Origin of the sequence: Parasutterella secunda (genome assembly GCF_024733725.1) — a bacterium.
Classification (GTDB): Bacteria; Pseudomonadota; Gammaproteobacteria; order Burkholderiales; family Burkholderiaceae_F; genus Aphodousia; species Aphodousia faecalis.
Genome location: NZ_JANRHP010000006.1, coordinates 1 through 115,343, shown reverse-complemented (window position 1 = coordinate 115,343; position 115,343 = coordinate 1). Strand labels below are relative to the sequence as shown.

The following is a 115,343-nucleotide window of genomic DNA, read 5'->3' as shown; positions in this document are numbered from 1 at the left end:
AAACCAATACTACTGTTGGCGGCGGTCGCGGTCAGTCTCTGGAGACGGATCCTCATGGATGAACTCGTCATGATAGGCGATGCGCCACGAGCGGTAATAGCACCACATGCGGAAAAAACAGATAAAAAGCGATCCAACCCAAATACTCAGCGTATTGTCAAAGCCCAACTCAATCATCGCAATGTAGAGCCAGCAACCGGCAAATGCAACGGAACCATAGGGCTGATGGTCATAAATAAGAGAAGGCTTGATATTTAAGAAGGTATCACGGCAAAGACCGCCGAAAACACCGGTGGCCACACCGCAGAGAACCGCGGGCAAATAAGGCACGCCAAGATTGACACCGTGACTGGTACCAACAGCGGAGAAAAAGCCCAAACCGATGGCATCACTCCAAACAAACACATCATAGGAAAGATGCTTTTTGTAGAAGCGGAAAATCATCGGTGTAAAGATAGTAATGAGCAAAACCAACCAAACCAATTCTTGATTAGCGATCCAGTACATTGGGCGACGGTCAATCAGCAAGTCGCGGACAATCCCACCGCCAAAAGCTGTCGAGAAGGCCAAAACAAAAATGCCAACCGGGTCACACTTCATGCGAATACCGATAAGAACGCCCGCAAAAGCAAAGGCCACAATACCGATCACGTCGGTCAGATACAAAAGGTCTACTTTGTTGTAGAACGCCTCAAGAGTCGCAGCGATATCCATAGCTAGTAATCTAATTCGTTGAGCTCATTGGAAAATTTTCGACATTGTAAGGAAATTTACTTAATGGTTCAATTGGGAAAAAACAGCATCGGTCGAAAACCGTTCAAAAGCAAATAGGTAAATTTGCTTAGTGCCGCATTAATACTGACTTAGGGTTTTCACTTGCACATTGAAAAATTGTCAACTTGTTTTAGTTTACTTTGCAATATTGAAAGGACCCTAGGGATTCTCGTTTCTTTTCGATTTTTCAGTAATTATTTTCATAGCCCTTTGTTGAACACTCATTGAATTGACATTTTTGCAACCTATATTTGACTTTATTGCCTTTTAAACATTTTCTTATTTCTCAATAATGCCAATCTCGAAGGACTAAAAGCAGTCCACTCTCTAACTGTTCTTCGAGGAGTTCACAAAATGACTATACAAATTTGGTGCGCTGTCGCCGTGATCGTCTTGACGATCTACGCGCTTGTCAAGCGCATTGAAACACGCATGGTCTTATTTCTTGCCGGTTTGGTTATGTGCCTGATCGCCGGATCCCCGGTCGCTCCCTTTAAAGCTTTTATTAAAGGAATGACCAATCCGACATTGGTACCGGCCATCTGTTCGGCCATGGGTTTTGCCGCCGTGGTGACGGCTTCCAAGTGTGACCTTCACTTGGTGAAGGCTTTGGCTACCCCCCTGCGCAGCCTCGGTGCATTGCTCATCCCCGTGTGCACCATCATCACGTTTCTGATTAATATCGCCATCATGTCGGCTGCCGGTACGGCTGCCACGGTGGGCGCCACCTTCATCCCCCTTCTGATTCGCGCCGGTATCCGTCCGGCCGGTGCCGCAGCGGCTGTGGCCGGTGGCACGATGTGCGGTCTGCTGCTTAACCCCGGTTGCGCACACGACATCTACATCGCTCAGATGGCCAAGATGGAATTGATGGATTTCATCGGCTGGGGCGCCCCGTACATTGTCGGCTTATTCTTGGTTTCTGCTGTCGGTCTTGCACTGGTCTGCATCTTTAAGTATCACGACCATCAAATGACGCCTGAAGAAATGGCCACTTTTGAAGCCGCCGAAGCAACAGAATTCAAAGTCAACCCCTTAAAAGCCATTGCACCGATTATCCCGATGGGTATTTTGATCGTGAGCGCCATTTGGTTCCCGAAAGCTGGCGTTGACGTGGTGATGTCCATGATCATCGGTGTGATCTTCATCTGCTTGATCACCTTGAAGACCCCGGGTGAATTCTCCAAGGCTTTCTTTAAAGGTTTGGGCTCCGGCTACGCTCAAGTGATCGGTTTGATCATTGCTGCCGGCGTTTTCGTTGCCGGTCTTCAAGCCACCGGTGCCGTTCCCGCCTTCATCGAATTTCTCAAACACAGTAACGATATCGCCCGCTGGGGTGCCTCTATCGGTCCGTTCTTGATGGCCGCAGGTACTGGTTCCGGCGAAGCCGCCATTTGGGCCTTTAACCAAGCCGTTACGCCGTCTGCCGCTTCCTTCGGTATGACTAGCGAAGGCTTGGGTCTGTTGGCCGCCTTGGCCGGTCAGTTCGGTCGTACGGCAAGCCCCTTGGCCGGTGCTGTCATTATCGTGGCTGGCGTTGCTCGTGTCTCGCCCATTGAAGTGGCTAAACGCACTTGGGCCGGGATGTTTGCTGCCGTCATCGTTTCTGCTCTGATTTTGGTTTAACTCTCTCTAACGTTAAAAAGGTAACGATCATGAAAAAAAGTTTACTTTGCGCCGCCGTCGCTTTGGCTTGCTCCCCTGCATTTGCCGCTGACGTTCAATTGTTCGGCTTCTTTGACCAAGGTGTTGCGTTCTTAAGCGAAAATTTAGCTAGCACTATGGGCGGTCCGGTTGGTGGTAAAAATACTGTTGAACTTGCCAACGCTAACGAAAAAGTTGCGATGCAAGGCCGCAAAAACCAAGTGTCCTTGGGTACTGGCAACGTGAGCACCTGGGGTATCAAGTTGACGGAACAGTTAAACGATGATGTATCCGTTGGCATCCACTTGGAAAACGGCTACTTGCCCGACAGTGGCGAATTCTATATGGACAATGTCCTCTTTGAACGTGAATCCTCGATCGCCATTAATTCCAAGACCTACGGTCAAATCAAATTCGGCCGTATGCCCGCTATGCTCACGGGTTCCGGTACCACTGGTATCTTCAATAGCCGTGTCAATCCGTTCGGTGCCGGCTGGGGCAACATGACGGGTGGTTGGAAGTTCGTCGGTACCTTGGCAACGGCTCGTCATAACAACATGATCAACTACAAATCACCGACCTTCAACGGTGTGACCTTCCACGCTCAAACTTCTTTCGGCGATGACTACACCCATAAAACAACCGGCGAAACCGGCGAAGAAGGCAGCTCCAAAGTCAATCACTACAGTGCATTAGGCGTCACAGTCCAAGGCGATAAGTACTTCTTGGCTGCCGGCGTTGACTACTTGAAGATGGGTAGCGTTCAAGGCGCAGTCACTGATGACACCATCAAGGCCATCATTGGCGGTCACTACGATTTCGGTTCGTTCAAGGGTTATGCCACTGTTCAATACATGGACAATATCGAATACATCGGTGGTTACTCAACGAAGGAATATGCTCCGAGAATTAAAGATCAAGGCAATACCAAAGGCTTTGACGCCTGGGCTGTGTCTCTCGGTGCTGACACCAAGGTTTGGGGCGGCACGGCCAAGTTCTCCGTGGGTTACGCTCAAGCTGAAAACCAAAACTTGGATGACAACAAAGACTTAGTTCGTATGAACGTTGGTGTTGGTTACATCTATCCGCTTTCCAAACGTACATCCATCTACGGTATCGGCGGCTACTTCTGGGAAGATGCTGACTATAACGAAGATAAGATCTACGCAAGCGAAGTCATCGTTGGTTTGATGCACCGCTTCTAATATTTAGTAAGGTAGTAGAAAGCCGGGGGCGGTTGAGCCCGCCCCCAATTTTATTGTTAAGGTAAAAGAAAAAATGTTGGGTGTCACTTTAACGGCTGCAGAAAATACGCAATCCTTGCAGGCTTTGGAAAATTTAAAAAAGCACGATACGACTTATTGGCTCTTTCGAATCAATGAAGCCAGCATCATTGGCAATATCGGTAAGGGACTTTTGGACAAAAAGTTGGGAATAACGATCCGCGACACGTTATGTGCGATGGAATACGATGCTGACAACGGTCGTTGGATTCGTCCTGAGCTCTATATCACTTTTGAACCCGAACTGCTCAAACGTTGCGGCGTTCAGGCTAGTGTTCTTCATGTCGGCCGCTCCAGCCAGGATATTTTGGCCACAACAAATTTCGCCCAAATGCGCGAAGCGCTTTTAGCCATTGCTGATTCCACAGTTGATTTGGTCAAGACCTTCTGCAATAAAGCTGATCAGTATTGGGACACAATTGTTCCTTTCTACACAAACGGCGTGCAAGCGCAGCCAGGGCGCTACAGTCATTACCTTTTTGCACAAGCCATCTCCTGGGGCAGAGAATTAGATCGCCTCTTTGAGTGCCTCAACCGCTATAACCGCTCTCCCATGGGTAGCGGCGTATTAAACGGATCCCCCTGGTCACTCGATCAAGACTATACGGCTAAAGTTCTGGGCTTTAACTGCGTTGCTGAAAACGCTTTCGAAGCCAATCAATTAGCCAGTAACGACTTTCCGCTTGAAGCCAGTCAGGTTATCCAAGCGATGATGATCAAGATCACCAACTTCCTTCAGGACTTCATGGTTCAATACGCTCAACCGCGTCCTTGGATTCAATTGGTGAAAGCCGGAAGCACTTATATTTCAAGTGCTATGCCGCAGAAACGCAATCCGGGTCTGATTAATAACTGCAGACGCAACGCGGCTGTTGTTATTTCCGAATCGCAGAACGTCTTACTTCGCATCCATAACCTCAATGAAGGGATGCCTGATGCCAGAGACAACGAAATCAATCTTGAATGGCTCTGCGATGCACTTAACGTGATCGAAACCTTTAAAGGTATTGTGGACGGTATGCAGGTAAGCCGTGAACGTGCATTGGAAGAACTTGATCAAGACTGGACTTGCACACAAAACATTGCCGATATGATGATGCTCAAAGCTGGAGTCCCCTTCCGCTTAGGCCATCATTTCGCGAGCCACTTGGTTACTTGGGCTCGTGCAAACAATAAGACACCCTCAAACGTTACCTATGCTGAAATTTGTAAGCAATGGGAAATTTTCAAAACCAAAGGTGAAGGCGTTGAAGGCAATTTCCCGCTTCCAGAAGTTGAACTGAGGGCTGCCATGGATCCGGCCGGAATTGTTGAAGCTCGAGTAAGTTTCGGCGGTCCCCAAGAAAGTGACATGCAACGCCAAAAGGCAAACTTGGAAACCTGGATTCAAGAACACGAAAATCAAACGGAAAAAATTCGCGCTCAAATCGCCGAAGGTCTTCAAAAACTTTCAGATGATTTAAAAGCACTGGTTTAATTCGCTAAAAGTCTTTTGCTTCTAACTTGGCCGAACCTTATCATCGGGTTCGGCCTCTTTTTTAACATCTCTGCCAAAATCGCATATTATCTATTCAAAATATTCGCTTTTCAGATGGATTGCAATTTATTAACATTCAGATGGGTGAAAAATTTCGCCCAGTTTCCTTTATTTTTTCGACCGCTTTCGTTGCCCGAATAGCGGTCTTTTTTTAGACCGGCGGATTAGAAAATAAAATCTTCGGCATATAGGTGATGAACGCTTTAATGGCCGGCGATGTCGGAATATCTTTCGTCACTAAATAAATTCTTCGCCAGGCTGCAGGCTCCAGTGATCGGTTTTCCAAGCCAAACGGATTGATTGTTCGGCTCAATTGGGGCAAAAGACTAATCCCCAAACCTGATGCTATCAGGGATTCAATAGCATAACTGCTCACCGTTTTAAACTTCACAACGACGTTATTTCTCGAGTCAGAAAAAAAGTCTTTCACTTCGCGGCACCAGCCTTGCTCATTTAAAACCAAAGGATAATGACCTAGCATTTCCACCGGTACTTTGTCATAGTGAGAAAGTTCATGGCCTTTGGGAAAAACCACTTTAATTTCATCCATGAGCAAAAGCTGTGCATTGAACGATGGATCAAAAGGGGCCACCATCACACCAACATCCACTCTGTCTTCATTGAGCCAATTTTCGATTGCCTCTGTGTTGCCAATGGATAACTCAAAACGAATGGCGGGAAAAAGCTTGTGAAAAGCTGGCAAAACCTTCGGCATCCAGACTTGGGCACTCGCGTGAATAAGACCGATCCGAATAGTCCCTATTTTTAAACCTGTCATCTCATCGAGCACACCTTCTAGCCGCACCTCTTCTGCGCATACTGAACGGATATAGGGCACAAGGGCCCATCCCGATGAAGTCAGGGTCACACCTGATTTTCTACGGTTTAGAAGCGTCACGCCCCATTGTTCTTCCAAGTCATTGACCATTCGACTGACAGCCGACTGTGTACAAAAAAGCTTTTTTGCGGCCGCCGTAAAGCTTCCTGTTTCAACCGCAGTCAAAAATGCTCTGTATTTACTTAAAGTCATGATCGCTTTTAGAGAAGTCCTGCTGACGTAATTTCTTTTCTTAATTTGGTAAAAGTCTCTCTTTGCCTTTCAACCAACCACTCAACAAAAGTGATAATACGGCGGCACTGTAAAGAGTCTTCCTGTGCATAGGTGAAACACTCTTTTGTTGGAACGTGCCAACCGCTTAAAACGGGCTCCAGCGTCCCTTCAATGATTTCCTTGTAGGTGTGGTACAAACTCATGTCCACCGCGACGCCGGCTCCTAAAAATAGTGCATTTTTCAGAGCCAACACCGAATGAAACGCAATGGTATTTTTCCATTTAAGCGGCAGTCTTTGACCGTCCTTGACGAGGAAATTAGCCGGAGACCTTAGTGCCGAACTGTACGTTAGACCAATATGCCTTTCACAGTCATCCGGATAGCGAGGCATTCCGTGACGCCTTAAATAGTTCGGCGACGCACAGGGAATAAAAGGCATGTCACCGACGTACCAACCGCGCACACCGGGCACTTCATTTTCCTGATAACTTAAGATCACATCAACGCTTTTACCCTCGCTATCGATGAATCCCTTCGGAGGCGGAGCCATCAATTCCACCAAATCAAATTCAATATCCGGATAAATCTGCTGAAATTTCACCATCAACGGCGCCACTTCCAAAGCGCCGATCCCCCCATAGGTGGCCACTCGAATCATGCCGCTCATTTCATCAATATCAGTGCGAAGCTTACTCATCATCCGGGTATGCTCTTCAATGAGATGCTGGGCCTGTTCAAAAGCCACCTGCCCCATGGTGGTCAACGTAACCGGTCGGGTATTTCGGTAAAAAAGCTCAAACCCCAAATCTCTTTCCAACGCTTTAATCACACGACTTGCTGTACTGGGTTCGATATTTAAATGATCACAAGCCGCGTTCACACTCCCCGCCTTAACCGTCTCAACCATTAAACGCCAAGCATTTAGGTCCATTTCGCGTCCCATTTTTTATCTCCGTATTTTCACTAATAACTTGTCAAATTTTCAGCATGCTATTGCATTAGTTGATTATGAACCAACCGTATCTATTGAATTGAAGCGATGATATAAATATTTCAAAGTACTTGATATTGATAAATTATCAAGATCGTCTTTACTTTTTTGCCTTTTCTTCAATCAAAAACCAACCGATAATCATCCCCTATCAATAAAAGAAATTTTGGAGAAAAACAATGTGGGATTATTTAATTAAAGGCGTGCGCACCATTGATCCAAAAAATCATATTGACGATGATTGGGATATTGCCATTGAAAATGGGAAAGTCGCTGAAGTCGCCCCTGACCTTCCGGTAGGCAATGCCCGACAGACGAGTGAATTCAACGCGATGATTGCTCAGCCCGGCATCATTGACTCACACCTGCATCTGGGAATCAATCCTTATGGCTTTAAGATGGAAGCCCTAGCGGGCGTAACCACTTGTCTGGACATGGCAGGTGAAACCGACTTTATTCTCGAAAACAGCCGCAAGGACGGCTGTGGAATTAACTTTGCCATTCTGCAGGCTCTGTTACCGGGGAAAAATATCGCCTCCAACGATCCCAGTGCCGATGAAATCAATGCCTTTATCGATAAAGTACTCGCAAGCGGCGCCTATGGTGTGAAAATTTTAGGCGGACATTTTCCGCTTACACCTGAAGCTAGCGCCAGAGTCGTTGAGATCTGCAACCAACGCAATGTTTACGTTGCTTGGCATGCCGGCACAACAACCGATGGCTCCAATATCAATGGCATGCGTCAAGCCGTTGAATTAGCCGCCGATAATTTCCTTCATTTGGCTCACATCAACGCCTACTGTCGCGGTGCCATTAAGCCTGTCGAAGAAGAAACGCTCGAAGCGATTAATCTTTTAAAGAATCACCCCAATATTGTCTCTGAAAGCTATCTGTCTGCTCGAAATGGAACCAAATTAAACGTTGATCAAAACGGCATTCCCTTATCCGGTGTTACCCGAAATTGCTTGAAACGTTTCGGCTTTTCCGTTGACACAAAAGGCATTGAAGAAGCAATTAAACAAGGTTATTTAAGCGTCATCTTGGAAGAAAACGGTTTATCGACCCTTGCCGATCGAAAAGACTCGTTGGAACTATTCCGTCAAAGCCATGGCGATGTAAGCGCTTCATTTGACAGAGTGAACCCCTTCTTACCCCGGGCGTGGATTGCCAGCGCCAAACGAGACAACGGCCAATTTGTTGTGGATGCCATTTCCTCCGATGGCGGCTGCATTCCGCGCAATGTTATTTTGGAATCTGGCATCAGTCTCATTAAATTAGGGGCTCTGAGTGCATCGGAATTTGCCGCCAAGACTTCACAGATTCCCGCTCAGATGTTGTCTCTTGTCAATAAGGGCCATCTAAGCACCGGGGCCGATGCTGACATTACCGTTTACGATCCTGTCACTCAAAAAGCAGTCGCGACATTTGTCGGCGGCACGCCCGTTATGCTCAATGGGAAAGTCATTTGTAAAGAGGGATGCGTGATTGCGCATCCGAACTCAGAAGCGTTTTTAACGCAAGGAAATTTTGCGCATCAATGCGTGGAGGCTAATCTATCATTACTCAAGCAACTGCATGCTTGATCTCAATAGAACGATTCCAGCTCATTGCTGAGCTGGAATCACTAAAAAGCTAATCAACTACCAATTCATCCGTACCGAAGCGGTGTTCCCTTAACCGCTCAATACCCATGGCGTCGTATCGCTCAAACGGTTGATGAATCCAAGGATTGTTATCTAAGAATTCGCACCAATAGTCAGGCGTATAAACCGAGTGGGATTTCCACCAGAGCACCGCCACACGGATTTCAGTAATGGCCGGATACTGTTGTTTTAAATGATGGACCACTTGTTCAAGCGTCTTGCCGGAATCCACCATGTCATCAACCAAAAGCATGCGCCCGGCGATTTCTCCACCCGTCTTCGTGATAAATTGCGCGATATCCAAGTCACCTTGTTGTTTGCCGGCGGCCTGACGATAAGAACTCGTCGCTAAAATCGCCAAAGGCATATCGTGAACGCGTGAGAAAATATCGCCCACACGCATGCCACCACGAGCCAAACACAAAATTGTGTCAAACTTGTAGCCGTCATCGGCCACTTTGAGAACCAACTGCTCAACGAGATCGTCGTACTCTTCTTGGGTAACAAACAGGTCAGTCATAGACATTGAAGGGCGGCCGCAAGCCGCCCTTTTTTAGTGAGTTATTTGTTAAACGGATTATCGAGCATGATCGTCTGCGAACGATCGGGACCGGTTGAGACAACCGCGATCGGGCAGCCGGCCACTTCAGACAAGCGTTGCAGATAGCGTTTAGCCGTTTCAGGCAAGTCTTCCCAACGCGTCACGCCGAACGTGCTTTCCTTCCAACCCGGGAAGTCTTCATAGATCACTTCACATTGTGCGCAGGCTTCAGCACCATAGGGCATAACATCAATTTCTTCGCCCTGATACTTGTAACCCACACCCAAGCGAACCGTATCCAAACCATCCAGCACATCAAGCTTCATCACAGCCAAACCACGCAAGCCGTTAATTTGTACGGCACGGCGCATAGCCGCTCCGTCAAACCAGCCGCAACGACGCGGACGACCCGTGACAGCACCGTATTCATAGCCTTTGTCGCGCAAATGCTGACCAATTTCATTGTGCAGTTCGGTCGGGAACGGACCTTCGCCAACACGTGTGCAATACGCTTTGGTGATGCCCAAAACATAGTCAATGCGGTGAGCGCCGACACCGGCACCTGAGCAAACCGCACCGGCCACCGTGTTGGAACTCGTCACATACGGATAGGTACCGTGGTCGATGTCAAGCATGGAGCCTTGAGCGCCTTCAAAGAGGAAGGACTTTCCTTCGTCCATCAATTTGTTGATGGTGTAGGAAACATCGGTGAGCATGGGCTTAATACGGGGAGCATAGGCCAACGTTTCATCGATAACCTTGTTAATGTCGAGCGCTTCGGAACCCAGCAACTTCGTCAACTCAAAGTTGTGGTATTCCATCACATCACGAACGCGCTCGATAAAGAACTTTTCGTTAAAGAGGTCTGCCACGCGCACACCGCGGCGGGCAACTTTATCTTCGTAGGTCGGGCCGATACCGCGACCGGTCGTGCCGATCTTCTTAGCACCGGCGGCCGCCTCACGAGCGTGGTCCAAGGCAATGTGATAGGGCATCACCAACGGCGCATTGCCGGAAACACGAATGCGGTGTTCAGCCTCGCAACCGTGTTCTCTTAATTGTTCAATTTCACCGAAGAAAGCTTCCGGGCAAAATACGATGCCATTGCCGAGATAGCAAGTCATCGTCGGGTGCATGATGCCAGACGGAATCAAACGCAACACCGTCTTATGACCATTGATCACCAGCGTATGACCGGCGTTGTGACCGCCATTAAAGCGCACCACCCCATCGACCTGTTCAGTCAACCAGTCGACAATCTTGCCCTTGCCTTCATCACCCCACTGGGCGCCGACCACGACAACATTCTTAGCCATTGTTTTATCCCCGAAAAAAGCAATAAAAACTGTAACCGGACGGCATTTTATAAAGCCAATCCACAACCCTTGTATTATGGCTTAGTTTTTCTTTTTTTTGTAGTCTCAAAAGCATTTTCCTGAGCCAATTCGACAAAAAATGCCATGAAAAAAGCCCGCCGAAGCGGGCCGTAGAGTTCGTCAGAAAACTAGGCGGTAATAAGCCAGATCACACCGACGCCAACCAGAAGCAATCCCAATCCGATTTTTCGGATAACATCGGGGGAAGCGACTTGACCAATCTCTCTGACAGCATCAAGCCATTTTTCCGGTGCCGTAAAAGGAATCAATCCTTCAATAATGCAAACCAGTGCGAAAGCCAGTACCCAAGTTTCCCACGACATCGTTATTTAGCCTCAGGTTCTTTCATGTACTTGAAGAAATCAGCCGAGGGATCAACCACCATGACATCTTTCTTATTCGCAAAGCTCGCACGGTAGGCTTCCAAATTACGATAAAAACGTGCAAACTCGGCATTTTTAGAGAAAGCCTGAGCATAGGTGGCATTGGCGATGGCATCCCCTTCACCCTTGATTTGTTGGGCTTGGTTATAGGCCTGAGCCAAAATCACCGCGCGCTGACGATCAGCATCGGCACGAATTTTTTCTGCCTCAGCCGCACCGGTTGAACGTTCTTCAGCAGCAACGCGCTTACGTTCAGCTTCCATGCGGCGATAAACAGATTCGGAAATTTCCGGGGTGAAATCCACTCTCTTTAAGCGGACATCGACCACTTCCACACCGACATCCTTTACGCGTTCCTGCAGACCCGTGCGAATTTCAAGCATGGCTACATCACGTTCGCGACTGGTGATGCCATTGACCGTACGTTTATTAACCGTTTGGTTCAAGGCGTCACGAAGCAGCGCTGAGATTCGATCTTCTGCCGCGCGTTCATTGCCTTGGAAAGAAACCCAATATAAACGCGGATTGGCAATACGCCACTTCACAAACGAGTCAATCATCAAGTTTTTCTTTTCACTCGTTTGCACAAGATCGGCCGTCGGAGCATCCAACGTCAAAATGCGCTTATCCAAATAAACGACATTTTGAAATGGCGGCGGAAGCTTCGCATGAAGTCCGGGCTCAGAAACCACTTCTTTTAATTCACCCAAAGCGAACACCAAAGCGTGCTCACGTTCATTGACCGTGTACAGGCACAGTTTGGCAGCGGCTAACGCGACCAAAACAACCAAGGCTGCAGTTGATAATTTTTTCATGTTTTTCTCCTATCCCCTTGGTTAACGCACACGATCACGGATTGCATCACGCGCATTGAAGTCTCTGCTGTACGTGCGTGACGTTGAAGCGGCAGGCTGCGTAGCTGGCTGCTGAGTCTGTGTCTGAACTGCAGACTGAGAAGCAGTGGCAGGCGCCACGGCCTTGGCAGAAGCCGCGTTTTGCTCCATTAACTTATCAAACGGCAGATAAAGCAAGTTGTTGCCGTCTTTGGTATCCACATAAACCTTCGTTGTGGATTGCATGACCTGTTGCATCATATCCACATACATACGGTCTCGAGTGACACGCGGAGCCTTTTCATACTGAGTCAAAATTTGTGCGAAGCGATCTGCGTCACCCTTGGCCGTTTCGACCACACGCGCCTTATAGCCTTCGGCTTCCTGAGCCAAACGCGCGGCCATACCGCGAGCCTTCGGAATAACATCGTTGGCGTAGGCTTGACCTTCGTTGATTTGACGTTCACGGTCTTGACCGGCCTTCACGGCATCGTCAAAGGCGGCCTGAACCGGTTGAGGGGGCTGTGCGTTTTGAATAGCCACGCTCATCACTTCAATGCCCGTGCGATAGCGATCGAGCATTTCCTGCATGATCTTTTTCACGTCTTCGGCGATCTCCTGCTTGCTTTCAAAAAGCACGCTGTCCATCTTCTTACGACCAACGACCTCACGCATGGCGCTTTCTGCGGATTGACGCACGGACTCATCAGGATCACGCGAGCGGAAAATGTAATTCATCGCCCCGTCACCCGACTTAATACGATATTGAACATTGAAGCGTAAATCGACAATGTTTTCATCATCGGTAAGCATCAAGGCTTCGGCCTCGCGGTTGGCTCGACCCATGGCGCCGATTGCCACCGTTCTCACGCTGCTGACATCAACAATATTGACCTCTTCAATCGGCCAGGGCAAATGCCAGCGAAAACCCGGCATGGTTGTTTGCGTGTATTTGCCAAACGTGGTCACGATACCTGACTGGCCTTCCGGAACAATGTAAAAACCGGTGGCAGCCCACAAACCCACTACAACCACTGCCGCAAACGCTAAACCGCGACCGCCGGGTTGCTTCTTAATAAATTTAGGCGGCTGCATATTCTTAAAAGATTCAAATTGCTTTTTTAATTGCTCTTGAGGATTTTGTCCGCCAAAGGAACGAGTGTTGTTGTCTTCGTCACGCTTTTGTTCAAAAGCGTCTTCACGACGAGATCCGTCCTCTCTGCGCCCTTGACCTAACATTCCGCCCAGAGCACGGTTAAATTCATCCCAGAGACGATCTAAATCATCCCCTTCATTTTTTCGCTTACCGGCCTCTTTATTCTCAAAACCATTCTGACCGCGTTCATCTTTACGATCAGTATCCGAGCGGTTTTCCTTTTCAGGCGCGCTCTTTTTTTCCTCGTTATCGTCCGAGCCGCCCCGGCCCCAATGCGGGTCATTCAAAGACATGCGTCAACTCCCTGACCGCACAACCATCCAAATAGTGACTGTCGGTCCTTTTACTTACATCAATGTGAACGGTTTATTTTAAAGGAATTTGTTCCGACAACCCTTAAATCAATCTTAGATATTAAGAAAAAGGAGCTATTTGAATCCCTTTTTCTTAATTCCTTATCAGGTATTTCCCTTAGAACACAGCTTTAGACACTCAAAATAAGTAATTTCACCTAGACGGAAAAATGTTAAATACTTTACTATCCGTTACATGGATGTTTCAGACATCCATTTCTTTTAATTATTGACTAACAAAAGGATCATCCTATGTCTGAACAAGAAAAAAAGACTACGGAAGAAAAAGTTGGTATTGGCGGTTACATCGCCTTGGTTTTCGCCATCGTGTTTTTCTCCGGTGTGTGCGCCGGTAACCACTGGTGGGGTATTTTCGACTTCTCCACGTTAAATGGCGCTTTCGGTAAGGTCATCACGAACGTCACCCTCAACGGCGACGTGTTGAAGACCTCCACCGGTATGTTCCGCGGTGTTGGCGGTTCCGGTGCTATCGACGGCTTCTGCTTCGCCTTGACGTTGGTTCCGACCGTTATGTTCGCCTTGGCCATGATCACGGTCTGCGACCACTACGGTGCTTTGGCTGCCGCTCGTCAACTCTTGACCCCGATTCTCCGTCCTTTGATGGGTATCCCGGGTTCCTGCTCTTTGGCTTTGATCGCTTCCTTGCAATCCACCGACGGCGGTGCTGCTTTGACGCGCCAATTGTTGGATAAGGGCGAAATCACCGAAGACGAAGCTGACGTGTTCGCTATGTTCCAATTGTCCGCTGACGCCACCATCACCAACTTCCTTGGTGCCGGTGTTGTGCTTTTGAGCTTGACGGACTCTGCAGGCAACACGGTTCCTGCTTCCATCGCTTTGTGCTTGGGCATCATGCTCGTCATGAAGGTTTTCGGCGCTAACGTTATTCGTTTCTTGAAGATCTTCTCCGCTAAGAAGAAGAAAGCCGCTTAATTCAGGATTGGAGGATATTGAATATGTCTAGTGAAAACAGCAAGCCGATGGTAACTGACGTTTTCGTCAAGGGTGCCATTCAAGGTTGGAATATTGCAACCCACTCCACGATCCCGAACGTTTTGATGGCTTTCGTGATTATTGCCGCTTTGAACGTGGCCGGCCTTTTGCCGATCTTGGGCGACATTTTCCGCCCGTTGATGGGTTTGTTCGGTCTGCCCGGTGAAGCCGCTGCCGTTTTGATCGCCGGTTGGATGTCCATGGGCGGTGGTGTCGGTGTGGCTGCCGCTTTGTTCGATCAAGGCGCCATCTCCGTTGGTGACTGCGCCATCTTGGCTCCGGCCATTTATTTGATGGGTTCCCAATTGCAATACATGGGTCGCTGCTTGGGCGTTATCGGTACGCGCGGCAAGATGATCCCGTTGTTGATGTTGGTTTCCATCATTAACGCTTTCATCTCTATGATCATCATGAACATCCTCGTCTAATGACCGGATTTCGTATGACATAGACTCAAGGGGGATTAACGCTAATTAATCCCCCTTTTTCATACACTAAACAGTACAATTTCATCAGGTCGATTGATCTTATTCAATCGGTTTGCAACACATTTAGAAAGGATAATTCCGATGGTTCAAGAATTTCTCAAGGACTTGGAAAAGGTCGTTAACGTAGACGCCGGCACGGCTTGCACCGAAGGTGTGAAGCAAGTTGCTGAAACGTTCAAGCAACACTACGAAGGCATTGGCTTTACTGCCCGTCTCGTTGACTTGGGCGACAAGGTCGGTCCCGCTCTTTTCGCTACCAACAAGCCCGAAGCCACACACTATGACGTGATGCTCAACGCCCACTTGGATACGGTTTTCCCGGCCGGCACCGTGGCTGTCCGCCCGATGTCTATCAAGGGTGATCGTGCCTATGGTCCTGGTGTCTTGGACTGCAAAGCCGGCTGCATGACCATTTTCTACGCTTTGAAGAATCTGCCCAAAGAAACGTTGGACAAGCTCTCCATTTTGGTAGCCTGCAACCCCGACGAAGAAACGGGTTCTGTCTCCTCTCACGATTGGTTGAAGGAATGCGCCTCTAAATCTGACCGCGCTTTGATCTTTGAACCGGCTCGTGAAGGCGGTGAATTGGTTTGCGCCCGTAAGGGTTCGAGCACCTACAAGATCACGTTCCACGGTGTGTCCGCTCACGCCGGCAACAACCCTGAACGCGGCCGTGACGCCATCTACGCCATGGTGAAGTTCATCGCTGCCGTTAAGGAATTGGCCGACTGGGATCGTGGCATCACGCTCAACTTCGGTATGGTTCGTGGCGGCACGGTTGCCAACGTTGTGGCTGATTTTGCTGAAACGGAACTTGACCTTCGCGTCTGGAACGATGACGACTACAACGAAGTTAACGCCAAGATCATGCAATTGGCCCAACAAGAATGGGTCGCCGGTGTTACGCAAGAAATCGTTGAAAAGAACCACCATGGTGCCATGCCCTTGAGCGAAGCCACCAAGGCGATGGCCGGCTTGATTGAAGAAGCCGCCAAGCTCGAAGGTTTCGATATCGCTTGGGTGAAGGCCGGTGGCGCCTCTGACGGCAACACCACCGCTTCCATGGGTGTCCCCACCTTGGACGGTTTGGGACCTGTCGGCGGTGAAATGCACTGCGACCGTGAATACTTGGAAATCAACTCGATTGAAAAGCACATCAAGGTTGCTGAACGCTTCTTGACGTTGATCGCCGAACGCAAGTAATCTGTGTTTGACTTTCAATAAGTCCTGGGGGATGGTCTGAAAACCATCCCCTTTGTTTTTTCTGTTTTCTCTCAAACTTCCTGTCTCAATTAACGTCCTTGATTCGTCATTTAGGCGCTATCATTCCTAGCGGATTGTTTCTTTTTCGATAAGACATTAAAGAGGAAGTTACCATGGCTCTTTTAATTAAAAATGCCCATGTATTTGCCCCGAAGGATTTGGGTGTACAAGATGTCTTGATGGCCGCTGAAAAAGTGATTGCCATCGGCAAGGACTTGCCCTCCACCCTACCCGATACAGAAGTCATTGACGCCAAGGGTCAAATCATGACCCCAGGCTTTTTTGATCAACACATTCACGTCACTGGTGGCGGCGGAGAAGGTGGCCCGGTTACGCGTACGCCGGAAATCATGCTCTCTGAACTTGTCGCCTGCGGCACAACCAGCGTTGTCGGTGTCTCAGGAACGGACTTTGTGACCCGCTCCATCGAAAATCTTTTAGCGAAGGTGCGAGCACTCAAATCCGAAGGCGTTTCAGCCTGGATGTATACGTCCAACTACAAGTATCCGCCCACAACAATGTCCGGTTCTGTTTCTCAAGACATGTTCCTTGTGCCGGAGTGCTTGGGGGTGAAAATTGCCTTGGGCGACCACCGCTCCTCTTTCCCGACCGTTCAGGAAGTTTTAGCTCTTTTAGCTGAAATTCGTGTGGGCGGCATGATCGCCGGTAAGACAGGCTTTCTTCATATCCATACGGGCAACATCCCCGGCAGTTTTGATATGTATAAGGAAATTGTTTCTCGCGGTTTCCCCATTAAGCATATTCGTCCGACGCACTGCGGCCGCATCCGCCACGTATTTGATGCAGCGGTTGAGTTTGCCAAAGCTGGCGGCTACATGGATATCACGACGGGCGCAAGCTGTGCCTTTGACAATCCTGCCATCGCTGTGATGACAGCACTGGATGCCGGAGTTGATCCGACGCACATTACGCTTTCCACGGACGGTCACGGCTCAGTTCCGCGCTTTAACGATAAAGGCGAAATGGTTGGTCTGGGCGTTGGCGGTGTTGCCGGCAACCTCACCGAAGTCAAACGCTTGATCGCCGAATTCAAGATGCCGATTGAAAAAGCCATTACCTTTATTTCTTCAAACGTCGGTTCAGCTTTGGGTCTGCCCGGTCAAGGCGTCATCGAAGTGGGCGGTTGCGCCAATGCCTGTCTCTTTAACGATGCCATGGAATTGACAACGGTGGTCTCTCGCAATCACGTTATGATGCGTAACGGCGAAATCGTTCAAAAAGGCACTTTTGAATACTAATTCAAAAGGGAATTAGACCCATGAGCGGAGATTGAAAAACCTCCGCTCTTTTTTTGTCTTTCAGCAAAAGAGCAAAAAGCCTACAATGGCCTGAGGAATTCAATTTTTGGACGAATTAATGAACCATATTGCCAACCTGCTGGGAGCCGTAGCCCTGATTTTCTGGGGGACCTACATGGTGAAAAGCGGCATGCTGAGAACTTTCGGCATGTCTCTTCGCACCGCGCTCTCACATGGTTTGGACAATCGATTTAAGGGATTCGCGGCGGGCTTTTGCTTATCGAGCCTCTTACAAAGCTCAACGGCTGCGACACTTTTGGTGGCCGGGCTTCAATCCGAAGGTTTGGTCAACACACTCATTGCCATTAGCTGCATTTTCGGCGCCGAACTCGGCAGCGCCTTTGTCGCCACGGTTTTAAGTCTGAATCTTGCCGTCATCGCCCCCATTCTGATTCTGATCGGCGTGGTCATGTTCTTTCACTACACGCCTTCCAAACGCCAAGGACAGTTCGGCCGTATTGTGATGGGCTTGGCCTTTATCATGGTGGCCATCAATCAGATTGTTGTATCCACCGAACCTTTGCGATCAAGCGCCGATTTAGCTCCGTTTTTCCTCCTTCTGCATGACTATTTAATTCTGTCTTTCATCGCAGGGATGCTCTTAGCCATAGGCTGTGTCTCAAGCCTCGCGGCGGTGATCGTCTCCTCTTCTTTGTACGCCGCGCAAGTGCTTGACTATGAAACCGCTATCTGGATGGTTTTGGGAGCCAATGCAGGCAGTACCGTTTTAGCCCTTTCGACAACCATGTTTGCGAGTTCAGTCGGACGGCGGGGCCCCTATGCCACCTCTTTTTTCAGAGCACTTATCATTGCCCTAGCCCTCTTCGTATTGTCTGTTGGTTTACCAAACTCAATAAAACTGCCCGACAATGTGGTGCTCTTTCATTTATCGTTTAACGCTCTCGTGGGGCTTTTAGGGTTACTTTTTATTAAACCTTTGAGCGCGTTAATTGAGCACTGTCTGCCAAACATTCAGAACGATCCTACGATCTACTCGGATAATAAAAAGCTTTTCGTTCAGGAAAATTTCTTGTCTGTCGGAATTTCTTTATCAGTGGCTAAGAAAAATTTGATTAAAGAAATTGAAGGCATTCGTCTGCTCTGGGGTGATGTTGACACGCTTTTGAGACTCAATCCCAATCCGGGTGATGTTATGCTCATGCGAAATAAAGCGGCTGAATTGGTGAGGCTAAACAGAAGCTTGTCATTATTTTTAAACCGTGCTGTCACGCCGAGTCTTAGCTCATATGAGGCGATTCAGTGGCAAAACATGAAAAGTGTTAACGGCTCATTAAAGTCAGCGGTGAATTTAATTGACCACACCATTGAAGTAATTAATGAAGGTAAGTGTCTCAAGCACTTGGATTTCAGCCCTGAAGGCTTAAGGGAACTGAGAGAGTCTCACCAGATTGTGCTCTCCAGCATCGAGACGCTTCACGCTTATTTGAGTTCTACCGATGCCAAAGAGAAAAAAGAATTGACCGAAAAGTTATTGGCCCATCAAAAACGGTTATTGACCGCGGCCAGAGAGCAAACCCACCTGCACCTACTGCGAATTGCCAATGATGACGTCAACGCCATCGAAACCGATGCATTGCATCTGGAAATTCAGTCACTTTTTAACCGCGTGGCCGGCCTCATTTGTGCCAGCGTCAATTTGGAGTTGGAAAGAGTCTAACTTCAAATCAAATCGTCAGATCTCTGCCCCTGCGGACGGATTCCTGCACTTCATCAAATATGTCCTTCATCGCCTGCGAGGGTTTCTGACCTATTAGCGAGAAGATGACAATTGCCGCTAATGCAAAAATGAATCCGGGAATAATTTCATAAAGGCCGAACCAGCCGAAGGTATTCCAAACAATAACAGTCACAGCACCTGTGACCATTCCAGCCAAGGCTCCGTTTTTCGTCATTTTCTTCCACCACAGGCTCATGATAATCACGGGGCCAAACGAGGCGCCAAAACCGGCCCAGGCATAGCTCACCAAACCCAATACCTTACTTTGAGGATCCATGGCGATAAAAATGGCCACAAGCGAAACCATCAACACCATTAAGCGTCCGAACCAAATCAACTCACGCGTCGATGCCTGCGGTCGAATAAAGGCCCGATAGAAGTCTTCGGTGAGCGTTGAAGAGCAGACCAACAACTGACATGAGAGCGTACTCATCACAGCGGCCAAAATAGCCGACATCAGAATACCGGCAATCCAAGGATTGAAAAGCACCTGCGTGAGAACAATGAAAACCAATTCCGGGTTGGCAATAACGGATGTCCCTTGTGTGATGTGCTCGGCAAAATAGGCACAGCCGAAAAAGCCAACACTGACGGCACCGGCCAAGCAAAAAACCATCCAAATAATCGAGGTACGGCAGGCGGTCGGAATGACTTTGATCGATTTTGTCGCCATGAAGCGAACCAGAAGATGAGGCTGACCAAAGTAGCCCAACCCCCAAGCCAAAAGCGATGCGATGCCAACCGCTGTCTGCCCCTTAAACATATCAAGCATGGACACATCGATGGCGCTCACCTTACCGATGGTTTCGGAAAATCCCCCTAATTCGTTCATGACCACGATGGGTGTAACCACCAGTGCCACACACATCATCGCCGCCTGAACGGTATCGGTCCAACTGACGGCCAAAAAGCCACCGATAAACACATACAGTATGGTCGCCGCCGCACCGATCCACAGGGCTGTCGAATAGTCCATGTTAAAGGTAGATTCAAAAAGCCTTGCGCCCGCCACCATGCCGCTCGCGGAATAAATTGTGAAGAAGATCAAAATAACAATGGCACAAATGATGCTTAACACCCGTTTATCGTCGTCGAAACGGTGGCTGAGATAATCAGGAAGCGTGAGCGCGTTTTTGCATCTTTCTGTGTAGACACGCAATCGAGCCGCAACAATTTGCCAATTAGTCAATGAGCCGATGCAAAGACCGATCGCCAACCAACTTTCAGAAATACCTGAAAGAAAGACAGCCCCCGGCAATCCCATTAAAAGCCAACCGCTCATGTCACTTGCGCCAACTGACAAGGCGGTTACCAAGCCGCCCAGGCGTCTGCCGCCTAAGACATAGTCGTTGAAGTCACGTGTGTAATGCCAAGCGATAAAACCGATGGCAACCATCAGTAACAGATACCCGCAAAACGTAATGGCAATGGGATTAAAAGACATCGTTCATCATATTTCAAAAAAGTGAACATTCAGTCTAATTCATCTGAAGCGAAATGTCCCTTTTGAGATAGGCCATCTCGCCTAGTTATTCAAATTTAGAAAGAGGTCGAGACGAGCTCTCTGAAAAAATCCATTAGTGACGATCGATAGTTTTTTGGGTAAATATTTTGATTTTGTAGAAAATTTCCGAAGTGTCCAGTTCAAAAATTGATGGACGCTTCGGACTAATTCGGCTAAGTAATCATTGTGTATTTTTCAGTACAGTAATAAAAATCCGCCTGACTCAAAATAAACCAGATAGAGATTTCTCTAAAAGTCGATAACTTAAGTGGGATGAGGAGGGGCGAACTCTCCAATGTTTTCAGACCTTTTACATTCGATTTTTTTCTTAGTCACCCAAAAGATCAGGAGTGAAACTTCAATCGAAAATTTCCAATATCGTTCGTTAATTTTTAATAAACTCTCGAAGCCCAACGAGAAAAGGGAATTTCTTTCCATGCCTTGGCTCTGAAAACTTTGCGCCGAATTCTTCAAGATTTTTCGCGCGAAAAGAATTTCGGCGAAAGCCGAAAGGGCCCCTGTGAAACAGGGTTTAGAAACGACAATGGCCCGGTTGCACCCGAGCCAAAGTCAATTTAAACGAGGTGACAGAATGACTTATCTTTCATCCTCGTGGGTGACTATAACACAATTAAATGCGATTGTGGTCATTGACTTAAGAATTCAATTCTTAGTTGTGACGCTTGCGTTTATGTTGTGGATAGTCCGCACGAAACCTTAATGGGTTGGGGCTAAGTTCGAAATGGCTTAGCCCTCGTGCGTTTCCATACGCAACAATAAAAAATCCACCTGATTTAAAACAAACCAGATGGAAATTTCTCTTTAAAATCAAAATTGTGTGGTGGAGATGAGGAGGGTCGAACTCCCGACCTCTGCATTGCGAACGCAGCGCTCTGCCAACTGAGCTACATCCCCACAAGAGGTTTTGAATTCTGCCACGCCATAGCGAAAATTGCAAACTACTCCATTTCCTCTTTTTCCCAATCTTCAAGCTCTCGAGGCAAACTTTTGTTTGCTTCTTTGACCTCTCGGGATTTCTCTAATATCGCTTCCCGCAATAAATCTAGGCCAACACCTGTTAATGCAGATATTCTGACAGCCTCTATCTCGCCGGAAGCGTTCCTTAAAATTTCCGGTTCCAGATCTGTTCGATCAATTTTGTTGAGTACCAGAATTGTCGGAATTTCATGGGCGTCGATTTCTTCCAAAACTTTGTTTACTTCAACAATCTGATCGTCCTTGGCTGCGCTTGAAGCATCAACGACATGCAACAAAATATCAGCATGCACTGTCTCATCCAAAGTCGACTTGAAGGCCTCCACCAGCTGGTGAGGTAGTCCTCGAATAAAACCGACCGTATCACTTAAGACTACACTTTCCCCCTCTCCGACATAACAGCGTCGGGCTGTTGTATCCAATGTTGCAAAAAGCTGATCGGCGGCATATATATCAGACTTTGTGAGCGCATTAAATAATGTGGATTTACCCGCATTGGTGTAGCCTACAATCGACAAGGAGACAATGTCACTTCGTGAGCGGCCTTTACGTTGCGTGTTGCGCTGCTTGGCTAATTTTTTCAGCTGTTCCTTTAACTGCTTGACTCGGACTCCAATCATGCGGCGGTCCAATTCAATTTGCTTTTCACCGGGACCACCCGTCTTACCTAGCCCCCCACGTTGACGCTCCAAGTGAGTCCAGCCTCGAACCAATCGTGTTGACAGATGTTCCAGTCTTGCCAACTCCACTTGCAGACGACCTTCCCGACTTTTGGCTCGTCGCTGAAAGATTTCCAAAATAAGCTGAGTTCGATCAAGCACTGCAACGCCCACGATTCGCTCAATGTTGCGCTGCTGTGCGGCTGACAAGGCCACATCAAAAACGACCACACCGATATCGAGTCGTTTCACCTCATCGGCCAATTCACCGATTTTTCCGCTGCCCAAATACGTCGCCGGATCAGGTTTATCACGCTTAGCCATCATAAGCCCAACGGGCTCAAGTGCATCGCTTCGAACAAGCTCAGTGAGCTCTTCAGCTGCATCAGCAATGGTGATTCGCGAAGTGGAAATACAAACGAGGTATGCTCTGGGCGACTTTTCTTCAGCGCTATCGATTTGAAATACAGTCATACGGTAGGGACAAAAAGAGCGTGCCAAGCGAATCCACCCCGGCACACTCCTTTATTGATCATCAATCAGGTTCGATTACTCAGCGTCTTCGACTTGAGGCATGTTCACGGGCTTAGTCGGCACCACGGTACTGATCGCATGTTTGTAGACCATTTGTGTCACAGTATTGCGAAGCAGCACAACGTATTGGTCGAACGATTCCACCTGACCTTGTAACTTAATGCCGTTAACCAAGTAGATGGAGACCGGAATATGTTCCTTGCGCAAAATGTTGAGGAACGGATCTTGTAAAAGTTGGCCTTTATTTGTCATTTTTATTCTCCGGGCGTTTGAAATAGCACGCCTTCTTGTTTAGGTAGCCCGACTATCGAACACCTGCCCTGTTAGTTTAATCCTTTTTCTCCACATAGGGATTGCGGTTCAGCTTAAATTCAATCCGAAGCGGAGTTCCCGCCAAATTAAATTGATCTCTGAACCAACCTTCCAGATAGCGTTTATAGCTATCCGGCACAGCCTGCAGGCTGTTGCCATGAATCACCACAACGGGAGGATTTTGCCCGCCTTGGTGAGCATAGCGTAATTTCGGTCGAACACCCTTGACTCGAGGGGGTGATTGACGCTGAACGGCTTCAATAAGCGCACGGGTCAACTTGGGCGTCGACAATTTTGCGAAAGCGGCCGCGTGTGCATCAGAGACAGCCTTCATCAAATGGTTCAAACCGTTTCGCTTTAACGCAGAAATGTGAATCTGGCGTGCCCAATTCAGGAAATGAAGCTTGTGATCCATTTCTTCATCAATTCGGCTACGCTCGTAGCTATCGAGAGCATCCCACTTGTTAATAGCAACCACTAAAGCACGACCGCTTTCCAACACATAACCGGCGATATGCGCATCGTGCTCGGCGATCCCTTCCTTGGCATCAAGCACCAAAATAACAACATTGGAGTCCGCAATCGCCTGCAAAGTTTTAACCACCGAGAATTTTTCAATGGCTTCAAAAACTTTACCTTTGCGGCGTAAACCGGCCGTATCAATTAACGCATAGTCTCTACCGTCATACTCGAAATCCACTCGAATTGAATCGCGTGTCGTACCCGGCATATCGTATGCAATCAGCCGTTCTTCACCTAAAAGAGCATTGATTAACGTACTTTTACCGGCGTTGGGCCGACCGGCCACGGCCACCTTAATGCGAGGAGCCTTCCCCTCTTCGGCGGCTTCTTCATCATCAACAATATCGATTTCTTCTTCGGGACAAAGCGACAGGGCCAACTCAATCATGTTGTGCACCCCGTGGCCGTGAGCCGCTGAAATCATGTTGGGTTCGCCCATGGCTAATTCATAGAATTCTGCAGCATGAACAGAATCCAAACCTTCGGCTTTATTGACCGCCAACACAACCGGTCGATGAGTACGTCTTAAGTGATTGGCAATGCGCTCGTCATGCGGAGTCAAACCCGTTCGAGCATCGACCACAAAAATCACCACATCGGCTTCTTCGATGGCCAATTCAGCCTGGCTTGCCATAGCCTTGACAATCCCTTGGCTTTTAACCGGTTCAAAACCACCCGTATCCACCACAATATAAGGGCGAGGACCCACACGACCTTCACCGTATTGACGGTCGCGTGTCAGTCCGGGAAAGTCCGCCACAAGAGCATCCCGGGAACGAGTCAGTCGATTGAAAAGCGTGGACTTTCCGACATTGGGACGTCCGACCAAAGCAATCACAGGAAGCATGGTTTATTGCACCTTAATGAAGGCCACTTCACCTTCTTCAGTTTGGAAAATAGCTCCCTGCTCATAACTTTGAGCAGGAGAGACAATGGCTCCATCCAAGCGGGTGCGGCCGATAATATCGCCGCTTTCCGGATTGAGAATTTGCACATAGCCTTCGCTGTCACCAACAGCCACAACACCCGACATCGGGGTGATCGCTCGTACGCCGCGCCACTTCAGCTTTTCATTTTTCCAGACAGGATAGCCGCGGGTGCGATCAAAGGCATAAAGTTCACTGGCCGTATTGCCGATATAAACAAAACGGTCATCAGCCGAAGGCGGCGTCATGGCCGTCACATCGTGCGTAAAACGCAGCTGACCGTTGGTGGCATCCATACAAACCAAGCGTCCTTGGAACGCTGAAGCACAGAGCAGATCTCGATTGACCATCGGAGTGCCCAAGATATCCACCAGGCGTTCAACTTCGGTAATGCCACGAGCCTCTGAAATCAAGGCCTGCCATACAGGACGGCCTTCAGCGGATAACCCTAAAAGGTACCCATTACTTTGTCCCACCAGAATCATGGGACCGAAGAAAATCATTCCGGAAGCATTTTTAATAGTAAGCGACGGAGCCTGACGCTGATAACGCCAGCGCTGTTCACCGGTTGACGCATCAAAAGCGGTCACACGAGTGTCGGCCGTGCGCACAATGACCAAACCATTGCCCACCAACGGTACAGCATCCATCTCACTCGTTAAGAATGTTGACCAGAGCTTTTTACCTTCGGCATCCAATACAACAAGTTCACCTTTGGCTGTACCAACGGCAATGATATAACCGTCACTACCAACGCCAGCCGCCACCGGTGCATCGGTATCAAAACTCCATACCTCATCACCATCATCGGCATCCAAGCGATAGACGGTGTTGCCGCCTGCAACGTAAACCGAGCTACCAACCACCGAAGGCACTAAATAATTCGTCAGACTTTCACCCACACTCTTAGACCAAACCACATCAGGTTCAGCGATGGAGTTATAGTCTTCGAGCTCAGTAGGCGCTTGAGAACTCGGGGCGCTGCATCCGGCCAAAACCGCGGCGGCTGCCAGGGCCAAAAGTGTTTTCTTCATCATACAAAGCCTTTAAGTCTTATTGCTTTTGTTGTTCAATGTCTTCAGGAAGCGCTTGAAGTTTAAGTTGAACGAAACCCATCAGTGCCGGATCAATCGGGTGCTTTAAAGCTTCCTGCCACACTCGGCGGGCATTCACCACATCACCCTTAGCAAAGTAAGCATCACCCAAACGGTCATTGACCAAGGCGATCTGCTTATCGGTAGGCTGAGCCGCCGTCAACAAAGAAACAGCGTCTTCGTATTTTTTATCATCCAAAAGGAAACCGGCCAAGCGAACACGGGCTACGGTTTGATATTCCGGGCGATCGGATTCTGCCACCACCCAATGCAACAATTCCTGAGCCTTCGCACTCTCGCCCTTCGATTCAAGGTAACGGGAAGCGCTCAAAGCACCCATCGGACCGTAAACGGTAGAACCCGCATCTTCAATTAGCGCATCAACAATTTTCTCAACAGAAGCAGGTTCAGACTGCTGCATAATCGCCGTCTGAAGTGAAGAATAGGCGACACTGGCTTCCTGGGCTTGATGACGTTCCCACCACTTCATACCGTTGTAGCCGGCAAAAGCCAAACAAACCACGGTAATTACGGAGAGAACCAAGTTACCCCATTTCTCCCACCAAGCCTTTAACTCGTCTAATGACTCTTGTTCTTGTAAATCGTAGGCCATGCCTTATTCCTCGTCTTCTTCGAAAAAGTCGTCGTTTAAATTGACAAAATATTGGATTGCGTCTTGTAAGTCAAGGGTTTCTTGCTTCATGAAGCGTTCGTCTTCGTGACCATACATGCATTTCACAGTCACCTGACCATGAGCGGTTTCTTCTTCACCGCAAATCAACGCATATTTAGCGCCGCTTTGGTCAGCCTTTTTCATTTGACTCTTCATGCTCGCATCACCGGCGTGAACAATCACTTCGTAGTATGCATCACGAAGAATTTCACCCAACATCATCGCGTAGCCTTGAGAAGCACCGCCTTGATGCAAAACATAAACTTCGGTGTCAGGCTCGCCAGATTCAAAGCCGCATTCACGCATCACTTCAAGCACTCTTTCCACACCCATGGCAAAGCCAACAGCCGGCGTGGGTTTACCGCCCAACATTTCAATGAGCGGATCGTAACGGCCACCGCCGCAAACCGTTGCTTGAGCCCCGAGCTTATCCGTCACCCATTCGTAAACGGTGTGGTTGTAATAATCAAGGCCTCTGACCAAACGAGGATTGATGGTGTAGTCGACACCCGCAACCGAGAGCAACTCTTCCATACGACGCAAGAAGGTAAGACTGTCTTCTTTCAGGTAATCCAAAAGCTTCGGCGCTCCTTCAACCATCTGTTGCATGTCAGGATTTTTCGTATCCAAAATGCGAAGCGGGTTGCTGTAAAGACGACGTTTAGCATCCTCATCAAGGACATCCTGATTGGCTTCAAAGTATTTGATCAACGCTTCGCGATGAGCTTTACGCTCGTCGAGATTGCCCAAGGAATTGAGTTCCAGTTTCAAGGGCAAAATTTCAAGCTCATCAAAAAGACGGCGAGCCATGAGGATCTGTTCAACGTCAACATCCGGCCCCTTAAAGCCCAACGCTTCAACACCCAATTGGTGGAATTGACGATAGCGGCCGCGTTGCGGACGCTCGTGTCTGAACATCGGTCCGAAGTACCACAATCGTTGCGGAGCGTTATAGGTGAGGTTGTGTTCAATAACACTTCTGACCACACCGGCCGTATTTTCAGGACGCAAAGCCAATTCTTCACCGTTGAGGGAATCGGTGAAGCAATACATTTCCTTTTCCACAATATCGGTTACTTCACCGATACCGCGCTTAAAAAGAGAGGTTGCCTCTAAGATCGGCGTGCGAATTTGCTTGTAACCGTATGCACGAAGCACATCATGGGCACATTCTTCAAAATATTCCCAAATAGGCGCTTCGGCCGGAAGAATGTCATTCATTCCGCGAATACCGGCAATTTTTTGTACTTTAGCCATAACACTTCTCTCTTTCATTAATGTCTAATGCTTTTTCGAGTAATGCGTCTGCACATACTCATTAATTAATTCCTTGAAGCGGTCGGCAATGGAGTCCGCATCACCGGCCTCACCTTTAATGGAGGCAATCTTTTCTCCGTCCGCGAACACGGGGGCAACAGGTGACTCACCGTTACCGGGCAAGCTAATCCCAATATTGGCGTGCTTGCTTTCCCCCGGGCCATTGACCACACAGCCCATGACGGCCACCACCATATTTTCGAAACCCTCGGCCGTTTCGCGCCATTGTGGAGTCATCTCAATCAAATAGCGCTGCGTTTGAGCCGCCAGTTGTTGAAAAAGGGCGCTTGACGTACGGCCACAACCTGGACACGATACCACAAGAGGAGAAAAGGCGCGAAGCCCCACGGTCTGCAAAATCTCCTGAGCAACGCGAACTTCTTCAGTTCTTGCTGCCCCCGGCATTGGTGTTATGCTCACCCGAATCGTGTCGCCAATCCCTTCGGCCAACAACACACCCATCGAGGCAGCGCTAGCCACCACCCCTTTGGTGCCAATACCCGCTTCCGTTAAACCTAAATGCAAAGCATAGTCAGACTGTGAGGCGAGTTCCCGATACACAGCCACCAAATCCTGAACCGCGGACACCTTGGCCGAGAGCACGATTTTGTCGGCCGCAAGGCCGATTTCTTCTGCAGCTTTTGCGCTTTGCAAGGCGGAAGCCACCATCGCGTGCAACTGAACTTCTGAAGGCGTCTGCGGCATGCCGGCCGCACGATTGTCTTCGAGCATGCGTGCCAAAATTTGAGCATCAAGCGATCCGCCGTTTACACCGATCCTCACCGGCTTATCATTGGCGATAGCGACTTCGACCATACGGGCAAAGTTTTCCATTCCCCGCTCACCGTGACCGACATTGCCCGGGTTGATACGGTATTTGGACAGGGCCTTCGCGCATTCGGACACCTCGGTGAGCAATTTGTGTCCGTTGTAGTGAAAATCACCAACAAGCGGAACCGAGCAATTTAAAGCGTCAAGCTTTTCACGAATCTGAACCACAGCGCGAGCCGCATCGGGCGTATTAACAGTCAGGCGAACCAACTCGCTGCCTGCGCGTGCCAAATCAATGACCTGCTGCACCGTTGCGTCAACATCGGTCGTTGCCGTGTTGGTCATGGATTGCACCCGAATGGGGCTATCTCCCCCTATCGTCACATCGTTGTCGCCGTAACGAACATGAACCTTTTGAGTGTGATGACGAGAGCTAAACACAGACATCGTTCTAGCGCTCCTTGACTAAAAAGGTGACTTGAGCTTTTTGTTGAGCCAAGCGTTCGGCGCGACGCGTTTTATCTTTAATGTTGCCTGCCAATTGACCACAAGCGGCATCAATATCGTCACCTCTGGTCTTACGAATAGTCGTCACAATGCCCTGCCCCATCAGGTAGTCCTGGAAAGCCTTCACATCTTTCGGATCGGGCTTTCTTAAGTCACTGTCCGGAAATGGGTTAAAGGGAATTAAATTAAACTTGCAGGAAACACCACGCACAAGCTTAACCAATGCTTTGGCGTGTTCCAAGCGATCATTGACACCACCCAACAAAATGTATTCAAAAGTGATGTAATCACGCGGAGCATGAGCTAAATAACGTTTGCATGCCTGCATAAGATCTTCAAGCGGGTGCTTCTTATTGATGGGCATGATCTGATCGCGCAGCTCGTTGGTGGGGGCGTGCAAGGACACTGCCAAAGCAACGGGCACGGCCGCCGCTAATTTATCCATCTGTAAAGTCAAGCCGCAAGTGGAAACCGTCACACGACGACGGCTTAAGCCGTAGGCATTGTCATCGAGCATCAGCTTCAGAGCCGCCACGACATTATCCAAATTCTGAAGCGGCTCCCCCATCCCCATGAGTACGACGTTACTGATGACACGGTCAGCCGGATCGGTTACACCCATATCTTCACGGAGCGTTTTTTCGGCGTGCCAGAGCTGGCCGATAATCTCCGAGGTGCTCAGATTTCTGTTAAAGCCTTGCTTGCCTGTTGAGCAAAAAAGGCACCCCATGGCACAACCCGCTTGCGTGGACACACAAAGCGTTCCGCGATCATCCTCCGGAATAAAAACCGTCTCGACCGCGTTGCCGTTGCCGACATCAAATAGCCACTTACGCGTACCGTCTGCGCTTTTCTTATCCCAAATGGGAGACGGAGCACGAATTTCTGTGCGCTCAATGAGCTTGGCCCGAAAGGACTTGGCCAAATCGGTCATTTTTTCAAAATCGCCCACACAATGACGGTGAATCCATCGCAAAAGCTGAATGGCACGGAAACGCTTCTCGCCCATTTGCTCGCAAAAAGCCACGAGTCCCTCTCGGTCCAGGTCTAATAGATTCACACGGTTGTCAGTTTGAGTCATCACTTTGAAAAAACGGCTTCGGTAAAGTTGAAACGAGTCACCCGAAGGCGACTCGACAGATTAAGGACGGAGCACGACGAATTTGGAGGTGCTGTCGCACCCCGCCCCCTCAAGTATTACTTGTCGCAGCAGCAACCGCAGCACTTGCGTTCGCAAATCGCCAACGTCGGGAAGAAGTAGGCGATTTCCACAGCAGCCGTTTCCGGAGCGTCGGAGCCGTGAACAGCGTTAGCATCAATGCTTTGAGCGAAGTCAGCGCGGATCGTGCCGGGAGCAGCCTTCTTCGGGTCGGTAGCGCCCATCAATTCACGATTCTTGGCAATGGCGCCTTCACCTTCCAACACTTGAATCATCACGGGGCCGGAGGTCATGAAAGCCACCAAATCCTTAAAGAAGGGACGTTCTTTGTGAACAGCGTAGAAACCTTCGGCTTCAGCTTGAGACAATTGACGCATTTGAGCGGCAACAATGCGAAGACCGGCGTTTTCAAAACGCGTGTAGATTTGACCGATGACGTTCTTAGCGACGGCATCCGGCTTGATAATGGAAAGGGTGCGTTCAATAGCCATTGTATTTCCCCAATGAAGTTAATAATCAAAAACAGACGGACAACACCGGTTGTCCATGACAATCAAAGAATGACCCCGGGGGCTCATTTCGAGGTGGCATTTTAGCAGAAAGAAACCTGCCGAAGGACTTCAAAATACTGTTTTCAAAGGCTGGGGAACTCTCGGAAATGCAACGAAATTTTTCTATTTTGCAAGCAGCACTTTCAGTTTAGGAAAAGCGCTGAGCGAATTCATGAAAAGGGCCTTGGATAAAACACTTTCATCCTCTTGACGAAGATCGGCCAACTCAGAGAGATAACGCGGCAAATCCAAAGGAGATGATTTCTTCGTTTCTGAAAAAACGGGCGGCATATCCGGAGCATCGGTCTCCAAAACGAGAGAACCGAACGGGGCTTGTATAGCGGCTGTCCGCACGCGTTTGCTACCGGGAAAAGTCATCGCGCCGCCCATGCCCAGGTAAAGACCTCTTCGAACGGCTTGCTTCATCTCATCGAGAGAGCCTGCGAAAGCATGCAATACGCCTGATACTGTCGGATATTCCTTCATCAATGCTAAAACTCGATAAAGTGCTCGGCGACTGTGAAGCGAAACTGGCAGATTAAACCGTAAAGCCAGTTGAAGTTCTTCTTTAAATACCGCTTCCTGACGATCCCGATCGAGTCCCTCCACGTAGAAATCCAACCCAATCTCCCCGATTCCAACTAAATGGGGATCGTCTTGATGTGTCTCTAAAAAGGCAGAAAGCGCCTTGATGTCAGCTTGCCAATTCTCTCGGATATACAGGGGGTGAAGACCCACACAATAGCCCCAATTGAGTTTTTGGGCGGTTTGGCGCACGCGCTCGAAATCCTCTACGCCGCCTGCCGTAATCACGCCGCAGACCACACCCATGGCGCTAGCCTTTTGAGCTAACACTTCAAGCGATTGCGCCAACGGGGCAAGTCCGACGTGATTATGTGTATCAATGATCATGCGTTATCAGCCTGTACGATCACACCATCGGCAATCGTGACGGCCCGATCACACTGAGCCGCCAAATCCAAATCGTGTGTGACAATCACGCAAGCGGTTTGATGACTTCTTGCTAAAGAAACCAAACTTTCAAAAACAGAGGCCGCGGTTTGACGGTCCAAGTTACCCGTCGGTTCATCGGCCAAAATACAGGCCGGCTCCGTTACCATCGCCCGAGCAATCGCACAGCGCTGCCGCTCACCCCCTGACATTTGAGAGGGCAAGTGATTAAGCCGATGGGCTAACCCCAAAGACTCCAGGACTTCCTTGGCTTTCTTTTTGGCCAAATCATCCCGTTCTCGACGAACAATTAGCGGCATGGCCACATTTTCAAGCGCAGTAAATTCAGGCAAAAGGTGATGAAACTGATAAACAAAGCCCAATTTTTGATTCCGAAGCTCACCTCTTTGCACTTCACTTAACGAATGAACCGAAAAACCGGCGACAGTGACTTCACCCTCATCAATTGAATCCAATCCGCCTAAAACATGAAGCAGTGTGCTTTTACCGGATCCCGAAGCGCCGACCACCGCCAGCAATTCCCCGGGCTTGACCTCAAGATCAACCCCCTTGAGAACCTCCACCGAGCGATCATCTTCGCGGTAGGCCTTTTTGACTCCTCGAGCAACGATGACAAACTCTTTTTCATTACTCATAGCGAAGAGCCTCCGCGGGTTTTGTTTGTGCGGCCCGCCAACTCGGGTAAATCGTAGCCAACAGGGACAAAATAAATGAGAAAGCCGCAATGGGAACAATATCGCCTGCCCTCGGATCAGAAGGCAGGGAGCTAATGAAGTAGACTTCCTTGGGCAAGAACTGAATACCAAAAAGCGACTCAATCGCTGGCACAATCACGTCAAGGTTACAGGCTAAAAGCAGCCCAAGCACGACGCCGCAGCTAACACCAACGATTCCGACAACCGCCCCTTGAACCATAAAAATCGTCATGATCGAAGAGGGAGATACGCCTAAGGTACGCAAAATGGCGATATCAGACTGCTTTTCTGTAACGGTCATCACCATGCTGGAAACCAATCCGAAGGCTCCCACTAAAACAATCAAAAAGAGAATGATGGCCATCATCCGCTTTTCGACTTGAACTGCGGCAAACCAAGTGCGATTTTGCTTACTCCAATCGGTTACAGCAAAGGTATCGGGTAAGGTTTTTAGGATTTCATAAGAAATTTCTGGGGCCTTATTCATATCATCGACCCGAACACGAAGACCGGCAGGGCCTGTTTGCCGGAAAAGTGCCTGCGCATCTTCAATATGAAGAAGCGCCATGGAACTGTCGTATTCGTAGTGACCGGAAGAAAATACTCCCGTTAGTGTGAAGGCCCTCATACGCGGGACAATTCCGGCTGGCGTTGCCCGCCCCTGAGGAATAATGACATTGACTTTATCGCCGATTCTTAAACGCAAAAGTCTGGCCAAATCAAGCCCTAAAACGATACCGTACTCACCGGGTTTTAAATCAGCCAGGTGGCCGTAGGCCATTTGTTTATCGATATCGGAAACATTGTTTTCGGTTGCCGGATCAATACCGCGAAGCAATACCCCTCGCACACTTGAACCGGTGCTCAAAAGACCTTGCCCGGAAGAATAAGGGGCCACCCCCAACACATGGGGATTGGATGCCACCAATTTAGCGGTGTCCTGCCAGTTGTCGATTGAGCCTGCGTAGCTCACGACTTCAATATGGGGAATAACCGAGAGCATCCGATCACGAACTTCTTTTTGAAATCCGTTCATGACGGAAAGCACCACAATGAGCGCCATCACCCCCAAAGCGATGGAAGCCACACTCATGACGGAGATGAAAGATATAAAACCGTTTTTACCGCGACCTCGGCGGCCTTGTCGGGTGTACCTCCACCCAATTCTGAATTCAAAAGGTAAATTCACGCAAAAGAGCCTTTGATCAAAAATTTCGTAATGGCGGAAATTTTAGCGGTTTTTGAACAGCTTTCGGAGATTGTTTGACACCTAAAAAACAACGGGCGAAGCCTTTCAACCTCACCCGCTGCTAACTTGAGTCAATAGTCAGGAACTATTTCTTGCTGCCACCCAACATGGCCACAGCGCTTGTGCCGGAAATCAAACCGCTCTTAGCGTAGATGCCAAGCTTGGCGCGCGTGTCAACAATGTCAAGATTGCGCATCGTCAATTGACCGATACGGTCTTCGGCCGTAAACATCGAGTCACCCTTTTCCATTGTCAGACGTTCGGGTTCGTAGGTAAGGTTCGGGCTGACCGTATCCAAAATCGTGTAGTCGTTGCCGCGGCGCAATTCAAGCGTCACCGTGCCGGTGATGGCGCGAGCCACCCAACGTTGGGCAGATTCACGAAGCATGATTGCTTGAGAATCAAACCAACGACCTTGATAGAGCAAGCGGCCCAAACGGATACCGTTGATGCGATATTGCTCAATCGTATCTTCATTGTGAATACCGGAGACCAAACGTTCGTAAGCAATGTGAAGCAGAGCCATCCCCGGGGCTTCATAAACACCGCGGCTCTTTGCTTCGATAATACGGTTTTCAATCTGATCGCTCATGCCCAAACCGTGACGTCCGCCAATCGCGTTGGCTTCATACATAAGGGCGACATGATCATCAAAACTCTTGCCGTTTAAAGCAACAGGAACACCTTCTTCAAAGGTCACCGTCACCACTTCAGGCTTAATCTCAACAGCCGGATCCCAGAACGCCACGCCCATGATGGGTTTAACGATCTTCATGCTTGTTTGCAGACTTTCCAAATGCTTGGCTTCGTGCGTTGCGCCCAAGAGATTAGAGTCCGTGGAGTAGGCCTTTTCTGCCGACATACGATAGTCGAAACCTTCGGCTTGCAAGAAAGCGCTCATTTCAGCGCGGCCGCCCAATTCGTTAATAAAGTCACGATCAAGCCAGGGTTTGTAGATCTTCAATTCAGGATTAGCTAAAAGACCATAACGGTAGAAACGTTCGATATCGTTTCCCTTGTAGGTTGAACCATCACCCCAAATGTGAACGCCGTCTTCACGCATGGCGTTCACAAGCATCGTACCGGTGACGGCACGGCCCAAAGGCGTCGTGTTGAAGTACGTTTGACCGGCAGTCGTAATATGGAAAGCACCGGATTGAATCGCGGCAATACCTTCGGCCACCAATTGGGGACGGCATTCCACCAAGCGGGCTTTCTCAGCACCGTAATTCATGGCTCGACGAGGAATCGCTTCATAGTCATCTTCATCGGGCTGACCGAGGTTGGCTGTATAGGCATAGGGAAGCGCTCCCTTTTTCTTCATCCAACGCAACGCTGCGGACGTATCCAAACCGCCGGAGAAAGCGATACCGACCTTTTCGCCAACAGGCACTTTTTGCAAAATGGTTTCAGACATAATTCCTCGTCTCAAAGTTTGAATCAATTATTACTTCCGCTCTCAAATCCGCGGAGCTGTCGGTTCAGTTTATTGGAAATCGCAACGCCTGAACAGGCAAAAGTTTGAGCCATCTCAAACTCTTCCATAGTCGACAAATAGCAGGAATTTGTCGAGTGTTAGCAAGCCTGGACGGCCATTTCACCTTTGAGGTATTTTTCCAGCCAAAATACCCCGATAATCGTCTTTACGTCAGTGATATCCCCGTTAAGCGTCATCTCTTTGACTTCTTTAAACGGCAGCCGATACACTTCCAGACATTCCCCTTCATCAAGATGACGATCACCAGCCTTTAACCCCTTGGCTAAGAAAAACTCAAGATGCTCGTCCGAGTACCCGATCGCATTATGGATGCGTCCGAGGTAATACCATTGATCAGCCTGATAACCCGTTTCTTCTTCAAGTTCGCGTCTGGCGCAAACCGAGGCTTTTTCATTGGGATCGAGTTTTCCAGCAGGCAACTCCCAGAATGCCTTTTCGCAGGGCTGACGCCACTGAAATTCCAAAAGTATCGTTTCATCGTCAAATAAGGCAATGATGACCGAGGCCCCCGGATGACGAATGTATTCACGGCTACGGACCAAACCGGTTGCGGTTGTCACTGTGTCACGGTCAATATGCAAAAAATTACCGTCAAACACCCGCTCTGTCATTGTTTTTGTTTCTCGAACGACTGCAATCATTTCGTCGGTTACTTTGGGCATGTCTGAAGATTCCTCTGAAAAAGTATGACAACGGACAAGAAAATTTTAATCAGCGCCGCTTTAGCCTGCACTAACAAAACAATTTTCGTTTAGACTAGTGGCTGTGTTGTTCGCCCGATTTAAAGCAAAAACAAATGCTTAACCTCAGAGACCGCATCGACATTTTGATCCGTATTCTTTTCGGATCCGCCATCGCGATCGGATGTTATTTCGTCGTCAGACCCTTTTTAACAGCCATCACCATTGCCGCTATTGTTACCGTGGTCAGTTGGCCATTGTTTGCACGGTTTAAAACCAATATGGGCAACAGACCGACACCGGCTGCATTTTTGATGGTGACGCTGCTTGTCGTGTGCTTGATTATCCCGATGATGTTCCTGTCGGCAGCCGTTGCTCAGCAACTTCCATCGGCGATTTCCGGTATTACCGAATATATCCGCACAATCAGCGCCCCTCTCTGGCTTAAAGAAATCCCTGTCATCGGTACTTGGCTCTACAGTCAAATGGCGATTGTTTTCCAACCGCAAGCCTTGGCCGATCTCATGCGCAAGATGATTGACCCGATCACGCGCGAAGTCTTTACCATCGCTCTTTCATTAGGCAACGGCCTTGTACAAATGGCACTCGTTGCCTTCATCGCCTTCTTCTTTTATAGAGACGGCGATGCGCTGGCAAGCCGGGCTAACGATTTTCTGGAGAAAGTCTCCGGTGATCTCAGTAACGAACTTTCCCACATTCTTGTAAGCACTACCCGGAGCGTGGTTTACGGCATTGTAGGAACGGCTGCCGGACAAAGTCTTGCCGCCTGTATCGGCTTTATTATTGTCGGCGCTCCCGGCACTCTGCTTTTGTCCGTGGCGGTTTTCATTCTGTCCGTTGTGCCAATTGGTCCGCCTTTAGTCTGGGGTCCGGTCGCTATCTGGTTGTACGCCCAAGGAGAAATCGGCCTGGCGCTATTCATGGTTGCCTGGGGTACTTTGGTGGTGGCAAGTGTTGATAACTTCTTAAAACCGTTGTTGATCGCAAGAGGTACGCCGCTACCTTTGTCGCTCGTATTTCTTGGTGTGTTCGGCGGTGTTATAGCCTTCGGTTTCTTAGGTCTTATTTTGGGCCCGGTGTTATTGGCTGTGGGCGTTGCCATGGTGAAAACGTGGCTATCGCAAAAGGCACGCAAGCGTATTGCCAAAGACGTTTCTATCACGTTTGCCATGCCGAAATTCGATGATGAGGAACCAGCTCATAAGGCGCCGGATGTGAAAAAGACAATCACCCCGTCAGTCAAAACCAACAAAACGGCACCGCGCCGAAACCATCCGAAGAGCTTTCCCAACGGCAAGCACAAATAATCTCTTTTAAACGCCTGTGGCTTTTAGCCCAGGCGTTTAAACATGAGTCTTTCGTAATGTTCAAGCGATTGAGCTTGCTCGGCGTATTCCATCGCCTCACGCGGATCAATCTGGGCCGGCACGATATCATCGCCTCTTAAATTGACGATTCCCCTGTAGCCCACACCGCGAGGCGTAAAACCGTAATACGTCGGATAGTGGCGGTCTTCATGCTGATGGCCATGAAAGAGATATTTCACCTGTAGCTTTTTAGCCAACTGATCAATCGCTAAAAAACCTTTCCTGTGACAACCCGGGGCTTCGTGCGTAACCAGGACATCCGCTTTATGATCCATCAGGTTATCGTACGTGGATGGGAAAATCGACGTGCGATGTCTTCTGGGCAGCCCCCCACGCCACATATTGCCTCGACCGATACGACGAATGAAAGCCCCTGCCGACATATAGTTGGGCGCCTGGGGAGGCATCCAGATTTGACCACGGAATACACCGCCCAAACCGGCGATACGAACTCCATTGACCAGCGCTACTCGACCGTGAAGGTTGTGACCGGCCAATTCGCTTCGCCAGAGCCTATCGTAGAAAAGATCATTGTCCGTATCATGATTGCCGGGAATCCACCAGACTTCGACAAAGCTCAGTATATCGGCCAAAACCTCATGCAAAGGAGCCGGAGGCTGCAGATCGCCCAAGATGACCATCGCTTTTGGACGATGCTCCTTGGCTGCCTGCAAAATATGATCAAATGAACCGTGAGGATCACCGCAAAAGAAAATTTCTTCAGCGACCTGCTCCGGAGACACCTTGGCTGAAGGTGTCTTTGCATGCGGTTCACGCGGTTTGTGACGATAGTGATAAGAACGACGAAAAGTCACGACTCTCTCCGTCTATCACTTGGAATAATTTTTCAAAGAAGCCTCTAAAGCCTCACGAACCTGATCTTTCAAGCTCTCCGGTTCCACCACTTTGGCAGCAGGGCCGTAGCGCAAAATATCGCCGACCAATTCAGGGCTGTTGCCGGAATAAGGAATCGTGAGTTCATAAAGATCATCTTTGAGCCAAAGTTCCATTTGATCCGGATGCCAAACCACTTGACTGGCGATTTTTGATGCCGCCCCCGCAAAGCGAATGCGTGCCCATTGCAGATCGCCCGATCGATACATGCCGTAATAACGATCAAGCTCGGCTTCAACCGTTTTCATCGGTACAACCTTCACGCCCATCTGCATGATATCCGCATAGCGGATATTTTCTACGTTAAAGCTTCTGAGAGCTCCCCTTTCGTGACACCACGCGTCCAAGTACCACCGATTGCGGTAGTAATTCAAACGCATGGGACTGACAACACGGCGCGTTTCCTCTTTTTTGCTTTCTGAGTAGTAAACAATACGGACTCGCTGACGATGAACCAATGCTTGACCAATCACTTCAAACGTGTCGCTCACGATGGGTTTTCTCTGAGGTTCATGGATTTGCACCCGCTTTAACAATTCGTCAGCATCGGCCTGATCTACAAACATGCTTGAGCGGATTCTGGAGGCCATTTGACGCAATTCTTTTGTCAAATACCCTTTACGGTTCTTCTCAAGTTCAGAGAAATCATTGAGCGTTTTAACCATGCAGTAAAGCTCATCGGGCGTAAACCACATGGAGCGTCTGTCGTAGAAATCATCTCTCTTGGCTTCGGCGCGATTTTTAGCAAACAAATACCCGCCACGAATTCTGGAAAAAGTAATCGGCGCCTTCAGCTCCTCGCGCATGTAACGAATATCGCGCTTGACCGTTGCCGGGGCCGCGCCGGTTGCTCTCTGCAATTCTTCAAAAGTCACCACGCCTTTTTCGCTGATGAGGCGATCCATTTTCATCAATCGAACTTTGAAATCCATCGTATGCACCCAAAAAATTTAATGTGATTTTGTATGGTATCTATTTTTGAGCTAATTCTCAAACTTTTTTCTTCTTTAGCGACACAAAATACTGGGAGACGGCTCAAGTTGAAAGTTTTCACTGGACGAAAAACCCAAATTAAAAGTATCGGTCACCGTGGATATTGAATCATTGGAAGTACTATCCCAACCCAAACCGGTTCCGACATCAATGTCACACTGATCCAGTTCTACAACATCATTGATCACTTCCTCAGACTGTATTTCCCAAAAAAGAGAGTCTTCATCAAAATCATCGTTTAACGAGGGCTCTTCAAAGAAGTCTTTTTCCAATTCCCCATTGAGATACTCACCCAATCGGGTCAGTTCCTGCCAAAACTCCTTCAATCCTCCGCCGTATAACGATGATCCATCATCGGGCAAACATTGAAGTGCCGCCTCACAGTCGCACAATGCCTTGTCAAATCGAGTATCGACTCCTTTGAATTGTTCAAGAATCGATAAAAAGGAATCAAAGTGATGAAAGTGACTTGAACTCATCATCGACTCCTCATCTTTTTGGCTTAAGTACTCGTAGAGATGATCCTGCATCAAAACCATCAATCGGATACCGAATGAACGCCGGTCGGAAGAAGAAAATAAACCGAGTTCCCAAGTGAGGCGACATTGGGAAAGAACGCGTCGTAAAACTTCTTCGACGGCTTCGTTTATGTCATCTCTTGTACTCAATCTGGCCTGGTAACGAGGATCTGCGACAAAAAGCGTTTCTAAACTTCTTTTGGTTTCTTCAGCAAAAATACCGTCTCGAATTTGCGCAAAGCGTTTACTCGCATTTTGCAACAGTTCCTTTACGTACAAGGCGTTTTTAGTATGAAAAACCCATCCGTTAATGTATTCAAAGGCAACTTTTCTCAGTTCACGCCGAAGTTCAGAAGCAACCAAATTGAGCAATGTTTTTGAGCCCACCGAAGAAAAAATTTCATCATTGACGGTCTTCCAACTTCTGCCATCGGGCGAACCCACGGAAAGAGAAACCGGATGAATCAAGGTACGGAAAAAAATCGGTGTGTAATAAAAACTTGCTTGAAGAAAGGAAACTGACTGAAAAGACATTTTCAAACCCCATTGATCGGTCAATTGTGGTTTGAAAAAAGTGTGCATTGACTCATGCACTTCTGATGACTGCCTCACTCCCATCGTCTTCCTACAAACCCAAAAAACCGGATAAAACCCAAAATTAACTACTGTGGCAGTGACTGGGAGTTTACAAAAAAATAATGGCGATTTTCTATGATAAAAATCAAAAAACCGCCACTAACTGAATTTAATAACGTATCAAAGCTCTAAAAATGAGCCTTTTGTTAAACAGCCGCTTCGTCTGTCTCTCCCGTGCGGATGCGGATAACCTGTTCGACATCAAAAACGAAAATCTTCCCATCGCCGACCTTTCCGGTGCGGGCAGCCTTTAATATGGCCTCTACCGCCTGATCGACTAAGTCTTCACTCATAACGGCTTCAATTTTTACTTTCGGTAAAAAGTCCACCATATACTCTGCCCCACGATAGAGCTCCGAGTGACCCTTTTGGCGTCCAAATCCCTTGACTTCCGTAACGGTAAGCCCTTGAACGCCGACATCGGACAATGCCTCGCGGACATCATCGAGCTTAAACGGTTTAATAATGGCAACGACTTGTTTCACAACAACTCCTTCTCAATTTCAACTAAAACTGTTTGGGTAAAAGGCCCTCAAAGAAAGAATCCGGCAATCCCTTCAACGGGCAAGCCGACAATCTCACACCTTGAGGAGCCTGAGCGTGTTTAAAGCGAGCCCCCATGACGAGCTTTGTCACGCGTACTGCCAAATCGGATCCGTATTTCTTACGAAGCTTCTTTCCATCAGCTCTTCCCTCCAGCATGTCTTTGAGCACAGCATCCAGAACTTCGTAGGGCGGTAAAGAATCTTCATCTTTTTGATTTTCTCGCAACTCCGCGGTCGGCGCCTTGGTGAGAATCGTTTTGGGAATGACTCTTCTCAGATATTCAACGTTATCACAGAGTTTATAGAGATCGGATTTGTAAATATCTGATAAGGGTGCCAGGCCTCCGACCATGTCACCGTAGAGAGTGCAATAGCCCACGGCCAACTCGCTTTTGTTGCCGGTATTGAGTACAAGGGAGCGATCCGCGTTGCTAACCGCCATTAAAAGCAATCCCCTGACACGGGCCTGAATATTTTCCTGCATCAAACCTTTATTGCCCCAATAGGGAACATAACGTTCTGCGGTTTGCGCGATCAGATCAACCGCAGGCGTGATGCTGAGTTCTCGCAATTTGAGACCCAAATTTTGCGCAAGCGCCCGTGCGTCCGAAAAACTTTCCTCGCTCGTAAAGCGAGAAGGCAATATGTAGGCATTGACGTTTTCAGCTCCTACCACACTCACAGCCAAAGCCGCCACCACCGCACTATCAAGCCCTCCGGACAAACCAAGAGAGACTTTTTCAAAGTGTCCGCGCTGCATGTAAAGTTTTAAGGCCATTTGCATGGCGGCAAAACGTTCATGGTGGCTATCAAGCCAACTTACTTTTCCGTCTTGCTCAGTAAAAGCTTCGGGAAAGGCCATGTAATTGGCTCTGGTGCGACCGTTTTTCACAACCTTGCATTGACCAAGCCAAACGCGGCCATCGCTAAATCCTTGTCCGTCAACCACAATTAAATTGTTGGAATCGGTTTCCTCAAAAGCCTCACCAACCGCCGCACTTCTGAAATTAAGATCGTAATCAAGCCCCGAACGTTCGGATTTAACGACAACGCCTCCTGTTATCCATTCAAAGTCCAAACTTTTGATTTGCCCCTTTTTAAGGCTCAGAACCCCCAATCCTTCAGGCATAACAGCGGGGACAATAATTTCAGCCTCTGAATGAATGAGGGATGCAGCTAATTTACTTAACCAATGCGCATTTCGGCTTCGGTTTTCCGGCCGCGTGTTCCAGAATTCCTGAACAGTCCCCGTTAAGGCCTGAAATGGAAACAGCAGTACGTCTCCCGCCTTTAAATTTTTGCTGCGAGCCATAGCCGTCATCTGCCGGGTGTTTCGTTCCGGATCATCAACTCGAAATGGATAAGCGTGGATATAAATCATGTGAGCCTCAAACAAAAAAGGCCGGGAAACGAAGAAACGATCCCCGACCTTTCAATTGCCTCTACCGATTAGCGGAAAGCAGCTTCAAGTGCGGGCACAACTTGTTTTTTACGGCTCATCACGCCGTCAAGCCACAAATTGCCCTTTTGCAACAAAGCAGGATCCTGACCAAAGGCGGTCGCGATCTTGGCGGGATCGTCAGAAGCCATCAACAATTCAGAACCTTCCTTCATGATGTCGGTCAATAACAGCAAGGCCGTATGACGACCATCTTCAGACTTCACACGAGCCAATTCAGCTTCGATCTCAGCCTTCATGTCAGCCACCAAATCAAGCGAAACCAATTCAAGCTGACCGACACCCACCTTGGTGCCGTTCATATTGAAGTCCTTGAAATCGCGGAAAATCAAATCACGCGGAGCAACACCCTTGACGGCGCTCTTAGCGGTAAAGAGTTCCATACCCAAAGCTTCAATATCCTGCACGCCAGCAATCTCAGCCAACTGAGCAGCAGCTTCCTTGTCTGCCTGAGTGCACGTCGGCGACTTAAAGATCACCGTATCAGACAAAATGGCGCAAAGCATGGCGCCAGCCACATTGGCCGGAACCGTCAAACCCAAGTAGTCATACATGCGCTTTAAAATCGTGCAAGTGCAGCCAACGGGCATAATGACGGCTTCAATCGGAGAAGAGCTTGTCACATCGCCGAGCTTGTGGTGATCCACAATCCCCTTGAGATTGCACTGATCGATATCAGCGGGGGCTTGGGCTTTATCGGAAAAGTCTACAAGATAGAGATCGTGACCGGCCACACTGGTAATAACTTCCGGAGCCGTCAAACCAAAACGATCCAAAATAAAAGCGGTTTCGGGAGCCGGTTTGCCCTGGGCAACAGCTTCAACATCAAGACCTCTTTGACGGTACAGATCGGCACAGGCAATAGCCGAAATAATGCTGTCACTGTCAGGGTTCTTATGACCTAAAATCCATGCGGACATTGTTTAATCCTCTGTTTTAAATTTCATCAACGCCGGATATTTTCAATTGAAATATCCAAGCACATTCGAAGTATTTTAATAAAAAATTCCTTCAAGCTAAACGATGCTTAAAAGTTTTTGGATAGCTTCCTGCACCTTTTCATCCTTAGCGGATACAAGCGCGACATTTCTGAAACCCACCTCTTCAAGCTGAGCTTTAGGTCTAGGATGAATGGTGAGGATAAATCCCTTTTGAAGCCATTCCAGCGCACCGGGAATTGTTTTAACAGCATGCATCAAAACACCGACTGCGTCCGTACTGGTTAAGTAAACAATCGGAGCCGGTCCTGAAATGGACGACTGTAATTTATCAAGCTCGGCGGTCGACAGTTCCAAAGGCGCTCTTTGATAAGCAGGCAGAACCTCCACATCGGTTCCGTGAGCCATTAGTTGTTCACGAAGCCACTCACGGCCGACTTGTCCGCGGACAATGAGCACTCTGGAGGGGAATCCCCGACTTTTCAAAAGTTCAAAAAGTCGCTCAGAACCGGACTCAAACGTTTCACCCTCGGGATAAAGCACGGGGGTATCGGGCCCCCAGGCTGCGCGGATTACCCGGGCTGTGCCAGAGCCAATGGTGGTAAGCGTAATGTGCTCGGGCCACTTTTTTACATAAACGGCGCTGGCCGCAACCGCCGACGGGCTGGCTAGAAGCACCATGTCAAAATTGGTTAAATCTGACAATCTCTCTTTGACCCGTTCCGGTTCCTCGGGCGGCAAAATGGTAAAAGCCGGCCACTTCCAGACATTCATGCCGAGCTTGCCAAGACGCTCGGCCAAACGATCATTAGGAGCGCCCGGACGCATCAGGATGATCGGTTTTTGATAATGAATCATGTTCTACGTCTTAAGGCTGATTGGTCAACAACTTTTCAATATAACGCCTTGCGCCTTGTTTTAAAAGAGCCTCAACCGCCTCTGAGGCTAAACGCTCGTATTCCGTCCAAGGACCTGTTTGTTCGGTCGCTACCAATTCACCCGTTGTGTGGTCACCGATCAGGGCGCGAAGTCGCATGGTTGAATCGGCAATGGTCGCATAGGCCGCAAGGGGCACCTGGCAGGAGCCTCCGAGAGCACGGCTGACGGCGCGCTCAGCCAAGCAACAGGCGCGTGTTTGCTCATCATTGATAAAGGCAACGGCCTCTCGCGTTTTCTCATCATCGGCCAGACATTCAAGCCCCAGTGCTCCTTGGCCTGGACTCGGCAGAGAAATTTCATCGCTGATAATTTCACGAATACGTTCTTCTATACCTAAACGCTTGAGGCCGGCGCTAGCCATGATCAGCGCATCGTATTCGCCGCTATCCAACTTGCGCAATCGTGTACCAACGTTACCGCGAACGGGCTTGACAACCAGATGCGGGAACTTGGAGCGAAGCATTAATTCACGTCTAAGGCTTGCCGTGCCCACGACGGACCCTGCGGGCATGCTTTCAAGCGTTTCATAACGAGGGCTCACGAAAGCGTCTCGGGGATCCTCACGGCTACTCACAGCTGCCAGAACAAAACCTTCGGGCAACTCCATCGGAACATCTTTAAGAGAATGCACAGCCAAATGAGCGGAGCCTTCTTGCATGGCTACTTCCAGCTCTTTGACAAACAAACCCTTGCCGCCGATTTTTGATAACGTTTTATCGAGAATTTGGTCACCCTTGGTTGTCATGCCCAAAAGCTTGACGTCTTTTTCCGGATAACGCTCACGCAAAAGAGCCTGAACATGTTCTGCCTGCCAAAGGGCCAACGGGCTTTCTCGGGTGGCAATAATGATCGAATCAGACATGAGTTATTCCTTCAATCCAATTATTAATGATGGGCGATTTTGACACGTTTTTCTTAAAAAGAGCTGAGAGATACGTTTTTCCTCGGTTTTTGTCATCCATTATGAGCCGATCCTACGACATTTTATTATTTTTTGTCGACAATAAAACACTTAATCAATTGATTTTATTGGTATTTTTATTTAGAAAAAGGAAAAAAACACTTTTATGCTGCCGATATCAGGAATTGAATTGCGTACAATTCCGAGTTATCTGTTTTTCCATACGGTGAGAAATAAAAATGACTACAGTTGCCAATGAACATCTTGATCCCCTTGCCCAAAAGAAAAAAGCTTGGTCGGGTCGTTTCTCTGAACCGGTCGCTGATTTTGTTTTGCGTTACACGGCAAGCGTTGATTTTGATAAGCGCATGGCCCTTGCCGATATCGCGGGCTCCATCGCTCACGCCACAATGATGAATAAATGCGGCGTACTCCATGATGAAGATTTAGCCGATATTAAGCGCGGCATGAAGCAAATCATCGAAGAAATTCAATCCGGAAAATTTGAGTGGAAATTGGAACTTGAAGACGTGCATTTAAACGTCGAAGCACGTTTGACTCAACTAGTGGGAGACGCCGGTAAGCGTTTGCACACAGGCCGCTCCCGTAACGATCAAGTGGCTACCGACATGCGTCTTTACATGCGCGAAGAAATTGACACGATCACTGATTTGGTCGGTCAGCTTCAAGAAGTGCTTGTCCATTTAGCCGCCAAAGAAACGGACACCATCATGCCGGGCTTCACTCACATGCAGGTTGCTCAGCCCGTCACGCTTGGCCACCATCTGCTTGCCTACGTGGAAATGTTTGAACGCGACAGAACGCGTTTGATCGACCTTCGCCGCCGTGTCAATCAGTCTCCATTGGGTGCTGCCGCCCTTGCCGGCACCACCTACCCCATCGACCGCAATTACTCGGCAGAACTTTTAGGCTTTGAAGCCGTGATGCAAAATTCGCTCGATGCAGTCAGTGACCGCGACTTCTGTATTGAATTTACCGCCGCAGCCTCACTGATCATGATGCACATTTCGCGTCTGTCTGAAGAACTCATCTATTGGATGAGCCAACGCTTCAAATTCATGATGTTGCCCGATCGCTTCACAACGGGCTCTTCCATCATGCCTCAAAAGAAAAATCCTGATGTGGCTGAAACCGCCCGAGGCAAGGCCGGCCGTGTGGCTGGCGACCTGATCAGCCTCACCGTTTTGATGAAGGGCTTGCCGCTTGCATACGCCAAGGACACCCAAGAAGATAAAGAACCGGTGTTTGACGCTATTGATACGGTCAAAGACACGTTGCGCGCCTTTATTGAAATGATGCCGGGCGTTACCCCCAATCGTGAAGAAATGAAGAAAGCCGCACAGGCCGGTTATCCGACGGCAACCGATTTGGCCGACTATCTCACGAAAAAGGGTCTGCCCTTCCGTGAAGCGCATGATGTTGTGGGATCCGTTGTGAAACTTGCCAGCAATCGCGGTTGCGATTTGGCTGAACTGACGCTCGAAGAGCTCAAGGGCTTTAGCGATCTCATCGAAGAAGACGTCTACGAAAAGGCTTTGAAGCTCGAAGCCAGTATTGCCGCCCGTGATCACGTCGGCGCTACGGCTCCGAACCAAGTCAAGCACCAAGTGGCTCGTTGGGCAGACATTTTTGAAAAGCGTCACGCCGAACCTAAACAAAAGCGTTTAGCTGATCTCCTTACCTGCTAAAAACAAACCTTAGAAACGATAGCCACCGATGAAAACGTATCGGTGGCTATTTTCCTGCCTTTCAAGCAATTACGCACAATTACCTAAAAACCTCCTTTTTGTCGCAAGAACACCTAAGCAGAGACACCTATATTTAAGAAACTTCATTCGTTTCATAAGTGATTTAGCTTATAAAGATTTGTCAACAATTTGAGAAAATGGGAAAAAATATTCGTGAAAGGAGTGAGTTATGTCTTGTGTTCAGGAACCGACGCCGCGTTGGTCGGCGCTCGCCTCTAAACCCAGCAGTTCCGTGATTCGTGATTTATTGAAGTTGCCCGCAGGCGTCATTTCTTTTGCCGGCGGCCTGCCCTCTCCCGAAGGTTTCCCTCTTGAAGATATAGCCAAAGCCTGTCAAACAGTTATCGCCAAGGAAGGCAAACACGCTCTGCAGTACTCCATGGTTGAAGGTGAAATCGCTCTTCGCCGTGAAATTGCCCGCCGAGAAACACAAAAGGGCATCCCCACTGACTATGAACAAGTGCAGATTGTTTCAGGCAGTCAGCAAGCCTTGGACATCATCGCTCGTGTTTTCTTAGATAAGGGCGACAAAGTGTTGGTTGAATCGCCAACATACATGGGTGCGCTTCAAGCTTTTGACCTTTGCGAGCCCATTTACGTCAGTCTGCCTTGCGATGAAGAAGGTTTAAACCCGGCTCAATTTACCGAAGAAGTTTGCCGCGGCGCCAAGTTTGCTTATGTCATGCCGACCGCCAGCAACCCGACCGGTCTGACGATCTCCGAAGAACGCCGTAAATTGCTTTGTGAAAAAGCCCGTGAATACGACATGCTTCTTGTCGAAGACGATCCTTACGGTGAATTGTGGTATGACCAACAACCGCCTGCTTCTCTTCGCAAATGGGCTCCGGAACGTGTTATCCGTTTAGGCACGCTTTCCAAGATTCTTGCCCCGGGTTTCCGTTTGGGCTACATCATTGCGCCCGCCAACGTGCTCGATAAAGTGGCTCAACTTAAACAAGCCATGGACTTGCATACGTCTACCTTTACACAACTTATCTCCGCTCAAGTCTTTAGCGAAGATTTGCTTGTGCGTCACCTGCCGAGCGTGCGTGAACGCTATAAGACTCACGCCAACGCCATGCTTGAAGCCTTAAAGGAGTATATGCCTGAAGGCGTGACGTGGACGCATCCCACTGCCGGTATGTTTATTTGGGTGACTTTACCCGAGGGCGTGAATGCCACCGAAATGGTTAAAGACGCCTTGGCTAAGAAAGTCGCCTACGTTCCCGGCGAAGTTTTCTACGCGGGCGCTAATGTTGAAAAGAATCACTTCCGTCTCTCGTTCGTTACGGTTGACCCCGATCGAATTAGAGAAGGCGTGAAAAATTTGGCTGAAGTCATTCGATTGCGAATTTGACCCTACCCGATTTATCAGGCTGCCTACCCTGGGCCCGGTAAATCGGGCGAAAGGATAGGCGGCCTTTTTGTATGCTTTTTTCATTCTTTCTCTGACTTATAGGACTACTGCACCATGAACGGCTTAATCTTAATGGCTTGTACAATCGTGGCGTTGTTTGTCGGTTACCGCTTCTATGCACGGTGGCTCGAAAACACCTGGGGCGTTGACCCCAACGCTAAGACGCCGGCACAACTGAAGAATGACGGCAACGATTACGTGCCCACGAGCAAGTGGACCGTTTTCTCTCACCAATTTACCTCCATCACGGGCGCAGGCCCCGTCACCGGCCCGATTATCGCGGCCATGTTTGGTTGGCTCCCCGCCACCCTTTGGATGATCTTCGGCTGCATCTTCTTCGGTGCGGTTCAAGACTTCACCGCCCTTTACGCTTCCGTCAAAAACGGCGGCAAGTCCATGGGCATGATGATTGAACAATACATCGGCCGCACCGGTCGTCAATTGTTCTTGCTTTTCTGCTGGCTCTTTACCTTGTTGGTGATCTCCGCCTTCTGCGACATCGTGGCCAATACCTTTAACGGCTTTACCGCTCAAGGCGCAGAAATCATGCCCAACGCCGCTGCCGCTTCGATTTCTATTCTCTACATGTTTGTGGCTGTCGCTTTCGGTTTGTACCTCAAGTACAGAAAGCCCTCCGGCACCGAACAATTGATTGTTGGCATCGTTTTGATGGTTTTGATGCTCTGGATCGGTATTGCCAACCCGATTTACGCTGATGCGGTCACCTGGCGCTATGTGGTTTTTGCCTACCTCTTCTGCGCAGCCGTGATGCCGATGTGGCTTTTGAAGCAACCGCGCGACTACCTGAGTATGTTCCTTTTGATCGGCATGATTTTGGGTGGCGTGATCGGCGTGTTTATCAAAAACCCCGAAATCAACATGCCCGCTTTTGTCGGCTTTGAAGTTAAGGGGTTGGATCTTTTCCCGATGCTCTTTGTGACGATTGCCTGCGGCGCTGTTTCCGGTTTCCACAGCCTCGTGTCTTCCGGCACGTCTTCCAAGATGATTGCCAATGAAAAAGATATGCGTCTGGTTGGCTATGGTTCCATGTGCGTGGAAACGGTTTTGGGCGTTGTTGCCTTGATCGTTGTGTGCGCTGCCGCCACTGACGGCGTGTTGCCCTCCGGCACCCCCTTCCAATTGTTCTCTAACTCCATCGCTTCGTTCTTAACCGAAATCTTCGGTCTGCCCACCGATGTGAGCGCCTGCATCATGACGATGTGCGTGTCCGCTTTGGCTTTAACGAGCGTGGACGCCGTGGCTCGTATCGGCCGCATGAGCTTACAAGAACTCTTCACTCCGCCTGAAGGCGTAGAAAAGAATAGCGTTCAAAAGCTTTTCACGAACCCGGTCTTTGCAACAATCCTCACGCTGGTGTTGAGCTACCTCCTGTGCTTGGCCGGTTACATGAGCATTTGGCCGCTCTTTGGTTCTGCCAACCAATTGCTCTCTGCTTTGGTGCTCACAAGCTTGGCCGTTTTCTTAAAGGCCACGGGCCGCAAGGGCTGGATGCTTTATGTCCCCATGACAATCATGTTCTGCGTGACGATGACCGCTTTGGGTATGTCTGTCTGGCGTATTTTCGGCACGATCTCAGCCGGAACGTTTGTGTTCATGGTTGACGGTTTGCAATTGATCATTGCCGTTGCTTTGATCGCTTTAGCTTTAATGGTTGTGATGCACTGCTTGCCGAAGCTTTCGGATAAAAAAGCAAACTAAACTGATCTAGACATTCAGTTCTGCCAATCCCCAGCTCTTAACGGAGTTGGGGATTTTTTATTAGTTGTTTTTAATCGACTAAATCGCTCGTCATCATTTGGACTTAATTGCCAAGATCGGTCGATTAGAAAGTGATGCAAAGATTGCCGGTACTTCCGGTGAATACGATATGACCGCTTACTCTATTTCTGCAGAAACCGGTCACCGCTTCATGTTGGCTCCGAGCGTTTTCCTGGAATCTCAATTTGAAGTAGCCTACGGTTACGCCGAAGGGGCTGATTTCAAGACAATCAGTGCTACACATCAAGTAACGGACAGCAAGTTGAATTCCACTGATAGTTTGACAGGACGAATTGGCATGAATTCAATGGTGATGTTACGTACCGTCGTGGTTCGGAAACCTATGACGAAGACTTCTCTGACACATGGACTCAATACGGTATCGGTGGCCACTTTAATGTGACGGATACCACTTATGTTTATGGTGATGTTCGCAGAACAACTGGAGGCGATATAAGTGAGCCCTGGCGCGTTAATTTAGGCGTTCATTATAGCTTCTAAGACTTTAATCAATTAAGTTAGTCCCCTGCTCAGTCTCAAACGCTGAGCAGGGATTTTTTATCGCTTAGACACAATAGCAAGAAAGATCGTCAAGACAACGATTGGAATCAGGTAATAAAGCCCCGGCACCACAAGACCATAGTACCAAAGGTGAGACACTTCGGGAGCCCGCCAGATAGAGACCACCTCAAAAGCCGTGTGACCGATCCCAACATAGATTAGGCAACGTAGCACCTGCTCTAAAAGAATGTATAACTTTGAAGAAATCTGCATGACGCCCCCATTAAGTTCTTCTGGCGTTGTAAACGCCGGGCAGATCCTGAATCGTCTTTAAGGTCTTCTTCAAAGATTCTGCGCGAGTTATTTCAACGTTAAAGCGCCAATGCATATCGCCTCTGATCATTTGCGAGCTCATTCCCACAATTGAAATTTTCTCTTTCATGAAAATTTCACTCATGTCCTTTAAAAGACCGGGAATATTTTGGCCTACAACCAGTACTTCAACCGGGAAAACGGCGCCTTCGGCGTTACCCCAACTCACTTCAATTAAGCGCTCCTGCCCTTTTTCGTCCAGGTGACGAATATTGGGACAGTCGGCGCGGTGAATCGTTACACCACGGCCACGCGTGACAAAACCTACGATCTTATCGGGAGGCGCCGGATGGCAGCATCGAGCCAATTGAGTTAAAAGCGAGTCAACGCCTACAACGAGTACTTGGCTTTTAGCGTGCTCGGCCTTGGACTTCGAGGTAAAGAGTTCTTTTTTCTCTTCTTCCTGGGGTTTGAGCGCTTTTTCAATGCTCTTATAACCAAATTCTTCCTTAGCTGCACCGACAAAGAGATCTTCAACGGTGTCGTAGCCCAAGCGCTTAGCGAGTTCTTCAAGCTTAAAGGCGGTTTTACCGAGACGGGCCATGTCTTTTTCGACGATGTCGCGTCCCGCGTTAACCATCTCTTCAACCGCTTTTTGGTTAAACCACTGACGCACCTTACCCCGGGCACGATTGGTCACAACAAAACCCAGCTCTGGATTTAGCCAGTCACGACTCGGACCGCCCGTTTTAGCGGCCACGATTTCCACCGTTTCGCCGGTCTTAAGCTTGTAATTTAAGGGCACCATGTTGCCGTTAACCTTAGCGCCTCGACAACGATGACCCAGTTCACTATGCAAGTGGTAGGCAAAGTCAATCGGCGTGGCACCGGTGCGCATTTCCACCACACGCCCTTGAGGCGTGAGCACATACACGTGCTCATCTTCAACACCCTGAGGCCCTTCGGGTTTAACGTCGCTACTCCAGGCGAGCAACTGACGAAGCCAGGCCACTTTCTGATCTTCGGCACTTTGGGAACTCTTTTCCGAATTGCCGGCCTCTTTATAGCGCCAGTGCGCGGCCATACCGAGTTCGTTATACTCGTGCATCTCACGCGTACGGATTTGAATTTCAATCGGACGATTGCGCGAATCCAAAATTACGGTATGCAGTGACCGATAACCGTTCGGCTTCGGGTTGGAGATGTAGTCGTCGTACTCGGAACTGACACCCGGGAAATTCTCTTGGACAATGGAAAGCACTTCATAGCATTGCTCAACGGTTTGCACAATGATGCGAAGCGCACGAACGTCATAGAGTTGATCAAAGCGCAAATGCTTTCTTTCCATCTTCTTGTAGATAGAATAGATGTGTTTGGGACGCCCTGAAACTTCCGCTTCAATCCCCTTTTGTTCAAGCATTCCTTTAATCTTATCCACCGCATCACGCATGAAGGCCAAACGAGCTTCTCGGCTTTCATCCAATTGGCGGGCGATTTCGTTATAGATCTCGGGCTTGGTAAAACGCAACGACAGATCTTCTAATTCCCACTTGATCTGCCAGATACCTAAGCGGTTAGCAAGCGGTGCGTATAGCGCCAACGTGTCAGCACCGTAGGCCTTGGCCCCCTCCGGATCGTTTTTCCTCATGGCATAGTAACGGAGGGTTTGAAGGCGGCTTGAGAGTCGGAGAATCACCACACGCAGATCGCGGCACATGGCCAAAACCATCTTTCTCAAAAGCGCGTCTTGGGCTTTGAGCATCAATTTATCGCTGCCCTTTTCATCATCCTCAGCGGGCATCAGACGGGTTTTGCCATTTAATTCGATGAGGCGGTGCAATTCATTGACAAGCTCAGCCACACCGGTGCCGAAATTGTTCTTTAACCACTCTTCGGGATTGGCTACGCAATCATGCACTGCAAAAAGATAACAGGCGGAAATCAGCTCTTCATCGTCGCGAATACCGCGAACAATGTTGGCCATGCCATCGGCATGAGCCAAGCGGGCTTCTCCGGTGAAAAGTTTTTTATCGCCGTATAGAGGGATAGCCAGCTGCCGGGCAAGCAGACTGTCGGCTTTTTTTTCTTCAGACATAAGACACCCCAGCCAATTCGTTAAAAAACCCAAGTTCCTCCCTGATTCAGAAGAAGAACTCAACGGGCCAGTAGGTAAATGACAGAATTAAATTGTAGGGACAATCCGAACAAAAAGGGACAAAGAAATTGTGTCGATTGATGTCTTTTTCCTAACGTCTAATCAGACCACCTAAGAGAGCCGCCACTTTAGGCTTTTTCTTCGTGTCTTTGGCACCCAAACCCAATGGTTTCTCAATAGCTTCCGAGATCTCCTGCGACTGACTGGGAACATAAGGCTCATCAAAGAAGGGATCTGTGCTTGCGGGCGTCACAGGTGGCGGCGTGTACACCTTTCTCGGTCCTCTTGAAGGTCGACGATGAGGTGAGACATCCATGCGAACGCGCTTGAAATGTTCCTTGATCAAAGACTCAATGGCTGCGACATTTTTTTCATCGGCGCCCGGGCACATCAGTGTTAAAGCGAGCCCCTTCATCCCCGCGCGTCCTGTACGACCAATGCGGTGCACATAATCCTCCGCGTTAAAGGGCACGTCAAAATTAATCACAACCGGCAAATCGGCGATATCCAATCCGCGTGCGGCCACATCGGTTGCCACGAGCACTTTAATAGTGCCTTGCTTGAAGCCTTCCAATGTCTTGATTCGCTCATCCTGGGTTTTATCCCCGTGAATGGAATCGGCTTCAATACCATATTGAGAAAGTGTTCTAGCCAGACGTCTGCAGACAATCTTAGAATTAACAAAAACCAAGATGTTCTTAGCGTCCTCGCACACCTCATCATCCAAAAGATCAAGTAGCGCATCCACTTTCTCAGAATTGTGGACCTCAAAGAGCTTCTGGGTGATTGTTTTAGCCGTCGAGTTTTCCCGAGCGACTTCAACCAATTGGGGATTTCGTAAGAAGTTAGCGGCCAAACTTTTAATTTCAGGCGAAAAAGTTGCCGAAAACATCAGACTTTGACGCTTTTCGGGCAATAACTTCAAAATCTTTGAGATATCGGGTAAAAAGCCCATATCAAGCATCCGGTCGGCTTCATCCAATACCACTATCTGAACCTGGTTTAAAACCGTGTTTCGCTGCTCAACGTGATCGAGCAGGCGACCGGGTGTTGCCACCAATACTTCCACACCACGGCGAAGCGCATCCTGCTGTGTATGGATATCGATACCACCAAAGACGCAAGCCGTGCGCAAACCGGTGTACTTAGCATAGGCCTGAAGGTTTTCGTGCACCTGATCGGCAAGCTCACGCGTGGGCGTAAGAATGAGTGCCCTTACCGGATGACGCGCCGGAGACATACTGCTATTGGCTGTTGGAATCAAACGCTCCAAAAGCGGCAAACCGAAACTTGCCGTCTTGCCGGTTCCCGTCTGTGCTGCGCCCATCACATCATTGCCTGCCAAAACCAAGGGAATCGCTTGAATTTGAATAGGCGTCGGGGTTTCATAACCCATTTCAGAGATGGCACGCATCAACGATTCGTGCAAACCGAAAGAAGAGAAAGTTTGATTTTCAGACATTCGTTTTCCAACAAAAATCAGGTCTTTTCCTGACTTAAAATAGCAATATCACTTTGAAATTTCGGAGATTTTATCATTTTGAAGGTCTTTTTTCTCCCTGAGAACCTCACGAATAAGCAAAAGGCTTCAGAATTTCTCCTGAAGCCTTCTGCTTTGTCAGATGTTCCTGACGGTATCTAACCGAATTTGATTAGATGAAGAACAAATTCATCAAGAAGAACGTCGGCACCAAGATACCCACGGACCAAATCATGTAACCGAAGAAGCTCGGCATCTTCACGCCGCGTTCTTGAACGATCGAGATCGTCATGAAGTTCGGCGCATTACCGATGTAGGTCATTGAACCCATGAACACAGAACCCATGGAAATGGCCATCAAGGTGTGAGAGTCTTCGTTCATCAACAGCATCGGATCGCCGCCGGCCAAATTAAAGAAGGCCAAATAGGTCGGAGCGTTATCCAAGAAGGAAGACAAGGAACCGGCTAACCAGAAGAACATGTGGTTATTGAACGTTCCGTCCGCATTGGTCACCAAAGCCACGAGCGGAGCAAAAGCACCCTCGTGTCCGGCGCGCAGCATTTCCAACACAGGGACGATACAGCAGAAGATACCGAAGAAGAGCTTGGCCACTTCAAGAATCGGATCCCAGGAGAATTGATTGCTTTCACGGGCCACCTTCGGCGTAAAGGCCAAGCTTAAACCGGCAAACGTCAAAAAGAGCACATCACGAATGATGGATTCAAGCGTTAATTGAACGTGAAGCACTTCAAAGCTGATACCAGACTTCCAGAAACCGGACAGAAGCATACTGCCGACGATACCGGCCAAGAAGAGGATGTTGATGGCCCCTTCGATCTTAAACGGTTCCTTTTCTTTAAAGTGAATCGTGTTTTGATCTTCTTTCTTATAGACGATCGTATCCAAAATGACATAAATCGCCAACAGGAAAAGGACCGTTGACATCATCGGCAAGAACAGATGTTCGGTCGTCCAGAAGAAGTCAACGCCGCGCAAGAAACCCAAGAACAAGGGAGGATCGCCCAACGGAGTGAGGCTACCGCCGATATTGGCCACCAAGAAGATGAAGAAAACAAAGGTGTGCATGCGGTATTTGCGGTTCTTATTGGCTTCGAGCAAAGGACGAATGATGAGCATGGCCGCACCGGTCGTTCCCATCACATTGGCAAGCAACGCACCCGCAAACAAAAAGGCCGCATTCATCATCGGCGTTCCTTCGAAAGAAGAACGAATATGAATGCCGCCTGCCACCACAAACAAAGCACCCACAAAGATAATGAACGGAATGTAGTCACCGATAATGGCGTGCGCGATAGCGCCGGTGGCAATCGTGCCCCCATAAACCGCAAAAAGCGGCACAGCGCACAACAAGGCCCAAGCTACAGCGACCTTACCGAAGTGGTTATGCCAGAAGTGAGGCACAAGCATCGGGCACAAGGCAATGCTCAGCAAAATACCGGCAAACGGAATGGCCCAAGCGATGGAAAGCTCGGCGCCATTGAGACCGGCCGCGTTGGCAAGCATCGGAGAGACCGCCAAAAACGCGCCCAAAAGCATCTTATGAATCATTTGTTAATTCCTTTGCTTTCTTTTGATTTAAGTTAATTTTTAGATTGTATAAAACTTTTTGTGCTCACGCATGAAAATTTTTCACCTGTCTAGGGCTTCATACCGAAAACTTGCTTGAGGTAAGCCAAATAGCTCGGGTCATCACACAGGCTCTTACCCGGCGTATCCGAAATCTTCGCAACAGGCTGACCATTTGCCCGAACCATCTTAATCACGATATTTAAAGGCTCAGGTCCTAAATCGTTGGTCAGGTTGGTTCCCACGCCAAAACCCAGCTTCACTCTGCCCTTAAAGCGGCGGAAAAGCTTAATCAGGCGCTCAAAGGTGAGGCTGTCGGAGAAAATAAATGTCTTTGTCCTTGGGTCGCACCGATTGGCTTTGTAGTGCTCAATCATGCGCTCGCCCCAGCTTTCCGGATCCCCCGAGTCTTGACGAACACCGTCAAAAAGCTTGCAAAAATACATGTCGAAATCTTTTAAAAAGGGCTCAATCCCATAGACGTCCGTCAAAGCAATCCCCAAATCCCCTCGGTATTCTTTGGCCCACATTTCAAAAGCATAGGTTTGCGAATCACGCAGTCTGGGTCCCAATGCCTGGCAAGCTTGAAGATACTCGTGAGCCATCGTTCCCATCGGAATAAGGTTTAATTCCTTGGCATAGAGCACGTTGCTCGTACCGGCGAATTCGTGCGGAAGACGAGCTTTCAGAATTTCCAACACTTCTTTTTGCCATTGGCGGGAAAAACGACGGCGGGTACCGAAGTCAGAAATAGAAATCAAAGAACGGTCAGGCTCGTTTTCAATCATTTGAATTTTCGCATCAAGCCGCTTTCTGCCCTCGGTCTTATCCAGGTTGGGAGCGATGTGCCTGAAGTATGTTTCGTTGACAATCGCCAAAACCGGAATTTCAAACAGAATCGTGTGTAACCACGGACCTTTGATGGTGATTGCAAGTTGTCCGTCCTTTTCCGAAATATCAATATATTTGCGCTTTAATTGGAAAAGACTCAAAAATTCAACAAAATCGTCTTTAATAAAACGAAGTGAGCGGAGATACTCCAACTCATCTTCCTTGAATCGAAGGGTGCACAGGTGATCAACCTCTGCCTTAATCTCAGCAATGTACGGTCTCAAATCCACCCCTTCGTTTCGGCAACGGAAACGATATTCGACCGATGCGCCCGGAAATTGATGCAAAACGCATTGCATCATGGTGAATTTATATAAATCAGTGTCCAGAAGTGATTCAATGATCACGATACACCGCCCTTCAGATAAGTTTTCAATGCCTTTAGTCTAGCCTTTTTCGCTAACAAGTGCGTTAAAATTTGAAGATTGACAGAAATATTTTCAGTAGGGAGAAAACTGTGGCTCATGTAGTTTGTGACCCATGTATTAATTGCACGGACACGGCCTGTGTGGCAGTGTGTCCTGTTGACTGCTTCCGTGTCGGTCCCAACTTTTTGGTGATTGATCCCGACGAATGCATTGACTGCGCGGTTTGCGTGCCGGAATGCCCCGAAGAGGCTATTTTCCACGAAGATGATGTTCCTGAAGGTCAGGAAGAATTTATCGCTCTTAATGCAGAATTGTCCAAGAAGTGGCCTTCCATCACTCGTCAGCGCCCGCGTCCTGCCGATGCGGACAAGTGGCATGGCGTCCCCAACAAACGCCAATACCTGAAAACGGAATAATTTTTCCATTTTCTGTATTCAACAAGCCCGTTGTGCAGTTACACCTCGGGCTTGTCATTTAAAGGTCAGCCTATGAGCATCCATGCCGTTACCATTACCGAACTTGAACACCACAATGATCGTGTGATGTTTTTCTCGGTAACTAAACCCGAAGGTTTTCATTTCCAACCCGGGCAATTCGTTCGATGTGGCGTTGCGTTGGTAAGCGATCCGAAAAATGAGGAAGATTTCCTCATGCGCCCCTATTCCATCGCAAGCCACCCCCAAGAGAATCGAATCAGTTTCTATGTGGCTCGTGTATTGAACGGGGCGCTTACGCCTAAACTTTTTGATTTGAAAGTGGGTGATACGCTCTATCTTGATGACACGGCCTACGGCCTGATGCTTCCATCTCGGCTTGAAACCGGCGGAACACTTATCTGTTTTGCCTCCGGCACCGGTCTGTCAGCATTTTTGTCCATTGTTAAAGACAATCCATGGAAACGGTTTGACAATGTTGTGGTCGTGCACTGCGCTCGTTGCGCTAAAGACATCACCCTGACAGACGCTTTTTCCCAAGCTGTCCACGAACAAGGCCGAGACGTCAATTTCCGTTTCATTGCTGCCACAACCCGTGAACCGGATCCGACCCAATGTGGTGAGATTAATAAACGTGTTCCGCAGGCTATCGTTGACGGAGATTTTGAAAAAATGGGCTTTACGCTCACCCCTCAATGGGTTCGGGCAATGATCTGCGGCAATCCTGCCTTTGTTAATTCAATGAAAAAGGTGCTTAAAGATCGCGGTTTCACCGCTCCCCGCGGTGAGAAACTGGGCACCTATGTGGCTGAAAATTTTTGGTAATTTTTCATGAGTGAACATTTGATTGACGCCATCGATGACGTGCTGCCTCAAACGCAGTGCAGACAGTGCGGCTACAACGGCTGCAGAAATTACGCCTGGGCCATCGCCATGGGCGAGGCCCCCATCAACCGTTGTGCGCCGGGCGGACAAAAAGGCATCGAAGCACTAGCAAAGGTGACGGGTCATGAAGTGATCGCCTTGGATCCTGAGTACGGTCATGAAGTTCCGCTTGAACTCGCTCACATCAACCCCGATACCTGTATCGGCTGTCGAAAGTGCGTTGCTGTTTGTCCAACCAATGCCATCGTAGGCGCTCCTAAGCGCCTTCACGGCGTTATTTCAGATTGGTGTACAGGATGCGCACTATGCGTGACGGCTTGTCCCGTCGACTGTATTGACATGCGCCTGGCTTCTTTTGAATGGACGCATGAAAAAGCTCTCAAAGCCAGAAGGCTCTATCGGGAAAAATTACAAAGAGAAAAAAAGCGAGAAGCGGAACGCAATGCCAAACTTAGCGCACAAAGCGCCGCCGATAAGAAAAAAGCCCTCTTGGCTGACATCCTTTCGCGAGTCAAAAAGTGAACAAAGATAAGCGCTACGAAATCATGAAACGGTTGGCCGCCATCCGCCCCAACCCAAAAAGTGAACTGGAATACGCCAGTCCCTATGAACTATTGGTTGCCGTCGTGCTTTCGGCTCAAGCGACCGATAAAAGCGTGAATTTAGCCACCCGAAAACTCTATCCCGTAGCGAACACTCCGCAAGCCATGGTGAAACTGGGCGTTGAAGGCCTGACACCCTACATCAAGACTATTGGTCTTTATCGCAATAAGGCTAAGCACGTCATCGCGTTGAGCCAACAACTTATTGATCGATTTGGTGGCGTCGTGCCCGATAACCGAGAGGCCTTGGAAAGTTTACCGGGAGTCGGCCGCAAAACCGCCAATGTGGTACTTAATGTCGCATTCGGTCATCCGACGATCGCGGTCGATACGCATATCTTTCGCGTGAGCAACCGCACAGGATTTGCCCCCGGTAAAACACCCGAAGAGGTCGAGAAAAAACTGCTGAAATTTGTACCGCAGGCGTTTAAAAAGGATTCTCATCACTGGCTTTTGCTGCATGGACGTTATTGCTGCAAAGCCACCAAACCGGACTGTGATCATTGTCCAATATTGGATTTGTGTGAATACAAGAAAAAGAACCTTACCGTTGCCTCTTGATCGGTTTTTTTAGTTCCAATCAAGCGACCAATCCACGATGACAGAAGACTGATCAAAGTCAATCGCTTCGATGTAAGCCTCAACCATGGGGATATAAAAAACGTCACCTTCTGTCGCACGGACGGCTAACAAATCCTGAGCGCCATTGTCGGTCACGCCAACCACTTCGCCCAAAACTTCATCTTGAAGGTTGCGGACAGTTAATCCGACGAGGTCTTCATCGTAATAATCCCCTTCTTGCAACTGTGGCAGATCATTTCGATCCACCAACAAGCTGCCCTTTAACGCCATTGCTTCTTCACGGGTATGAATTTCTTCAATTTTGGCGATGAAATCTTTTCCGTGAGCTTTGAGTTCCGACACCGTTAAAAGCTTAGGGGAAACTCCCGGCTTTCTCGGATAAGGCAAAAACCACCAGCGATCACTTTCAAAAAGTAAATCCCCTTGTCTGCCCATGGGCACGACACGCACCCAACCGCGCACACCATAAGCGCCGGCTGTTCGACCGACTTGCATCAACTCGTCTGTGTTTTTATTTTCCGTCATCTTGAAAAAGGGATAAGAAAAAGGGCCATTCCTTCAGTTACGCTTGGCGTTTTAGATACTCGCGGCTAAAGCTCTCGATTTTCAGACCCAAACGGTAGACACAATTCCGTTTGTTTGAAGTAGTCTGAAAAGAATGGCTTTTAGTGCCGCAACGCAAGGCAACGATTTCGGAATCGCCCTTCGTGCAAACAAGGTTTGCAGAATTTTCGATTAGGCAGCAGCCTTCTTAGCTTGCTTGACCAAACGAGCAACCGTGTCGCTCATTTGGGCGCCTTGACCGATCCAGTGCGTGAGACGTTCTTCAGCGATTTGGAACTTCACGCCTTGGCCGGCAGCCATCGGGTTGTAGTAGCCCAAGCGTTCGATAAAACGACCGTCACGGCGATTACGGGAATCCGTAACAACGATGTTGAAGAAGGGGCGCTTCTTGGAACCGCCGCGAGCAAGACGAATAACGACCATTTAATTTACCTCTTGTGTCTATAAAGTAAACGTGGCAAAGCCACAATAAAAAACGAAACCCAGAAGGGTTTCACGAAAATTCGCGGTATTTTAACGCATTTTCAATTTGTTAGCTATACCGTTTTTTAATTTTTCCGTTCTTGAGCCTACGCACTTTCGCAAGCGAGTGCGAAATCAACAGCCGCTTTTGCGTGTATCTCCGTCGTATCGAAAACAGGCAAATCTGTATCCGCCTGCTTAATCAAAAGGCCGATTTCAGTACAGCCCAAAATGACGCCTTCGGCTCCCTGGGCTTTTAATTTCTCAATCACTTTCAAAAATTTTTCTTTTGACTCGGGCAGAATCTTTCCAACACAAAGTTCGTTGAAAATAACGCTGTTAATCATTTCCATATCTTCGCTTTCGGGAACCAGTACTTCCAGACCACGCTCTTTGAGTTTCCCTTTAATAAAATCTTGCTGCATGGTGTACTTTGTACCCAAAAGTCCGACGCGATGGATAGCTCGCTTCTGCAATGCGTCAAACGTGGCGTCGGCAATATGCAAAAGAGGAACACGAACGGACGCGGCCACCTCATCGGCCACTTTGTGCATAGTATTCGTACAAATCAGAATAACGTCTGCGCCGGCCTTCTCTAAACCTTTGGCGGTTTCTGACAAAATCGAAGCGCTTTTAGCCCAATCGCCGCAAGATTGGCACTTCTCGATTTCGTCAAACTCCACACTCCAAAGCACAATTTTGGCCGAATGCAATCCGCCTAGACGTTTGTGAACCGCCTCATTAATGAGCTGGTAATAAGTCACCGTGCTCTCCCAGCTCATTCCTCCGATCAAACCAATTGTTTTCATAAGAACTCCTTGCTAAAGCTCCTTTGAGAATAGAACGGAAAGATTCAAATCTCAAGCGCGTGCAACGAGCTGCAATGCATGCAACAGATCGTTTCAAAATTCAAAAGGCCACCTAAAAAATGATTTTTCAAGACAAGAAATATTCTTTTGGCATAATACGAACCAACTGATTTCAGGGGAACCCATTATGGCTAAGAAAAAGATCATCCTCATGTCCACAGGCGGCACCATTGTCAGTTCCGGCGAAAGTGCCACTCAAACCACCGGGTATCGTTTGGGGCATTTATCAATCAATGCGTTGCTTGATCAATTGCCTGATCTGAAGGACAAAATTGAACTTGAACAAGAAGCCGTCAGTCATGTGGACTCCAGTTCCATGACCAGTGAAATTTGGCTTAAGCTCGCGCGAAGTGTGCAAAGCGCTGTCGATCGTGATGATGTGGACGCTGTTGTGATCACTCATGGCACTGACACCATGGAAGAGACGGCCTACTTCCTGCACTTGATTTTAAAAACGCAAAAACCTGTCGTCATAACCGGCGCCATGCGTCCGGCCACTGCCCTTTCTGCTGACGGAATCTTAAATCTTTATAACGCCTTCCAAGTGGCTTTGGATGACCAGTCTCAAGGGTTGGGAGTATTGATAGTACTTAACAACACCATTGGAAGCGCACGCTTTAGCACCAAAACCAACACCACCAATGTTGCTACTTTCTCCGGATTAAATACGGGTGAACTTGGCGCGGTGATTGACAACGCCGTCATGTATTACAACCGTTCAACCCGTCCGCATACGATGGCCACGCCGTTTAGCGTGCATGATTTTGATCAAGACGAATCTTTCCCTCGAGTGGATATTTTGATTTCTCACGCCGATGATGACTCGATGCTGGTTGACGCCGCTGTGGCCATCGGCGCCAAGGGCATTGTTTTCGCGGGTCTTGGAAACGGTTGCGTTCCCGACAAAGTTCTGCCGGGTCTTAAACGCGCCTCGGAAGCTGGCGTTCGTGTCATTCGCAGTTCTCGGGTATTCACCGGACCGGTATTTAACGGCTTAAGTGAATGGGAAGAGGCTGGATTAATCTCTTCTTGGAATTTATCCGCGGTGAAATCCCGAGTTCTTTTGCAATTGGCGTTGAAAAAAGGCATCACCGATATTGATGCCTTAAGAGAAATGTTTGAGCGTTACTAGAAAACGCCGTGCTCAAAAAGGATTCTCAATCCAATTAAGAGCAACACAGCCGCACCCAACAGTGAAAGCTTTTTGCTGTGACGTGCGGCTTTTTCAGATAAAACACCTGCCGCCAACATCGCCAGTGCAGTCAATAAGGCGCAAACGATACCGATAATTGCCGCCGGGCCCGCGATCGGCATGGACACCATCGCAAAGGAAAAACCAACCGCCAAGGCATCAAGGCTTGTGGCTACCGCCAACATCGCCAGTTTCCCCCAGGCAATGTCCGAACCCATTGAACGGCATTCGCACTGTCCGTCATCTTCATCTTTTTCGAATGCCTCACGGATCATTGACACGGCAACAAAAAAGAGAAGTCCAAAAGCGACCCAGTGATCCCAGGCATTAATAAGGCTGTAAAGGGCGCCCCCCGCAAGCCAGCCAAGAGCAGGCATCAGTGCTTGAAAAGCACCGAACACAACAGAGAACTTCAGAACATGAGAGAGTTTGATTCTGGGCTGCACGGCTCCCCAACACAAGGCCACAACCATTGCGTCAACGGACAACGCGACAGCGATACCAAAGATCTCTAATAATTGCACTTCTGATCCTTCAGATTGGTTGAAGCCGCCATTATAGCGATGACTCTTGACCACTAAATTTCAAGATGACGTTTAGAATAAAAAATTCCGATCACCCAACCGATAAGAGCCGGCGTCACCCACTCCAGACCAATGGAGTAAAAAGGCAAATTTGACAACAACGGGACATCAACACCGATATCTTTAAGCGCACCGGCAACGCTTACAATCGCTGTCATCGTAATGGTTAATGGATACACCTTGGAAAAATTCTGGTTAAAGTGATGCGTTAAGCCGAGAATAATCAGCATCAAAGCCACCGGATAAATTGACATCAATACCGGGATAGACAGTTTGAGAATAAGTGTTAAACCCGCGTTCGAGACCACCATGCTGCAAAGCACAAACACCAGAAGCCAACCGCGGTAGGACAGAGCCGGAAAAACTTTGGTGAAATAATCACTGCAGCAGGATAAAAGACCGACACAGGTGTTTAAACAAGCAACAAAGAAAATCATTCCTAAAAGAATGATGCCCCAAGAACCGAATTGGATTTCAGCCACTGAAGTTAATGTTTGCGCACCATTTTCGGTGATCAAACCAGCTCCGCCCACGGTTGCCACAATATGGGCTAAGGCCAAATAGATCGTAATCAGGAAAAATCCGGCGATCATACCGGCTTTTACCGTCTCACGTACAACACCCTCGGTATTGCTCACACCTAGGGCCTGGACATTTAAGGCAATAATCAAACCAAAGTTGAGTGCAGCCAGCGTGTCCATGGTTTGGTAGCCTTCCAAAAAGCCTCTGACAAAAGCATTGAGATCGTACGGAGGTAAAGCTAAACCGTAACCCGCGATCGGTCGGAACAGACACGCGAGGAAAAGAAGCGCAATCATGGTAATGAGTGCGGGCGAAGTCACTTTGCCAAGACGCTGCGTGAGTTTTTCAGGATTTAAAGCCATGATTCCGGCCAACCCAAAAAAGAAAACAGAGTACAAAAATTGGGCGCAAACCAGAGGAGAAAAATCCAAGAAGAAAGGCTCTGTCGTTGCCGTAAATAACGGAGCCAAGGCCATTTCAAAAGAAGTACTGGCCGTACGGGGAATGGCCACACAGGGACCGATTGACAAATAAATGAGCAATGTAAAAATAAAGGCAAACTGCGGATGAACGCGAGAGGCTAACATCATTAAGCCGCCGGAGCGGGCAACCGTCATCACCCCGAGGATCGGAAAACACACGGCCGTGATTGCAAAGCCGGCCATGGCCCACGGCATGTCAACGCCGGCTAAAGAGCCCAGATAGGGCGGGAAAATAAGATTGCCCGCCCCAAAAAACATGGAAAAAAGAGTTAACCCCAACAACAAACGTTGGTTAATACTAAATTGATTGCTCATAGGAAAAATAGCTATATCGAAATCTGAATTTCAAAAATTCCGCTACTTTAGCAAATTTCAGGAAAAGCCAATACTCTGGCAATCCCTATATCACAGAGATGCAATACCGACTGCAAACTCCAATCACAGTCTTTCTCTTTTATTTTCAGCACTGTCATCCGTTTCGGTGTTAAATCCAACATTAGAAAAATTTATTTAGAATTCTCGACTATGAGCGCCAAACCCTTCCGAAAAATTATTCATGTTGACATGGATGCGTTTTTTGCGTCTGTTGAGCAACGTGATCACCCAGCCTTGCGCGGCAAACCTATTGCCGTTGGACACGCCGGAGCCCGAGGGGTAGTGGCCACTGCCAGTTATGAGGCAAGGAAATTCGGCGTGCATTCTGCCATGCCTTCGGCTAAAGCCCGAGAGCTCTGCCCTGAGCTTATTTTTGTTCATTCTCGAATGAAACACTATCAAGCTGTTTCTAAACAAGTCCGAGCCATTTTTGAACGCTACACCGACATCATCGAACCGGTTTCCATTGACGAGGCGTTTTTAGACGTCACTGACAATAAGATCGGTGCAAGAACAGGGCTAGAAATTGCCAAGCGGATAAAAAAAGAGATACGTGAGGAGTTGGGACTCGTGGCAAGCGCCGGCGTGAGTTACAACAAATTTTTAGCCAAAATCGCAAGCGATTACCGAAAACCCGATGGCCTTTGTGTCATTCATCCGGATCAAGCTTTAGATTTTATCGACAAGCTTCCAATTGAAGCCTTTTGGGGAATTGGTCCTGCCACCGCAAAACGGTTACACGCTTTAGGCATCACAACAGCACCGCAATTAAGAGCGGTCAGTATCTCACGATTGACTGAATTGTTCGGTAAAGCCGGTCTGACCTACTATAACTTTGTCAGAGGTATTGATGATCGACAGGTAACCACCCACCGAGAACGTAAGTCCGTCGGCTGTGAAGAAACGTTTGGGCGGGATATTAAAGGGAAAGCCATTGATGAAGCCTTGACTTCGGTCATTAATGAGCTTGCGCAAAGGGTTAACCGCCGAAAATTTAAAGGAAAAAGGTTGACACTTAAAGTACGCTTTCCTGATTTCACCACCTTGACCCGCAGCGGTTCTGGTCATGAGGTACTCGATAGTGTCGAAAAAATTACACCCTTAGCTTACCGCCTTTTAAAAAATGTGACCCTGCCCGCTACCGGTATTCGTCTTTTAGGTCTTTCTGTTTCCAAAACCGAACAAGAAATCCGCGAAGACTATTTGGCTAAACAGATGACTCTTTTTTGACAGTTGATATAATCGCTCGTCTTTTAACATTCCGGACTTTGAATAATGATTAAACGTGTCCGTGCCCTGCCCACCCCGGTTGCAGGACTTGCACTTGGTATTTCCAGTTTAGGTTGGTCGATGGAAAATGCGCTTCCGCTTCATGGTTGGGGGCAGCTTATCGGAGCTGGCATCGCCGTTGTATTGCTTTGCTTGCTGCTTACTCGTTTTGTTTTTCACGCCGATACCCTTATCACCGACCTGCGCCACCCTGTTTTAGGCAGTATTGTGCCAACCTTTGCCATGGCCACGATGGTGGTCTCTAAAGCAATCGGTCGCTTTTTCCCTCTCATCGGTGAGTATTTGTGGCTTGCGGCGGTGATCGTACACTTGCTCTTTTTGGGCGCTTTTATTGTTTTTCGCATGCGCGAGCGCCAAATGCAGCACATGGTTCCGAGTTGGTTTATTCCACCTGTCGGCATCATCGTGGCCGATGTCGCCTGCCCTTCACCGGAATGGTTTAATTTCGCTCAAGTCCTTTTGACGATCGGCATTGTGTCTTACGCTGTTATGCTTCCGGTCATGATTTACCGCTTCATGTTCTACGCTCAGGTTCCTGATGCCGCCAAGCCCACCATAGCCATTTTGGCCGCTCCTGCGAGCCTTTCACTCGCCGGTCTTTTAACTGTGGTTGAAAATCCTTCACCGCTTTTGTGCGCCGTCTTATTAGGGATTGCCGTCTTAATGACCGTAGTCATCTATCTCTCGCTCTTTAAGCTGCTTCGCCTGCCTTTTTCCCCCGGCTACGCTGCATTCACCTTCCCGTTGGCCATTGGTGCTACCGCGCTTTATAAAATGAGCTATTTGGTCGGTCAATATGAAGTCGGCGCTTTTTATGCTTGGGAGCTCAGAATGCTCGCAAACGTTGAATTAGTGATCGCCACCTGCATCATTACCTATGTGGCCATTCTCTTTATTAAAAATTTGGACAAAATTCTGCCCAAACCCCAAAAAGAGTAACGGTTTGTAGTATTTGCTCATGTTAAGCCGCCTTTTCAGTTAACCTTGAAGGCGGCTCTTTTTTTATTTCATTTGATGGAATTTTTGTTTTTAGACTTCATTCAATCGTTAAGAAGCGAAAATCTCGACCATTTCATGCTTTTCGTATCTTCTTTGGGCAATTTCGGGGCCATTTGGATTGCACTAGCGGCCCTTTTGCTCATTATCGAAAGATACCGTCAGTCTGGATTGGCCGTCAGCATCGCACTGCTCATTGATTTTGTTGCAGTCAACCTCATCATCAAACCGTTGGTGGGACGCGAAAGGCCCTGTGACGTAACCGTTCCTGAAGACATGCTGCTTGCGTGTTTAAGCGACCACTCTTTTCCATCCGGTCACACAGCGGCCGCCTTTGCTGCAGCGTTTGCCTTGTTTCTTTACCATAAAAGAGCCGGTTCGGCCGCTTTGATCCTTGCCTTTTTAATGGGCTTTTCTCGACTCTACCTCTTTGTGCATTTTCCAAGCGACGTTATCGCCGGCGCACTGTTAGGACTCATTTTCGGCTTCATCGGATATAAATTTGCATTGCGTAGAAACAAAAAAGCTCCGAACACTGGGAACGGAGCTTAGTTGAAAAGCACGCTTTTTAGCTGAAAAGATCTTTCATCTTATCCATGAAACTCTGGTGCTTCGGCGAATGCTTCTCGCCGTGCTTGGAGACTGTTTCATCAAACTGTCGAAGCAAATCTTTTTGCTTTTGCGTCAAATTAACCGGCGTTTCCACAAACACATGGATGTAAAGATCACCCATGTAGCCAGTACGTAGACTCTTGATACCCTTGCCGCGCAGGCGCAAAATCTTACCGCTTTGCGTACCTTCGGGAATGGTAATGCGGGTTTCGCCGTCCAAAACAGGCACATCCACGTCACCGCCCAAAGCCGCTGTGACAAATGAAATCGGCAATTCAACATGAAGGTCATCGCCATCACGTTGGAAAATTTCATGTGGCTTAATACTGATTTCCACGTACAAGTCGCCTGCCGGACCACCGTTGGTGCCGGGCTGACCTTTACCCTGCAAACGCACGCGTTGGCCGGCGTTGATACCAGCAGGAATCTTCACTTCAAGCGTCTTCATGACTTTCTTGAAGCCTGTACCGTCGCAGTTGGGGCAGGGATCAGAAATCACCGTACCGGATCCATGGCAGTAGGGACACGTCTGCTGAACAGAGAAAAAGCCCTGTTTAGCATAAACGACACCGGTACCGTTACAGTGCGGACAAGTCGTGGGCTTAGCTTTGGAGCGACTGCCCGTTCCATCACAAACGTCACATTTTTCCCAAACAGGAACACGGATTTCAGCTGTGTAGCCCTTGGCCGCCTGCTCAAGCGTAATTTCAAGGTCGTAGCGTAAATCCACTCCCTTGGTAGCTCGAGGGCCACTTTGTTGGCGACGACCACTCATGCCTTGGCCGAAAAATTCACTGAAAATGTCGCCCAAGTCGCCCATGTTGCTGAAACCACCCGCGAAACCTTCAGGGCCAAAACCACCGAAGCCGCCGGGACCACCGGCTCCGCCGTTCACGCCGGCTTTACCGAATCGGTCATAAGCGGCACGCTTTTGTTCATCACCCAAAACCTCGTAGGCTTCACCGATTTCCTTAAACTTCGCTTCGGCCTCTTTATCCCCATTGTTGCGGTCGGGGTGATACTTCATGGCCAGACGACGATAAGCTTTTTTAATTTCGGCTGCGCTTGCGCTTTTATCTACACCCAATACTTCGTAATAGTCACGATCGCTCATTATTTTTCTATCCTTGCGATAAAGCGATAGGTTCAAGCCCCGATGTCACCGACACCGCCGATCTTGAACCTCGCTCATGAGACCCCTGTTCGGTACGAGTTTGGGGGCTTGAGCCCCCAAATTCTCACGGATTATTTTTCCTTGGCGTCCACATCAACCACATCATCGTCGGCCTTCTTGGCTTCTTGTTGCGGTTGAGCTTGCTGAGCTTGTTGAGCCTGAGCGTTCAACTTTTCGCCGATCTTTTGAGCGGCTGTCATCAAACGTTCCACAGCTGCATCAATGGCGGCCTTGTCTTCACCACGGATGGCTTCTTCAACCTTCTTGATACCGTCTTCGCAAGCCATGCGGTCAGAAGCTTCAACCTTGTCGCCCAAATCCTTCAAAGTCTTTTGGACTTGGTGGATGGAGGCATCGGCAATATTGCGCGATTGAGCCAATTCAAAGCGCTTGTGGTCTTCGGCCTTGTTGGCTTCGGCGTCGTTGACCATGCGTTGAATTTCATCTTCGCTCAAACCGGAGCTGGCTTTAATCGTGATGTTGTTTTCCTTGCCGGTGGCCTTATCCTTAGCGGAAACGTGCAAAATACCGTTGGCGTCAATATCAAAGGTCACTTCGATTTGCGGCAAACCACGGGGAGCCGGAGCAATGCCTTCGAGATTAAATTCACCCAAAAGCTTGTTGCTGGCGGCCATTTCACGTTCGCCTTGGTAAACCTTAATGGTCACGGCCGGTTGATTATCTTCCGCGGTCGAGAACACTTGAGTGTGCTTGGTCGGAATCGTCGTGTTGCGCTTAATCATGGAGGTCATCACACCGCCCAAGGTTTCAATACCCAGGGTCAACGGCGTCACGTCCAAAAGCAACACGTCATGACGTTCACCGGTCAAAACAGAACCTTGAATAGCAGCGCCGATTGCCACGGCTTCATCAGGGTTAACGTCCTTACGCGGTTCTTGACCGAAGAATTCACGAACCGTTTCCTGAACCTTCGGCATACGGGATTGACCGCCGACCAAAATTACGTCCGTAATTTCGCTCTTGGAGCAACCGGCATCAGCCAAAGCCTTGCGGCACGGTTCAATCGTACGAGCGATCAAGTCCTCAACCATGCTTTCAAACTTAGCGCGGGTCAAATTGACGTTCAAGTGCTTCGGACCCGTTGCATCGGCCGTGATGTACGGCAAGTTGATTTCCGTTTCCTGTCGGCTGGACAATTCAATCTTGGCCTTTTCAGCAGCGTCCTTCAAACGTTGCAAGGCGATAATGTCCTTGCTCAAATCAACGCCAGTGTCTTTCTTGAATTCAGAAATCAAATAATCAACGATGCGTTGGTCGAAGTCTTCGCCGCCCAAGAACGTATCACCGTTGGTGGAAAGCACTTCAAATTGCTTGTCACCGTCAACATCAGCCAAGTCAATGATGGAGATATCGAACGTACCACCACCCAAGTCATACACAGCGATCTTCTTATCACCCTTACCGGCCTTATCAAGACCGAAAGCCAAAGCGGCAGCCGTCGGTTCGTTGATGATACGCTTGACTTCCAAACCGGCGATACGACCGGCATCCTTCGTTGCTTGACGTTGACTGTCATTAAAGTAGGCAGGCACCGTGATCACAGCTTCCGTTACCGTTTCACCGAGATAGTCTTCAGCGGTTTGCTTCATCTTACGGAGCACTTCAGCGGAGACCTGTTGCGGAGCAAGCTTCTTGCCATCCAACACGCTCACCCAAGCATCACCGTTTTCTGCACGAGAAATAGAGAACGGCATCAAGGTAATATCACGTTGAACTTCCGCGTCATCGAAACGACGACCAATCAAACGCTTAACAGCGAACAAGGTATTCTTCGGATTGGTCACAGCCTGACGCTTGGCGGTGGCACCCACCAACACTTCGCCGTTGTCCATGTAAGCAACGATGGACGGCGTCGTACGTGCGCCTTCACTGTTTTCAATCACGTGAATCTTGTCACCTTCCATGACGGCTACGGCAGAGTTCGTCGTACCCAAGTCAATACCAATAATCTTTGCCATTTTTAAATTCCTTCGTTTAAAACTCTCAAATTCTTTACTTCGGCGGGAACATCTAATTGTGTTTCCCGACGCTCTACCCCCAATATGGGGATGAGGCTGAAACTTTCAAGGGGTTCACTTACAAATAATTGCACTCTCAAAAGTTTCTTATATAATTCAAAGTGTTATTGAACAACGCTAACCATGGCGGCGCGTAAAACACGTTCACTGATCAGCCAACCGCGTTGGAAAACTTGAGCAACTTGACCGCTCGTTTGACCTTCCTGAGCCGGCACCATGGCGATTGCCTGATGACGCGTCGGATCGAACTTCTCGCCGACGGGATTAATTTCCGTCATGCCGCTTTTTTCCATCGCTTGAACAAACTGACGATAGGTAGCCTGAACACCTTGCATCACGGGATCTTCCGGATCCTTACTCAGTTCCAGAGCCTTTTCCAAGCTATCGAGCACGGGCAAGAGGTTTTTAGCGAATTTCTCAACGCCGAACTTATGCGCCTTTTCCACAGCATCCTCGGCACGACGGCGAGCATTTTCAGCTTCGGCCAACGCGCGAAGATAAAGATCCTGCAACTTGGCATTTTCTTCTTTGGCTGCAGTTAAAAGTTCTTCAACGGAAGGCTCTTCTGCTGTTTGTTGTTCCTGAACGGGCTCGGTTTGTTGAGCCTGGGCTTCAGGTTGGGTAGCTTCTTCAACTTTTTGTTCAGGTTGAGTCTGCTCGGCAGCGGTTTGCGACTGATTTTGATCTTTCACTTCCGTGTCTTTGGTCGTTTCTTCTTGCATGGATTCTTTCTCCGAAACGGGTAATAACTTAGATAATCCCAATATGGGGACGATTCGGAAAAATTCAAGTCGATAATAAAATGGGCATAAATTTCCCAAAATAACCAGGAAGGATCCTCATCGCAAGAAAGCATTCTCGGGCATAATGAGCCAATAAGCTCACAACACAGGTGACTAATAATGGATATTCGCGTTCTTCGTTATTTCCTAGCTGCAGCGGAACAACAAAGTATTTCAGGCGCCGCACAAAAACTGCATGTCACTCAGCCAACCTTATCGCGTCAGTTTATGGAACTTGAAGAAGAACTGGGCCATACCTTATTTGTTCGTACCAATCGCAAACTTCATTTGACAGAGAAAGGCAAACTATTTTACGAACGCGCCCAAGCCATCGTCAGTCTTTTTGACCGCACTAAAGCTGAAATCCGTTCGGACGATGAAATGACCGGAGAAATTCGTATTGCCTCCGGTGAAACTCCGGCATTAAGTAGTCTTGCCCGAGCTATCGCCCGATTACAAAAAGAGGCCCCAAAAGTTCGTTTTCACATCACAAGCGGCGCTGAAGCACAAGTGAAATCCGAATTACATTCCGGGCTTACCGATTTCGGTGTTTTTGTAGGTATCGCCGATACATTGGGCTACAGCGCAATCAAGTTCAAACAAAAGGATGTCTGGGGACTGCTCACACGCGTTGACGGTCCTTTTGCCGGAAAAAAACACATTGAAGCCTCTGATTTGATCGGTCAACCTTTACTTTGTTCCGAGCAGTCGTATCGTCGAAACGAATTTGACGGCTGGCTCAATGACTTGCGAGCGGACTTAAATATCGTCGGAACCTTCAACCTTCTCTACAACGCCTATGTACTGGCAACCGCCGGTGTTGGCCACGTTCTTGCATTAGATGGAATCATCAATCCAACAGCGGCATCCGGTCTGGTTTGGCTACCCTTATATCCTCGCTTGGAATGCGACATTGTGATTGCATGGAATCATTCCCGAAACCTTAGCCCCGCCTCTAAGAGACTGATTGCCTTGTTAAAAGAAGAGGAAGCGAAAATTTAATTTCCTTTTCTTTCGAATGACTGGGGAATTTAATAATTTATGCCTTATAGGCATGGCAAGCAATAAAAACAAAGTATTTGTTATTGAATAGTCTTTTTCATAGACTTTTTCTTGATAGACGAGATCTGTCAGATTGCCAATTTTCGCTTTAACGGAGAGTGATCATGAACGTGAAAAAGACTATAGGAAAGACCTCCCTATCCATTGGCTTAGCCTGTGCTGTCACGGCCTATGCGGCAGTACCTGCCGTAAATGTTGAACCTTCCCCCATCAAAGCTGAACCGCTGAAGCTTGAGCAAAAATGGGACAAGGTCTTTAAACAAAGCCCTAAAGTCAATCATTCCAAAGTGACTTTCGTGAATCGTTACGGCATCACCTTGGCGGCCGATCTCTACGTCCCCAAAAATTCCAGTGGTCAATTACCAGCTATCGCAGTAAGCGGTCCGTTTGGCGCCGTCAAGGAACAGTCTTCAGGCCTCTACGCTCAAACATTGGCTGAACGCGGCTTTTTGACCATCGCATTTGATCCGTCCTTTACCGGTGAAAGTTCCGGCAGTCCCCGTTATGTAGCATCACCGGACATTAACACGGAAGATTTCAGCGCCGCGGTAGATTATTTAAGTACACGTGAAGACGTTGATCCTAATCGAATCGGGATTTTAGGAATTTGTGGTTGGGGCGGTATGGCAATTAACGCCGCCGCGATGGATACCCGCATTAAGGCGACAGTGGCCTCCACCATGTACGACATGACTCGCGTTAATGCCAAGGGATATTTTGACTCGATGGATGAGAATGCCCGCTATGAATTGCGTGAAAAACTTAACCAACAACGGACAAGCGACTACAAAAACGGCTACTACGCTTTAGCGGGTGGTGTAGTCGATCCACTTCCGGCCGATGCTCCACAATTTGTAAAGGACTACTACGCTTACTATAAAACCGAACGTGGCTACCACCCCCGTTCATTGAATTCCAATCGAGGCTGGAATGTCACCTCGTCACTGTCATTTATGACAATGCCGATTTTGAGTTACGCCGGTGAGATTCGTAACGCTGTCATGATTGTTCATGGCGAAAAAGCACACTCACGTTATTTTGGTGAAGACGCTTTTAAACTCCTCAAAGGGGACAATAAAGAACTGGTTATCGTGCCGGGAGCCAGTCACACGGATCTTTATGATCAAATGGACAAGATTCCGTTTGACAAAATTGAAGTGTTTTATAAAACATATTTGAAGTAGTCTCGCACAAATAGGTATTTCAGAAGCCAATAGCCGACTGACTGTTGGCTTCTTTTCTTTTTAGCGTTTTTTGCTCTTCAGAGTAGAAATGGATTCAAGAATCAATTTCTCATAACAATCCAGTGCGTTAGCATCATCATTGAGGCACGGCAAAAGATTGAAGTGCTCGCCTCCTAATGAAAGGAAATGATTCTTGAGTTCAATGCCGATTTCTTCGAGCGTTTCCAAACAATCAACACTAAAGGATAAGCAGACGACATCTATTGATCGTACGCCTTGATGAACCAGCGACTCAACGTGTCCGGTCAGATAAGGCTGAAGCCAATGATCGTTACCAAAACGTGACTGGTAGGCAATGGAATAATCCCCGCCTTTTAATTGCAACTTTGCCGCAATGCTTTGCGCTGTCTCACGGCACTGTTTTTCATAGGGGCTGCCTTTTTGAATGCTTTTGACAGGAATGCCGTGAAAACTCATCACAAGGTGAGCTCCCGGCGTGCGATTTGACTGAATTTTCGCGGCCAAAGCCTCAATAAAATCGGCTCGGTTATAAAAAGGACGAATCCAATCCCAATGAATATCTTTCAATTCCCCTTTAAGTTCCCTGACTCCATCAAGAGCTGACTCCGTCGTTTGTGTGGCGTACTGGGCAAACATAGGAAAGAAAATAAAATGATCGATTCCGTCTTTTTTTAGACGGGCAACCGTTTGTTCAACCGAAGGAGAACCCACCTTCATAGCCATGGCAACGACAATATCATCAGGCAGACGGTCGTTAAGAGCCTCGACAATCTTTTGCGTATAAACAATCAAGGGGGAACCATCAGGCATCCATATTTTTCTATAACGTTGAGCACTTTTGGCCGGGCGGGTTCGAAGAATGATTCCTCTGAGTATGGGTTGCCAAATCCAAGATGGTAGTTCAATAATGCGTGGATCCGATAAAAATTCTTTTAAATATGTACGCAAAGCCGCCTCAGTCGGCGCCGCGGGCGATCCGGTATTCATCAAAATGACGGCAGTTTTGTCAGACATATGGAAAATGATTCTCAAAAAAACAGACCGAAGGTTAGCACATAAGCAGAATCTCTTGACAGCCTAAAAATAGTCAAACACAAAAAATCTTCCGGAAAGAAAATACTTCCGCCTAAGACTCAAAAGCCAGGTAACATATCGGAAGTCCCAATTCTCAAGAAGTTTGAAACCATGATTAAAACTTTTGTTTCCACCACTCTTTTAGCTCTATCAATAGCAACCACGCCCACTTATGCTTCCGACTCGTTTTTTGGCGCTATTAAAGACGCAGGTCGAAGTATTGGTCACGCGACTCGTGATATCACCCGTGAAATTGGTCATACAACTCGTGATACCACAAAAGAAATTGGACACGCTTTTAAAATAGGAAGTTCTGACGAAAACGACAGCGACAAAAAGAAAAACAAAAATCCTAAAAAATAAGTTGAAAGGAAATTGTTATGTCTAAGGCTGCCATTGTCAGTTTTTCAGGTGGGCAAGATTCAACCACATGTCTTTTTTGGGCATTGCAAAATTATGATCGTGTCGAAACCGTCGGCTTCAATTATGGCCAGAAAAACAATGTGGAATTGATTTGCCGAAAAGAAATTCTCCAAAAAATTCAGACTCAATTTCCTAACTTTGCCTGCCGCCTTGGCCCTGACCTTGTCATTGATGCCAGTACCTTCGGTCAGGTCTCCAGCAGTGCTTTAACTGGATCGGGCGAAGCCATCGTCTCCGAAGGAAAGCGCGGGTTACCCTCTTCTTTTGTGCCGGCCAGAAACCTAATGTTCATGACCTACATCGGCGCCAGAGCCTACTTGCGAGATATCCACACCATTATCACAGGTGTGGGCCAGGCTGATTTTTCAGGCTATCCGGATTGCCGCCGCAACACAATGGATGCCATGCAAAAAGCTCTCTCGCTGGGAATGGATTGGCCCATCGAAATTGTAACGCCATTGATGTACAGAACAAAGGCGCAGACGTGGGAACTGGCTCACGAAGTGGGTGGCGATGAGCTCGTTGACTTCATCGTGAAAGAAACTCATACCTGCTACGAAGGTGACAGGGAGCACTTTCATGTCTGGGGATACGGCTGCGGTCACTGTCCGGCATGCCTATTACGAGAAAAAGGTTTCGAAGAATACCAACAAAAGATAGCCCAATAGTCGAAAACCTCCGATGCCGGAGGTTTTCTAAACTTAACTTAGAACTTAGGATGTGCGACCAAACGAGGTCTCAAATAACGAATAACCATCCCGGCTAAAAGTGACATCCAGAACTTACCCAACACTTGACCGGTAATAAATTCGATACTGCCGAAAGCGAGCGAAAGGAAAATGGCGCTATCAATAACAGAACCCACCAGCCCCGCCATGACAACCGAGAAAGCCGGGAAGCGTTTTCTCATCGGCGTGTAGACCGCAAAGTCGGCCAATTCAGAAAAACAGAAGGCAGCTGCGGAGGCAATCACTAAAGAGGGGGCGGCAAAAAGCGCCGATAGCGCTGTGCCCACGGCAATCGCCAAAAGAGAAAAGGGAGCACCAAGAAAGGCCTGTACGCCATTTCTTAAAACCAGGGCGGCCCCTGCAATCATGACCGCAGAAGGCGCCATCAGCCCCGGCCAAACAGGAATTAAACACGGACCGTTGGTCTCGCAAACCAAACCGACATTGACAACGACCCAATTACTCAAAGGAATCGTCAGAATAAAAAGCGTTAATGCAACAAGGCCGCAAAGCGTATCCTTGCTGAGCCACTTATGGGACATAAGAGCCTCCGTTTACAGACGGAACCGCAGACCCGGTAGAACAAACCGACGCGGCAACGTTTTTATTAAAAATTAAAGAGCGTATTTTAGCTAAATTCGAAAAAGAGAAAAAGCCCCGCATTGAGCGGTGTTCATTGACCAAAAATGATGTCCACCCGACGATTGAGTTTTCTTCCGGCTTCGGTCGTGTTGTCAAACTTCTCTGACTCACCGCCGCCCATTACAGCCATTCGGTGATCCTCGACTCCTTTGGAAACAAGGTAATCTTTGACAACCTTTGCCCGCTGCAAACCAAGACGCTTATTAAAAGCCGCATCGCCCTCTGTATCGGTCCAGCCCAAAATCAACATGGATTCGTCCTTTGGACGTTGCGCGATCACTTCCATCACCTGGTCCAGCACTGCAATGGCTTTTTTATCCAACGTGGTTGACTTTTTAACAAAAGGAATCCCGGCGACTTCCAGATCCTCTTGGGATGAGCAATTACGGTACACATTGCCCTCTACCATGGCATTGAATTTTTGACGATCGGCCATCATGTCGGCAACCGTCGCCATCGTCGAACAGGCGTTGACTCGGCGCAAACGGGTTATGACCTCTTTTTCAGAGTCCGTCTGAGCCAATGAAATCAGATGCACACAACTTTTCGGATTATTCTGATAAAACGTTTGCAAAACCTTGGCCGGATCATGGGAACCCTTGTCTATATCACCGTCTGTGATGACAAAAAGCGTGGTCGGTTCTTTGCGTTTACGAGCAAAATAGTCCAACACCTTTTTATCGAAATTGTTCAACGATTGAGTCGAAGCGGAGATTTTGACTTCGGAGAGCGACTTTGAAAAGGCTTCGCCCGTACGCTTTTGCGTCTTAAGGACCTGGCTTGAAGGCATAAATGTGGCTAGCCCCGTCACCATTTCTTCGGTGGGATTAATTTTTTCGGCCGCCATCTTAACAAACTGCTGAGCGTAAGCGAGTTTTGTCGACTGATTTCCCCAAAGAGCCGCCTCTTTTTCATCATTAACAAACTGAGGCCGCGCGTAGCTCTCACCCATTGAGGAAGACGCATCGATTGCGAATTCAACCGCGGCCGCTCGCGCTCCGCAAAGGCTTGCTGCAACCGATGAGGACACACAGAAAACCCCAAGAACCAAACTACAGACTAAAGAAAGTCGCTTATCCATGTGTTGTCTCCTCTCTGTCAATAGTCAGACTATAGCAGGCTCTTCTTTAGAGGAAAAACCGTTCACCGCCTTTCTAAGAAGAATCGGAAGATTCGTTTAGGCAGATAATCAATTTTGCCGGGAGGATTGCCCGTCGGGAATCCCACATGTCCTCCTTCTTCGGGTTGATCCAGCCAAACATTATCTGAAACATCAGATAGTGTTGGCAAAGCCCATTGCGGCATGAAAGGATCGTTTTTAGCGTTTAAGAGCAACAGCGGAACCTGCACATACTTTAACCATGGTTTGGCAGAAGCCTTCGTCCAATAATCCATGGCACTCTTGAAGCCATGAACAGGCGCCGTATAAAGAGAGTCAAAGTCATAGAAATTTTTGCACTTTTTGATGGCCTCCACATCAACCATCTCGCGCATCTGCGGCATTAACTCACACTTTTTGATCACTTTCGGTATCAGCGTATCCAAAAACATTTTGGAATACAGACGATTAAAACCAAAGCGCAAGAGATTGCTGCCCGCCACTAAATCCACCGGCGCCCCCACAGAAACGGCCGCCGTGAGAAGTCCTTTGGCGGTTTGCGCGCGTTTGCCGCAAAAAAGCGCCAACTGATTGCCACCCAAGGAAACTCCCACCGCGTAAATCGGCGCCTTCGGATAACGAGAACGCACCGTCTCCAACACCCACTGAACCTGATCGATGTCGCCAGCGTGGTAAGTCTTAATGCTGCGGTTTAATTCTCCCGAACAACTTCTAAAAAGCGACACGCATCCGCGCCAACCGTGCTTAACCGTCTCGTGCATAAGCGCCAAAGCGTAGTGGCTATGAGAGCTTCCCTCCAAACCGTGGAAATGCACAACAATCGGAGCGGCCGGATCGGCCACTTCAGGCGTGGCCCAATCGATATCCGTAAAGTCACCGTCGGGCGTATCCCAGCGCTCGCGGCGATAGGTTACTTCGGGCTTTTTGCAGACCTTGGCCGCAAATATCGTTTGAATCTGAGCACCGGCAAGCCACCGAGGCGCCTTGTAGTCAGGCGTTACCAAAGGCATCAGTTATTCTCCACTCGCACGCTTGGCATCTTAAGCGACATATCTTTAGCGGTTTTAGCAATCGCCGCGGCCGCCTTTAAAGCAATTTCGCGATAGATTTTGCCGGCCATTGATTCCGGAGACGACACGACTGTCGGCGCACCGGAATCGGCTTCTTCCCGAATCTTGGCATCAAGAGGCAGTTGGCCGAGAACATCCACGTGATAGGTATCACTTAAACGCTTGGCGCCGCCTTCTCCAAAAATATGCTCGGCGTGGCCGCATTCCGGGCAAACGAAAATAGACATGTTTTCAACGACTCCCAGAATGGGCACATTGACCTTCTGGAACATCCGCAAACCTTTCTTTGCGTCCAAAAGCGCAATATCCTGGGGCGTTGTTACCACAATAGCCCCCGTGACCGGAACCGTTTGCGATAGCGTCAATTGAATGTCACCGGTGCCCGGCGGCATGTCAATAACCAAGTAATCCAAATCATGCCAATTCGTTTGCGTTAAAAGCTGAGTCAGTGCTTGAGCAACCAACGGACCACGCCAGATCATCGGCTCATCCGGATCAATCAAAAATCCGATGGAATTGACTTCAAGACCCAATGTTTCGATCGGGTTCATGTTTTGACCGTCGTTTGTCATTGGGCGGCCAAGGGCACCCAACATCATCGGTTGACTGGGACCATAAATATCGGCATCCAAAACACCTACTCGAGCCCCTTCGGCTGACAGGGCTAACGCTAAATTAGCCGCCACTGTGCTTTTGCCGACGCCGCCCTTGCCGCTTGAAACAGCAATGATGTTTTTAACATTAGGCAGTACTTTCAAAGTGCGTTGAACCGCATGGGCAATAATTTTTTGTTCGACCGTCACTTGAACCTGAATGCCCGCCTTTTGAAAAGCGTCCTGAAGCTTCAGCTCGATATCTTTTTTAACAGATTTGGCCGGATACCCCAATTGAATCGTAACGGCTTGCGCATCATCACTGATCTTTGCCATCCGAGCGCTCACATAGTCCGTATTCATCCAGGGATCCGTCACGGAACTCAATACCTGCAGTATTTCTTCTCTCTTAGTCACTTTTTTGTACTCCGTTTTCAAGCATTAGTCGTATTGTGCGAGTTTTCTTGCCTAAGCTCAAGAGCAATAAGAGAATTTCACGTGGCTTTGCTAAAATATTGACCTCTTTGTTTCTCTTCCCGCCTATTTTTCGGGACATTTCATCATGCAAAAACGCCAAATATTCGTTACGACTGCTCTTCCCTATGCCAATGGGCATTTCCATATCGGCCATATCATGGAATACATTCAGGCCGACATTTGGGTGCGCACTCAGCGAATGTATGGACATACCGTTCATTTTGTCGGTGCCGATGATACGCACGGCGCCCCGATGATGATTGCCGCCCAAAAAGAAGGGATCACTCCTCAAGAGTTTGTTGCCCGAATTGCAGCCGGCCGCAAAGCCTACCTGGATGGTTTCCATATTAAGTTTGACCATTGGTACTCGACCGACAGCGAAGAAAATGTCATGCTTTCGCAAGACATCTATAAGCGCCTCAAAGCTGCCGGGTTAATTTATACAAAGGACATTGAACAATTCTATGATCCGGTCAAAGGCATGTTCCTGGCTGACCGCTTCATCAAGGGCACCTGCCCGCGTTGCGGCGCTGATGACCAATACGGTGACAACTGCGAAAAGTGCGGCGCCGTCTATTCGCCCACTGAACTGATCAACCCCTTCTCAGCCTTGTCCGGTGCCAAACCTGAATTGCGCAAATCCACGCACTACTTCTTTAAGCTTTCCGATCCCGCCTGCGTAACGTTCTTGCGCGATTGGGTCAACGGCAAAGGCAAGAGCGGTGCAGACCGCGTACAAGCGGAAATCCGTGCCAAAGATGAAGAATGGCTCGGAGAGGGCAAATTGGGCGACTGGGACATTTCCCGTGATGAACCCTACTTCGGTATTCCTATTCCCGATGCTCCCGGTAAATATTTCTACGTCTGGCTTGACGCTCCGGTGGGTTACTACGCCAGTCTCATGAACTATGCGAAGAAGATCGGTTTTGACTTCTGGAAGTTCTTGGATGATGAGAAAACGGAACAAATTCACTTCATCGGCAAAGACATTGTGTACTTCCACACACTTTTCTGGCCTGCCATGCTGCACTTTGCCGGTCAACCGTATCGTGTTCCCGATAATGTTTTCGTTCACGGCTTCATGACCGTTGACGGCCGCAAGATGAGTAAGAGCCGCGGTACCGGCATTAGCCCCATGAAGTACCTTGAACTCGGCATGAACGCCGAATGGCTGCGCTACTACCTTGCCGCCAAGATGGGTCCGACCAATGACGACGTTGATTTCAGCAAGAGCGATTTCATGGCTCGCGTGAACTCTGACTTGATCGGCAAGTACATCAACATTGCCAGCCGCGCTGCCGGCTTTATCGTCAAGCGTTTTAACGCTCGTGTTGACGATCGCATGGCCGACCACACGATTATTAAGGTCATGCGCAATGCGGTTGAAGGCATCGCCATGCTCTACAACCAACGCGAATACTCACGCGCGCTTCGTGGCATTATGTCCATGACGGACACGATCAATGAGTACATCGACCGCGAAAAGCCCTGGGAATTAGCAAAGTCTGAAGAACAAGCTGACAAATTGCACGAAGTCTGCTCCGTGGCCCTTGAAGCATTCCGACTCTTAACGCTTATGCTCAAGCCCGTATTGCCCGCCACGGCCGCCAAAGTTGAAGAATTCCTCAATTGCGGCGAACTTACTTGGGAAAGTGCTCTGCGTCCCTTGACCTCTGATGTGCAGATCAAGCCCTTCAAACATTTGATGCAGCGCTGCGACATCAAGCAATTGGATGCCCTGATTCCTCCGGTTGCTGAAGTTACCAAACCGGTGGCGCCTTGCGGTGAAGAAATTGCTCCTGAAGTCACGATTAATGATTTTGCCAAATTGGATATGCGTGTAGCCAAGATCGTCAAGTGTGAAAAGGTGGAAGGCTCCACGAAACTTTTGCGCTTAACGGTCGATATCGGAGAAGGCAAGACCCGCAATATCTTCTCCGGCATCCAAGCTTGGTACAAGCCCGAGGACTTGGAAGGCAAACTCACGGTGGTCATTGCTAATCTTGCTCCGCGCAAGATGCGCTTTGGAGTCAGCGAAGGTATGCTTTTGTCGGCAAGCGGCGCCGATGATAAAGACGGACTCTTTATCCTTGAACCGCAAACGGGAGCCAAACCCGGCATGAGACTTCGTTAATCGAAAGTTCTCAAGAAGACTAAAAAACAGTTGGCCCACAAGCCAACTGTTTTTACAATAACCGATAACAACAATATTAACTTCTCTCTTTCTCGTAAAAAAATGAGCTTCGCTCAAGCCTTTAAAAATTTTAGGGATCATATTCCCTTGGAACCTTTCCATCCGGTCAGTTTCGATTTGATCGGACACTACAATGCCAGAAGTTTGTCTCGAGACATCAGCTCCGGTCTGACTGTCGGCATGGTTGCTCTGCCTTTGGCCATGGCTTTTGCCATTGCTTCCGGCGTGACGCCTGAAGCAGGCATTTACACATCCATCATTGCCGGCTTTTTGATTGCCATCCTGGGTGGTTGTCGGGTTCAAATCGGCGGACCGGCCGGCGCCTTCATTGTGATTATCTACGGCATCATCGCCAACTACGGTTTGGCCAATCTCATGATTGCCACCATCGGCAGCGGCATACTGCTCTTTCTCATGGGGTTGCTGAAAATCGGCAGCTTTATCCGTTTTATTCCTATCTCCATTGTGATCGGTTTCACAAACGGTATCGCCGTGCTTATTGCCTTATCACAGGTGAAAGACTTTTTAGGCCTAAGCATTGACAAGATGCCCGCTGACTTTTTCGGTCAGATGGGGGCCATTGCCGCTCATATCGGAACCGTCAATTTTTACGCCTTGGGCATCGCTCTCGTTTCCTTTGCCATCGTTCGCTTCTGGCCCAAAGATACATCAAGCCGCACGGCTCAATGGAAGCGTTGGGTCGCTAAGATCCCCGGCACCGTGATCGTTTTGATCGTCTCAACGATTGCCGTGAGCTCCTTGGGATTACCTGTGGAAACAATCGGCAGTAAATTCGGCGGCATTCCCCAAACGCTGCCCTCCATTCAAGTTCCCGATTTTGACTGGGAAAACATTCGCCATTTGGTCGGTCCCATGGTCACGATCGCACTGCTTGGTGCCATTGAATCGCTTTTATGCGCCCGCGTTGCCGACACGCTCACCGATGACAGACACAACCCCAATCAGGAACTGATGGGGCAAGGCATTGCCAATTTGGTAGTACCCTTTTTCGGCGGTATTCCGGCCACCGGTACCATCGCCCGTACGGTCACCAACATTAAAAGCGGCGCCGTCTCCCCGATTTCCGGTGTTGTTCATGCGATTACTCTTTTAGTTGTTATTTTGGCTGCCGCCCCCCTGGCATCCAATATTCCGCTTGCCGCGCTTTCTGCCATCTTGCTTAATGTCGCGAGCAATATGGGCAACTGGGCGGAATTCAAACGCCTGCGCCGCATGACGATGTCTTACAAGGTAACACTTATTGCCACTTTCCTTCTGACGGTTATTTTTGACTTGACCGTTGCCGTGGAAGTGGGCCTCGTGATCTCGTGCCTATTCTTTATCTATCGCATGAATACTCTCACAAGCGTGACCCAAATGACCCTTGCCGCGGATACCCCGGAAGGCATTGAAGCATGGCGTCTGCAAGGTTCGCTCTTTTTCGGTTCTGTCTCCAAACTTTCCTATATGACCGATCCGAAGCGAATCACGGCGAGAAACGCCAATAAAGTGGTGATTTTGAATTGCACGGCGCTCATGAACATTGATAATTCGGCAATGGACATTATCTCGACCTACATGAGAGCGCTGAAACGCCGCAACTTTGAGCTCATCATTTGCGGCGCAACCGGTCACACCCTCCATCAATTGGAAAGAACCGGTATCGCGCAAGCGCTTGGGAAAAACATGGTGGATACAATGTTTGACGCCGAGCGCCTCGCCCGAGAACTCTTAAGAAACATCCCCTAAAACCGCTATTCGGCTGACTGACCTCAGCCGAATATTTTTTGGAGAAATTGTGATCAAATTGAAAACCGTAGCCTTGGCGGCTATAAGCGGTTTGATGGCTAGTGGTGCTTGCGCTCAAGCCCCCGTCGCCCAAACCGAAAGCATGAAAGTAGAAGTCACCGAACATCAAATCGATGAAATCGGTGGTGTTATTTACTCTCAAATCCAATCCCGCCGATCAAACCGAGCGATGCGTATGACACTTCTTGTGCCAAGAACGAGCGAGAAAAAACCGGCCATTATTTATTTTCCCGGGGGCGGATTCACCACAACAGACTACGAAAAATTTATTGAGATGCGTTTCGCTTTAGCCAAAGCCGGTTTTGTGGTGGCCGCGGCGGAATATCGGGTTGTCCCAAACAAATTCCCGGCTATCTTAGAAGACGGGAAATCCGCTGTGCGGTTTTTAAAGGCTCATGCGAATGCTTATGGCATTGATGCATCCAAAATCGGCGTATTGGGTGACTCAGCCGGAGGGTACCTGTCTCAGATGGTCGCCGTCACTGGCAACGAAAAGCAATTTGACAAGGGCGACAATCTTCACGTCGATTCAACTGTTCAAGCCGCCGCGACACTTTACGGCATATCCGATCTTCGCAACATCGGCGCTGGGTTTGACGAAGCCATTCAAAAAGTTCACCAATCCCCGGCTGTAACGGAAGCCCTATTAGTCAATGGTGTGGCCTTCAACGAATACCCCGGTGCGAGCATCTTGTCTGATAGCGATAAGGCACTGGCAGCGAGTTCTTTGGGGCACATTAAAAAGAACTTACCGCCTTTTTTGATCATGCACGGAACGGAAGATAAACTTGTCTCGCCGGTTCAAAGTGAACAACTTTATGAAGCCCTAAAGCAAAACGGCAATCGAGTCACCTACGTTAAAGTAGAAGGGGCTGCTCACGGTGATACCGTTTGGTTTCAAAAACCGATTATTGATAAAGTTGTCACTTGGTTTAAAGACAATTTGAAATAGGACAACCTATGCGCATTGAAGAAAAACTCAAGGCAATGGGACTTGAATTGCCTCCCGTTGCTGATCCGGCCGGTCTGTATGTTTACACCAGACGAGTCGGTAATCTTGTCTACGTCTCGGGACAAACACCTGATATCAACAGCGTTCTTCAAATCAAGGGCGTTGTCGGCGAAACATTAAGTCTTGAGGAAGGCAAAAAAGCCGCTAAGTTAAGCGCTCTCAATGTCCTTTCTGTTCTTAAGCGCGAACTCGGAGACCTTGACCGCGTCAAACAATTTGTCCATTTGACCGGTTTTGTTCGATGCGCCAAAGACTTTGAGGATCACCCCCAAGTCATCAACGGCGCCTCCGAGCTTTTCCGCGATCTTTATGGAGAGGCTGGTGTTGGCACTCGAATCGCGCTTGGGGCCTATGAATTGCCCGAAGGCGCTGCCACGGAAATCACCGCCATTGTTGAAGTGACAGACTAGAAAGTCCGAATAAAAGTCCCCACTTCCTCTACAAAGAATTGGGGACTTTTTTTGCTCAATTTCAATTAAAGCATTGCGATCACGCGATCAATATTTTCTTCCGGAGTTGCCCAGCTCGTGCAGAATCGGACCGCTGTATGAGTGTCGTCAACTTTGCACCAATGAGACAGCTGAACTTCCTTTTCCAACTCGGCTAATTTTCCATTATCCAAAATGACAAACTGCTGATTGGACGGACTTTCCGAATAAAAACGATAGCCCTTATCCTGAAGAGCCTTCTTTAACTTCATCGCCATCTCAACGGCGTGACGACTGATTTCAAAATAGAGATTATCGGTAAAAAGCGTATCAAACTGCAGACCCAACAGGCGTCCTTTTGCCAACACTGCCCCACCTTGCTTCATGATGGTGAAAAAGTTCTTTGACAGCTTTGTATTGGTGAAAACAACCGCTTCACCCAACAGAGCGCCCACTTTAGTGCCGCCGATATAAAAGACGTCGGATAAACGTGCGATATCAGCCAAGGTCATATCAGCTCCGTCGCTGGCAAGCGCATAACCCATGCGTGCTCCGTCAATAAATAAGGGCATGGCGTGCTTGCGGCAGACCGCGCTGATGGCTTCCAATTCAGCTAACGAATAGACAGAACCCGTTTCTGTGGCCTGAGAAATATAGACCATGGCCGGAATAACACCATGATCCCATGAAGGAGCCGAAAGCGTATCTTCAATGTAGCGATCCAATTGTGAAGCAACCATTTTCCCATCGTGCGGTTCAATCGTGAGCACCTTGTGGCCGCCCATTTCAATAGCGCCGCCTTCGTGTCCGTTGATATGACCGCTTTCAACGGCAATGACGCCCTCACAGGGACGCAAAATCGAACGGATGACCGTAGAGTTGGTTTGCGTACCACCGATCAGAAGGAAAACCTCAGCGTCCGGTGCCTGACAAGCTTCTTTAATCTTTGCCTTGGCACTTTCACAATAAACGTCAGTGCCATAACCCGGTGTGCTTTCCAAATTGGTTTGAACCATACGTTCAAGAATTTTCGGATGGCACCCTTCCTGATAGTCGCAGGCTAAACGAATCATTTCTTTCTCCTTTCTCGGTCACAGCAAAACCGGCTCCTCAAGAGCGGCCGCGCATTCGTTCACAAGATTGTCACATAAATGTCATCTTTGGGTCATACCTAACTTTTAGACTTCGCCCCAATAACAGAAAGTTATCTCATTAAGGAGTCTTCGGGATGTCCGATACGACCATGGCCTCAAAAATCGAGGTCAAACATTTCAATTTCTACTACGGCGCATTTCACGCGCTAAAAGATATTAATCTTTCAATCGCTGAAAATAAAGTCACGGCTTTTATCGGCCCTTCGGGCTGCGGCAAATCAACTCTCTTGCGCACATTCAACCGCATGTATGAGCTCTATAACGAGCAACGGGCCGAAGGTGAAATTTGGCTCGACGGTGAAAACATTGTCACCAAAACGGAAGGCGTTGACCGTTTGCGCTCCAAAGTCGGTATGGTTTTCCAACGCCCCACGCCTTTTCCGATGTCTATCTATGACAACATCGCTTACGGCGTCCGTTTATTTGAAAAGTTACCCAAATCCGAATTGGATGACCGTATTGAATGGGCTTTGAAAAAGGCCGCCCTCTGGACCGATGTTAAAGATAAACTTCAAGATTCCGGTTTCGCCCTCTCGGGCGGCCAACAACAGCGCCTTTGCATTGCCCGCGCCATTGCGGTCAAACCCGAAGTGTTGCTGCTCGATGAACCGTGCTCTGCCTTGGATCCGATCTCCACAGCCAAGATCGAAGATTTGATCAATGAACTGAAAAAAGAATACACGGTTGTCATCGTCACCCACAGCATGCAGCAAGCCGCCCGTATTTCCGACTTTACCGCTTATATGTATCTCGGCGAACTCATCGAATTCGGAACCACCGAAATGATGTTCACGCACCCGACAAAGAAGGCAACGGAAGATTACATCACAGGTCGCTTCGGTTAAACAGTAAGGAGCAAAAAATGATTATGTCCGCACAAACGCACCTTGTGCACCAATTTGATGAAGATTTAGATGAACTTAAACACCTGCTCTACAGCATGGGCGATCTGGTAACCGAGCAAATCAACAACGCCACCAAAGCCTTTCGCACGGGCGACATTGATTTGGCCCAATCGGTCAAGGACCGCGACGCCGCCATCAACGCCTTAGAAGTCTCCACTGACCGGTGCGCGACGCTTTTGATTGCCAAACATCAGCCCGCGGCCACGGATCTGCGCTTTGTCTTCGGTATTGCCAAAATGGCCACCGACTTTGAACGCATGGGCGATCAGGCTCGTAACATTGCCCGTGCAAGCCGCGATGATATTCCGGAAGAACTGATTGAGGCTCTTGCCAAAACCAACATTGTCGAGTCAACCATCAAGACTGTTAACTTGGCAATGCTCGCATTGAAAAATCTTTCGGAAACGGCCGCTGTCAATACGCTCAGATCCGACGGAGATGTGGACAATGCTTTCAGAGACGGCATTAAGGTGGTGACGGTTTACCTCAAGGAACATCCCGATGACGTTGAAAAAGCACTCGCCTGCCTTGATTTGCTTAAAGCTTATGAACGCTTGGGCGATCATGCCACCAACATCGCCGAGCACGTCATTTTCATTTTGGATGGTGAAGATATCCGACACTTGCGCTTAGACGCATTACCCGAAAATTTGACCAAACTTAGCTAATAAGAGAACAATAAACCTTCGGCAATAGACGAAGGTTTATTTTTTGGTTGTGAAATTCGCCTATCATTACAGAGTTGAAGCTCTTTGGATTTGTTTTTTGAAGAAAGGCTTACCATGACTGAAAGCAGCAACAAAGCAGCCTGTATCTTAATTGTCGAAGATGAAGCCGCCATTCGAACCCTCATTTCTTTTGCCTGCGCCGCCGCTGGCTATGAAGTCAAGTGCGCAGAAAGCGCGATAAAAGCCCAAAGCATTGTTGACAATAATCCGCCCGATTTGGTCTTGCTTGACTATATGTTGCCGGAACTCTCGGGTGTTGATTGGCTGGAAAAACTTCGCGCCAACCCTAAGACCGAACACCTGCCTGTCATTATGCTCACCGCCCGCGGCAGTGAAACCGATCGAGTTAAGGGACTTAATGCCGGCGCAGACGACTACATCGTAAAACCCTTCATGCCCCGCGAACTCATTGCTCGCATTCAAGCGGTTTTGCGCCGTTACCAATTCCAATCACAGACCGGAGAAGAAAACCAAAACGTCGAAGTCGTCTGCGGTCCCCTAACCATGAACGAAGCCAGTTTTGAAGCAAAAGTTGACGGAGAACCTCTCTCGCTTTCAGCCAAAGAATTCAAACTACTGTTGGTTTTTGCTAAAAATCCCGAACGTGTCTACAGCCGTGAAATGCTTCTGTCGCTTGTTTGGGACAATGCCTATGTTGATGAACGAACGGTGGATGTTCATATGCTGAGGTTGCGCAAGCAACTGCAGGGCACCCGAGCGGAAAATCTCCTTCAGACCGTCAGGGGTTTGGGATACCGGGCACATATTCCGGAGCAAAGTTAGCTATATAGAAATCATTATTCAGGGGGATTCGTGATGTCGGCGAAAAACCTGTCACCCAGATCGTTTTGTATATTGGGCTTAATTTGCGTGGCTGTGATTGCCAGTCTGCTTTATATCACTGTCAGTTGGGAAAAGACGCTCTTGGGCACTTCAATCGCCCTTGTCGCTTTAGTCTGCTACATCATCTTCAAAATGAGTGACGGTTGGATGAATTCCGTTGAAGCCGAACAGATGAAAAGCGATCAATCACGCTTTACCGCCAGAATTGACCGCTACCGCCTCTCCCTTTCCGCTTTACCAGAAGGCGTTGTGCTTTTCCGCCAAGGACACACGGTTGAATGGTGCAACCCCGCCGCCGAAAAACATTTAGGCATCAAGTTAACCACGCACTTGGGCATGGCGCTCAATCTCGTTTTTGATAACCCGAAAATTGTTGAATATTTGGAATCGGGCGATTATTCGAAACCAATTGAAATCAAATCCCATGAGCCCGGTCGAATTCTGTTGCTCTTTGCGGTTGTAGCTGACAAGACGCACTTTATTATGGTGACGCGTGACATTACCGAGCAACGACGAATTGATTCAATGAGAAAAGATTTCGTGGCCAATGTCAGCCATGAACTACGTACGCCGCTTACCGTCATCACCGGTTTTCTCGACATGATTCTTCGCGGAAAAGAGCTGGATGAAAAAACGCTTCACGAACACTTGTGCTTAATGCAACAGGAAGCCGAGCGCATGCAAAGTCTCGTCAATGATCTCTTGTCATTGTCTCGACTGGAAAGTAAGGATGAACAAGAGTCCGAGCCACCCGAGGTTGTTAACATGGCCAAGTTGGTTGCGAGTTTAGCAGAAGATGGAGTTGCCTTATCGCGCGGACGCCACACGATTGATACGGATATTTCCTGCAATCAGGCTGTGTTGGGACAAGTTGATGAACTCAGAAGCGCTTGCCTAAATCTTGTCACCAACGCTGTCCGTTACACGCCCGATGGCGGCAAGATTGAAATCAGTTGGCGCTACGATCCCAAAGAAGAGAGCGCTATATTTGCCGTTCAGGACAATGGCATCGGCATTGATGCGGAAGATATTCCTCGGTTAACAGAACGCTTTTACCGTGTGGATAAGAGCCGCTCGCGTGAAAAAGGCGGAACGGGGCTGGGTCTGGCGATTGTTAAGCATGTCGCCATTCGCAACCATTGCCGTCTTGATATTCAATCTGAGCCGGGCAAAGGTTCAACGTTCAGTCTGATTTTCCCGAAAGACTCATTGATTGAATAATTAAGACTTCTAGTTTCAAGCGCCGGTGAACACAAAAACACCGGCGCTTTTGTGTTCAGACAAAAAATATTACCGATGTGACAAGAAGAAATCATCCACTAACCACACACAGTGGTACGCTATTAAACATTGAGAAGGTTAAAAGGACTCGTATCATGTGCGCCAAGAAAAAAGAAGAAAAGAAAGAACAGCTCCCCTTAACAGAAAAGGAAGTGCTCACTGAACAAAAAATTGAAGCCTACAGTAAAGCTTTAAAGAGTGCTCTGAAGGAAGAGCCTCCTGAAGAACAGGTTCGCATCCTTAAACTCATGATCAAGGATGCGAAAACACGTATTCATGCCGCGGGCGATAATGAGAAAAATGAAGACGAGCTTGTAGAAAATTGGGAAAAAGCAGAATTCCCCTACAAGCATCGCATGAGCAACAAACGCTATGAAAAAGAAAAATTACCCCTTCAAGTGGAATTGCTGAAGCTGCAAAAATGGGTGAAGGAAACCGGTAAAAAGATCGTCATTATTTTCGAAGGACGGGACGCGGCCGGCAAAGGCGGCACTATCCGCACTTTCATGGAGCACTTAAATCCCCGCGGTGCTCGCGTGGTGGCACTGGCCAAGCCCACCGAAGCCGAAAAAGGTCAGTGGTTCTTTCAACGCTATGTCGCCCACCTGCCCACGCGAGGCGAGATGGTTTTATTTGACCGTTCCTGGTACAACCGAGCCGGTGTTGATCGTGTAATGGGCTTTTGCACGGATGAAGAATATATTGAATTCATGCGTCAATGTCCCCAATTTGAAGAAAATCTTATCCGCTCAGACACGATACTGATTAAGTTCTGGCTCTCTGTCACTCAGGATGAACAGCGCAGACGTTTTAAATCGCGCAAAATTGATCCGCTCAAGCGCTGGAAACTCTCCCCGATTGATATTGCTTCTTTATCCAAATGGGACGATTACAGCAAGGCCGAAGAGGTCATGTTCTTTTCCACTAACACGGCCTCTTGCCCTTGGATTGTCATCAAAAGCAACGACAAAAAGCGAGCACGCTTAAACGCGATGCGCTATGTGCTTTCGATTATTGATTATGCGGAAAAAGACAATGAAGCCATCGGCGCCGTTGATCCGCTCATTTTATCCAGAGCCAATGTCAAGCCCAATGTTGCTTCAATGTTGATCGGGAAAAAGAAAGGAAAAAAATCTGAATAGACCATCGAATAGCGCCGGCAGAAAGTCTCTGCCGGCGTTTTCGTTTTAACGACCTTTGCTGATTAATTCAATCACTTTTAAGGTCATATCCAGAGAGGCCACAAAACTTTCTATCGGCATGAATTCGGCGTAGCCGTGGTGGTTATAGGAACCCGTGAAATAGTTCGGGGTCACCAAACCACGAGCGGTCAAAGCCGAGCCGTCCGTGCCGCCACGCATCGCAACGGTCTTTGGTTCGATGTTCAGACTCTTTAGCGCTTCGTACATGACATCAATCGGATAACGATCTTCGCCTAAGCCGCCGGAAATGTTTCTGTAAATATCCTCAATGTCTGCGTTGATTTTGGCGCGCGGGTAGCGCTTGGCTATCAATTGCACGACGTCGCGCACGTACTGCTTGCGAGCTTCGAATGTCTTGTCATCGAAGTCGCGGATATTAATCTGCAAATGAGCTCGCGCTGGATTGGCAGACATATTCTTAAACCAATAGTAGCCTTCACGTTCATCGGTATTTTCAGGCGTTTCCAGACGGTTGAAATTGGCCATCAAATCGACGGCTACCAAAATCGGATTAAGTAGCACACCTTTAGCGCTCGCAGGGTGAGTGGTCACCCCTTCAATATCAATATGCACTTCAGCGGCGTTATAGGTTTCATAAACCAATTGCCCCAATTCTCCGCCATCAACCGTGTAGGCAAAATCCACTTTAAATCGATCCAAATCCAAAAGCTTTGAACCGCGCAAACCAGTTTCTTCATCGGGTACAAAGGCTACTCGGATATCACCGTGAGGAATTTGCTCGGTGACGAGAATTTCCAAAGCGGTCATGATATTGGTGACACCCGCCTTATTATCAGCCCCCAAAACACTGGTCCCATCTGTAAAGATGATGTCTTCGCCGACATGATTGGATAATTCCGGGTGTTCCGCCAACCGAATCCAAATATCTTTTGCTTGATTCAGACAAACGTCTCCGCCCGTGTAATGAATCACTTGCGGATGAATTTCAGGAGACAAACCGACATCAACCGTATCCACATGAGCAACAAATCCCACTGTCGGAACGTCTTTGACGCTACCCGGTAAATAAGCAGTTACGTTACCGTGCTCGTCAACCTCGACCTCTTTTAAACCCATCTGCTTTAAACCGGCTTCCAACACCCTGGCCATCGTCCACTGGCCTTCAGAGCTCGGCACCACTTTATTTTTAGGGTCACTTTGGCTGCTGATGGCCAAATAACTTAAGAATCGTTCCACGAGTGCTTGCGCTTTTTGTTGATGATCCATTTAACACCTCTTTAAGAGCAGACTGCCGACTATTTCGGCTCACAGAGCTAACTATAACGCCGTTAAGCGCAAAAAAGGCGGCCTAAAAGACCGCCTGGTGTAATTCGGAATCAGGGATTACTGTCGTGCAATTTTTCGTTGGGCTCGCTGACGGATGAAAAGAGCGACCAAATTCAAGCCCAAGACCATGAGCACCAACAGACAAGCGGTACCGTATTGCATCGGACGCGTTGCATCCACATCCACGCTTGAAGTCGCCAACACATAAATGTGGTACGGCAAACTCATCACCGGATCCAAAATCGAGTCACCCATTTTCGGGGTGTAAAACACCGCGGCCGTGTACATAATGGCGGCCGTTTCACCAGCCACACGAGACAGAGCCAAAATATTGCCGGTCAAAATGCCGGGCAAAGCCGCCGGCAAAATGATCTTAAAGATCGTTTGCTGTTTGTTGGCACCGAGCGCCAATGATGCTTCACGCCATGCCTGAGGCACTTGATTTAAGGCGGCCTCCGTTGTATTGATCACGATCGGTAAAGCCAAGACAGCCAAGGTGAGCACACCGGAAAGCAAACTCACACCAAATCCGCAAATCGTCACAAAAAAAGTTAAGCCGAATAAACCAAAAATGACGGAGGGCACACCGGAAAGGTTAGAAACGGCCAAGCGAATGGCTTCAACAAAACGACCCGATCCGCCGTACTCGGTCAAATACACAGCCGTGCAAACCCCAAGGGGCAAAGCAATGACCGTTGCGCCCACAGCAAGCCAGAAAGTACCAACAATGCAGGGCCAAACGCCGCCCGCCGTCATCATGTCTCGGGGGGACTCGAAAACAAATTCCCAGGACAAGGCAGGTAAAGCGTTATCAAGCAAATAAAGCAAAATAGCGACAATCACACCGGCACTGATCAGTGTAGTCAGACGCATCAAAGTGATGCCGATGTGCTGATAGGCATAACGCCAATTCGGATTACGTTCAACAGACATCTCTCATCCCCTTAATGCTTGCCGCCGATCTGGAATTTCTTCGTCAAGAAGAAAGCCAAAGCGTTGAAAATAAAGGTAGTCACAAAAAGCACAAGACCCGTGGCAAATAGTGCGTAGTAGTGAGTCGATCCAACAGCGGCTTCTGCCATTTCAGCAGCAATGGAGGCCGTCATCGGACGCAACGGATCAAAAAGGCTTTCCGGAATAATGGCTGCACCACCGGCGACCATCAAAACCACCATCGTTTCGCCCAAGGCACGGGAAATACCCAACATAATGGCGGTACCAATACCGCCTAAGGCGTAGCGAAACTGCACCTTGTAGAGCGTTTCCCAACGGGTGGCTCCTAACGCCAAAGAAGCTTCCGAGAGCGCAACCGGCACATTTCGTAAGGCATCTTCAGAGATGGAGCAGATAAACGGAATACACATCAAGCTCAACATCACCGAAGCGTTGAGCCAGTTAAGACCGGAGTCCAATCCGACAGACTCCTGCAGCCAAGGCGCCACAACCACCATACCCAAGAAACCGACGATAACGGAAGGCAAGGCGGCCAACAATTCAATTGCCGGTTTAACAATACTGCGAACCCGGGGACTGGCAAAATAGGCCAGATAAGCGGCGGTTAACAAGCCCATCGGCAAAGAAATCAAAGTGGTGGTCGCGGCCACAGCAAGGCTTGCCACCAAAAGTGCACCGATTTCAAAATCAGGATTCGGTCCCGTCGGATACCATTCCGTCCCAAACAAGAAAGTAAAGAACGGAACATCTTTCAAAATTGGCAGAGCTTGGGTGAGAAGAAAAACCAAAATGGCAGCGAGAGCCACAATTGAGAGCATGGCTATCGCTGCCAAAGACTTTTCAAACCCCTCGCCTCGTTTCAGTAACGTCATAACGAATTCTCAAAGGGTTCGTAAAGTCTATTATTTCTTAGAGGGCAACGGAACGAAGCCGACTTCTTTCACAGAAACCTGACCTTCCGGAGACAAAGCGTAATCAATCAAGGTCTTAACGTCGCCTGCAGGTTGACCGTTCGTGAAGAGATAAAGATCACGGGCAAGCGGCCAATCACGAGACAAAGCGGTCTCAGCAGAAGCAACCTTACCGCTGATGCTCAAGCCCTTGATGTCCTTTGTGATGTAACCCAAACCGACATAACCGATGGCATTCGGGTTCTTGGCAACGGTTTGAAGCACGGCGCCGTTAGAAGCTTGCAAAAGAGCGCGTTGTTGAACACGTTCACCCTTCATCACCAATTCTTCCCACGTTTCAAACGTACCGGAAGAAGAGTCACGGCTCACAACCGTAATACGGGCATCGGGACCACCGACCTGCTTCCAGTTGGTGATACGACCGGCGTAGATGTCACGGATTTGCTGCAAGCTCAAGTCCTTCACCGTGTTCTTCGGGTGAACGATCGGAACGATGGCATCAACCGCAACCGTGAAGCGAACAGCTTCACCACCGTTCTTCTTAACGTTTTCAACTTCTGCGGGCTTCATATCACGGCTAGCCATAGCTACGTCCGTCGTCTTATCCATCAGGGCCTTGATACCGTGACCAGAACCGCCACCGGACAAGGACACTTGAATGTCTTTATGTTTAGCCATGAACGTTTCGCTGATCTTTTGCATGGCAGGTAAAACAGTCGTGGAACCGTTAACAACCACGGTTCCGGCAGCAGCGGCAAAAGAAGCCAAACCAACACAGCCGGCCACTAAAGCAGAAATCAAAGTACGTTTCATAATGAAGTTCCTTATAAAAAGAATTTTTGATCATTTATCGTCTGAACTTGTGCGCAATTGTGAAACGCGGATATGACCCTAAAGTGACGACTTTGTGAAATTTTGATGAACAAAAGCCGTTTCCCCATTTCAGGAAACGGCCCTAGACAACAAAGAGTTTTCGGATTTTTTAACTCTTTTTTGCTCTTTTCTTAAGCAATGCCGGCAGTCTCTCAAGAAATACCTTAACAGCAGGCATGGTCGGCGTTCCGTGAGTCACTACAAAAAGTTTTCGATATAACGGAGGATCAAGCGGACGGCTTTCCACTTTGGCTTTGTCATTTTCCAAAAGCAGTTCCGGCAAAATGCTCACACCAATGCCTGCCTTGACAAGATTAACGATGGAAGTTGCTCCAACGGTTGTATAGCGAACCGGGATTCTTTGTCTTCCGTGTTTCAATCCATTCTCTAATTCCTTGCACCAACTAGCACCGTGAAGGATATAGGGATAGTCTTGTAATACCCTCAGTGGGATCTTTTTGTATTTAGACAATGGATGCTCTTTCGGGAAAATCACGCGAAATTCGTCTAAATGCAAAAGTTCAGCATTCAAATTTCCATCGCGTTTCGGAGTAAACAGACCGACATCTATGCGGTCTTCTTTGAGCCAATCATCGATAACATCTCCATTGCCAATCAACACTTCGTACTCAATTCCCGGAGCTTCTTGCATTAATTTTTTCAACACAATAGGAAGCCACTCGTTGGCAACAGCCGTCACGGTTCCTAAGCGCACGACGCCTTGTTTTAATCCGGTCATGTCTTGCAAGACACCATTTAGACGCATTTCGTCACTGCAAATTTGCCGAATGTAAGGCAAAAGTGCAGCCCCGGCCGGTGTCAAAGTCAATCCTGTTTTTTTACGATTCAATAGCGCAACACCCCACTGGCTCTCAAGGTCAGATACCATACGGCTGACCGCAGATTGCGTGTAGTAGAGACGCTTAGCCGCTTCAGTGAAACTGCCGCACTCAACCGTTGCAAGAAAAGCCCGAAATTTCGTGATCGTCATAACATTATGAGAAAATAGAATAATTAATAGAAGAAATATTCGCTTTTCTTATTTTATTCGAAATCTTATACTGAACTGATATTAAGAATTTTCAGATCAAAACATCATGCTTAGCGTTTTACTCATCCTTCCTGATTTCTTAGTGATCTTGGTTGGCTTTCTTTTGATGAAGTTCTTCCATGACGGTGTGTTCAATGAAACGTTTTGGAAGGGAGCTGAAAAAATTGTCTTTTATGTTTTATTCCCGCCACTGCTTTTTACATCCGTTGCGACCTCCAATCTCACACTAGGTGAAGCGGGTCTTTACCTCGTCGTTGCCATCAGCGCCATGATGTGTGCTGTCGTAATGTCTTACTTGATTCGCTATTTTGTAAAAGCGGACCCGGTTACGCATGCTTCTGCTTTTCACTGCGGTTTTCGATTCAATACTTACGTTGGCTTTGCATTGGTGTCCCGCTTATTTGGTCAAGAAGGCTTGGCGTTAATGTCACTTCTGATCGCATTTTGGGTTCCGATCAGCAATTCCATTGCCGTGGCGGCTCTAGCCAGTGCCGTTGCCCAACGCGAACAAACGACCGGTAAAAGCAATGTGTTGGCTAAAACCATCAAGGCCATTGTCACTAATCCTTTGATTATCGCGACCACTTTGGGCTTAATCGTTAATTTAGGTTCAATCCCCGTACCGGCCGTCGCCATGACCTTTTTCAAGTCATTAGGAAACGCCTCGCTTGCCATGGGGCTATTGTGCATCGGCGCCGGTTTAAGGTTAAGCGGAATGAAGTCCGAATGGAAACTGATCGCAGCGAATACCGTGGAACGCTTGGTGGCCACACCGGCCGTCGCGCTGCTCTTTTGCTTAGTGTTTGATTTGGCCCCGGCAGCATCGGGCGCGTTGATGATCTTTGCCATGTTGCCGACGGCACAGTCTTGCTACGTCATGACTGCGAGCATGAGAGGCAATGCTCCGCTGGTCGCAGGAATTACAACCGCTCATACGCTTGCGGCTATTCTGACCATCCCCTGCTGGATTGTGGTTATCACGGCTTTGCTTTAATCGTTTGAGTTCATGGAGGCATCAACTTTTTATTGATGCCTTCAGTAGAACCTCAACGAAAACCCGGTGCAACAAATGCCCCTTTAAGATCAATCGTTTTTTCCGCAATAGCTCGACAAGAAAGACCCGCGTCAATAATCTTTCCATCGTTAATGGAAATCTCCGCACCGTCCAGAATCTTTCCGCTTAAAACGTCGACAAGACGAGCGTTTATCAATCGTAATTCGCAAGGCTTTCGCCCCAAAACACAATTAATTTGTTCTTTAAGCACATCAATGGTCGGCATCATCAGTTTCTCCTGCGAGCATTTGTAGCCATATCGTCTCAGAATAATCTGGCAATTGCAAAAAAGCGCTTTCAGGATAGAAAGTCCATCCCAAAAGCGCCCCCAAAAAACTAAAAACTAACGATCGCCTCGATCTAAAACAATCGGAATGGAGTGCCAGAACTTACACTGATGCAAGTCAGAGAAATAACTCGCTGGAACGCTCTGAGATTGACCATTAAGACGCAAAGCCATCATTGAGCCGCCATCATCGGAGAATCGTTTCCATTGAGGTAGCGATTTTCCGTTCGGATTTTGAGTCTTAATGAAGTTACCCCAATATTGCCTCATCTCTTTAGCCAGTACCTTTTGAGCTTCAGTCATCTTGACTGAACGAGCTTGGTATTGACCGGCATCGGGGAAGAAATACGTCAATTCCGAAGCGTGGCTAGCCGCGTCATCATAATCAGCGAACTTTCTGCTAGTCGGCACCGTTGAATCTTCAAATGTGTAGATATAGGTTGCCACGGACTTATCCTTGCTTAATTCTTGAGCCAATGTTAAGTTCGTGCATCCACCCAAACCGCGCATGCCGCTATCGGTAATGAAATCACCGATCACATACGAAATAGCATACTTATCTTGATATTTATCAGCAGGATAAAGTTTTAGTGCTTCGGGCGCATTTTTCCCGACCAAGCGCTTAACCCAAGCTTCGTAGTCCTTAGCATTCCAATCGGTGTAAGCCGTACCGGCTGAACGTCCTTCTTCCTTGTTGGAACCGGATAAAACCGGAACCTTGATCCACTTTCCTTGACGAATAGCCTCAACGGCCGGAACATCGGAAACCGGATTCCAAAGACCAACCGACTTACTGGCCGCGGCTACCTGCTCGGTCGTGAGTTTGCGTACACAACTTAAAGCGTCCTTGGCTTCGTCGCATTTCGTCAACTTAAGGAACTGCTCTGAACGGGCTTGAGCCTGCTTAACCGTATCAACGTCATGAATACAGTCTTCACTTTGCAAAATCACACCGTCAACCAATCCTTTCGCCTTTGGATCAACCAAAATACGACAGGCATTGGTCGAACCCGCGGACTCAGTCATCAGGACAACATTGTCGGCATCGCCACCGAAGTTGGCTATGTTACGACGCACCCAAGCAAGAGCCGCCTCAGTGTCCGTTACACCAAAATTGCCGGCTGATTCATCCATGCCGGGTAATGTCAGAAAACCGAAGGCTCCGAGACGATACTGAAGTGTCACAACAATGATGTTGTTCTCGGTGGCTAAACGCGCGCCATCATGCTCTGTTGCATTGCCGCCTGTATTACCGCCACCGTGAGCGTAAACACCAACGGCTAACTTGGCATCCTTTTTTGTTCCGGCCGGACGATAAATATTGACATAAAGGCAATCTTCACTGCCAACATCCCCCTGACGGCATGCCTGAGGAGCCGTATTAGCTTTCTTAACGCCTTTCCATGGAACAACCGGTTGTGCGCTCTTCCAACGGTTCTCTCCAACCGGAGCTGCCGCAAACGGCACAGCTAAAAAGGTTTCAACTTGGGATCGAGTGCCGGGAACGGTCTTCGTAAAACCTTCCAACTGGCCACCTTCCGTTGAAACCACTAAATTTGAGGAAGCGCTGGCAACACCGGAGAAAAGGGCAAAAGCCACCGCGCAAGAAAGAAATTTTTGCATATCAGTCACTCCAAACGGACTTTTTTGTCCTGCAGTCAGTTTAGGCTCTGAAGAATTAGCCCTGAGATTTTTTTTGCAATCAAATACAGCAAGTTGCCTAGGTATCATTTCACATGCCGAGTAGACTGGCTAAATGAAATCGCATGAGATGAGGTCTGATATGGATACTGCTCAAAAAATCCTGTCTTTGAGAAAATTGATGCAAAAAGCCAATGTCAAAGCGCTTTATGTGAGTTCTGCTGATCCTCACCAATCGGAATCGGTTGCCGATCACTGGAAAACCGTTCAGTGGTTAACCGGTTTCACGGGCAGTATGGGCTATGCGATTCTCACTGAGAAAGAAGCTGAATTCTGGACAGATGGTCGCTACACCACACAGGCTCAACGCGAAATACCGGAAAACACTTTCCATATCAACACCATCGCAACGCCTCAAGCACCGCTGTGGTACGAATGGTTAAGTGATCGACTGCAAAAGGACGATACTGTCGCTATCGACGGCGAAGTGCTAAGCGAAGCTCAATTTCAAGACTTCAAAGAAAAACTCTCGGTTGAAAATTTAGTTATTTCATCTGACAGAAATTTTGTTGCAGAGATCTGGGATGATCGCCCCAACATTCCAACCGATCCCATCTGGGAGCTTGAAGCGCAGTACGCCGTTGAAACACGAATTGAAAAATTAGCCAAACTTCGAGAAAAACTTCTCGCATACGGCCCAAACACTGTCACGCTTCTATGCGGTTTGGACGATATAGCATGGCTCACCAATCTGCGCGGTCATGACAATCCGCTTTATCCGTTTTTCCATGCATACGCCTTGGTGAGCCAAAAAGAAGCGCACCTTTGTACAAATCTGGAAAAACTTTCGGAATCTATCCGTGCTCATCTTTCTGACGATGGTTGGTTGCTGCACAACTATCAGGACATTAACGCCCTAGTTTCTCAAATTCCCGCAAACGCCGTGGTTTACACGGATCCTTATAAAACGCCGTTCAAACTATACGAAACTGTCCCGCAAAGTTGCTTCACTCACGATGGTCCCGATCTTGTCACCGCCATCAAGGCCAAGAAGTCACCTGGTGAACAAAACAATATCCGAGAGGCCAACCGACACGAAGCCGCGGCCGTTATACGACTTATGAGATGGATTGAAGCTAACGCTGATTCGGGCGTATTGAATGAATACCAAGTAGGACAAAAGCTGGAAGAGTTCCGAAAACTCGATTTACTTTATATACAACCGGCTAATCGCCCGATTGTAGGTTATGCGGAAAATGCCGCACTGCCTCACTATCGACCGACAGCAACAATGAGCGCATCAATCAAACCGCAAGGATTCCTACTTTTTGACGTTTGTGCACATTACAAATGCGGAAGCACTGATTTAACTCGCACAGTTAAAGTAGGGCCTTTAACCGAAGAAATGAAGCATGACTACACGCTGACACTTAAGTGTCACATTAAGTTAGCGACCCAAAAGTTCCCTTATGGCACAACAGGTAACTTGCTTGATGCAATCGTGAAGTCTGTTCAATGGAACGAATTCACAAGCTTTAATCATGGGACAGGTCACGGAATCGGCTACCTACTTAATATCCACGAAGGCCCCGGAAAAATCATTACTGATTTCGCCCCCGCCTTCCCATGGGCGCTTAATACGCCGCTTGAAGAAGGCATGCTCTTTTCCAATGAACCCGGCATCTACAAACCGGGCAGACACGGCATTCGACTTGAAAATGCGGTATTGGTTCAAAAGGATATAAAAAATGAATTCGGTCAATTCATGCGATTTGAAACCGTCACTTTCTTACCTTTTGAACGGCAGGCCATTGTCATAGAAGAGTTAAGCGAAAGTGAACGCGATTGGATTGACAACTACCACCAAGAGGTCTACAGAAGAATCAGTCCGCTCTTAAATAAAGAAGAGCGACAGTGGCTCAAAGAAAAAACGAGACCACTAGAGAGCCGCTAAATATCCAACGTCTGCATGGATTTGACCCCCTTGTTGGTCAAGACAACACGGATAATTTCATCCTTAACGCTCTCGCGCTTATCTGCGGTCAGCGTGAAAAGCCTGCGGACAAAATAAAGGTGATAAATTTTGTCCGCCTGAGAAATATGCATTGATGAATCATCGGCAACCGGTAAATCCGCTTCATCGGTATCTATGAAATTTAAAAACGGCATCAGGTTAAACCAGGTGGTATCCATCAGACCATAACGAGTATCTCGAAAAAGGGCCGGATCCGTTTTAACGGTCAGCTCTTTTTTATAAAGCAATATGCTTTCAAATCGCCAGTCGTATATCCCTTTGACGCTTTGCGCCCTTTGGCGCAGCCGACGCACGGGTTCCGGCAAACGTCTGACATCAAAAAATTCAAACGACTCCTTGCAATCACCGACGTGATAACGTTCATCACGCAAAATTTCCAAACGCCTGTCGGGAATCCACTTTTTAAAGCATTTTGACAGTTGTTCTTTCAATAAATCTTTGATTCGATCTTTAAAGATGTAGCCTATGACCAGCGCAATAAAAAGATTAGCGCTTAACGCTCCGTACTGTCCCTGCCAAGCAAAGGCAATAACGGTGGCAAAGATCATTGAAACCGCCGCGGCAAACCCATACAGAGAGTGCACTAAAAAAGTGGGCCCCACGTGCGGTTTGATATTGAGAAAGAGGCAGCTGCTCACGTATTTGGTTAAAAGACGCCAACGATAAAGTTGCTGCTCTTGGCTACTTTGCTCGGAAAAACTCTCCTTATGGTGTTCTTTGCGATAGCGATTTTCCGACTCCCAAAGGGAAAGCAAAATATTTTTTGACGACTCTCTTTGTATACGGACAATCATCTTTTGCAGGTAATACAAAGTGATCACACTCATAAATTCGTCACAAAATACATCACATTCGGAGCCGATTGTTTTACCGATCTCACGCAGCCGCTTAGCCTGCAAACGATAAACGTCCAACGCTTTTTGAATCAACTCCACATAGTGTCGGGCTTCAGAATCCTGAAGGTCCAATTCATCATAAAGATTGTGTGTTTTAAGCCTCAGGCTTCTTTTATACGTTAACGCAAAGAGCTTATTGACTTGCAAAAAGCGCTCTAGGGCAAGCTCTGTCGGAAGCTTCTCCAGTTCTGTCAAAGCTTCTGAGAGATGCTCGGAGACGACTGAGCCATTGGCAAAATGTTCTAAGTCAATGGAAGGCGGTCTGAGTCGAATGAAATTTTTGAAAAAACGCAGGCAATCGGTTGCCTTGTAGTTTTCGCCATTAATTTGAAGAGAAACGGGAGAGAAAATGTACGTTTCAATCCGGTAGCGAATCTGTTTGGCACCGGTTTCAAATGACAGATGCTGCTGAATCTCAAGCTGTTGTCCCTGAACTTTTAGTTTTTCCTCGATCATCAGCTCAATCTCAACAGAAGACGGATCGGCCCGGATGAGCCGATCCGAATTTAACACGCGGTTAGAAGAAGCTCGGGCAAATACCCATCCAGTGCATGTACGTTGCACCGGCAATCAACAACAAGACCCAATACAAAACGCTCATGATGAAGCCATACTTGAAGGATTCACCCATCGTGTACTTATTCGTACCGTAGAGCATTGCATTCGGTTTAGCGTTAAAGGGCAACGACCAGCAGCAGTTGATGCACAATGCGACCGGCATAGCCAGAGCCAGGATATCGATCTTCAAAGTTTGCGCGATACCGATCACAATCGGCATGTAAATGATCGTACGCATATTCTTACTTTGGAAGATGAAGTGGCTCGCGATAAAGATGGCTGTCAACACAGCGTAGAGCGTGAAGTAAGACATCGTTTCCATGCCGAGAACTTCCATCAATTGAATGGTCAAAACGTCCATCAACTTGGTTGCCGTCAGACCTGCGCCCAAAGAGTACGCGCCCGCCGAGAAGATCATCAGATGCCAGGGAATATCCACATCGTTCCAGTTCAAAAGTTTGGTCTGTGGCAAAAGCATAATGACCGCACCCAACATGGCAACAACGGTGGAATTCAAACCGTGAAGTTTATCGGTAGCCCACACAAGCAAGATCAAACCGAAAATCAAGGCTGCCTTGACTTCGTTTTTCTTCACAGGCCCCAAATCGTCATAGGCTTTTTGCAAAGCTTCACGACCGCCCTCCAACTTCGGTTCACGGTCTTTCTTTGTCAACGGGAACACAAAGCGAACGCCAATCGCGTAGGACAAAATACCAAAAGCCAAAACAAGGGGGAGACCTGCGACAAACCAGTCAAAGTAGTACACGCTGACACCGGCGCCGGCCAAGAGCGCGACACCCAAAAGGTTGGCGCCCGATCCCGTCATGAACGTATTGCAGCTTGCGTTAATCATGAGCAAGTTGTGCAACACCAAGTTACGGGCAAAGTTGTTGGTCGTGTCGGTACCCGGGGCACCGTAGACGGCGCTCACCACCATAAAGAGCGGCATCATAAGGGCGGCCTTAGCAGCCGTTGCATTCACGAACGCTGCCAAAATGATGTTAATCGCCAGGAACGTCATGAAGATCATGCCCGCGTTTTTACCGAAACGCAGAATCATGTACAGGGCCACACGTTTGACAAGATCCGTTTTCACCATAGCGCTGGCCATAATAAAGGCGGATACGTTCAACCAAATGGTGGGGTCACCTAATGTGGCCATGGCGGGTTTGGCTTTAAGCAAACCGGTTAAAACCAAACCGCAGATCAAAAGCATGGAGGTAACGTAGTTCGGTACAGCTTCACTGATCCACAAAAAGAGGGCCGTGGCAAACAGACCGAACATGATTTGCTGCTTGGCGTCCAGAATCGGAAATTGGATGACGTACGAAAACAGTACGAACATCACCGCCGCAATCAGCAACCCCCATGTCTGACAGAATTTACCCACTTTGCTAAGCGGTCGCTTCGGCAGCTTATTGAGCGAGTAATTATTCATGTCTAGCGGATCATAATCCGTGACAGGTGTTTTAACAGCAGACGTTGTCATAAACAGTTCTCTTTAAATTGGTAAAACAAGCTATCAAAAGCCGACTACCTTCTTAGCTGCCTTCAGATAATTCACGTTAGGCATACCGGCCAAGCCCAAGGCTTCCACAGCACTTTGCATACCGGCGTAGTCTTCACTTTCGCAGCAAGCCGTTTCCACTTGCGCGCCGTTCATCCAAACATAGGCGAATTCACAGATGATGCCATTGACTGAGAAGCCATAGCGCTTCTTTTCCACGCCAACCAGCGTCAGATCCGGATGAGCCGTGACCATGGCGCAGAATTCATCAAACGTGTATTCGTCTTGGGTCAATTCAATTTCGACCATCAGGTGAGACAGAATCGTGGCAAGTTCTTCCTTTTTCACCGGGAATTGGAATTTGCCGCGCGGTTGGAAAATTTCATAACCTTGATCAGTTTCACCAACCTTGGTTTTAATGTCCAAAAGACCGTCACGAACCTTCACATTGGCTTCATCGGTCTTCTTGGAAAGAATGTAGGTTTCTTTCGGCATCACACGCACTTTGTAAAGCGTCGCCTTCGCATCCCACATTTTGGCCTTCAAAGGCTCAATGATGCCTTGACCAAACACGCGAAATTCTGCGCGAGGTGTCAATTTTTCAGCGTCTTTGGCGGAAATAGCAGTGTTCTTAGCATAGGTATCGGTCATGATCGTCTCCTTTATTTTTCCCACGTTGAATACGGATGAGCAACCAAGTTGCTGTTGAAGTAGCGAGGATCGCCGGAAACTTCTTCACCGATCCAATCCGGTTTTTCAAAAGCTTCGTCTTCGCTGCCCAATTCGATTTCAGCGACGATCAAACCCTTGTTGACACCCAAGAACTCATCAATTTCCCAAACATGTCCGCCCATCGGAATCTTGTAGCGATTCTTTTCAATGATGGGTTGTTCGGCCAAGTGATCCAACATTTGCACGCAGTCGTCATACGGAATTTCATATTCAAATTCCATACGGGTCACACCCACCGTGGGTCCCTTCACCGTCAAGAACGCCTTATCGGCAATCGTTCTGATACGAACCGTACGTTCTTTGATGCTATTTAAATAGCCTTGGCGATACTGTGTGCCGGCGGCGAGTTCGCGCCACTTATCACCGACCACTAAAAATTTTCTTTCGATTTCCTTTGACATGATTATTCTCCTAAAAACAATGTCACACCTTTTTGTTTTCATTTTTAACCCATGGTCTTCAAAAGAAAAATGAATAATTCAAATCAAACGCATAAGTTATTTTTATGATTTGTACTTCATTGTTTTTATTTATATTTTTTGAATTTGCGTTTTGTAAAAAATAAGAACTAGGGTTTTTATGGAGTAAAATTTTCAAAAAAACTTATGGATTAAAATTGCCATGATGGACCTCGATCCCCTAAAGACTTTTCACCACGTTGCACAACTGAAAAGTTTTACCAAAGCGGCTCAAAAACTCTATTTGACACAGCCCGCGGTGAGTCAGCAAATTCAGCGACTTGAACACTCTCTGCGGGTGAGTCTTTTCGACAGAAGTAAAAAACAGATTGAATTGACGCCTCAAGGGGAAATTCTCTTTAGCTATACCCGAAAACTTTTTCACCTCTTCGATGATATTGAAGTAGCGTTTGAAGACTTCAACAATTTGGAAAGCGGCCATATTTCCATCGGCGCCTCTTCATTAATCGGCACCTACTACCTACCCGACATGCTTGAAATCTTTCACGATCAATATCCGAACGTGACTTTCAATGTCCGAATCGGTAATTCGGAAAAAGTCGCCAAATGGGTCATGGAGCACGACGTGGATTTAGGGTTGTCGGCTCGCATCATGGGTAAAAAAGACATTATTCAATATCAGCTTCTCAATGAACCCTACCGGGCGGTCGCCAGTCCCCGCTCTTGCTGGGCCAAACTCGGACGGGCGTTAACCGCCCAAGAGTTTTCCGAAGCCTCTATTGTCACCCGTGAAAAAGGAGCTCGTTCTCAGAATAAATTAGACGAATGGCTTGATGAACAGGGACTGTCCGCTTACAAAGGAGGCTTTACCGTTGACTCAATGCAGTTAGCGAAAAATATGGCGATCAGTGGTTTGGGCGTAGTGACGCTACCGGAATTGGCAACCATTAAAGATGTTAAAAACGGTCTGCTCGTAAACATAGACGTGGAAAATTTCCACGTAAACACGGGCTACTACCTGATTTATCGAACAGACTCCAACTTGTCTCCGGCGGCTTTGAAGTTTCTCATGTTGCTCAAAGAGCACCGCCGTGACTTTATGGCGATCCTGTAGCAAAAAGCCACAGCTTGCTGACTCAACAGCTGACTGTGGCATTGCTTTAACTCTGAAGCAAACGAAATTATTTCGTGCCTATCCACTCTGTGATCAGACTACAACAACTGACCAAAGCCGTACAGGAAGCGCAGAGAGCCACCGAGGTCGATTTTTGTACATTACTAATTCCAAAAACTTTCGTATTAAATCAAAATTTCAATAAATATTTATTGTTGGTTAATATTTTTTTATTAAAATTCTTGCGACATGAATGTAGCCTTGTTTCTAGGAGACTCTATGGCAAAAACGCTTTATCAAAAAATCGTTGACTCGCATACTGTTAAAGTCATTGATTCCAACACTGTGCTTTTGTATTGCGACATTCACTTTGCCAACGAATACACCTCCCCTCAAGCTTTCGCGGGACTCATTGAACGAAAGATTGATGTGCTTAGCCCCGACTCCCATCTTTGCGTCGTTGACCACATTATTCCGACTCATGACGAGACGCCCCGTCGAATTTACGATGAAGCATCCCTTATTCAGGCTCAGACATTAGAAAGCAACTGCAAGCGCTTTGGCATCGCGGCTTTTTATGGTCCCAATAATCCCCTTCAGGGTATTGAACACGTGGTCATGGAAGAGCAAGGGCTGGTTCGCCCCGGCATGGTCGTGATTTGCGGAGACAGCCACACCACAACGCATGGTGCGATCGGTGCCCTGGGTTTTGGAATCGGAACGTCTGAAATCGAACACATCCTTGCCACCCAAACGCTTGTCTACCGTATGGCCGGCACCATGAGAATCACCATCAACGGAAAATTGACCGCGGAGGCGAGCGCCAAAGACCTGGTTTTGGCTGTGCTCAGAAAAATTTCGGCCCGAGGCGCGTTAGGTTTAGTGGTTGAGTACACGGGCGAAGCCGTTCAGACGCTTTCTGTTGAAGAACGTATGGTTCTTTGCAATCTCACCGTTGAAGCCGGAGCCCGAGGGGCAATTGTTGCTCCGGATGAAAAGTCGCTTCAATGGGTCTTTGATCACGCAAAAAATCTTTCGACAAGCGATCAAGAAGCCATGAGGGCTTACGTAAAAGAGCTTTATTCTGATCCTCAAGCGCATTTTGATAAAGAAGTTTCCCTTGACGCCAGTGCCGTTAAACCCATGGTTACCTGGGGTACGAGCCCCGACCAAGCGATTGGCTTTGATGAAAAAATCCCCTCTCCGGATTCGTTTTGCGATCCGGTTGCCAAGGAGGCTGCCCAACGCGCTCTTCACTATCAGGATCTCAAAGCCGGTGACTTCATCCGAAAGACACCGATTCAGCATGTCTTCATTGGCTCGTGTACCAATTCTCGCTTATGCGACTTAGAAGCCGCTGCCCGGGTGCTCAAAGGCCGTCATGTGGCCCCCGGCGTTCGCGCACAAGTCGTTCCTGGCTCCATGCTCATTCGTCGCCAAGCAGAAGAATTGGGACTTGACAAAATTTTCAAAGACGCTGGTTTTGAATGGCGCAAGAGCGGCTGCTCGTTATGTCTGGCTATGAATGACGACATTCTTGAGGCCGGCGTGCGCTGCGCCTCCACCACCAACCGCAACTTTGAAGGGCGTCAAGGACGAGGCAGCCACACACATTTGGTTAGCCCCGAGACGGCTGCCGCCAGTGCCGTCATGGGTTATCTTTGCCCGAAATCAGAATTGGAGTAAAGCATCATGGAAAAACTCATTACGTTGACAGCCGTCGCCGCCCCGATCAATGTCGATAACATGGACACCGATCAGTTGATGCCGAAACAATTTTTGCGAGGCATCGATAAGTCCGGTTTAGCCAAAGGCCTTCTTTATAACCACCGTCATTTATCCGACGGCACGACAAATCCTGATTTTGTCTTAAACAAACCGGGATTTGAAAATACGCAAATTATTCTTGCTGGCCCTAATTTCGGCTGTGGCTCCAGTCGAGAACACGCGGTTTGGGGACTGATGCAATACGGTATTCGAGCCGTCATTGCGGCCGGTTTCGGAGAAATTTTTTATTCCAACTGTTTTAATAACGGCTTATTGGCTGCCAAGGTTTCCCCTCAAACATCAGCCGAACTCTTTGATTATTTGTCAGACGAGCATCCGTGCAAACTGACGATTAACGTCAAAGACAAAGAAATCCGTACGGAAGACGGCTCCAAGGTCTGGCATTTTGATTTGGCTGAACGCCATCAAACCATGCTCTTAGAAGGACTTGATATGCTCGAAGCCACCATGAAAGACATCGATAGCATTCGAGCATTTAAAGAAGAACATGAAAAGGCTTTCCCTTGGATGAGCGGATTGGCCGGACGGTACGCCAAAAATCTGTAATCAATTAACTGAGTTAACCTTGATTTTGCCGCCACGTACTCCTTTTTGCTTACAACAAAAGGAGCCTGGCGGCTTTTCTTTGTTACAATCAGACAAATCATTGTAGTTATACTCGTGCGTCAAGACTTCCCAATCCCTTAACCCAACCGTCCAAGTCGATTTCGCACTCAATAATTTCAACGCGTGCGCTTTTAAGTTCCTGCTTTTGTTCCGTGCACATTAGAGAGAATGTGAGGTAGAGATGGATTTTCTCAATCAATTATTTGGTGATATTAACAGTGTCCTTTGGGGTGTGTTTGTTTTGATTCCGCTTTTATGCGGAACCGGTATTTTTTATACCTTCAAACTTCGTTTCGTGCAGATCCGCCTCTTTCCGACCGCTCTTCGCTTTTTATTTAATAACGCAACACTTTTTGGCAAACGAGCCGACCAAACCGGCATGAGCTCTTTTCAAGCCTTAGCCACCGCAGTCGCCGCCCAAGTGGGTACCGGTAACGTGGCAGGCGCCGCCACCGCCATCGTTGCGGGCGGCCCCGGCGCATTATTCTGGCTATGGGTCGCGGCATTTTTCGGCATGGCCACAATTTTTGCCGAAGCCGTATTGGCACAAATCTATCGTGTGACAGGCGAAAATGACCGCGTTGTGGGCGGTCCGGCCTTTTACATGTCTTTAGGCTTGGGCCCGAAATTTAAACCGATGGCTGTCTTTTTCTCTGCCGTCGCCATCATTACCATGGGCTGCATGGGCAGTCTTGTGCAATCCAATACGGTCTCTCAAGCGCTCAACCATGCCTTTGATGTCCCGCTTCTGGCTTCCGGCATCGGTGTAGCCATTTTGTCCGGCGTTGTCATGTTCGGCGGCATGGGGCGTCTAGCCAGTGTCACGGAAAAACTCGTTCCTTTCATGGCAGGTCTGTATTTGATTGGCGGCAGCTACGTGCTCGCTTGTCACTACGATCAGATCATTCCCGCCTTTGATTTGGTTTTCACTGCAGCCTTTAATCCGGAAGCCGTGGGTGGCGGCGCTTTGGGGTTGACTGTCGCCAAAGCCATGCAATTCGGTGTCGCCCGCGGTCTTTTCTCTAACGAAGCCGGTATGGGTACAACGCCTCACGCTCACGCTGTTGCCAAGGTAGAACATCCGGCCGAACAAGGGCTCGTTGCCATTTTCGGTGTTTTCACGACGGTTTTGATCGTGACCTTCACGGTTTTAGTCATTCTCGTGACAGGGGTCATGGATTTTGACACCACCGGTATTGAGCTCACACAAAAAGCCTATTCCGTCGGCTTGGGTGGGGCTGGTGTTGGCTTCGTTGCCATCTGTCTTTTCTTCTTTGCCTATTCAACCATCATCGGCTGGTATTTCTTCAGTGAACAAAACGTCCGTTACCTCTTTCACGGCCGCGGTATTTTTGTCTATCGTCTGATTGTCTGCGCTTTCTTGGTATTGGGCGCCGTTACGCACGTTAATTTAGTTTGGACACTTTCGGACTTCTTTAACGGTATCATGGTGATCCCCAACGTGATTGCTTTACTGCTTTTGCATAAAGTGGTGGGTTCTTCACTCAATGACTTTGAAAGCAAATTAAAGAAAGCCGGACTTAACTGATATGACTGATCCCTTGTTGGTCGTCGCCCCGATGGAAGGCCTCACTGGCTTTCCATTCAGAAGGGTGCATGCTCACTTTTTCGGTGCCGCTGACGCCTATTTTCTCCCCTTTGTCACGCCGACCACTTTGCCTCGATTTACCGAGCGTCAAATGCGAGAACTTGCGCCCGACGTCAACATCGGTATTAAAGCAGTCCCTCAGCTTCTTACCCGTCGAGTGGAAGATTTTCTCTGGGCCGCCAAGGCTCTCGCCGATTTGGGTTACGATGAAGTCAATCTCAATTTGGGTTGCCCGGCCGGCACCGTTGTCGCCAAAGGAAAGGGATCCGGGTTTCTTCGGGAACCTTTTGAGTTGCAACGCTTTCTGGACAAAATTTTCTCTGCGGATTTACCTATTCGGATTTCTGTCAAAACCCGAATCGGGTGGGCAGATGAACAAGAATTTGATCTTTTAGCGGATGTTTATAACCATTATCCGCAGATGAAGTCTCTCACTATCCATCCGAGAGTGAGAAGCGATTTTTATAAGGGCGAGATTAGGGAAAACGTCTTCGAGCACTATTTTCACACCTTCAAGATGCCGATTGGCTTCAACGGCGATGTCATTACAGTCTCTGACCTTGAAAGAGTGAAAACAAAATACCGCCCGCTTGCTCATATCATGGTCGGGCGAGCTTTGATGGCCGATCCCGCTCTCTTTCGGAAAGCCAAAGGCGGAGCCGCCGCCACGTTGTCAGAAATCCAGACCTACTACGATGCTCTTTTAGAGAGCTATTGCGTGGCCTTTGGCAACGTAAAAAATGCCCTGATGCGAATGAAGGAATATTGGTTCTTTCAGCACAATTTATTTGACAACGCTGAGCGCGCCGTGAAAGCCATCTATAAAGCGAAGACCATGGAAGACTATCTCAGCGCAACGCGGCAAATATACGAGAACTGCCCCTTGAGAACGGAAAGCTCTTTTGGGTGGAAAAAGGAGCTCCTTTAACCGGGGAGCACCTATCATTCGCACAAAAGAGAACTTTGCTTTAAAATCACTTCTCCTTTCTCAAAAAAGGAAGGGCCTGTAGCTCAGTCGGTTAGAGCAGCGGACTCATAATCCGTTGGTCGTGGGTTCGAGCCCCACCGGGCCTACCATTCGCCTTTCTCGTAACAATTCCCCGTGTTTCTGAAACAACTTTCTGAAAGTCATTGCCTATAATCAAAGCGTTCTTCAATGACTCTCTTCAGGTTGATCTCTTATGCCCTCTATCGTTAAGTTGAGTGCCTGCGCGGTTTTCGGACTCACGCTCGCCGGTTTGTCTTGTGCCACAGATTTACCCGGCCAACCCCAACCCCTGCCCCATATCAGCACATTGAGTGCCTTTCAAACCGGGGTTTACCATTTCTACGATCAAAACAGCAGCTTCTTTAAACTCGGGAAAAAGGCAGGCTCCCAATACCGTTTGGTAAGCGAATTTTCAAAAGGCACTCCCCGCTACTTCTCTTACAGTATGAGTAAAGATTGGACGGTGAGAAACGGTGTTTTACAAAGACCATCCGTTGCCAACGTCGTGCGACCTGTCGCGGGCAACAAAGTCAATGTTATCCGTCAAGGACAATCAAGCGGGCTATCCGTTGAATTAAAAGCCTATGACGTCTCTGATAAGTCCATTGCGTCTTATTTGAAACTTCAAAATGGAAAATCCACGAAATTATCCGATTCCGTATCTTCGTGGACTAAATTCCCGACGGGCTCGGTTGCCTATGTGCCCACGCTGACCAGCCTGCGAACAGAAGTCATTGTTCCTGAAGTTAACATTTTTACCGGTCAGAAAACCGTTGAAGGTTTTGTGAAAGCCTTCTCGGGCAAGATTCCCAATTGCCTGCGATACGAAAAGCGCTCAGGCTCTCAACCTTACGCCATTCGCTTTACAAACCGCAAAGGCAATACCGGCAACATTGAAATTTATGAAGCCAAGCGAGGCAAGGTGTTCTGCGAAGTCGATGGTCCCAAGGTGGCCAATGGATCCTACAAAATTCAAACCATCAACGGCACGAAGGTTTTAACCCTTAACTTCCCTCAACACATTGACCGCCGTGACATCGGCATCCATTCCAGCGAAAACGGTGCTTTGGATTTGGCGTTTGTTGAAGTGAAAAAACCGCATCCGCAAGTTTTGCCCGGTCGGGTGCTTCACGCCAAGCGAACCTTCACGGATAATCAATACCGATTCAATAAAGTCGCCGCAGACAGTATTAAAAACGCCCTAAAGTAACGACTGGTTTTATTGACGGCCGACCCTTTTAAAGGTCGGCCGTTTTAACTCAGTTAACTATTTGGCGGTTTTCACGGGTTGTCGATTTTTTTATTCCTTTCATAATTAATGCTACTTGGAAAGGAGAAATAAATGAGTGAAAAATACATTGAAGAGATGATTCAAACACGTCGCGCTCTACATAAACGTCCCGAGTTAGGCTGGACGGAATTTGAGACGATGTGGCACATCTGTTCTCATTTGGAGCAATGGGGTATCCCCTACGTTTTGGGCACGAAAGTGATTAATCCTGCTTTCGTCATGGGCCGCAATGAAACGGAAGTCAAAGACGCCATGGAACGAGCCAAAAAGCACGGTGTACCAGAAGCGTTTCTTGAAAAAACTGAAGGCTATACGGGGGCTGCCGCCATCATTGATACGGGTCGCCCCGGTCCTGTGACGGCTTTTCGCTGTGACATGGACGCTTTGCCCATCCGTGAGTCCGACGATTGCAGCCACGAGCCTGCCAAATTAGGATTTGCGAGCGAACGCGCAGGTATTATGCACGCTTGCGGCCACGACGGTCACAGCGCTGTTGGCCTGACAGTGGCTCATTGGCTCTGGGATCACAAAGATGAACTCTGCGGTCAATTCAAGGTTCTTTTCCAACCGGCCGAAGAAGGTGTCCGCGGTGCGCGTCCCATGTCCGAGTCCGGCATTGTCGATGATGTGGATTGGTTAGTGGGCAGTCACGTGGGCGGCAATTTCCACTCCGGTGAAGTGACGGTTCAAGACGGTGGGTTCCTTGCCTCTACCAAATTCGATATCACCTTTACCGGTCTTCAATCTCACGCAGGCAATGCTCCGCACAAGGGTCACAACGCCTTAGTCGCCGCCGCCTGCGCAACGATGATGATTCAAGGCATTCCCCGCCACGGAGACGGTGACTCACGCGTCGCTGTGGGCAAATTAGTCGCCGGTGAAGGCCGCAACATTATCGCGGCACACGCTTCGATGGAAATGGAAGTGCGCGGTGAAACCCAAGAAGTCAATGACTTCATGGCCGACAATGTTGAACATATTATTGAAGGGGTGGAAAAAGCTTATCAGGTTAGCGCCAAGGTTGAACGCGTCGGTGAATCTTCGACACTGGTCGTTTGCCCGAAGTGCATTGAAAAAATTGAAGAAGCCGTCCAAAAGGTGCCTGGAGTGAAGCTTATGCCTCGTTTCCACGGTGCGGCGGGTTCTGAAGACTGCTCTTGGCTTATCCGTAAAGTCGCCTCTCACGGCGGTCAGGCCGCGTATTTCATCTTTGGCTGTGAGCACAAAGGCCACCACCGTCCTGACTTTGATATTCAAGACGAAAAGAACCTCCCTGTCGCCTTCAATGTCTTTGTCAATTTTGCGAAATTAGTGAACGGCAAAAACTAATTTTGTGGCTTCGTTAACAAAGGGCGATCGTTGATTGGACGATCGTCCTTTTTGTTTTTCCAAGTCCGTCACCTTATTGCAATCTTTGCGAGCTCAATCTCATTGGGCAACACGTCATCATGGTGCCAAACACCCTGTTGGATTTTTTTAATGATGGAAGCTTTAACTTGTTCAAAAAGCGGAGAGCGCGAGGGGAAAAATCCGCTCTTTTCATCGGGCAGTACTACCTTTTCAAACATGACCGGACACCTCAAAGAGAGAGTATTGATGAATATATGTGTTCTTATGTTTTATATAGCGCCTTGTCCATTAGAACGACTGTTTTTCTTTCTGTCAACTTGTTTTTGCATGAATGCTACACAGATGTCTTTAATCAGTTAACTGACATCTGACAGCCAATCTAGAACTACTACCCATTCATTCAAAAAGACATTGCTTTTAACCTTTCATGTCGACACGGACAGCATCTTGTTCGGTTCCTTTCTCAAATTCCGGAGGTCTAAATGTCCTACACTTTGACATCCTCCTCGCCGTGAACGA

General features: G+C 48.3%; 105 protein-coding genes, 2 tRNA genes and 1 pseudogene. 45 read left to right on the top strand and 63 right to left on the bottom strand.

Features of this window, described 5'->3' with window-relative positions:
* Positions 1–9: 9 nt before the first annotated feature.
* On the bottom strand, positions 10–714 hold the full coding sequence (locus NW199_RS07195) for a trimeric intracellular cation channel family protein (protein ID WP_022472483.1): 705 nt from the start codon (positions 712–714) through the stop codon (positions 10–12).
* Between the two features lie 414 nt (positions 715–1,128).
* On the opposite strand from NW199_RS07195, the gene dcuC reads away from it, so the two are divergent.
* From dcuC to NW199_RS07180, 3 genes are all read left to right on the top strand, one after another.
* On the top strand, positions 1,129–2,400 hold the full coding sequence (gene dcuC / locus NW199_RS07190) for a C4-dicarboxylate transporter DcuC (protein WP_022472482.1): 1,272 nt from the start codon (positions 1,129–1,131) through the stop codon (positions 2,398–2,400).
* Between the two features lie 29 nt (positions 2,401–2,429).
* Complete coding sequence (locus NW199_RS07185) at positions 2,430–3,623, top strand: porin (protein WP_258334105.1); 1,194 nt, start codon at positions 2,430–2,432, stop codon at positions 3,621–3,623.
* A 73-nt stretch (positions 3,624–3,696) separates the two neighbouring features.
* The gene (locus NW199_RS07180) at positions 3,697–5,178 is read left to right on the top strand and encodes a lyase family protein (protein WP_258334104.1); all 1,482 of its coding nucleotides are present in this window, start codon (positions 3,697–3,699) and stop codon (positions 5,176–5,178) included.
* 211 nt (positions 5,179–5,389) lie between these two features.
* Here NW199_RS07180 and NW199_RS07175 read toward each other — a convergent pair whose 3' ends face one another.
* Both NW199_RS07175 and NW199_RS07170 read right to left on the bottom strand, forming a co-directional pair.
* The gene (locus tag NW199_RS07175) at positions 5,390–6,268 is read right to left on the bottom strand and encodes a LysR family transcriptional regulator (protein ID WP_022472479.1); all 879 of its coding nucleotides are present in this window, start codon (positions 6,266–6,268) and stop codon (positions 5,390–5,392) included.
* A gap of 8 nt (positions 6,269–6,276) precedes the next feature.
* A complete protein-coding gene (locus NW199_RS07170) occupies positions 6,277–7,233 on the bottom strand; it encodes a LysR family transcriptional regulator (protein WP_022472478.1) in 957 nt (318 codons plus the stop codon).
* 227 nt (positions 7,234–7,460) lie between these two features.
* On the opposite strand from NW199_RS07170, the gene NW199_RS07165 reads away from it, so the two are divergent.
* Entirely contained in the window at positions 7,461–8,864 is a 1,404-nt protein-coding gene (locus tag NW199_RS07165; protein WP_258334103.1) for an amidohydrolase family protein, read from the top strand.
* 49 nt (positions 8,865–8,913) lie between these two features.
* Here NW199_RS07165 and NW199_RS07160 read toward each other — a convergent pair whose 3' ends face one another.
* The 5 genes from NW199_RS07160 to hflK form a co-directional block, all read right to left on the bottom strand.
* Positions 8,914–9,444, bottom strand: coding sequence for a phosphoribosyltransferase (locus NW199_RS07160; protein ID WP_249092760.1), 531 nt, complete (start codon positions 9,442–9,444; stop codon positions 8,914–8,916).
* Between the two features lie 41 nt (positions 9,445–9,485).
* Complete coding sequence (locus tag NW199_RS07155) at positions 9,486–10,781, bottom strand: adenylosuccinate synthase (protein ID WP_022472475.1); 1,296 nt, start codon at positions 10,779–10,781, stop codon at positions 9,486–9,488.
* 188 nt (positions 10,782–10,969) lie between these two features.
* Positions 10,970–11,164, bottom strand: coding sequence for a DUF2065 domain-containing protein (locus NW199_RS07150; protein WP_249092755.1), 195 nt, complete (start codon positions 11,162–11,164; stop codon positions 10,970–10,972).
* 2 nt (positions 11,165–11,166) lie between these two features.
* Positions 11,167–12,039 carry a protease modulator HflC gene (gene hflC, locus NW199_RS07145; RefSeq protein WP_022472473.1) on the bottom strand — a complete coding sequence of 291 codons (873 nt, stop codon included), beginning with the start codon at positions 12,037–12,039 and terminating at the stop codon, positions 11,167–11,169.
* 21 nt (positions 12,040–12,060) lie between these two features.
* Positions 12,061–13,506 (bottom strand): FtsH protease activity modulator HflK, encoded by a 1,446-nt coding sequence (gene hflK / locus NW199_RS07140; protein ID WP_258334102.1) that lies wholly within the window; start codon positions 13,504–13,506, stop codon positions 12,061–12,063.
* Between the two features lie 312 nt (positions 13,507–13,818).
* On the opposite strand from hflK, the gene NW199_RS07135 reads away from it, so the two are divergent.
* From NW199_RS07135 to NW199_RS07115, 5 genes are all read left to right on the top strand, one after another.
* A complete protein-coding gene (locus NW199_RS07135; protein ID WP_258334101.1) occupies positions 13,819–14,520 on the top strand; it encodes a nucleoside recognition domain-containing protein in 702 nt (233 codons plus the stop codon).
* A 23-nt stretch (positions 14,521–14,543) separates the two neighbouring features.
* Complete coding sequence (locus tag NW199_RS07130; RefSeq protein ID WP_249092753.1) at positions 14,544–15,008, top strand: YjiG family protein; 465 nt, start codon at positions 14,544–14,546, stop codon at positions 15,006–15,008.
* Between the two features lie 141 nt (positions 15,009–15,149).
* The gene (locus NW199_RS07125; RefSeq protein WP_022472564.1) at positions 15,150–16,271 is read left to right on the top strand and encodes a M20 family metallopeptidase; all 1,122 of its coding nucleotides are present in this window, start codon (positions 15,150–15,152) and stop codon (positions 16,269–16,271) included.
* A 173-nt stretch (positions 16,272–16,444) separates the two neighbouring features.
* A complete protein-coding gene (iadA, locus tag NW199_RS07120; protein ID WP_022472563.1) occupies positions 16,445–17,590 on the top strand; it encodes a beta-aspartyl-peptidase in 1,146 nt (381 codons plus the stop codon).
* 106 nt (positions 17,591–17,696) lie between these two features.
* The gene (locus NW199_RS07115; protein ID WP_258334100.1) at positions 17,697–19,328 is read left to right on the top strand and encodes a Na/Pi cotransporter family protein; all 1,632 of its coding nucleotides are present in this window, start codon (positions 17,697–17,699) and stop codon (positions 19,326–19,328) included.
* A gap of 7 nt (positions 19,329–19,335) precedes the next feature.
* Here NW199_RS07115 and putP read toward each other — a convergent pair whose 3' ends face one another.
* The 16 genes from putP to NW199_RS07035 form a co-directional block, all read right to left on the bottom strand.
* Entirely contained in the window at positions 19,336–20,832 is a 1,497-nt protein-coding gene (putP, locus tag NW199_RS07110; protein ID WP_258334099.1) for a sodium/proline symporter PutP, read from the bottom strand.
* A gap of 899 nt (positions 20,833–21,731) precedes the next feature.
* Positions 21,732–21,807, bottom strand: a tRNA-Ala gene (locus NW199_RS07105).
* Positions 21,808–21,851: 44 nt separating this feature from the next.
* Entirely contained in the window at positions 21,852–23,021 is a 1,170-nt protein-coding gene (gene hflX, locus NW199_RS07100) for a GTPase HflX (RefSeq protein WP_283162552.1), read from the bottom strand.
* Between the two features lie 75 nt (positions 23,022–23,096).
* Positions 23,097–23,333: an RNA chaperone Hfq gene (hfq, locus tag NW199_RS07095; protein ID WP_022473295.1), complete on the bottom strand. Its 237-nt coding sequence runs from the start codon at positions 23,331–23,333 to the stop codon at positions 23,097–23,099.
* Positions 23,334–23,409: 76 nt separating this feature from the next.
* Positions 23,410–24,762, bottom strand: a complete 1,353-nt coding sequence (gene der, locus NW199_RS07090) for a ribosome biogenesis GTPase Der (RefSeq protein WP_258334098.1) — start codon at positions 24,760–24,762, stop codon at positions 23,410–23,412.
* 3 nt (positions 24,763–24,765) lie between these two features.
* Positions 24,766–25,878, bottom strand: coding sequence for an outer membrane protein assembly factor BamB (gene bamB, locus NW199_RS07085; protein ID WP_249092178.1), 1,113 nt, complete (start codon positions 25,876–25,878; stop codon positions 24,766–24,768).
* Positions 25,879–25,894: 16 nt separating this feature from the next.
* On the bottom strand, positions 25,895–26,548 hold the full coding sequence (locus tag NW199_RS07080) for a YfgM family protein (RefSeq protein ID WP_258334097.1): 654 nt from the start codon (positions 26,546–26,548) through the stop codon (positions 25,895–25,897).
* 3 nt (positions 26,549–26,551) lie between these two features.
* Positions 26,552–27,865, bottom strand: coding sequence for a histidine--tRNA ligase (gene hisS, locus NW199_RS07075; protein ID WP_258334096.1), 1,314 nt, complete (start codon positions 27,863–27,865; stop codon positions 26,552–26,554).
* Positions 27,866–27,889: 24 nt separating this feature from the next.
* The gene (ispG, locus tag NW199_RS07070) at positions 27,890–29,143 is read right to left on the bottom strand and encodes a flavodoxin-dependent (E)-4-hydroxy-3-methylbut-2-enyl-diphosphate synthase (protein WP_258334095.1); all 1,254 of its coding nucleotides are present in this window, start codon (positions 29,141–29,143) and stop codon (positions 27,890–27,892) included.
* Between the two features lie 4 nt (positions 29,144–29,147).
* The gene (gene rlmN, locus NW199_RS07065; RefSeq protein WP_022473289.1) at positions 29,148–30,284 is read right to left on the bottom strand and encodes a dual-specificity RNA methyltransferase RlmN; all 1,137 of its coding nucleotides are present in this window, start codon (positions 30,282–30,284) and stop codon (positions 29,148–29,150) included.
* Positions 30,285–30,400: 116 nt separating this feature from the next.
* Positions 30,401–30,853, bottom strand: coding sequence for a nucleoside-diphosphate kinase (gene ndk / locus NW199_RS07060; protein WP_022473288.1), 453 nt, complete (start codon positions 30,851–30,853; stop codon positions 30,401–30,403).
* A 183-nt stretch (positions 30,854–31,036) separates the two neighbouring features.
* The gene (locus NW199_RS07055; protein WP_258334094.1) at positions 31,037–31,825 is read right to left on the bottom strand and encodes a TatD family hydrolase; all 789 of its coding nucleotides are present in this window, start codon (positions 31,823–31,825) and stop codon (positions 31,037–31,039) included.
* Positions 31,822–32,520: an ABC transporter ATP-binding protein gene (locus tag NW199_RS07050; protein WP_258334093.1), complete on the bottom strand. Its 699-nt coding sequence runs from the start codon at positions 32,518–32,520 to the stop codon at positions 31,822–31,824. The genes NW199_RS07055 and NW199_RS07050 overlap by 4 nt, the downstream gene beginning before the upstream one ends.
* Positions 32,513–33,769 carry a lipoprotein-releasing ABC transporter permease subunit gene (locus NW199_RS07045; RefSeq protein ID WP_258334092.1) on the bottom strand — a complete coding sequence of 419 codons (1,257 nt, stop codon included), beginning with the start codon at positions 33,767–33,769 and terminating at the stop codon, positions 32,513–32,515. Before NW199_RS07045 ends, NW199_RS07050 begins: the two co-directional genes overlap by 8 nt.
* A 145-nt stretch (positions 33,770–33,914) precedes the next feature.
* Positions 33,915–35,246: an argininosuccinate synthase gene (argG, locus tag NW199_RS07040; protein ID WP_022473284.1), complete on the bottom strand. Its 1,332-nt coding sequence runs from the start codon at positions 35,244–35,246 to the stop codon at positions 33,915–33,917.
* A 158-nt stretch (positions 35,247–35,404) separates the two neighbouring features.
* Complete coding sequence (locus NW199_RS07035) at positions 35,405–35,989, bottom strand: NUDIX domain-containing protein (RefSeq protein WP_309148119.1); 585 nt, start codon at positions 35,987–35,989, stop codon at positions 35,405–35,407.
* A gap of 134 nt (positions 35,990–36,123) precedes the next feature.
* Between NW199_RS07035 and NW199_RS07030 the strand changes: the two genes are divergently transcribed.
* On the top strand, positions 36,124–37,335 hold the full coding sequence (locus tag NW199_RS07030; protein ID WP_249092172.1) for an AI-2E family transporter: 1,212 nt from the start codon (positions 36,124–36,126) through the stop codon (positions 37,333–37,335).
* A gap of 23 nt (positions 37,336–37,358) precedes the next feature.
* Here the strand turns inward: NW199_RS07030 and NW199_RS07025 are convergent, their stop codons facing one another.
* The 8 genes from NW199_RS07025 to hemC form a co-directional block, all read right to left on the bottom strand.
* Positions 37,359–38,210 (bottom strand): metallophosphoesterase family protein, encoded by an 852-nt coding sequence (locus NW199_RS07025; protein ID WP_249092171.1) that lies wholly within the window; start codon positions 38,208–38,210, stop codon positions 37,359–37,361.
* Between the two features lie 15 nt (positions 38,211–38,225).
* On the bottom strand, positions 38,226–39,221 hold the full coding sequence (locus NW199_RS07020) for a helix-turn-helix transcriptional regulator (RefSeq protein WP_022473280.1): 996 nt from the start codon (positions 39,219–39,221) through the stop codon (positions 38,226–38,228).
* 75 nt (positions 39,222–39,296) lie between these two features.
* Positions 39,297–40,334 (bottom strand): hypothetical protein, encoded by a 1,038-nt coding sequence (locus NW199_RS07015; RefSeq protein ID WP_258334091.1) that lies wholly within the window; start codon positions 40,332–40,334, stop codon positions 39,297–39,299.
* 248 nt (positions 40,335–40,582) lie between these two features.
* A complete protein-coding gene (gene glnK / locus NW199_RS07010) occupies positions 40,583–40,921 on the bottom strand; it encodes a P-II family nitrogen regulator (protein WP_022473278.1) in 339 nt (112 codons plus the stop codon).
* A 22-nt stretch (positions 40,922–40,943) separates the two neighbouring features.
* On the bottom strand, positions 40,944–42,362 hold the full coding sequence (gene nadE / locus NW199_RS07005; RefSeq protein ID WP_258334090.1) for an NAD(+) synthase: 1,419 nt from the start codon (positions 42,360–42,362) through the stop codon (positions 40,944–40,946).
* 68 nt (positions 42,363–42,430) lie between these two features.
* Positions 42,431–43,360 carry a manganese-dependent inorganic pyrophosphatase gene (locus NW199_RS07000; protein WP_258334089.1) on the bottom strand — a complete coding sequence of 310 codons (930 nt, stop codon included), beginning with the start codon at positions 43,358–43,360 and terminating at the stop codon, positions 42,431–42,433.
* A gap of 96 nt (positions 43,361–43,456) precedes the next feature.
* Entirely contained in the window at positions 43,457–44,236 is a 780-nt protein-coding gene (locus NW199_RS06995) for a uroporphyrinogen-III synthase (RefSeq protein WP_258334088.1), read from the bottom strand.
* 10 nt (positions 44,237–44,246) lie between these two features.
* Positions 44,247–45,179, bottom strand: coding sequence for a hydroxymethylbilane synthase (hemC, locus tag NW199_RS06990; RefSeq protein WP_258334087.1), 933 nt, complete (start codon positions 45,177–45,179; stop codon positions 44,247–44,249).
* A gap of 278 nt (positions 45,180–45,457) precedes the next feature.
* Here hemC and argH point away from each other — a divergent pair, with 278 nt between their 5' ends.
* The 4 genes and pseudogenes from argH to NW199_RS06970 all read left to right on the top strand — a co-directional run bounded on the left by argH (position 45,458) and on the right by NW199_RS06970 (position 50,684).
* On the top strand, positions 45,458–46,927 hold the full coding sequence (argH, locus tag NW199_RS06985) for an argininosuccinate lyase (protein ID WP_249092165.1): 1,470 nt from the start codon (positions 45,458–45,460) through the stop codon (positions 46,925–46,927).
* A 229-nt stretch (positions 46,928–47,156) separates the two neighbouring features.
* Entirely contained in the window at positions 47,157–48,344 is a 1,188-nt protein-coding gene (locus tag NW199_RS06980; protein WP_258334086.1) for an aminotransferase-like domain-containing protein, read from the top strand.
* 114 nt (positions 48,345–48,458) lie between these two features.
* A complete protein-coding gene (locus NW199_RS06975; RefSeq protein ID WP_022473271.1) occupies positions 48,459–50,123 on the top strand; it encodes a carbon starvation CstA family protein in 1,665 nt (554 codons plus the stop codon).
* 97 nt (positions 50,124–50,220) lie between these two features.
* Positions 50,221–50,684, top strand: a pseudogene (locus NW199_RS06970) (autotransporter outer membrane beta-barrel domain-containing protein).
* Between the two features lie 57 nt (positions 50,685–50,741).
* On the opposite strand, the gene NW199_RS06965 reads toward NW199_RS06970, so the two are convergent.
* The 5 genes from NW199_RS06965 to pncB form a co-directional block, all read right to left on the bottom strand.
* The gene (locus NW199_RS06965) at positions 50,742–50,957 is read right to left on the bottom strand and encodes a hypothetical protein (RefSeq protein WP_249092161.1); all 216 of its coding nucleotides are present in this window, start codon (positions 50,955–50,957) and stop codon (positions 50,742–50,744) included.
* A 10-nt stretch (positions 50,958–50,967) separates the two neighbouring features.
* Positions 50,968–53,091, bottom strand: a complete 2,124-nt coding sequence (locus NW199_RS06960; RefSeq protein WP_258334084.1) for a RelA/SpoT family protein — start codon at positions 53,089–53,091, stop codon at positions 50,968–50,970.
* A 151-nt stretch (positions 53,092–53,242) separates the two neighbouring features.
* A complete protein-coding gene (locus NW199_RS06955) occupies positions 53,243–54,613 on the bottom strand; it encodes a DEAD/DEAH box helicase (RefSeq protein ID WP_258334083.1) in 1,371 nt (456 codons plus the stop codon).
* 190 nt (positions 54,614–54,803) lie between these two features.
* Positions 54,804–56,201 (bottom strand): sodium:proton antiporter, encoded by a 1,398-nt coding sequence (locus NW199_RS06950; RefSeq protein WP_258334082.1) that lies wholly within the window; start codon positions 56,199–56,201, stop codon positions 54,804–54,806.
* 89 nt (positions 56,202–56,290) lie between these two features.
* Complete coding sequence (gene pncB / locus NW199_RS06945) at positions 56,291–57,457, bottom strand: nicotinate phosphoribosyltransferase (protein WP_258334081.1); 1,167 nt, start codon at positions 57,455–57,457, stop codon at positions 56,291–56,293.
* 110 nt (positions 57,458–57,567) lie between these two features.
* On the opposite strand from pncB, the gene fdxA reads away from it, so the two are divergent.
* The 4 genes from fdxA to nth all read left to right on the top strand — a co-directional run bounded on the left by fdxA (position 57,568) and on the right by nth (position 59,960).
* Positions 57,568–57,894 carry a ferredoxin FdxA gene (gene fdxA / locus NW199_RS06940; protein ID WP_022473264.1) on the top strand — a complete coding sequence of 109 codons (327 nt, stop codon included), beginning with the start codon at positions 57,568–57,570 and terminating at the stop codon, positions 57,892–57,894.
* Between the two features lie 72 nt (positions 57,895–57,966).
* Positions 57,967–58,737, top strand: coding sequence for a ferredoxin--NADP reductase (locus tag NW199_RS06935; protein ID WP_258334080.1), 771 nt, complete (start codon positions 57,967–57,969; stop codon positions 58,735–58,737).
* A gap of 6 nt (positions 58,738–58,743) precedes the next feature.
* Complete coding sequence (locus tag NW199_RS06930) at positions 58,744–59,319, top strand: RnfABCDGE type electron transport complex subunit B (protein WP_258334079.1); 576 nt, start codon at positions 58,744–58,746, stop codon at positions 59,317–59,319.
* Positions 59,316–59,960 carry an endonuclease III gene (nth, locus tag NW199_RS06925; RefSeq protein ID WP_258334078.1) on the top strand — a complete coding sequence of 215 codons (645 nt, stop codon included), beginning with the start codon at positions 59,316–59,318 and terminating at the stop codon, positions 59,958–59,960. Before NW199_RS06930 ends, nth begins: the two co-directional genes overlap by 4 nt.
* Before the next feature lie 9 nt (positions 59,961–59,969).
* Here nth and rimM read toward each other — a convergent pair whose 3' ends face one another.
* The 3 genes from rimM to NW199_RS06910 form a co-directional block, all read right to left on the bottom strand.
* Positions 59,970–60,476 (bottom strand): ribosome maturation factor RimM, encoded by a 507-nt coding sequence (gene rimM, locus NW199_RS06920; RefSeq protein ID WP_258334077.1) that lies wholly within the window; start codon positions 60,474–60,476, stop codon positions 59,970–59,972.
* A gap of 240 nt (positions 60,477–60,716) precedes the next feature.
* Entirely contained in the window at positions 60,717–60,968 is a 252-nt protein-coding gene (gene rpsP / locus NW199_RS06915) for a 30S ribosomal protein S16 (protein ID WP_022473259.1), read from the bottom strand.
* Positions 60,969–61,114: 146 nt separating this feature from the next.
* Positions 61,115–61,816, bottom strand: a complete 702-nt coding sequence (locus NW199_RS06910; protein WP_022473258.1) for an aspartate/glutamate racemase family protein — start codon at positions 61,814–61,816, stop codon at positions 61,115–61,117.
* A gap of 187 nt (positions 61,817–62,003) precedes the next feature.
* Between NW199_RS06910 and NW199_RS06905 the strand changes: the two genes are divergently transcribed.
* Positions 62,004–63,008, top strand: a complete 1,005-nt coding sequence (locus NW199_RS06905) for an asparaginase (protein WP_258334076.1) — start codon at positions 62,004–62,006, stop codon at positions 63,006–63,008.
* Here NW199_RS06905 and NW199_RS06900 read toward each other — a convergent pair.
* Together NW199_RS06900 and brnQ are read right to left on the bottom strand one after the other, a co-directional pair.
* Positions 63,005–63,592: a manganese efflux pump MntP gene (locus NW199_RS06900; protein ID WP_249092153.1), complete on the bottom strand. Its 588-nt coding sequence runs from the start codon at positions 63,590–63,592 to the stop codon at positions 63,005–63,007. The two genes, NW199_RS06905 and NW199_RS06900, sit on opposite strands and share 4 nt — an antisense overlap.
* A 53-nt stretch (positions 63,593–63,645) precedes the next feature.
* Entirely contained in the window at positions 63,646–64,971 is a 1,326-nt protein-coding gene (gene brnQ, locus NW199_RS06895; RefSeq protein ID WP_258334075.1) for a branched-chain amino acid transport system II carrier protein, read from the bottom strand.
* Between the two features lie 210 nt (positions 64,972–65,181).
* On the opposite strand from brnQ, the gene dinB reads away from it, so the two are divergent.
* The 3 genes from dinB (at position 65,182) to NW199_RS06880 (ending at position 67,869) form a co-directional block, all read left to right on the top strand.
* Positions 65,182–66,261, top strand: a complete 1,080-nt coding sequence (gene dinB, locus NW199_RS06890; protein ID WP_258334074.1) for a DNA polymerase IV — start codon at positions 65,182–65,184, stop codon at positions 66,259–66,261.
* A 45-nt stretch (positions 66,262–66,306) separates the two neighbouring features.
* On the top strand, positions 66,307–67,260 hold the full coding sequence (locus tag NW199_RS06885; protein ID WP_258334073.1) for a TDT family transporter: 954 nt from the start codon (positions 66,307–66,309) through the stop codon (positions 67,258–67,260).
* Positions 67,261–67,395: 135 nt separating this feature from the next.
* Positions 67,396–67,869, top strand: a complete 474-nt coding sequence (locus tag NW199_RS06880) for a phosphatase PAP2 family protein (protein ID WP_258334072.1) — start codon at positions 67,396–67,398, stop codon at positions 67,867–67,869.
* A gap of 16 nt (positions 67,870–67,885) precedes the next feature.
* On the opposite strand, the gene dnaJ is transcribed toward NW199_RS06880, so the two are convergent.
* The 3 genes from dnaJ to grpE all read right to left on the bottom strand — a co-directional run bounded on the left by dnaJ (position 67,886) and on the right by grpE (position 71,864).
* Positions 67,886–69,043, bottom strand: a complete 1,158-nt coding sequence (dnaJ, locus tag NW199_RS06875) for a molecular chaperone DnaJ (RefSeq protein WP_258334071.1) — start codon at positions 69,041–69,043, stop codon at positions 67,886–67,888.
* 131 nt (positions 69,044–69,174) lie between these two features.
* Positions 69,175–71,082, bottom strand: coding sequence for a molecular chaperone DnaK (gene dnaK, locus NW199_RS06870; protein WP_258334070.1), 1,908 nt, complete (start codon positions 71,080–71,082; stop codon positions 69,175–69,177).
* 164 nt (positions 71,083–71,246) lie between these two features.
* Positions 71,247–71,864 (bottom strand): nucleotide exchange factor GrpE, encoded by a 618-nt coding sequence (gene grpE / locus NW199_RS06865; RefSeq protein ID WP_022473249.1) that lies wholly within the window; start codon positions 71,862–71,864, stop codon positions 71,247–71,249.
* Positions 71,865–72,044: 180 nt separating this feature from the next.
* On the opposite strand from grpE, the gene NW199_RS06860 reads away from it, so the two are divergent.
* Positions 72,045–72,926, top strand: coding sequence for a LysR family transcriptional regulator (locus tag NW199_RS06860; protein ID WP_258334069.1), 882 nt, complete (start codon positions 72,045–72,047; stop codon positions 72,924–72,926).
* A 164-nt stretch (positions 72,927–73,090) separates the two neighbouring features.
* Complete coding sequence (locus tag NW199_RS06855) at positions 73,091–74,170, top strand: alpha/beta hydrolase (RefSeq protein WP_258334068.1); 1,080 nt, start codon at positions 73,091–73,093, stop codon at positions 74,168–74,170.
* Positions 74,171–74,230: 60 nt separating this feature from the next.
* Here the strand turns inward: NW199_RS06855 and hemH are convergent, their stop codons facing one another.
* Positions 74,231–75,205, bottom strand: a complete 975-nt coding sequence (gene hemH / locus NW199_RS06850) for a ferrochelatase (RefSeq protein WP_258334067.1) — start codon at positions 75,203–75,205, stop codon at positions 74,231–74,233.
* 171 nt (positions 75,206–75,376) lie between these two features.
* Between hemH and NW199_RS06845 the strand changes: the two genes are divergently transcribed.
* Positions 75,377–75,628 carry a hypothetical protein gene (locus NW199_RS06845; protein ID WP_258334066.1) on the top strand — a complete coding sequence of 84 codons (252 nt, stop codon included), beginning with the start codon at positions 75,377–75,379 and terminating at the stop codon, positions 75,626–75,628.
* Positions 75,629–75,645: 17 nt separating this feature from the next.
* Positions 75,646–76,356, top strand: coding sequence for a 7-cyano-7-deazaguanine synthase QueC (gene queC / locus NW199_RS06840; RefSeq protein ID WP_258334065.1), 711 nt, complete (start codon positions 75,646–75,648; stop codon positions 76,354–76,356).
* Between the two features lie 38 nt (positions 76,357–76,394).
* On the opposite strand, the gene NW199_RS06835 is transcribed toward queC, so the two are convergent.
* From NW199_RS06835 to apbC, 4 genes are all read right to left on the bottom strand, one after another.
* The gene (locus tag NW199_RS06835; RefSeq protein WP_022473243.1) at positions 76,395–76,958 is read right to left on the bottom strand and encodes a VUT family protein; all 564 of its coding nucleotides are present in this window, start codon (positions 76,956–76,958) and stop codon (positions 76,395–76,397) included.
* 131 nt (positions 76,959–77,089) lie between these two features.
* Entirely contained in the window at positions 77,090–78,139 is a 1,050-nt protein-coding gene (locus NW199_RS06830) for an OmpA family protein (RefSeq protein WP_258334064.1), read from the bottom strand.
* A gap of 62 nt (positions 78,140–78,201) precedes the next feature.
* On the bottom strand, positions 78,202–79,188 hold the full coding sequence (locus NW199_RS06825; RefSeq protein WP_022473241.1) for a YheT family hydrolase: 987 nt from the start codon (positions 79,186–79,188) through the stop codon (positions 78,202–78,204).
* Complete coding sequence (gene apbC, locus NW199_RS06820) at positions 79,188–80,258, bottom strand: iron-sulfur cluster carrier protein ApbC (protein WP_258334063.1); 1,071 nt, start codon at positions 80,256–80,258, stop codon at positions 79,188–79,190. The genes NW199_RS06825 and apbC overlap by 1 nt, the downstream gene beginning before the upstream one ends.
* A gap of 145 nt (positions 80,259–80,403) precedes the next feature.
* On the opposite strand from apbC, the gene metG reads away from it, so the two are divergent.
* The 4 genes from metG (at position 80,404) to NW199_RS06800 (ending at position 85,743) form a co-directional block, all read left to right on the top strand.
* Complete coding sequence (gene metG, locus NW199_RS06815; RefSeq protein WP_258334062.1) at positions 80,404–82,452, top strand: methionine--tRNA ligase; 2,049 nt, start codon at positions 80,404–80,406, stop codon at positions 82,450–82,452.
* Between the two features lie 102 nt (positions 82,453–82,554).
* Positions 82,555–84,261 carry a SulP family inorganic anion transporter gene (locus tag NW199_RS06810; protein WP_258334061.1) on the top strand — a complete coding sequence of 569 codons (1,707 nt, stop codon included), beginning with the start codon at positions 82,555–82,557 and terminating at the stop codon, positions 84,259–84,261.
* 49 nt (positions 84,262–84,310) lie between these two features.
* Positions 84,311–85,273, top strand: a complete 963-nt coding sequence (locus NW199_RS06805; RefSeq protein ID WP_258334060.1) for an alpha/beta hydrolase — start codon at positions 84,311–84,313, stop codon at positions 85,271–85,273.
* An 8-nt stretch (positions 85,274–85,281) separates the two neighbouring features.
* Positions 85,282–85,743, top strand: coding sequence for a RidA family protein (locus NW199_RS06800; protein ID WP_022473236.1), 462 nt, complete (start codon positions 85,282–85,284; stop codon positions 85,741–85,743).
* Positions 85,744–85,808: 65 nt separating this feature from the next.
* On the opposite strand, the gene NW199_RS06795 is transcribed toward NW199_RS06800, so the two are convergent.
* Entirely contained in the window at positions 85,809–86,834 is a 1,026-nt protein-coding gene (locus NW199_RS06795) for a threonine aldolase family protein (protein ID WP_258334059.1), read from the bottom strand.
* A 155-nt stretch (positions 86,835–86,989) separates the two neighbouring features.
* Between NW199_RS06795 and pstB the strand changes: the two genes are divergently transcribed.
* From pstB to ppk2, 5 genes are all read left to right on the top strand, one after another.
* On the top strand, positions 86,990–87,760 hold the full coding sequence (gene pstB / locus NW199_RS06790; protein WP_022473234.1) for a phosphate ABC transporter ATP-binding protein PstB: 771 nt from the start codon (positions 86,990–86,992) through the stop codon (positions 87,758–87,760).
* A gap of 17 nt (positions 87,761–87,777) precedes the next feature.
* The gene (gene phoU, locus NW199_RS06785) at positions 87,778–88,488 is read left to right on the top strand and encodes a phosphate signaling complex protein PhoU (RefSeq protein ID WP_258334058.1); all 711 of its coding nucleotides are present in this window, start codon (positions 87,778–87,780) and stop codon (positions 88,486–88,488) included.
* A gap of 114 nt (positions 88,489–88,602) precedes the next feature.
* Positions 88,603–89,331, top strand: coding sequence for a response regulator (locus NW199_RS06780; protein ID WP_258334057.1), 729 nt, complete (start codon positions 88,603–88,605; stop codon positions 89,329–89,331).
* Between the two features lie 33 nt (positions 89,332–89,364).
* On the top strand, positions 89,365–90,612 hold the full coding sequence (phoR, locus tag NW199_RS06775; RefSeq protein WP_249092135.1) for a phosphate regulon sensor histidine kinase PhoR: 1,248 nt from the start codon (positions 89,365–89,367) through the stop codon (positions 90,610–90,612).
* Between the two features lie 155 nt (positions 90,613–90,767).
* Positions 90,768–91,814 carry a polyphosphate kinase 2 gene (gene ppk2 / locus NW199_RS06770; protein ID WP_258334056.1) on the top strand — a complete coding sequence of 349 codons (1,047 nt, stop codon included), beginning with the start codon at positions 90,768–90,770 and terminating at the stop codon, positions 91,812–91,814.
* A 45-nt stretch (positions 91,815–91,859) separates the two neighbouring features.
* Here ppk2 and pepT read toward each other — a convergent pair whose 3' ends face one another.
* The 5 genes from pepT to NW199_RS06745 form a co-directional block, all read right to left on the bottom strand.
* Positions 91,860–93,101, bottom strand: a complete 1,242-nt coding sequence (gene pepT, locus NW199_RS06765; RefSeq protein ID WP_258334055.1) for a peptidase T — start codon at positions 93,099–93,101, stop codon at positions 91,860–91,862.
* A 117-nt stretch (positions 93,102–93,218) separates the two neighbouring features.
* Positions 93,219–94,094, bottom strand: a complete 876-nt coding sequence (gene pstA / locus NW199_RS06760) for a phosphate ABC transporter permease PstA (RefSeq protein ID WP_258334054.1) — start codon at positions 94,092–94,094, stop codon at positions 93,219–93,221.
* 11 nt (positions 94,095–94,105) lie between these two features.
* Positions 94,106–94,987: a phosphate ABC transporter permease subunit PstC gene (pstC, locus tag NW199_RS06755; protein WP_258334053.1), complete on the bottom strand. Its 882-nt coding sequence runs from the start codon at positions 94,985–94,987 to the stop codon at positions 94,106–94,108.
* Positions 94,988–95,017: 30 nt separating this feature from the next.
* Positions 95,018–95,839, bottom strand: coding sequence for a phosphate ABC transporter substrate-binding protein (locus NW199_RS06750; protein ID WP_258334052.1), 822 nt, complete (start codon positions 95,837–95,839; stop codon positions 95,018–95,020).
* Between the two features lie 169 nt (positions 95,840–96,008).
* Positions 96,009–96,890: a LysR family transcriptional regulator gene (locus NW199_RS06745; RefSeq protein ID WP_258334051.1), complete on the bottom strand. Its 882-nt coding sequence runs from the start codon at positions 96,888–96,890 to the stop codon at positions 96,009–96,011.
* Between the two features lie 106 nt (positions 96,891–96,996).
* On the opposite strand from NW199_RS06745, the gene NW199_RS06740 reads away from it, so the two are divergent.
* Positions 96,997–97,944: an AEC family transporter gene (locus NW199_RS06740; RefSeq protein WP_249092129.1), complete on the top strand. Its 948-nt coding sequence runs from the start codon at positions 96,997–96,999 to the stop codon at positions 97,942–97,944.
* A 52-nt stretch (positions 97,945–97,996) separates the two neighbouring features.
* Here the strand turns inward: NW199_RS06740 and NW199_RS06735 are convergent, their stop codons facing one another.
* Both NW199_RS06735 and NW199_RS06730 read right to left on the bottom strand, forming a co-directional pair.
* Complete coding sequence (locus NW199_RS06735; RefSeq protein WP_258334050.1) at positions 97,997–98,233, bottom strand: hypothetical protein; 237 nt, start codon at positions 98,231–98,233, stop codon at positions 97,997–97,999.
* A gap of 114 nt (positions 98,234–98,347) precedes the next feature.
* A complete protein-coding gene (locus NW199_RS06730; RefSeq protein WP_258334049.1) occupies positions 98,348–99,913 on the bottom strand; it encodes a carboxylesterase/lipase family protein in 1,566 nt (521 codons plus the stop codon).
* Positions 99,914–100,073: 160 nt separating this feature from the next.
* On the opposite strand from NW199_RS06730, the gene NW199_RS06725 reads away from it, so the two are divergent.
* The gene (locus NW199_RS06725; RefSeq protein WP_258334048.1) at positions 100,074–101,885 is read left to right on the top strand and encodes a M24 family metallopeptidase; all 1,812 of its coding nucleotides are present in this window, start codon (positions 100,074–100,076) and stop codon (positions 101,883–101,885) included.
* Here the strand turns inward: NW199_RS06725 and NW199_RS06720 are convergent.
* From NW199_RS06720 to NW199_RS06705, 4 genes are read right to left on the bottom strand one after another with little or no spacing between them, the layout of a single operon-like run.
* On the bottom strand, positions 101,882–103,426 hold the full coding sequence (locus NW199_RS06720; RefSeq protein ID WP_258334047.1) for a hypothetical protein: 1,545 nt from the start codon (positions 103,424–103,426) through the stop codon (positions 101,882–101,884). The genes NW199_RS06725 and NW199_RS06720 overlap by 4 nt on opposite strands.
* Positions 103,380–104,909, bottom strand: coding sequence for an SLC13 family permease (locus NW199_RS06715; protein WP_258334046.1), 1,530 nt, complete (start codon positions 104,907–104,909; stop codon positions 103,380–103,382). The genes NW199_RS06720 and NW199_RS06715 overlap by 47 nt, the downstream gene beginning before the upstream one ends.
* Positions 104,910–104,942: 33 nt before the next feature.
* Positions 104,943–105,578, bottom strand: a complete 636-nt coding sequence (locus NW199_RS06710) for a hypothetical protein (protein WP_258334045.1) — start codon at positions 105,576–105,578, stop codon at positions 104,943–104,945.
* A gap of 11 nt (positions 105,579–105,589) precedes the next feature.
* Entirely contained in the window at positions 105,590–106,060 is a 471-nt protein-coding gene (locus NW199_RS06705) for a CYTH domain-containing protein (RefSeq protein ID WP_258334044.1), read from the bottom strand.
* A gap of 220 nt (positions 106,061–106,280) precedes the next feature.
* Between NW199_RS06705 and NW199_RS06700 the strand changes: the two genes are divergently transcribed.
* The 8 genes from NW199_RS06700 (at position 106,281) to NW199_RS06665 (ending at position 114,803) form a co-directional block, all read left to right on the top strand.
* Complete coding sequence (locus NW199_RS06700) at positions 106,281–107,192, top strand: LysR family transcriptional regulator (protein WP_258334043.1); 912 nt, start codon at positions 106,281–106,283, stop codon at positions 107,190–107,192.
* A gap of 279 nt (positions 107,193–107,471) precedes the next feature.
* Positions 107,472–108,878, top strand: coding sequence for a 3-isopropylmalate dehydratase large subunit (leuC, locus tag NW199_RS06695; protein WP_258334042.1), 1,407 nt, complete (start codon positions 107,472–107,474; stop codon positions 108,876–108,878).
* Positions 108,879–108,884: 6 nt separating this feature from the next.
* Positions 108,885–109,526: a 3-isopropylmalate dehydratase small subunit gene (leuD, locus tag NW199_RS06690; RefSeq protein ID WP_258334041.1), complete on the top strand. Its 642-nt coding sequence runs from the start codon at positions 108,885–108,887 to the stop codon at positions 109,524–109,526.
* A 241-nt stretch (positions 109,527–109,767) separates the two neighbouring features.
* Entirely contained in the window at positions 109,768–111,135 is a 1,368-nt protein-coding gene (locus NW199_RS06685) for an alanine/glycine:cation symporter family protein (RefSeq protein ID WP_258334040.1), read from the top strand.
* A 1-nt stretch (position 111,136) separates the two neighbouring features.
* The gene (locus tag NW199_RS06680; protein WP_258334039.1) at positions 111,137–112,123 is read left to right on the top strand and encodes a tRNA dihydrouridine synthase; all 987 of its coding nucleotides are present in this window, start codon (positions 111,137–111,139) and stop codon (positions 112,121–112,123) included.
* Positions 112,124–112,195: 72 nt separating this feature from the next.
* Positions 112,196–112,272: transfer RNA gene (locus NW199_RS06675), tRNA-Ile, on the top strand.
* A gap of 104 nt (positions 112,273–112,376) precedes the next feature.
* Positions 112,377–113,393: a hypothetical protein gene (locus NW199_RS06670; protein ID WP_258334038.1), complete on the top strand. Its 1,017-nt coding sequence runs from the start codon at positions 112,377–112,379 to the stop codon at positions 113,391–113,393.
* Positions 113,394–113,525: 132 nt separating this feature from the next.
* Positions 113,526–114,803 (top strand): amidohydrolase, encoded by a 1,278-nt coding sequence (locus tag NW199_RS06665; protein ID WP_258334037.1) that lies wholly within the window; start codon positions 113,526–113,528, stop codon positions 114,801–114,803.
* 68 nt (positions 114,804–114,871) lie between these two features.
* Here NW199_RS06665 and NW199_RS06660 read toward each other — a convergent pair whose 3' ends face one another.
* Positions 114,872–115,042 (bottom strand): hypothetical protein, encoded by a 171-nt coding sequence (locus NW199_RS06660; RefSeq protein WP_258334036.1) that lies wholly within the window; start codon positions 115,040–115,042, stop codon positions 114,872–114,874.
* Positions 115,043–115,343 lie beyond the last annotated feature (301 nt).

What these genes read in the sequence shown, in the direction of transcription:
- NW199_RS07195 (WP_022472483.1), bottom strand. Translation starts at nt 714, where the DNA reads ATGGATATCGCTGCGACTCTTGAGGCGTTCTACAACAAAGTAGACCTT.
- dcuC (WP_022472482.1), top strand. Translation starts at nt 1,129, where the DNA reads ATGACTATACAAATTTGGTGCGCTGTCGCCGTGATCGTCTTGACGATC.
- NW199_RS07185 (WP_258334105.1), top strand. Translation starts at nt 2,430, where the DNA reads ATGAAAAAAAGTTTACTTTGCGCCGCCGTCGCTTTGGCTTGCTCCCCT.
- NW199_RS07180 (WP_258334104.1), top strand. Translation starts at nt 3,697, where the DNA reads ATGTTGGGTGTCACTTTAACGGCTGCAGAAAATACGCAATCCTTGCAG.
- NW199_RS07175 (WP_022472479.1), bottom strand. Translation starts at nt 6,268, where the DNA reads ATGACTTTAAGTAAATACAGAGCATTTTTGACTGCGGTTGAAACAGGA.
- NW199_RS07170 (WP_022472478.1), bottom strand. Translation starts at nt 7,233, where the DNA reads ATGGGACGCGAAATGGACCTAAATGCTTGGCGTTTAATGGTTGAGACG.
- NW199_RS07165 (WP_258334103.1), top strand. Translation starts at nt 7,461, where the DNA reads ATGTGGGATTATTTAATTAAAGGCGTGCGCACCATTGATCCAAAAAAT.
- NW199_RS07160 (WP_249092760.1), bottom strand. Translation starts at nt 9,444, where the DNA reads ATGACTGACCTGTTTGTTACCCAAGAAGAGTACGACGATCTCGTTGAG.
- NW199_RS07155 (WP_022472475.1), bottom strand. Translation starts at nt 10,781, where the DNA reads ATGGCTAAGAATGTTGTCGTGGTCGGCGCCCAGTGGGGTGATGAAGGC.
- NW199_RS07150 (WP_249092755.1), bottom strand. Translation starts at nt 11,164, where the DNA reads ATGTCGTGGGAAACTTGGGTACTGGCTTTCGCACTGGTTTGCATTATT.
- hflC (WP_022472473.1), bottom strand. Translation starts at nt 12,039, where the DNA reads ATGAAAAAATTATCAACTGCAGCCTTGGTTGTTTTGGTCGCGTTAGCC.
- hflK (WP_258334102.1), bottom strand. Translation starts at nt 13,506, where the DNA reads ATGTCTTTGAATGACCCGCATTGGGGCCGGGGCGGCTCGGACGATAAC.
- NW199_RS07135 (WP_258334101.1), top strand. Translation starts at nt 13,819, where the DNA reads ATGTCTGAACAAGAAAAAAAGACTACGGAAGAAAAAGTTGGTATTGGC.
- NW199_RS07130 (WP_249092753.1), top strand. Translation starts at nt 14,544, where the DNA reads ATGTCTAGTGAAAACAGCAAGCCGATGGTAACTGACGTTTTCGTCAAG.
- NW199_RS07125 (WP_022472564.1), top strand. Translation starts at nt 15,150, where the DNA reads ATGGTTCAAGAATTTCTCAAGGACTTGGAAAAGGTCGTTAACGTAGAC.
- iadA (WP_022472563.1), top strand. Translation starts at nt 16,445, where the DNA reads ATGGCTCTTTTAATTAAAAATGCCCATGTATTTGCCCCGAAGGATTTG.
- putP (WP_258334099.1), bottom strand. Translation starts at nt 20,832, where the DNA reads ATGTCTTTTAATCCCATTGCCATTACGTTTTGCGGGTATCTGTTACTG.
- hflX (WP_283162552.1), bottom strand. Translation starts at nt 23,021, where the DNA reads ATGACTGTATTTCAAATCGATAGCGCTGAAGAAAAGTCGCCCAGAGCA.
- hfq (WP_022473295.1), bottom strand. Translation starts at nt 23,333, where the DNA reads ATGACAAATAAAGGCCAACTTTTACAAGATCCGTTCCTCAACATTTTG.
- der (WP_258334098.1), bottom strand. Translation starts at nt 24,762, where the DNA reads ATGCTTCCTGTGATTGCTTTGGTCGGACGTCCCAATGTCGGAAAGTCC.
- bamB (WP_249092178.1), bottom strand. Translation starts at nt 25,878, where the DNA reads ATGATGAAGAAAACACTTTTGGCCCTGGCAGCCGCCGCGGTTTTGGCC.
- NW199_RS07080 (WP_258334097.1), bottom strand. Translation starts at nt 26,548, where the DNA reads ATGGCCTACGATTTACAAGAACAAGAGTCATTAGACGAGTTAAAGGCT.
- hisS (WP_258334096.1), bottom strand. Translation starts at nt 27,865, where the DNA reads ATGGCTAAAGTACAAAAAATTGCCGGTATTCGCGGAATGAATGACATT.
- ispG (WP_258334095.1), bottom strand. Translation starts at nt 29,143, where the DNA reads ATGTCTGTGTTTAGCTCTCGTCATCACACTCAAAAGGTTCATGTTCGT.
- rlmN (WP_022473289.1), bottom strand. Translation starts at nt 30,284, where the DNA reads ATGACTCAAACTGACAACCGTGTGAATCTATTAGACCTGGACCGAGAG.
- ndk (WP_022473288.1), bottom strand. Translation starts at nt 30,853, where the DNA reads ATGGCTATTGAACGCACCCTTTCCATTATCAAGCCGGATGCCGTCGCT.
- NW199_RS07055 (WP_258334094.1), bottom strand. Translation starts at nt 31,825, where the DNA reads ATGATCATTGATACACATAATCACGTCGGACTTGCCCCGTTGGCGCAA.
- NW199_RS07050 (WP_258334093.1), bottom strand. Translation starts at nt 32,520, where the DNA reads ATGAGTAATGAAAAAGAGTTTGTCATCGTTGCTCGAGGAGTCAAAAAG.
- argG (WP_022473284.1), bottom strand. Translation starts at nt 35,246, where the DNA reads ATGTCTGAAACCATTTTGCAAAAAGTGCCTGTTGGCGAAAAGGTCGGT.
- NW199_RS07035 (WP_309148119.1), bottom strand. Translation starts at nt 35,989, where the DNA reads ATGCCCAAAGTAACCGACGAAATGATTGCAGTCGTTCGAGAAACAAAA.
- NW199_RS07030 (WP_249092172.1), top strand. Translation starts at nt 36,124, where the DNA reads ATGCTTAACCTCAGAGACCGCATCGACATTTTGATCCGTATTCTTTTC.
- NW199_RS07020 (WP_022473280.1), bottom strand. Translation starts at nt 39,221, where the DNA reads ATGGATTTCAAAGTTCGATTGATGAAAATGGATCGCCTCATCAGCGAA.
- NW199_RS07015 (WP_258334091.1), bottom strand. Translation starts at nt 40,334, where the DNA reads ATGTCTTTTCAGTCAGTTTCCTTTCTTCAAGCAAGTTTTTATTACACA.
- nadE (WP_258334090.1), bottom strand. Translation starts at nt 42,362, where the DNA reads ATGATTTATATCCACGCTTATCCATTTCGAGTTGATGATCCGGAACGA.
- NW199_RS07000 (WP_258334089.1), bottom strand. Translation starts at nt 43,360, where the DNA reads ATGTCCGCATGGATTTTAGGTCATAAGAACCCTGACAGTGACAGCATT.
- NW199_RS06995 (WP_258334088.1), bottom strand. Translation starts at nt 44,236, where the DNA reads ATGATTCATTATCAAAAACCGATCATCCTGATGCGTCCGGGCGCTCCT.
- hemC (WP_258334087.1), bottom strand. Translation starts at nt 45,179, where the DNA reads ATGTCTGATTCGATCATTATTGCCACCCGAGAAAGCCCGTTGGCCCTT.
- argH (WP_249092165.1), top strand. Translation starts at nt 45,458, where the DNA reads ATGACTACAGTTGCCAATGAACATCTTGATCCCCTTGCCCAAAAGAAA.
- NW199_RS06980 (WP_258334086.1), top strand. Translation starts at nt 47,157, where the DNA reads ATGTCTTGTGTTCAGGAACCGACGCCGCGTTGGTCGGCGCTCGCCTCT.
- NW199_RS06975 (WP_022473271.1), top strand. Translation starts at nt 48,459, where the DNA reads ATGAACGGCTTAATCTTAATGGCTTGTACAATCGTGGCGTTGTTTGTC.
- NW199_RS06965 (WP_249092161.1), bottom strand. Translation starts at nt 50,957, where the DNA reads ATGCAGATTTCTTCAAAGTTATACATTCTTTTAGAGCAGGTGCTACGT.
- NW199_RS06960 (WP_258334084.1), bottom strand. Translation starts at nt 53,091, where the DNA reads ATGTCTGAAGAAAAAAAAGCCGACAGTCTGCTTGCCCGGCAGCTGGCT.
- NW199_RS06955 (WP_258334083.1), bottom strand. Translation starts at nt 54,613, where the DNA reads ATGTCTGAAAATCAAACTTTCTCTTCTTTCGGTTTGCACGAATCGTTG.
- NW199_RS06950 (WP_258334082.1), bottom strand. Translation starts at nt 56,201, where the DNA reads ATGATTCATAAGATGCTTTTGGGCGCGTTTTTGGCGGTCTCTCCGATG.
- NW199_RS06935 (WP_258334080.1), top strand. Translation starts at nt 57,967, where the DNA reads ATGAGCATCCATGCCGTTACCATTACCGAACTTGAACACCACAATGAT.
- NW199_RS06930 (WP_258334079.1), top strand. Translation starts at nt 58,744, where the DNA reads ATGAGTGAACATTTGATTGACGCCATCGATGACGTGCTGCCTCAAACG.
- rimM (WP_258334077.1), bottom strand. Translation starts at nt 60,476, where the DNA reads ATGCAAGTCGGTCGAACAGCCGGCGCTTATGGTGTGCGCGGTTGGGTG.
- rpsP (WP_022473259.1), bottom strand. Translation starts at nt 60,968, where the DNA reads ATGGTCGTTATTCGTCTTGCTCGCGGCGGTTCCAAGAAGCGCCCCTTC.
- NW199_RS06910 (WP_022473258.1), bottom strand. Translation starts at nt 61,816, where the DNA reads ATGAAAACAATTGGTTTGATCGGAGGAATGAGCTGGGAGAGCACGGTG.
- NW199_RS06905 (WP_258334076.1), top strand. Translation starts at nt 62,004, where the DNA reads ATGGCTAAGAAAAAGATCATCCTCATGTCCACAGGCGGCACCATTGTC.
- brnQ (WP_258334075.1), bottom strand. Translation starts at nt 64,971, where the DNA reads ATGAGCAATCAATTTAGTATTAACCAACGTTTGTTGTTGGGGTTAACT.
- dinB (WP_258334074.1), top strand. Translation starts at nt 65,182, where the DNA reads ATGAGCGCCAAACCCTTCCGAAAAATTATTCATGTTGACATGGATGCG.
- NW199_RS06885 (WP_258334073.1), top strand. Translation starts at nt 66,307, where the DNA reads ATGATTAAACGTGTCCGTGCCCTGCCCACCCCGGTTGCAGGACTTGCA.
- NW199_RS06880 (WP_258334072.1), top strand. Translation starts at nt 67,396, where the DNA reads ATGCTTTTCGTATCTTCTTTGGGCAATTTCGGGGCCATTTGGATTGCA.
- dnaJ (WP_258334071.1), bottom strand. Translation starts at nt 69,043, where the DNA reads ATGAGCGATCGTGACTATTACGAAGTATTGGGTGTAGATAAAAGCGCA.
- dnaK (WP_258334070.1), bottom strand. Translation starts at nt 71,082, where the DNA reads ATGGCAAAGATTATTGGTATTGACTTGGGTACGACGAACTCTGCCGTA.
- grpE (WP_022473249.1), bottom strand. Translation starts at nt 71,864, where the DNA reads ATGCAAGAAGAAACGACCAAAGACACGGAAGTGAAAGATCAAAATCAG.
- NW199_RS06860 (WP_258334069.1), top strand. Translation starts at nt 72,045, where the DNA reads ATGGATATTCGCGTTCTTCGTTATTTCCTAGCTGCAGCGGAACAACAA.
- NW199_RS06855 (WP_258334068.1), top strand. Translation starts at nt 73,091, where the DNA reads ATGAACGTGAAAAAGACTATAGGAAAGACCTCCCTATCCATTGGCTTA.
- hemH (WP_258334067.1), bottom strand. Translation starts at nt 75,205, where the DNA reads ATGTCTGACAAAACTGCCGTCATTTTGATGAATACCGGATCGCCCGCG.
- NW199_RS06845 (WP_258334066.1), top strand. Translation starts at nt 75,377, where the DNA reads ATGATTAAAACTTTTGTTTCCACCACTCTTTTAGCTCTATCAATAGCA.
- queC (WP_258334065.1), top strand. Translation starts at nt 75,646, where the DNA reads ATGTCTAAGGCTGCCATTGTCAGTTTTTCAGGTGGGCAAGATTCAACC.
- NW199_RS06835 (WP_022473243.1), bottom strand. Translation starts at nt 76,958, where the DNA reads ATGTCCCATAAGTGGCTCAGCAAGGATACGCTTTGCGGCCTTGTTGCA.
- NW199_RS06830 (WP_258334064.1), bottom strand. Translation starts at nt 78,139, where the DNA reads ATGGATAAGCGACTTTCTTTAGTCTGTAGTTTGGTTCTTGGGGTTTTC.
- NW199_RS06825 (WP_022473241.1), bottom strand. Translation starts at nt 79,188, where the DNA reads ATGCCTTTGGTAACGCCTGACTACAAGGCGCCTCGGTGGCTTGCCGGT.
- metG (WP_258334062.1), top strand. Translation starts at nt 80,404, where the DNA reads ATGCAAAAACGCCAAATATTCGTTACGACTGCTCTTCCCTATGCCAAT.
- NW199_RS06810 (WP_258334061.1), top strand. Translation starts at nt 82,555, where the DNA reads ATGAGCTTCGCTCAAGCCTTTAAAAATTTTAGGGATCATATTCCCTTG.
- NW199_RS06800 (WP_022473236.1), top strand. Translation starts at nt 85,282, where the DNA reads ATGCGCATTGAAGAAAAACTCAAGGCAATGGGACTTGAATTGCCTCCC.
- NW199_RS06795 (WP_258334059.1), bottom strand. Translation starts at nt 86,834, where the DNA reads ATGATTCGTTTAGCCTGCGACTATCAGGAAGGGTGCCATCCGAAAATT.
- pstB (WP_022473234.1), top strand. Translation starts at nt 86,990, where the DNA reads ATGTCCGATACGACCATGGCCTCAAAAATCGAGGTCAAACATTTCAAT.
- phoU (WP_258334058.1), top strand. Translation starts at nt 87,778, where the DNA reads ATGATTATGTCCGCACAAACGCACCTTGTGCACCAATTTGATGAAGAT.
- NW199_RS06780 (WP_258334057.1), top strand. Translation starts at nt 88,603, where the DNA reads ATGACTGAAAGCAGCAACAAAGCAGCCTGTATCTTAATTGTCGAAGAT.
- phoR (WP_249092135.1), top strand. Translation starts at nt 89,365, where the DNA reads ATGTCGGCGAAAAACCTGTCACCCAGATCGTTTTGTATATTGGGCTTA.
- ppk2 (WP_258334056.1), top strand. Translation starts at nt 90,768, where the DNA reads ATGTGCGCCAAGAAAAAAGAAGAAAAGAAAGAACAGCTCCCCTTAACA.
- pepT (WP_258334055.1), bottom strand. Translation starts at nt 93,101, where the DNA reads ATGGATCATCAACAAAAAGCGCAAGCACTCGTGGAACGATTCTTAAGT.
- pstA (WP_258334054.1), bottom strand. Translation starts at nt 94,094, where the DNA reads ATGTCTGTTGAACGTAATCCGAATTGGCGTTATGCCTATCAGCACATC.
- pstC (WP_258334053.1), bottom strand. Translation starts at nt 94,987, where the DNA reads ATGACGTTACTGAAACGAGGCGAGGGGTTTGAAAAGTCTTTGGCAGCG.
- NW199_RS06750 (WP_258334052.1), bottom strand. Translation starts at nt 95,839, where the DNA reads ATGAAACGTACTTTGATTTCTGCTTTAGTGGCCGGCTGTGTTGGTTTG.
- NW199_RS06745 (WP_258334051.1), bottom strand. Translation starts at nt 96,890, where the DNA reads ATGACGATCACGAAATTTCGGGCTTTTCTTGCAACGGTTGAGTGCGGC.
- NW199_RS06740 (WP_249092129.1), top strand. Translation starts at nt 96,997, where the DNA reads ATGCTTAGCGTTTTACTCATCCTTCCTGATTTCTTAGTGATCTTGGTT.
- NW199_RS06735 (WP_258334050.1), bottom strand. Translation starts at nt 98,233, where the DNA reads ATGATGCCGACCATTGATGTGCTTAAAGAACAAATTAATTGTGTTTTG.
- NW199_RS06730 (WP_258334049.1), bottom strand. Translation starts at nt 99,913, where the DNA reads ATGCAAAAATTTCTTTCTTGCGCGGTGGCTTTTGCCCTTTTCTCCGGT.
- NW199_RS06725 (WP_258334048.1), top strand. Translation starts at nt 100,074, where the DNA reads ATGGATACTGCTCAAAAAATCCTGTCTTTGAGAAAATTGATGCAAAAA.
- NW199_RS06715 (WP_258334046.1), bottom strand. Translation starts at nt 104,909, where the DNA reads ATGACAACGTCTGCTGTTAAAACACCTGTCACGGATTATGATCCGCTA.
- NW199_RS06710 (WP_258334045.1), bottom strand. Translation starts at nt 105,578, where the DNA reads ATGACCGATACCTATGCTAAGAACACTGCTATTTCCGCCAAAGACGCT.
- NW199_RS06705 (WP_258334044.1), bottom strand. Translation starts at nt 106,060, where the DNA reads ATGTCAAAGGAAATCGAAAGAAAATTTTTAGTGGTCGGTGATAAGTGG.
- NW199_RS06700 (WP_258334043.1), top strand. Translation starts at nt 106,281, where the DNA reads ATGATGGACCTCGATCCCCTAAAGACTTTTCACCACGTTGCACAACTG.
- leuC (WP_258334042.1), top strand. Translation starts at nt 107,472, where the DNA reads ATGGCAAAAACGCTTTATCAAAAAATCGTTGACTCGCATACTGTTAAA.
- leuD (WP_258334041.1), top strand. Translation starts at nt 108,885, where the DNA reads ATGGAAAAACTCATTACGTTGACAGCCGTCGCCGCCCCGATCAATGTC.
- NW199_RS06685 (WP_258334040.1), top strand. Translation starts at nt 109,768, where the DNA reads ATGGATTTTCTCAATCAATTATTTGGTGATATTAACAGTGTCCTTTGG.
- NW199_RS06680 (WP_258334039.1), top strand. Translation starts at nt 111,137, where the DNA reads ATGACTGATCCCTTGTTGGTCGTCGCCCCGATGGAAGGCCTCACTGGC.
- NW199_RS06670 (WP_258334038.1), top strand. Translation starts at nt 112,377, where the DNA reads ATGCCCTCTATCGTTAAGTTGAGTGCCTGCGCGGTTTTCGGACTCACG.
- NW199_RS06665 (WP_258334037.1), top strand. Translation starts at nt 113,526, where the DNA reads ATGAGTGAAAAATACATTGAAGAGATGATTCAAACACGTCGCGCTCTA.
- NW199_RS06660 (WP_258334036.1), bottom strand. Translation starts at nt 115,042, where the DNA reads ATGTTTGAAAAGGTAGTACTGCCCGATGAAAAGAGCGGATTTTTCCCC.